General features: G+C 72.8%; 86 protein-coding genes and 1 pseudogene. 50 read left to right on the forward strand and 37 right to left on the reverse strand.

The features are described 5' to 3' along the window. Positions 1-327 precede the first annotated feature (327 nt). On the forward strand, positions 328-3,450 hold the full coding sequence (locus tag QC283_RS33180; protein ID WP_279565459.1) for a sacsin N-terminal ATP-binding-like domain-containing protein: 3,123 nt from the start codon (positions 328-330) through the stop codon (positions 3,448-3,450). Positions 3,451-3,592: 142 nt separating this feature from the next. Here QC283_RS33180 and QC283_RS33185 read toward each other — a convergent pair whose 3' ends face one another. From QC283_RS33185 to QC283_RS33195, 3 genes are all read right to left on the reverse strand, one after another. Continuing rightward, complete coding sequence (locus tag QC283_RS33185) at positions 3,593-5,995, reverse strand: HAD-IC family P-type ATPase (RefSeq protein WP_279565460.1); 2,403 nt, start codon at positions 5,993-5,995, stop codon at positions 3,593-3,595. A gap of 99 nt (positions 5,996-6,094) precedes the next feature. Then, positions 6,095-6,580 carry a GNAT family N-acetyltransferase gene (locus QC283_RS33190; RefSeq protein ID WP_279565461.1) on the reverse strand — a complete coding sequence of 162 codons (486 nt, stop codon included), beginning with the start codon at positions 6,578-6,580 and terminating at the stop codon, positions 6,095-6,097. A gap of 50 nt (positions 6,581-6,630) precedes the next feature. Continuing rightward, entirely contained in the window at positions 6,631-6,885 is a 255-nt protein-coding gene (locus QC283_RS33195) for a DUF2530 domain-containing protein (RefSeq protein WP_279565462.1), read from the reverse strand. A 183-nt stretch (positions 6,886-7,068) separates the two neighbouring features. Here QC283_RS33195 and QC283_RS33200 point away from each other — a divergent pair, with 183 nt between their 5' ends. Continuing rightward, positions 7,069-8,526, forward strand: a complete 1,458-nt coding sequence (locus tag QC283_RS33200; protein WP_279565463.1) for an NCS2 family permease — start codon at positions 7,069-7,071, stop codon at positions 8,524-8,526. 10 nt (positions 8,527-8,536) lie between these two features. On the opposite strand, the gene QC283_RS33205 is transcribed toward QC283_RS33200, so the two are convergent. Then, a complete protein-coding gene (locus QC283_RS33205) occupies positions 8,537-8,719 on the reverse strand; it encodes a hypothetical protein (RefSeq protein ID WP_055417808.1) in 183 nt (60 codons plus the stop codon). Positions 8,720-8,875: 156 nt separating this feature from the next. Here QC283_RS33205 and QC283_RS33210 point away from each other — a divergent pair, with 156 nt between their 5' ends. Continuing rightward, positions 8,876-9,313, forward strand: coding sequence for a MarR family winged helix-turn-helix transcriptional regulator (locus QC283_RS33210; protein ID WP_279565464.1), 438 nt, complete (start codon positions 8,876-8,878; stop codon positions 9,311-9,313). Positions 9,314-9,337: 24 nt separating this feature from the next. Beyond that, positions 9,338-10,699 carry an MFS transporter gene (locus QC283_RS33215; protein WP_279565465.1) on the forward strand — a complete coding sequence of 454 codons (1,362 nt, stop codon included), beginning with the start codon at positions 9,338-9,340 and terminating at the stop codon, positions 10,697-10,699. Between the two features lie 46 nt (positions 10,700-10,745). Here QC283_RS33215 and QC283_RS33220 read toward each other — a convergent pair whose 3' ends face one another. Beyond that, the gene (locus tag QC283_RS33220) at positions 10,746-11,333 is read right to left on the reverse strand and encodes a Uma2 family endonuclease (protein ID WP_279565466.1); all 588 of its coding nucleotides are present in this window, start codon (positions 11,331-11,333) and stop codon (positions 10,746-10,748) included. A 117-nt stretch (positions 11,334-11,450) separates the two neighbouring features. Here QC283_RS33220 and thpR point away from each other — a divergent pair, with 117 nt between their 5' ends. Beyond that, a complete protein-coding gene (gene thpR / locus QC283_RS33225) occupies positions 11,451-12,023 on the forward strand; it encodes an RNA 2',3'-cyclic phosphodiesterase (RefSeq protein ID WP_279565467.1) in 573 nt (190 codons plus the stop codon). 132 nt (positions 12,024-12,155) lie between these two features. Here the strand turns inward: thpR and QC283_RS33230 are convergent, their stop codons facing one another. Both QC283_RS33230 and QC283_RS33240 read right to left on the reverse strand, forming a co-directional pair. Continuing rightward, on the reverse strand, positions 12,156-13,148 hold the full coding sequence (locus QC283_RS33230) for an aldo/keto reductase (protein WP_279565468.1): 993 nt from the start codon (positions 13,146-13,148) through the stop codon (positions 12,156-12,158). A 418-nt stretch (positions 13,149-13,566) separates the two neighbouring features. Continuing rightward, on the reverse strand, positions 13,567-14,247 hold the full coding sequence (locus QC283_RS33240) for an SGNH/GDSL hydrolase family protein (RefSeq protein WP_279565469.1): 681 nt from the start codon (positions 14,245-14,247) through the stop codon (positions 13,567-13,569). Between the two features lie 100 nt (positions 14,248-14,347). On the opposite strand from QC283_RS33240, the gene QC283_RS33245 reads away from it, so the two are divergent. Continuing rightward, entirely contained in the window at positions 14,348-15,331 is a 984-nt protein-coding gene (locus QC283_RS33245) for a WD40 repeat domain-containing protein (protein ID WP_279565470.1), read from the forward strand. On the opposite strand, the gene QC283_RS33250 is transcribed toward QC283_RS33245, so the two are convergent. Beyond that, positions 15,305-16,102 carry a TetR/AcrR family transcriptional regulator gene (locus QC283_RS33250; protein ID WP_279565471.1) on the reverse strand — a complete coding sequence of 266 codons (798 nt, stop codon included), beginning with the start codon at positions 16,100-16,102 and terminating at the stop codon, positions 15,305-15,307. The genes QC283_RS33245 and QC283_RS33250 overlap by 27 nt on opposite strands. Positions 16,103-16,191: 89 nt before the next feature. Here QC283_RS33250 and QC283_RS33255 point away from each other — a divergent pair, with 89 nt between their 5' ends. Further along, positions 16,192-17,163 (forward strand): ATP-binding cassette domain-containing protein, encoded by a 972-nt coding sequence (locus QC283_RS33255; RefSeq protein WP_279565472.1) that lies wholly within the window; start codon positions 16,192-16,194, stop codon positions 17,161-17,163. After that, entirely contained in the window at positions 17,160-17,987 is an 828-nt protein-coding gene (locus tag QC283_RS33260; protein WP_279565473.1) for an ABC transporter permease, read from the forward strand. The genes QC283_RS33255 and QC283_RS33260 overlap by 4 nt, the downstream gene beginning before the upstream one ends. Positions 17,988-18,053: 66 nt before the next feature. Here QC283_RS33260 and serC read toward each other — a convergent pair whose 3' ends face one another. Beyond that, positions 18,054-19,172, reverse strand: a complete 1,119-nt coding sequence (gene serC / locus QC283_RS33265; protein WP_279565474.1) for a phosphoserine transaminase — start codon at positions 19,170-19,172, stop codon at positions 18,054-18,056. 111 nt (positions 19,173-19,283) lie between these two features. On the opposite strand from serC, the gene QC283_RS33270 reads away from it, so the two are divergent. Continuing rightward, positions 19,284-22,145 carry an FAD-binding and (Fe-S)-binding domain-containing protein gene (locus tag QC283_RS33270; RefSeq protein ID WP_279565475.1) on the forward strand — a complete coding sequence of 954 codons (2,862 nt, stop codon included), beginning with the start codon at positions 19,284-19,286 and terminating at the stop codon, positions 22,143-22,145. A gap of 154 nt (positions 22,146-22,299) precedes the next feature. Here QC283_RS33270 and QC283_RS33275 read toward each other — a convergent pair whose 3' ends face one another. The 3 genes from QC283_RS33275 to QC283_RS33285 all read right to left on the reverse strand — a co-directional run bounded on the left by QC283_RS33275 (position 22,300) and on the right by QC283_RS33285 (position 23,342). Next, entirely contained in the window at positions 22,300-22,671 is a 372-nt protein-coding gene (locus QC283_RS33275; RefSeq protein ID WP_279565476.1) for a VOC family protein, read from the reverse strand. Between the two features lie 129 nt (positions 22,672-22,800). Beyond that, positions 22,801-23,094, reverse strand: coding sequence for a hypothetical protein (locus tag QC283_RS33280; RefSeq protein ID WP_279565477.1), 294 nt, complete (start codon positions 23,092-23,094; stop codon positions 22,801-22,803). After that, complete coding sequence (locus QC283_RS33285; RefSeq protein ID WP_279565478.1) at positions 23,091-23,342, reverse strand: hypothetical protein; 252 nt, start codon at positions 23,340-23,342, stop codon at positions 23,091-23,093. The genes QC283_RS33280 and QC283_RS33285 overlap by 4 nt, the downstream gene beginning before the upstream one ends. 154 nt (positions 23,343-23,496) lie before the next feature. On the opposite strand from QC283_RS33285, the gene QC283_RS33290 reads away from it, so the two are divergent. From QC283_RS33290 to QC283_RS33300, 3 genes are all read left to right on the forward strand, one after another. Next, on the forward strand, positions 23,497-23,751 hold the full coding sequence (locus QC283_RS33290; RefSeq protein ID WP_279565479.1) for a GntR family transcriptional regulator: 255 nt from the start codon (positions 23,497-23,499) through the stop codon (positions 23,749-23,751). 272 nt (positions 23,752-24,023) lie between these two features. Continuing rightward, positions 24,024-24,692, forward strand: a complete 669-nt coding sequence (locus QC283_RS33295) for a hypothetical protein (RefSeq protein WP_279565480.1) — start codon at positions 24,024-24,026, stop codon at positions 24,690-24,692. Between the two features lie 134 nt (positions 24,693-24,826). Next, positions 24,827-26,401, forward strand: coding sequence for an FG-GAP-like repeat-containing protein (locus tag QC283_RS33300; protein WP_279565481.1), 1,575 nt, complete (start codon positions 24,827-24,829; stop codon positions 26,399-26,401). A 54-nt stretch (positions 26,402-26,455) separates the two neighbouring features. Here QC283_RS33300 and QC283_RS33305 read toward each other — a convergent pair whose 3' ends face one another. From QC283_RS33305 to QC283_RS33315, 3 genes are all read right to left on the reverse strand, one after another. Next, positions 26,456-27,031, reverse strand: a complete 576-nt coding sequence (locus QC283_RS33305) for a dihydrofolate reductase family protein (RefSeq protein ID WP_279565482.1) — start codon at positions 27,029-27,031, stop codon at positions 26,456-26,458. A 134-nt stretch (positions 27,032-27,165) separates the two neighbouring features. Beyond that, a complete protein-coding gene (locus QC283_RS33310) occupies positions 27,166-27,618 on the reverse strand; it encodes an NUDIX hydrolase (protein ID WP_279565483.1) in 453 nt (150 codons plus the stop codon). A gap of 100 nt (positions 27,619-27,718) precedes the next feature. Next, complete coding sequence (locus QC283_RS33315) at positions 27,719-28,354, reverse strand: TetR/AcrR family transcriptional regulator (RefSeq protein ID WP_279565484.1); 636 nt, start codon at positions 28,352-28,354, stop codon at positions 27,719-27,721. 91 nt (positions 28,355-28,445) lie between these two features. Here QC283_RS33315 and QC283_RS33320 point away from each other — a divergent pair, with 91 nt between their 5' ends. The 9 genes from QC283_RS33320 to QC283_RS33360 all read left to right on the forward strand — a co-directional run bounded on the left by QC283_RS33320 (position 28,446) and on the right by QC283_RS33360 (position 39,831). After that, positions 28,446-29,402 carry an NAD(P)-dependent alcohol dehydrogenase gene (locus QC283_RS33320; protein WP_279565485.1) on the forward strand — a complete coding sequence of 319 codons (957 nt, stop codon included), beginning with the start codon at positions 28,446-28,448 and terminating at the stop codon, positions 29,400-29,402. Between the two features lie 392 nt (positions 29,403-29,794). Continuing rightward, a complete protein-coding gene (locus QC283_RS33325; protein WP_279565486.1) occupies positions 29,795-30,778 on the forward strand; it encodes an EamA family transporter in 984 nt (327 codons plus the stop codon). A 210-nt stretch (positions 30,779-30,988) separates the two neighbouring features. Continuing rightward, positions 30,989-31,783: a TIGR03084 family metal-binding protein gene (locus QC283_RS33330; protein WP_279565487.1), complete on the forward strand. Its 795-nt coding sequence runs from the start codon at positions 30,989-30,991 to the stop codon at positions 31,781-31,783. Beyond that, positions 31,780-33,462 (forward strand): acyclic terpene utilization AtuA family protein, encoded by a 1,683-nt coding sequence (locus tag QC283_RS33335; protein ID WP_279565488.1) that lies wholly within the window; start codon positions 31,780-31,782, stop codon positions 33,460-33,462. The genes QC283_RS33330 and QC283_RS33335 overlap by 4 nt, the downstream gene beginning before the upstream one ends. Further along, a complete protein-coding gene (locus tag QC283_RS33340) occupies positions 33,459-35,057 on the forward strand; it encodes an acyl-CoA carboxylase subunit beta (RefSeq protein ID WP_279565489.1) in 1,599 nt (532 codons plus the stop codon). The genes QC283_RS33335 and QC283_RS33340 overlap by 4 nt, the downstream gene beginning before the upstream one ends. 14 nt (positions 35,058-35,071) lie before the next feature. Continuing rightward, a complete protein-coding gene (locus tag QC283_RS33345; RefSeq protein WP_279565490.1) occupies positions 35,072-36,922 on the forward strand; it encodes an acetyl/propionyl/methylcrotonyl-CoA carboxylase subunit alpha in 1,851 nt (616 codons plus the stop codon). Positions 36,923-37,004: 82 nt separating this feature from the next. After that, positions 37,005-38,159, forward strand: coding sequence for an acyl-CoA dehydrogenase family protein (locus QC283_RS33350; RefSeq protein WP_279565491.1), 1,155 nt, complete (start codon positions 37,005-37,007; stop codon positions 38,157-38,159). A gap of 251 nt (positions 38,160-38,410) precedes the next feature. Then, positions 38,411-39,157 (forward strand): enoyl-CoA hydratase family protein, encoded by a 747-nt coding sequence (locus QC283_RS33355; RefSeq protein WP_279565492.1) that lies wholly within the window; start codon positions 38,411-38,413, stop codon positions 39,155-39,157. Further along, a complete protein-coding gene (locus tag QC283_RS33360) occupies positions 39,145-39,831 on the forward strand; it encodes a TetR/AcrR family transcriptional regulator (protein ID WP_279565493.1) in 687 nt (228 codons plus the stop codon). The genes QC283_RS33355 and QC283_RS33360 overlap by 13 nt, the downstream gene beginning before the upstream one ends. Here QC283_RS33360 and pdxH read toward each other — a convergent pair. Further along, complete coding sequence (gene pdxH, locus QC283_RS33365) at positions 39,821-40,507, reverse strand: pyridoxamine 5'-phosphate oxidase (RefSeq protein WP_279565494.1); 687 nt, start codon at positions 40,505-40,507, stop codon at positions 39,821-39,823. The genes QC283_RS33360 and pdxH overlap by 11 nt on opposite strands. Positions 40,508-40,783: 276 nt before the next feature. Here pdxH and QC283_RS33370 point away from each other — a divergent pair, with 276 nt between their 5' ends. Further along, complete coding sequence (locus QC283_RS33370) at positions 40,784-41,884, forward strand: citrate synthase 2 (RefSeq protein ID WP_279565495.1); 1,101 nt, start codon at positions 40,784-40,786, stop codon at positions 41,882-41,884. 486 nt (positions 41,885-42,370) lie between these two features. Beyond that, entirely contained in the window at positions 42,371-43,774 is a 1,404-nt protein-coding gene (locus QC283_RS33375) for a PAS domain-containing protein (protein WP_279565496.1), read from the forward strand. A 17-nt stretch (positions 43,775-43,791) separates the two neighbouring features. Here QC283_RS33375 and QC283_RS33380 read toward each other — a convergent pair whose 3' ends face one another. Further along, positions 43,792-44,547: an SIS domain-containing protein gene (locus QC283_RS33380; protein ID WP_279565497.1), complete on the reverse strand. Its 756-nt coding sequence runs from the start codon at positions 44,545-44,547 to the stop codon at positions 43,792-43,794. Positions 44,548-44,758: 211 nt separating this feature from the next. On the opposite strand from QC283_RS33380, the gene QC283_RS33385 reads away from it, so the two are divergent. Both QC283_RS33385 and QC283_RS33390 read left to right on the forward strand, forming a co-directional pair. After that, a complete protein-coding gene (locus tag QC283_RS33385) occupies positions 44,759-45,451 on the forward strand; it encodes a metal-dependent transcriptional regulator (protein ID WP_279565498.1) in 693 nt (230 codons plus the stop codon). Between the two features lie 584 nt (positions 45,452-46,035). Then, positions 46,036-46,998 (forward strand): alpha/beta fold hydrolase, encoded by a 963-nt coding sequence (locus QC283_RS33390; RefSeq protein ID WP_279565499.1) that lies wholly within the window; start codon positions 46,036-46,038, stop codon positions 46,996-46,998. Positions 46,999-47,055: 57 nt separating this feature from the next. Here QC283_RS33390 and QC283_RS33395 read toward each other — a convergent pair whose 3' ends face one another. After that, positions 47,056-47,709, reverse strand: coding sequence for a bifunctional DNA primase/polymerase (locus QC283_RS33395; RefSeq protein WP_279565500.1), 654 nt, complete (start codon positions 47,707-47,709; stop codon positions 47,056-47,058). Between the two features lie 311 nt (positions 47,710-48,020). On the opposite strand from QC283_RS33395, the gene QC283_RS33400 reads away from it, so the two are divergent. Both QC283_RS33400 and QC283_RS33405 read left to right on the forward strand, forming a co-directional pair. Then, positions 48,021-49,406 (forward strand): transcriptional regulator, encoded by a 1,386-nt coding sequence (locus QC283_RS33400; protein WP_279565501.1) that lies wholly within the window; start codon positions 48,021-48,023, stop codon positions 49,404-49,406. Between the two features lie 201 nt (positions 49,407-49,607). Beyond that, positions 49,608-51,440 carry a hypothetical protein gene (locus QC283_RS33405; protein ID WP_279565502.1) on the forward strand — a complete coding sequence of 611 codons (1,833 nt, stop codon included), beginning with the start codon at positions 49,608-49,610 and terminating at the stop codon, positions 51,438-51,440. Between the two features lie 67 nt (positions 51,441-51,507). On the opposite strand, the gene QC283_RS33410 is transcribed toward QC283_RS33405, so the two are convergent. Then, positions 51,508-52,830, reverse strand: coding sequence for an ABC transporter substrate-binding protein (locus tag QC283_RS33410; RefSeq protein ID WP_279565503.1), 1,323 nt, complete (start codon positions 52,828-52,830; stop codon positions 51,508-51,510). A 117-nt stretch (positions 52,831-52,947) separates the two neighbouring features. Here QC283_RS33410 and QC283_RS33415 point away from each other — a divergent pair, with 117 nt between their 5' ends. Together QC283_RS33415 and purU are read left to right on the forward strand one after the other, a co-directional pair. Next, entirely contained in the window at positions 52,948-53,448 is a 501-nt protein-coding gene (locus QC283_RS33415) for an SCO4402 family protein (RefSeq protein WP_279565504.1), read from the forward strand. A 46-nt stretch (positions 53,449-53,494) separates the two neighbouring features. After that, complete coding sequence (purU, locus tag QC283_RS33420; protein WP_279565505.1) at positions 53,495-54,388, forward strand: formyltetrahydrofolate deformylase; 894 nt, start codon at positions 53,495-53,497, stop codon at positions 54,386-54,388. 48 nt (positions 54,389-54,436) lie between these two features. On the opposite strand, the gene QC283_RS33425 is transcribed toward purU, so the two are convergent. Beyond that, complete coding sequence (locus QC283_RS33425; protein WP_279565506.1) at positions 54,437-55,663, reverse strand: zf-HC2 domain-containing protein; 1,227 nt, start codon at positions 55,661-55,663, stop codon at positions 54,437-54,439. Next, positions 55,660-56,250: a sigma-70 family RNA polymerase sigma factor gene (locus QC283_RS33430; protein ID WP_279565507.1), complete on the reverse strand. Its 591-nt coding sequence runs from the start codon at positions 56,248-56,250 to the stop codon at positions 55,660-55,662. Before QC283_RS33430 ends, QC283_RS33425 begins: the two co-directional genes overlap by 4 nt. Before the next feature lie 389 nt (positions 56,251-56,639). Here QC283_RS33430 and QC283_RS33435 point away from each other — a divergent pair, with 389 nt between their 5' ends. From QC283_RS33435 to QC283_RS33445, 3 genes are all read left to right on the forward strand, one after another. Beyond that, on the forward strand, positions 56,640-57,020 hold the full coding sequence (locus QC283_RS33435) for an STAS domain-containing protein (protein WP_279565541.1): 381 nt from the start codon (positions 56,640-56,642) through the stop codon (positions 57,018-57,020). Between the two features lie 164 nt (positions 57,021-57,184). Continuing rightward, on the forward strand, positions 57,185-57,697 hold the full coding sequence (locus tag QC283_RS33440; protein ID WP_279565508.1) for an EF-hand domain-containing protein: 513 nt from the start codon (positions 57,185-57,187) through the stop codon (positions 57,695-57,697). Between the two features lie 563 nt (positions 57,698-58,260). Next, on the forward strand, positions 58,261-58,737 hold the full coding sequence (locus tag QC283_RS33445) for an ATP-binding protein (protein WP_279565509.1): 477 nt from the start codon (positions 58,261-58,263) through the stop codon (positions 58,735-58,737). 382 nt (positions 58,738-59,119) lie between these two features. On the opposite strand, the gene QC283_RS33450 is transcribed toward QC283_RS33445, so the two are convergent. Beyond that, on the reverse strand, positions 59,120-60,202 hold the full coding sequence (locus QC283_RS33450) for a GlxA family transcriptional regulator (RefSeq protein ID WP_279565510.1): 1,083 nt from the start codon (positions 60,200-60,202) through the stop codon (positions 59,120-59,122). A gap of 71 nt (positions 60,203-60,273) precedes the next feature. Between QC283_RS33450 and QC283_RS33455 the strand changes: the two genes are divergently transcribed. Further along, positions 60,274-61,611: an MFS transporter gene (locus QC283_RS33455; RefSeq protein WP_279565511.1), complete on the forward strand. Its 1,338-nt coding sequence runs from the start codon at positions 60,274-60,276 to the stop codon at positions 61,609-61,611. Between the two features lie 49 nt (positions 61,612-61,660). Here QC283_RS33455 and QC283_RS33460 read toward each other — a convergent pair whose 3' ends face one another. Then, positions 61,661-62,863 (reverse strand): flavin-containing monooxygenase, encoded by a 1,203-nt coding sequence (locus QC283_RS33460; protein WP_279565512.1) that lies wholly within the window; start codon positions 62,861-62,863, stop codon positions 61,661-61,663. 153 nt (positions 62,864-63,016) lie between these two features. On the opposite strand from QC283_RS33460, the gene QC283_RS33465 reads away from it, so the two are divergent. Continuing rightward, positions 63,017-63,628: a GNAT family N-acetyltransferase gene (locus QC283_RS33465; RefSeq protein WP_279565513.1), complete on the forward strand. Its 612-nt coding sequence runs from the start codon at positions 63,017-63,019 to the stop codon at positions 63,626-63,628. A 114-nt stretch (positions 63,629-63,742) separates the two neighbouring features. Here the strand turns inward: QC283_RS33465 and QC283_RS33470 are convergent, their stop codons facing one another. Together QC283_RS33470 and QC283_RS33475 are read right to left on the reverse strand one after the other, a co-directional pair. Then, the gene (locus QC283_RS33470) at positions 63,743-64,411 is read right to left on the reverse strand and encodes a pyridoxine/pyridoxamine 5'-phosphate oxidase (RefSeq protein WP_279565514.1); all 669 of its coding nucleotides are present in this window, start codon (positions 64,409-64,411) and stop codon (positions 63,743-63,745) included. 27 nt (positions 64,412-64,438) lie between these two features. Beyond that, entirely contained in the window at positions 64,439-64,864 is a 426-nt protein-coding gene (locus QC283_RS33475; RefSeq protein WP_279565515.1) for a pyridoxamine 5'-phosphate oxidase family protein, read from the reverse strand. 160 nt (positions 64,865-65,024) lie between these two features. Here QC283_RS33475 and QC283_RS33480 point away from each other — a divergent pair, with 160 nt between their 5' ends. After that, positions 65,025-65,186 carry a hypothetical protein gene (locus tag QC283_RS33480; protein WP_279565516.1) on the forward strand — a complete coding sequence of 54 codons (162 nt, stop codon included), beginning with the start codon at positions 65,025-65,027 and terminating at the stop codon, positions 65,184-65,186. Positions 65,187-65,202: 16 nt separating this feature from the next. Here the strand turns inward: QC283_RS33480 and QC283_RS33485 are convergent, their stop codons facing one another. Then, positions 65,203-65,838 (reverse strand): TetR family transcriptional regulator, encoded by a 636-nt coding sequence (locus QC283_RS33485; protein ID WP_279565542.1) that lies wholly within the window; start codon positions 65,836-65,838, stop codon positions 65,203-65,205. Positions 65,839-65,972: 134 nt separating this feature from the next. Here QC283_RS33485 and QC283_RS33490 point away from each other — a divergent pair, with 134 nt between their 5' ends. Next, a complete protein-coding gene (locus QC283_RS33490; protein WP_279565517.1) occupies positions 65,973-66,767 on the forward strand; it encodes a VOC family protein in 795 nt (264 codons plus the stop codon). A 191-nt stretch (positions 66,768-66,958) separates the two neighbouring features. Next, positions 66,959-69,400, forward strand: a complete 2,442-nt coding sequence (locus tag QC283_RS33495; protein WP_279565518.1) for a serine/threonine-protein kinase — start codon at positions 66,959-66,961, stop codon at positions 69,398-69,400. 76 nt (positions 69,401-69,476) lie between these two features. Here QC283_RS33495 and QC283_RS33500 read toward each other — a convergent pair whose 3' ends face one another. From QC283_RS33500 to QC283_RS33510, 3 genes are all read right to left on the reverse strand, one after another. Next, complete coding sequence (locus QC283_RS33500) at positions 69,477-69,662, reverse strand: hypothetical protein (protein WP_279565519.1); 186 nt, start codon at positions 69,660-69,662, stop codon at positions 69,477-69,479. A gap of 261 nt (positions 69,663-69,923) precedes the next feature. After that, positions 69,924-72,917, reverse strand: coding sequence for an AfsR/SARP family transcriptional regulator (locus QC283_RS33505; protein ID WP_279565520.1), 2,994 nt, complete (start codon positions 72,915-72,917; stop codon positions 69,924-69,926). Positions 72,918-73,019: 102 nt separating this feature from the next. Next, positions 73,020-73,433, reverse strand: a complete 414-nt coding sequence (locus tag QC283_RS33510; protein WP_383523303.1) for a nitroreductase/quinone reductase family protein — start codon at positions 73,431-73,433, stop codon at positions 73,020-73,022. A 94-nt stretch (positions 73,434-73,527) separates the two neighbouring features. Between QC283_RS33510 and QC283_RS33515 the strand changes: the two genes are divergently transcribed. Next, a complete protein-coding gene (locus QC283_RS33515; protein WP_279565521.1) occupies positions 73,528-74,361 on the forward strand; it encodes an endonuclease/exonuclease/phosphatase family protein in 834 nt (277 codons plus the stop codon). Here QC283_RS33515 and QC283_RS33520 read toward each other — a convergent pair. Next, on the reverse strand, positions 74,333-75,865 hold the full coding sequence (locus tag QC283_RS33520; protein ID WP_279565522.1) for a CehA/McbA family metallohydrolase: 1,533 nt from the start codon (positions 75,863-75,865) through the stop codon (positions 74,333-74,335). The two genes, QC283_RS33515 and QC283_RS33520, sit on opposite strands and share 29 nt — an antisense overlap. Before the next feature lie 242 nt (positions 75,866-76,107). Here QC283_RS33520 and QC283_RS33525 point away from each other — a divergent pair, with 242 nt between their 5' ends. Together QC283_RS33525 and QC283_RS33530 are read left to right on the forward strand one after the other, a co-directional pair. Further along, on the forward strand, positions 76,108-78,711 hold the full coding sequence (locus QC283_RS33525) for a bifunctional FO biosynthesis protein CofGH (protein ID WP_279565523.1): 2,604 nt from the start codon (positions 76,108-76,110) through the stop codon (positions 78,709-78,711). A 93-nt stretch (positions 78,712-78,804) separates the two neighbouring features. Then, a complete protein-coding gene (locus QC283_RS33530) occupies positions 78,805-79,368 on the forward strand; it encodes a hypothetical protein (RefSeq protein WP_279565524.1) in 564 nt (187 codons plus the stop codon). Here the strand turns inward: QC283_RS33530 and QC283_RS33535 are convergent. Beyond that, positions 79,352-79,858 carry a DUF2165 domain-containing protein gene (locus tag QC283_RS33535; protein ID WP_279565525.1) on the reverse strand — a complete coding sequence of 169 codons (507 nt, stop codon included), beginning with the start codon at positions 79,856-79,858 and terminating at the stop codon, positions 79,352-79,354. The genes QC283_RS33530 and QC283_RS33535 overlap by 17 nt on opposite strands. A gap of 52 nt (positions 79,859-79,910) precedes the next feature. Between QC283_RS33535 and QC283_RS33540 the strand changes: the two genes are divergently transcribed. Further along, positions 79,911-80,264 (forward strand): hypothetical protein, encoded by a 354-nt coding sequence (locus QC283_RS33540; protein ID WP_279565526.1) that lies wholly within the window; start codon positions 79,911-79,913, stop codon positions 80,262-80,264. Next, complete coding sequence (locus QC283_RS33545; RefSeq protein ID WP_279565527.1) at positions 80,261-80,404, forward strand: hypothetical protein; 144 nt, start codon at positions 80,261-80,263, stop codon at positions 80,402-80,404. The genes QC283_RS33540 and QC283_RS33545 overlap by 4 nt, the downstream gene beginning before the upstream one ends. Positions 80,405-80,675: 271 nt before the next feature. On the opposite strand, the gene QC283_RS33550 is transcribed toward QC283_RS33545, so the two are convergent. Then, complete coding sequence (locus tag QC283_RS33550) at positions 80,676-81,032, reverse strand: DoxX family protein (RefSeq protein WP_279565528.1); 357 nt, start codon at positions 81,030-81,032, stop codon at positions 80,676-80,678. Positions 81,033-81,149: 117 nt separating this feature from the next. Between QC283_RS33550 and QC283_RS33555 the strand changes: the two genes are divergently transcribed. The 5 genes and pseudogenes from QC283_RS33555 to QC283_RS39690 all read left to right on the forward strand — a co-directional run bounded on the left by QC283_RS33555 (position 81,150) and on the right by QC283_RS39690 (position 87,816). After that, positions 81,150-82,046, forward strand: a complete 897-nt coding sequence (locus tag QC283_RS33555) for a LysR family transcriptional regulator (RefSeq protein WP_279565529.1) — start codon at positions 81,150-81,152, stop codon at positions 82,044-82,046. Positions 82,047-82,150: 104 nt separating this feature from the next. Further along, the gene (locus QC283_RS33560) at positions 82,151-83,266 is read left to right on the forward strand and encodes an ADP-ribosylglycohydrolase family protein (protein ID WP_279565530.1); all 1,116 of its coding nucleotides are present in this window, start codon (positions 82,151-82,153) and stop codon (positions 83,264-83,266) included. Between the two features lie 233 nt (positions 83,267-83,499). Next, positions 83,500-85,935: a protein kinase domain-containing protein gene (locus QC283_RS33565; RefSeq protein WP_279565531.1), complete on the forward strand. Its 2,436-nt coding sequence runs from the start codon at positions 83,500-83,502 to the stop codon at positions 85,933-85,935. Positions 85,936-85,969: 34 nt separating this feature from the next. Beyond that, positions 85,970-86,761, forward strand: a pseudogene (locus QC283_RS39685) (serine/threonine-protein kinase); the annotation flags it as partial. Between the two features lie 74 nt (positions 86,762-86,835). Further along, positions 86,836-87,816: a pentapeptide repeat-containing protein gene (locus QC283_RS39690; protein WP_443032727.1), complete on the forward strand. Its 981-nt coding sequence runs from the start codon at positions 86,836-86,838 to the stop codon at positions 87,814-87,816. Positions 87,817-88,505: 689 nt separating this feature from the next. Here QC283_RS39690 and QC283_RS33575 read toward each other — a convergent pair. The 3 genes from QC283_RS33575 to QC283_RS33585 all read right to left on the reverse strand — a co-directional run bounded on the left by QC283_RS33575 (position 88,506) and on the right by QC283_RS33585 (position 94,986). Next, the gene (locus QC283_RS33575) at positions 88,506-90,089 is read right to left on the reverse strand and encodes a sodium:solute symporter family protein (protein ID WP_279565533.1); all 1,584 of its coding nucleotides are present in this window, start codon (positions 90,087-90,089) and stop codon (positions 88,506-88,508) included. Between the two features lie 258 nt (positions 90,090-90,347). After that, entirely contained in the window at positions 90,348-92,300 is a 1,953-nt protein-coding gene (locus QC283_RS33580; protein ID WP_279565534.1) for an MFS transporter, read from the reverse strand. Positions 92,301-92,511: 211 nt separating this feature from the next. Then, on the reverse strand, positions 92,512-94,986 hold the full coding sequence (locus QC283_RS33585) for a D-alanyl-D-alanine carboxypeptidase (RefSeq protein WP_443032726.1): 2,475 nt from the start codon (positions 94,984-94,986) through the stop codon (positions 92,512-92,514). A 179-nt stretch (positions 94,987-95,165) separates the two neighbouring features. On the opposite strand from QC283_RS33585, the gene QC283_RS33590 reads away from it, so the two are divergent. The 3 genes from QC283_RS33590 (at position 95,166) to QC283_RS33600 (ending at position 97,540) form a co-directional block, all read left to right on the forward strand. Beyond that, positions 95,166-95,924: a GOLPH3/VPS74 family protein gene (locus QC283_RS33590; protein ID WP_279565536.1), complete on the forward strand. Its 759-nt coding sequence runs from the start codon at positions 95,166-95,168 to the stop codon at positions 95,922-95,924. Positions 95,925-96,281: 357 nt separating this feature from the next. After that, positions 96,282-97,139: a helix-turn-helix domain-containing protein gene (locus QC283_RS33595; protein ID WP_279565537.1), complete on the forward strand. Its 858-nt coding sequence runs from the start codon at positions 96,282-96,284 to the stop codon at positions 97,137-97,139. A gap of 209 nt (positions 97,140-97,348) precedes the next feature. Further along, entirely contained in the window at positions 97,349-97,540 is a 192-nt protein-coding gene (locus QC283_RS33600; RefSeq protein WP_279565538.1) for a DUF397 domain-containing protein, read from the forward strand. A 104-nt stretch (positions 97,541-97,644) separates the two neighbouring features. Here the strand turns inward: QC283_RS33600 and QC283_RS33605 are convergent, their stop codons facing one another. Both QC283_RS33605 and QC283_RS33610 read right to left on the reverse strand, forming a co-directional pair. Beyond that, complete coding sequence (locus QC283_RS33605; protein WP_279565539.1) at positions 97,645-98,505, reverse strand: MerR family transcriptional regulator; 861 nt, start codon at positions 98,503-98,505, stop codon at positions 97,645-97,647. 101 nt (positions 98,506-98,606) lie between these two features. Further along, entirely contained in the window at positions 98,607-99,128 is a 522-nt protein-coding gene (locus tag QC283_RS33610) for a glutathione peroxidase (protein ID WP_279565540.1), read from the reverse strand. Positions 99,129-99,210: the final 82 nt, after the last annotated feature.

The raw sequence follows: 99,210 nt of genomic DNA on the forward strand, positions 1-99,210 counted from the left end.
CTGGGACGGGTCCTGCGTGCCGGAACGGGGGACGCGGGCCGGGGCGGGGGTGTTGTCGAGCCGGGTCACGCACGCCGAGGTGGGGATGTCGTCGGGGCGGGGATTGCCGAGTGGGGTCCTGCACGCCCAGGCGGGAGGGCGCCGGGGTGGGGTGTGTGCGCCGGGGTGGGGTGTTCCCGGGTGGGGTGTGCCGGTTCGGGGTCGGGTGACTGAGGGCGCTGGGGCGGGTCGTGCGTGCCGGGGTGGGGATGTCGTCGCGGTGGGCGGTGTTCCGTGGGGTGGGTACCGGGGCGGTACCTTCGTGGTCCGTCGATGAGGAGAGTCACCGTGAGCATGTACGTGCGGCCTGCCGCCGAGGGCGCCGATCCGTTCGGTACGGCACGTCTGCGGCGCGGGGTGCTGGACGCCTGGGCGACGAGCCCGGCCCGGTTCCGTGAGGACGCCAACGCCGAGGAGGACCTCGTCCTCGGCGGCTACCGGGACCGGCTGGTCGTCGAGCTCGCCCAGAACGCCGCCGACGCCGCGGCCCGGGCCGGCGTGCCCGGCCGGCTCCGGCTGACCCTGCGCGACGGGGTCCTCGTCGCCGCCAACACCGGTGCCCCGCTGGACGCGGCCGGCGTCGAGTCGCTGTCCACCCTGCGCGCCTCCGCGAAGCGGGACGCCACGGACAGCGCGGTCGGCCGGTTCGGGGTCGGTTTCGCCGCCGTCCTGGCCGTCACCGACGAGCCCGCCGTCGTCGGCCGGCACGGCGGGGTGCGCTGGTCCCTGGCCGAGGCACGGGGCCTGGCCGCCGACACCGCGCTGCACAGCCCCGGTCTGGGGGACGAGATCCGGCGCCGCGACGGGCACGTCCCGCTGCTGCGGCTGCCGTTCCCCGCCGAGGGCACCGCCCCCGCCCCGTACGACACGGCCGTCATCCTCCCGCTGCGGGACCCGGCCGCCGCCGACCTCGCCGAACGGCTCCTGCACGCCGTGGACGACGCCCTGCTCCTCGCCCTGCCCGGCCTGGAGGAGGTCGTGGTCGAGGTCGCGGACGACACGCGCACGCTGTCCCGCCGCGCCGAGGGCCCGCTGACCGTGGTGGAGGACTCCCGCGAGGGCGTCACCCGCTGGCGCACCGCCGCCGCGCACGGGCCGCTCACCCCCGACCTCCTCGCCGACCGGCCGGTGGAGGAACGGCTGCGCCCCCACTGGTCCGTGACGTGGGCGGTGCCCGTGGACGCCGAAGGCGGCCCCGCGCGGCCCCGCACCAGTCCCGTCGTCCACGCCCCCACGCCCAGTGACGAGCCCCTCGGCGTTCCCGCGCTGCTCATCGCGTCCTTCCCGCTGGACTCCACCCGCCGGCACGCCGCGCGCGGCCCGCTGACCGACTTCCTGACGGAGCGGGCGGCGGACGCCTACGCCGGGCTGCTCGCCGACTGGCGGCCGGTCACCGCCGGCCTCATCGACCTGGTGCCCGGCCCGCTGGGCAAGGGCGAGCTGGACGGCGTACTGCGGCAGGCGATCCTCGAACGGCTGCCGCGCACCTCCTTCCTGCCGCCCGCCGCCGAACCGCGCGAGGACGACCCCGACCTGCCCGAGTCCCTGCGGCCCCGCGACGCCGAGGTGGTCGAGGGCGCGGGCGCCGACACGGTGCGGGTCCTCGCCGAGGTGCTGCCGACCCTGCTGCCCGCCGGACTCGAGCGCCGTGCCGAGCTGCGCACCCTGGGCGTGGCCCGGCTGCCGCTGACCGACGCGATCGACCGGCTGGCCGGGCTGGAGAAGGCCCCCGGCTGGTGGCGGCGGCTGTACGACAGCCTCGCCGGAGTCGACCCCGAGCGGCTGTCCGGGCTGCCCGTGCCCCTGGCGGACGGCCGCACCACCATCGGGCCCCGGCAGGTGCTCCTGCCCTCCCCGGCCGCCGCCTCCCTCGACCCCGAGGTCCTCACCCGCCTCGGCCTGAAGGTCGCCCACCCGGACGCCGCCCACGGGCTCCTGGAGAAGCTCGGCGCGCTGCCCGCCACCCCGCGCGCGGTCCTCACCACTCCGCAGGTCCGCGCCGCCGTCGCCGCCTCCCTGGAGGACGACGGCGGCACGAACTGGGAGGAGGACGCCCTCGACGCCGACGAACTGGCCGACACCGTCCTCGGCCTGGTCCGCGACGCCGGACTCGACGCCGGGGACGAGCCCTGGCTCGGCGCGCTCGCCCTGCCCGACGAGGACGGCGAACTCTCCCCGGCGGGCGAACTCGTCTTCCCCGGCGGCCCTTTCGCCCAGGTCATGCGCGAGGACGAACTCGCCTCCGTGGACGCGGACCTGGCCCGCAAGTGGGGGCCGGAGCCCCTGGCCGCCTGCGGTGTGCTCGTCACCTTCGCCCTGGTCCGGGCCACCGACGTCGTACTCGACCCGGACGAACTGGAGCCCCGCGAGGGCGACTTCGCCGAGCCGGACGACGCGGGCCTGCTGGACGCCGTGGACGTGTGGAGCGAGGACGTCCTCGACCGCTTCCCGGACAGTCCCGTACCGCCGGTCGCCACCGAGATCGTCGCCGTGCGCGACCTGGACCTGGTGGACGACGACCGGTGGCCCGAGGCCCTCGCCCTGCTGTCGCGGCCGCCGCTGCGCGACGCGCTCGTCCAGTCCGTGCGCGTCCTCCTGCACGACGGCACCCACGAGGTCGTACGGCCGTACACCGCGTGGTGGCTGCGCGGGCACCCGGTGCTCGGCGGGCGCCGCCCGGCGGGTCTGCGCGCGGCGGGCGGCGACCCGCTGCTGCGGGGCCTGTACGACGAGGCCGACGCGGCCGGGTTCGACGACGAGCAGGTGTTGCGGGCGCTGGGCGTACGGACGTCCGTCGCGGCCCTCCTCGAGGAGCCCGGAGGCGCGGCCGAGCTGCTGGACCGCCTCGCCGACCCCGACCGCCCGGTCACGGCCGCCCAACTGCACGCCCTGTACAGCGCGCTGGCCGAGCTGGACCCCGAGCAGGTCACCCTGCCGGACGAGGTGCGGGCCGTGGTCGACGGCCGGGTGGAGGTGGTGGACGCCGCCGACGCCGTGGTGGTCGACTCACCCGACCTGCTGCCCTTCACGTCGGGCGTACCGCTGCTGCCCGTACGGCCGGCCCGGGCCGCCGAGCTGGCGGAGCTGTTCCAGGTGCGGCGGCTGAGCGAGTCCGTCACCGGCGAGGTGGACTCCGAGGGCGCCGAGCACGACGTACCGGAGCCGGTGCGGGTGCTGCTCGGGGCGCGAACCCCGGCGTCGTACGTGGAACACGAGGAGCTGGTCGTCGGCGGTATGGAGATCGACTGGCGGCTGACGGACGACGGCGCGCTGCACGCCGCGACGCTGGAGGGCGTCGCCGCCGGGCTCGCCTGGGCGGCCGGCCAGTGGCCGCGGCGCTTCGAGGTCGCCGCCCTGCTGGAGGACGAGTCCCGCACGGAGGAGCTGGCGCGGGACCGCTGGTTCGACTAGTACCTTCTCGCAGACGTGAACGATGTGCGTCGAGTGTCCTCGGAGCGCTCGGATGAGCGCTACGAGGACACTCGGGCCGGAAAGTTCACGGTTTCGGGCAGGGTGGCCCTCCCCCGCGCCCGGAACCGCCCGGCAAAAAGGGCTAGGCCGGCACGCGCCGGTCCACCCACCTCCACAGCAGCTCCAGCACACCCGCCGCCGCCACCGCGATGCCGACGGCGGTCCACGGCATCGTCACGCCCACCAGCTTCAGAGCGAAGAAGTCCTGGAGCCACGGCACCACCAGCACCACCAGGAAGCCCGCGCCCATCGTCGCCACCAGCGCCACGCGCCACCAGGTGTAGGGCCGGGCGATGATCGCCAGCACCCACAGGGAGATCAGGAACAGCGTCAGCGTCGCCGCGCTCGTCTCGGCGTCCAGCGCCCCCGGACCGGAGTAGTGCTGCCGGGCGACCAGGTACGTGGTGAAGGTCGCCGCCCCGGTCAGCACGCCGCCCGGGATCGCGTACCGCATGACGCGCCGTACGAAGTGGGGCTGGGCCCGTTCCTTGTTCGGGGCGAGGGCCAGGAAGAAGGCGGGGACGCCGATGGTGAGCGTGGAGATCAGGGTGAGGTGGCGGGGCAGGAAGGGGTACTCGACCTGCGAGCAGACCACCAGGATCGCCAGCAGCACCGAGTACACGGTCTTCACCAGGAAGAGCGTCGCGACCCGGGTGATGTTGCCGATGACCCGGCGGCCCTCGGCCACCACCGACGGCAGCGTGGCGAAACTGTTGTTGAGCAGCACGATCTGCGCGACCGCCCGGGTGGCCTCCGAGCCCGAGCCCATCGCCACGCCGATGTCGGCGTCCTTGAGCGCCAGGACGTCGTTCACGCCGTCGCCGGTCATCGCGACCGTGTGGCCGCGCGACTGGAGCGCGCCCACCATGTCCCGCTTCTGCTGCGGGGTGACCCGGCCGAAGACCGTGCCGTCGTCGAGCGCCCCGGCCATCTCCTCCCGGCCGGCGGGCAGCCGGCGCGCGTCGACGACGGCGCCGGACAGTCCGAGCCCCGCCGCGACCGCGCCGACCGACACCGCGTTGTCGCCGGAGATGACCTTGGCGCGGACGTCCTGGTCGGCGAAGTAGCGCAGGGTGTCGGCGGCGTCCGGGCGCAGCCGCTGCTCCAGGACGACCAGGGCGGTGGGCGTGACGCCCTCGGCCACGCCGGGGTCGTCCAGGTCGCGGTCGGCGCGGGCGAGCAGCAGTACGCGCAGTCCCCGCTCATTGAGCCGCGTGGTCTCGGCGAGGGCGGGGTCGTCCTCGGCCAGCAGCACGTCCGGTGCGCCCAGCAGCCACGTACCGGAGGCGCCGTCACCCCCGTCGAAGGTGGCTCCGCTGTACTTGCGGGCGGACGAGAAGGGCAGGGATGCGGTGCGGCGCCGGTCCCCGGCGGTTTCGGCGACCGGGTAGGCGTCGATGATCGCCTGCAGGGAGGCGTTCGGACGCGGGTCGGATTCGCCGAGAGCGCCGAGGACCGTGCGGACGTGGCTCTCGTCGGCGCCGCCGAGCGGGCGCAGCTCGGTGACGTCCATGCCGCCCTCGGTGAGGGTGCCGGTCTTGTCCAGGCAGACGGTGTCGACGCGGGCCAGGCCCTCGATCGCGGGCAGTTCCTGGACGAGGCACTGCTTGCGGCCGAGCCGGATGACGCCGATCGCGAAGGCCACGGAGGTGAGCAGGACCAAGCCCTCCGGGACCATGGGCACGATGCCGCCGACCGTCCGCGCGATCGAGTCGTCCAGCTCGTTGTCCTCGGCGACCAGCTGGCTGAGGATCAGGCCGATCGCGGTCGGGACCATCATCCAGGTGACGTACTTCAGGATCGTGGAGATGCCGGAGCGCAGCTCGGACTGGACCAGCGTGAAGCGGGAGGCCTCCTCGGCGAGCTGGGCGGCGTACGCCTCGCGTCCCACCTTGGTCGCCCGGAACGCGCCGCCGCCCGCGACCACGAAGCTGCCGGACATGACCTGGTCCCCCGGCTGCTTGACGACCGGGTCGGCCTCGCCGGTCAGCAGGGACTCGTCGATCTCCAGCCCGTCCGCCTCGACGCACACCCCGTCGACGACGACCTTGTCCCCGGGGCCGATCTCGATGACGTCGTCCAGCACGATCTCCGAGGTGCTGACCTCGGCGGCTCTCCCGTCCCGCCGCACGGTCGGGCGGACCTCGCCGATCAGTGCCAGGGAGTCGAGGGTCTTCTTCGCCCGCCACTCCTGGACGATGCCGATGCCGGTGTTGGCGAGGATCACGAATCCGAACAGGCTGTCCTGGATCGGCGCGACGAACAGCATGATCACCCAGAGCACGCCGATGATCGCGTTGAACCGGGTGAAGACGTTGGCGCGGACGATGTCGGCCATGGAGCGGCTGCTGCGTACCGGCACGTCGTTGACCTGGCCGCGCGCGACCCGCTCGGCGACCCCGGCCGCGGTCAGGCCGGTCGCCGGGGAGGCCGGGTGGAAGGGATCCGCGGGATCGAGTCGGTCGTCCGCGTCGAGATGCGTCATGCGTTCGACGGTAAGGGCGGATTTACGGCTTCACTCGCCGAATGCGGGGAAGATCCGACCCGGGTAGGAGGGACCGGCCCGGCCTCTGGCGCCGTGGTACTACAGGGCGCGCAGGTATGTCAGACCAGGGCACCCGTCGAGCCGCGTCTCACCGGTGCGGACGAACCCGGTGCGGACGAACCCGGTGCGGGTCAGGACGGCCCGCGAGGACACGTTGTCGAGGGTGGCCGCGGCCCGCAGCGCGGTCAGCCCGCACGTGCGGGCGGCGAGACCGCAGAGCTCCCGCACGGCCCGGGTGGCCAGGCTCCGCCCGGCGGCCCGCTCGGCGCTCCGGTACCCGAGATCGGCGACGCCCGCCCCCACGTCGACCAGGTTGGCCCGCCCGAGTACCTCGCCCCCGCGAGCGGTCAGCACGTGGAAGTAGCTGAGACCGGCCTCCTGCTCGGCCGGCCGCGCGCGGAGCATCTCGTCGAACCGGGCGAAGAAGTCGTCGCCCCGGTCGGGCACGGAGGCGGCGAACCAGGCCCGGTTCTCCCGCTCGAAGGCGAGGAGCGCGGGCGCGTGATCCGGCCGGAGCAGGTGCAACCGGGGTGGCTCGGCGGGCTCGGGTGGCTCGCCCGACCCGGGCACGGGCGTCAGGCCGCGTCCCGCGCCATCCGCTTGAGCGCGGCGTCGCGCTTGCGGACGTACCAGATGCCGATCAGCCCGAGCCCGGCGCCGGCCAGGCAGGTCCACACCCACCAGGTCTGCCCGCGGTCGTCGAACCAGCCGTAGAAGGGCAGCTGGACGAGGAAGAGGACGAACCAGAGGACGGTGCCGCCGATGATGGTGGGCACCACGGGGCCCTCCAGGGGCTCCGGCGCCTCGTGCGTGGGTGTCCACTTCGTCATGCGTACAGCTTACGAGCAGGGCGCCGGTGCGCCGACAGCGCGCGGCGCCGCCCCGAATCTACGCGCGGAGATAGCGATCACTGGCTCATACGTTCATACTGAATCCGTTTGTCTCTGACCACTTTCATTCGTAGGAAGCACCAACAAGGCCGTGGGGGAACCTGTTGGTGATGAGGTCCTCGCATGCCCACCTCGGCCTCCGCCAAGGTCCCCCCGTCCCCCGAGTCGCCGGAAGACCGGCGGCCCCCGCAGAACGGACTCGACCGCTACTTCAAGATCTCCGAGCGCGGCAGCACGCTGTCCCGCGAGATCCGCGGCGGTCTGGCCACCTTCTTCGCGATGGCCTACATCATCGTGCTGAACCCGATCATCCTGGGCAGCGCGAAGGACATGTACGGCAACCAGCTCGACAACGGTCAGCTGGTCACCGCGACCGCCCTGACAGCGGCGTTCACCACGCTCCTGATGGGCGTCATCGGCAACGTCCCGATCGCGCTGGCCGCCGGCCTCGGTGTGAACTCCGTCGTCGCCCTCCAACTCGCCCCGCGGATGTCCTGGCCGGACGCCATGGGCATGGTGGTGCTGGCAGGCTTCGTCGTCATGCTGCTGGTCGCCACCGGCCTGCGTGAGCGCGTGATGAACGCCGTGCCCTACGGCCTGCGCAAGGCCATCGCCATCGGTATCGGCCTGTTCATCATGCTGATCGGCCTCGTCGACTCCGGTTTCATCACCCGGATGCCGGACGCCGCCCAGACCACCGTCCCGCTCCAGCTGGGCACCGGCGGCCATCTGATCGGCTGGCCGGTACTGGTCTTCGCCCTCGGCGTGCTGCTCACCCTGGCGCTGATCGTCCGCAAGACCCCCGGCGCGATCCTGATCTCCATCGTGGTGATGACCGTCGTCGCGATGGTCATCAACGCCGTCGCCGACATCCCCTCCTGGGGCCTGACCACCCCGGAGTGGCCCGGCAACCCCGTCGCCACCCCCGACTTCGGCCTGGTCGGCGAGGTCAGCCTGTTCGGCGGGTTCGAGAAGGTCGGCGTCCTGACCGGCGTGCTCTTCGTCTTCACCGTCCTGCTGTCGTGCTTCTTCGACGCGATGGGCACGATCATGGCGGTCGGCGACGAGGCGAAGCTGACCGACGGCGAGGGACAGATGCCGGGCATCAACAAGGTCCTGTTCGTCGACGGCATCGCGGTCGCCGCGGGCGGCGCCAGCTCCGCGTCGGCGACGACCTGCTTCGTGGAGTCCACGGCCGGCGTCGGCGAGGGCGCGCGCACCGGCTTCGCGAACATCGTCAGCGGTGCGCTGTTCGCCGTGGCGCTGTTCCTGACGCCGGTCGCCACGATGGTGCCGTCCCAGGCGGCCACTCCGGCGCTGGTCGCGGTCGGCTTCCTGATCCTGGCCGGCTCCATCAGGGAGATCGACTGGTCCGACTTCACGATCGCCATCCCGGCCTTCGTGACGATGCTGATGATGCCGTTCAGCTACTCGATCACCAACGGCATCGGCATGGGCTTCATCACCTTCTCGGTGCTGCGCCTGGCCGCCGGGCGGGGCCGGGAGGTCCCGGTCACCATGTACGCGGTGTCCGCGGTCTTCGCCTTCTACTACCTGATGCCGGCGCTGGGTCTCACCTGACCGGCAGGGCTCACGTGACCCCGTAGAACCGCTCCGTCTCCTCCACGGCGGACTGGAACCGCTCGTCGAAGTCATCCCGAATGAGCGTCCGGACGACATAGTCCTGGACGCTCATTCCCCTTTTCGCCGCATGGTGCCGGAGCCGGTCGAGCAGCTCCCCGTCCATCCGCAGGCTGAGCACACTGGTCCCCATGCGCACGAGGGTCGCCCCCGCCGACCGGGTGATGCTCCGGTTTCCGGAAACAGCTCACTCGTACGGGTGAACTATGAGTTTCAGTGGCGGGCGTCACGGGCACGCGGGCGGATGGCCGGTGGTATTTCGCGAGACTAATGAGTTACGCTAAGGAACATGCCGGACCTCAAGCATGGCGACGACGCCGCCGCCGTGAACTCCCTGCGCTCCGCCGTGATGCGGCTGTCCCGTCGGCTCAAGCACCAGCGCGTCGACGAGTCGCTCAGTCCGACCGAGATGTCGGTGCTGGGCACCCTGTCCAACTGCGGCAGCGCGACCCCGGGCGAGCTCGCCCGCAAGGAACACGTCCAGCCGCCCTCGATGACCCGCATCGTGGCGCTCCTGGAGGCCAAGGGACTGGTCCGACTGGAGCCGCACCCCGAGGACCGGCGCCAGAAGGTCGTGACGCAGACCGAGCAGGCGGTGGTCATGCTCGAGGAGAGCCGCCGCAAGCGGAACGCGTTCCTGGCCACGCTGGTCGAGGGACTCGACGAGGACGAGTGGGCGAAACTGCGCGCCGCCGCCCCGGTGCTCGAGAAGCTGGCGCACGTGTAAGCATTCGCGAGGAGGCGAACCCTTTTGAGTACGGGATCCGGAGCAGCTTCCGCCCCCGCACCCGACGGCCACGACGACCCGACCACCCCCGACGCCCCGCGTCGGACGTCGATGTTCGCCTCCCTGAAGGTCAGGAACTACCGCCTGTTCTTCCTGGGCCAGGTCGTCTCCAACGTCGGCACCTGGATGCAGCGCATCGCCCAGGACTGGCTGGTGCTCAGCCTCACCGGCTCCTCGGCCGCCGTCGGTATCACCACGGCCCTGCAGTTCCTGCCGATGCTGCTCTTCGGCCTCTACGGCGGTGTCCTCGTCGACCGCCTGCGCAAGCGGCCCACGCTGCTGGTCACCCAGTCCGCGATGGCCCTGACCGCGCTCTTCCTCGCCGTCCTCACCCTGACCGGCCACGTCGACGTCTGGCACGTCTACGTCGCCGCCTTCGCGATGGGCCTGGCCACCGTCGTCGACAACCCGGCCCGCCAGTCCTTCGTCGCCGAGCTCGTCGGCCGCGACCAGCTGCAGAACGCCGTCAGCCTCAATTCGGCCAACTTCCAGTCCGCCCGGCTGGTCGGCCCCGCCGTCGCCGGCCTGATGATCACCGGTGTGGGCACCGGCTGGGCGTTCCTCGCCAACGGCCTGTCCTTCGTCGCACCGCTGACCTGCCTGCTGCTGATGCGCGCCCGCGAACTGCACGCCGTCGAGCGCGCCCCGCGCGGCAAGGGACAGCTGCGCGAGGGCCTGCACTACGTCGCCGGCCGCCCCGAGCTGATCTGGACCATCACCCTGGTCGGATTCATCGGCACCTTCGGCTTCAACTTCCCGGTCTTCCTGTCCGCCTTCGCCGACGACGTCTTCGACGCGGGGGCCGGTGCCTACAGCCTCTTCAACACCCTCATGGCGGTCGGCTCGCTGGCCGGTGCCCTGCTCGCCGCCCGGCGCGGCACCGCGCGGCTGCGCGTCCTGATCGCGGCGGCGCTCGCCTTCGGCACCCTGGAGATCGTGGCGGCGACGGCACCCGAGCTGTGGCTGTTCGCGCTGCTGATGGTCCCGATAGGCGTCTTCAGCATGACGGTGAACGTCACCGCCAACACCAGCATCCAGATGTCCACCGATCCGGCCATGCGGGGCCGTGTGATGGCCCTGTACATGATGGTCTTCCTCGGCGGCTCACCGGTCGGCGCCCCGATCGTCGGCTGGGTCACGGACACCTACGGCGCCCGGGCCGGCCTCGCCGCGGGGGGCGCGGTGGCGGCGACCGCCGCGCTCGTCATCGGCCTGGTCCTGGCCCGCGTCGGCAACCTGCGCCTGTCGGTGGGCTGGCACCGGGGGCACCCGCAGGTGCGGTTCGTGCCACGCGAGCGGCGCGAGGAGCTGGCGCCGGCGGCGTAGCCGGTCCGGGCCCGGGTGCGCGCGGCCCGCAGGACCGGTCCCCGGGTCAGTCGCGGGGGAAGTCGTCGGTCCTGAGCGCGAGGCCGACGACGGTGCCGGTCAGGTCGACGTCCTCGCCGAAACCGAAGCTGACGGAGCCGTGGTACTTGCCGTCCTGCGGCAGGGTGTGCAGGTGCCACTCGCCGGCGTACGGGTCCACGATCAGGTACACCGGCACTCCGGCGGCCGCGTAGGTGTCCTTCTTGGGGCCGTAGTCGTTGCCCGCGGTGCTCCTGGAGATGACCTCGGCGACGAACTCCACGTCGGCGGGGAGCCAGTGCCCCTTGTCGTCCCGCTCGGCGCCCTCGGCCAGGGCGACGACGTCGGAGGCGAAGCCGTTGAGATGCCCGGGGTAGTCCATGCGGACGTCGGACTTGACGCGCTTGCGCGGGTACCTGGTGCGCAGTTGGTCATAGATGTCCGCGATGATGTCCCAGTGGGTGTCCCGCTGCGGCGTCATGAAGATGTGACCCCCGACGATCTCGGTCTTGTATCCCTCGGGGACGGGCATCTTCTCGAGCCACTCGAACATGACGTCCAGAGTCAGCTCGGCGCTCTCCTCGGCCATCTCGATCCTGTCGTCAAGGACGGTCATCGTGGCGCTCCTCCCCGGCCGACGCTCGACGTGAGCCCAGCCGCGCGGTACAACGATACGCACGGTGACCAGGACACGCGCGGACGTACGCGTGTTCCCCAAGGGAGACTGGCCGGCATGAGACTGTTCGCCGCCGTACTGCCCCCGGACGACGTCACCGCCGCCCTCGCCACCGAGGTGGCCGCGCTGCGCAGGCTGCCCGGCGCGGACGGGCTGCGCTGGACCGGTCGCCCGGGGTGGCACTTCACGCTGGCCTTCTACGGAGAGGTCGAGGACGACCTCGTACCGGACCTGTCGGCCCGCCTGGAGCGGGCCGCCCACCGCACGGCGCCCTTCGGGCTGGCGCTGCGCGGGGGCGGTCAGTTCGGGCACGGGCGGGCTCTGTGGGCGGGTGCGGAGGGCGATCTCGCCACCCTGCGGCTGCTGGCCGACCGCGCGGAGTCGGCGGCGCGCAAGGCGGGCGTCCCGATGGGGGAGCACCGCCGCTACACACCCCACCTGACGGTGGCCCGCAGCCGGGAGGCGTTCGACGTACGCCCCTACGTCGAGGCCCTGGACGGCTTCACCGGCCCCTCCTGGACCGTGACCGGCCTGGCGCTGGTGCGCAGCAGCCTGCCGACGTCCGGGGTGCCGGGCGAACAGCCCCGTTACGAGACGGTCGCCCGCATCCCGCTCGGCGCGTCCGGTTAGGCTCGGGGGCGTGGACCCGAAGACCCGTAACCGGATCATGGCCGGTGTGCTCGTAGTGATGATGCTCGTGGTGGCGGTGGCGGCGGCGCTCGGCTGAGCAGCCGTGAGGCGGCCGCCGCCACGGTCATGCCGTTACCAGGCGAACGCCTCCGGTGAAGGGCCCGGCCCCGGGAAGATCTCGTCCAGCCCGGTCAGCAGCTCGTCCGACAGCTCCAGCTCCACGGCCCGCAGCGCCGACGCGAGCTGCTCCGAGGTGCGCGGACCGACGATCGGGCCGGTCACGCCGGGCCGCGTCAGCAGCCAGGCCAGAGCGGCCTCGCCGGGCTCGACTCCGTGCTTGTCGAGCAGGTCCTCGTAGGCCTGGACCTGTGCGCGGCCGGCGGGGTCGGCGAGGGTGTCGGCCGCCCGTCCGGAGGCGCGGCGTCCGCCCTGCACCTCCTTCTTCAGGACCCCGCCGAGCAGCCCGCCGTGCAGCGGCGACCAGGGGATGACTCCGAGGCCGTAGTCCTGAGCGGCCGGGATGACCTCCATCTCGGCGCGGCGCTCGGCCAGGTTGTACAGGCACTGCTCGCTGACCAGCCCGATGGTGCCGCCGCGCCGGGCGGCGGTCTCGTTGGCCTGGGCGATCTTGTAGCCGGGGAAGTTCGAGGACCCGGCGTAGAGGATCTTGCCCTGCTGGACCAGTACGTCGATGGCCTGCCAGATCTCGTCGAATCCGGTGGCGCGGTCGATGTGGTGGAACTGGTACAGGTCGATGTGGTCCGTCCGGAGCCGCTTCAGGCTGGCGTCGACCGCCCGCCGGATGTTCACGGCGGAGAGCTTGTCGTGGTTGGGCCACGCCTCGCCGTCGGCGCCCATGTTGCCGTAGACCTTGGTGGCCAGGACGGTCCTGTCCCGCCGGTCGCCGCCCTTGGCGAACCAGTTGCCGATGATCTCCTCGGTACGGCCCTTGTTCTCGCCCCAGCCGTACACGTTGGCGGTGTCGAAGAAGTTGATGCCGGCGTCCAGCGCCGCGTCCATGATCGCGTGGCTGTCGGCCTCGTCGGTCTGCGGGCCGAAGTTCATGGTCCCGAGGACGAGTCGGCTGACCTTGAGTCCTGTGCGTCCGAGCTGCGTGTACTTCATGGTCCCCAAGCCAACGACTTGGAGTGCACTCCAGGCAAGCGGTCCGTGCGGTCAGTCGCGGGGGAAGGTGTCCGTCCTGAGGGTGAGGCCGAGGACGGTGCCGGTGAGGTCCAGCTCCTGCCCGGAACGGTTCGCTGCGGTGTCATGTGGACGTTGCCGCCGACGACTTCGACCCTGAATCTCTCGGCGAGCGGCACCCGCTCCAGCTGCTCGGACCACGCGCCCAACCGCCGGGTGTTGGTGTCGAGCATCTCGTTCCTTCCGGCTGCCCTCGTGGACGAGTACAGCCGCGCGGTACAACGATACGCACGGCACCCAGGGCACGGGAGGACGCGCATATGCCAGAGCGGGACAGTACCGACCACCTGGCCCGGGCGGTCCGGGCGATCCGGTCGGCCCACGGGGCGGGGGAGGCGGCCTACGGGGTGGGGGAGTAGGGCCCGCCCAGCCCCCACGCCTCGTCCATCGCCTCCGCGAAGGCCTCCGCGATCTTGTGCTCGCCGCTCTCGTTGGGATGCGTGCCGTCGTACGTGTCCGTGTGGAAGTCGTACGACACCGGCGGCGGGACCAGGAGCAGCGAGGAGCCGGGTTCGTCGAGGTCGGCGGTGGTCTTTGCGAGGAGTTCGTTGAAGCGGGTGACCTGCTCGGCGAAGGACGCGTCGGTCTCCACCCGGATGTTCGGGATCACCGGCATCACGGCCATGCGTACGCGCGGGTTGGCCGAGCGCGCCTCGGCGACGAAGGCCCGGACGTTGTCGGCCGTCTGCTCCGCGTTCGTGTAGAAGCCGAGGTCGATCAGGCCCAGGGAGACCAGGAGGACGTCCGCGCGGCAGGTCCGTACCGTCTCGCCGATCAGCGGGGCCATGTGGTGCCAGCCCTCGCCCCAGCCGGCCAGGTGGGCGCGGGGGAAGTCGGGGTCGGCGTAGGCGTACGAGGTGGGGGCGTCCGTCGACCGGTCGTGCAGCGTCTCGCGGGGGCCGACGAACGCGAAGGGGCGGCCGTGGGAGTCGCGCAGGTGTCGCCACATCCGGTAGCGCCACGTGTGTTCGCCCGCGCTCCCGATCGTCATGGAGTCACCGACAAACATGAACCTGAGCATCCGCTCATCATGGATGATCGGCCTGGCCGGCGCGATGTGAGCCCGGCCACCTGGGGAGGCCCGCGCCGTGAACGCCCGCTCGGGATGGCAGTCTTGGCGCATGCGCCGATCTTTCGCCCTCCTCGCCTCGGCCCTTCTCGTGGGCGCGTTCGCCGCGCCCGCCTCCGCCGCCGACGGGGTCGCCGGGAGCGACGGCTTCACGATCAAGGACCCGCGCATCACCGAGTCCAGCGGGCTCGCCGCCTCGCGTCTGCACCCCGGCGTCTACTGGACCCACAACGACCAGGACAACGGGCCGTACCTCTACGCCGTGGACGGCTCCACCGGCGAGACCGTCGCCCGCGTCGCGCTCACCGGCGTCGGCTCGCCCCGGGACGTCGAGGCGATCTCCGTCGGGCCGGGCAACCGGATCTTCGTCGGCGACATCGGCGACAACCTCGGCGGCACCTGGCCGCACGTGTGGATCTACGAGCTGCCCGAGCCGAAGGAGCTCAAGGACCAGACGGTCGAGGCGACGCAGTACGTCGTGAAGTACGCGGACGGCGCCCGCGACGCGGAGTCGATGGTCGTCCACCCGAAGACCGGGCGGGTCTACATCATCGACAAGAAGGAGGACGGCGGGCACCTGTACGAGGGCCCGGAGAAGCTGTCCGCCTCCGGTACCAACGTCTTCCGGCGCGCCGCCCCCGTCGAGCTCTGGGCCACCGACGCCGCCTTCTCCCCGGACGGCGAGCGGCTCGGCGTGCGCGGCTATCTCGGCGGCATCTGGTACGACTGGAACGGCGGGAAGATCCAGCGCAAGGGGCGGATCAGCGTGCCGCTCGGGCAGGGCGAGTCCGTCACCTACACCACCGACGGCGAGAAGCTGCTGCTCGGCATGGAAGGTGAGAGCAGCCCCGTGAAGGCCGAGGACGCGCCCGGGAGCGGCGGCGAGTCGGGAGGCGGCGGCTCCGGAGCCTTGGGTGAGGACTCCGCGGGGTCCGACGGGTCGGGCGGGGACACTCTCAAGGTCGGGGCGGTCGGCCTGGTCGTCGCGTGCGCCGCCGTGTTCTTCGGGCTACGACGGCTCTTCCGGCGTAGCTGAGCCGGCGGAACCGTCCGCCGCGCGCCGCGCGGCCACCAGGACCTCCAGCCCGTCCAGGATGCGCTGCAGCCCGAACTCGAAGTGGTCGAAGCCCGTGCCGAAGGCGTCCTCGGTGAGGGAGGCCAGGACGGGGTAGCGCCCGCTGGTCATGGCTTTCACCAGCACCGGCTCCTGGGCCTGCCAGAACTGCGCGTCCGTCAGCCCGGAACTGCGCTCGGCCTCCTCCCCGTGCACCTGCGTGCGGGCGGCGCCGACGACATACCCGTCGATCATGATGATCGCCGACACCAGCTCGGGGTCGGTGAGGCCCATCGGCTTGATCCGGGTGAGCACCTTCTCCATGCCGTCCAGGGTGCTCGGGCCGAGGACCGGGCGGGACTGGTTGACCTCCAGCAGCCAGGTGTGGCGGCGGTAGAGGGCGAGGGTGGCGCGGCCGAGCGCCTCCAGCGCCGAGCGCCAGTCGCCGTCGCCGAGGTCGCCGGGCTCCTGTGACGTGCGCTGCACACGGTCCAGCATCAGGTCGATCAGCTCGCCCTTGCCGGGGACGTAGCGGTACAGGGACATGGTCCCGGTGCCCAGTTCGGTGGCGATCCGGCGCATCGAGACCGCGCCGAGCCCGTCGCGGTCCGCGACCTCGACGGCGACCTCCACGATCCGCTCCAGCGTCAGGCCGGGTCTGGGCCCCCGGCTGGGCCGCCTGCCGGTGTCCCACAACAGATCGAGGGTGCGGCCGATGTCACCGCTGCCGCTGCTCTCCGTACCGCTTGCCATGGGGTCAGTTTAAATCCGCGAAAATAAACTGGGTACGGTGTACGCGCAATCGGGTACGGTGTACTCAGTTAAGGAGTGAAGGGGGACCCATGAGCGACGCACACGCGGTACGGGCCGAGGGACTGGAGAAGCGGTACGGCGACAAACGCGCCCTCGACGGCTTCGACCTGACCGTCCGCGAGGGCACCGTGCACGGCCTGCTCGGGCCGAACGGCGCCGGCAAGACCACCGCCGTGCGCATCCTGTCCACGCTGCTGAGGCTGGACGGGGGACGGGCCGAGGTGGCCGGCCTCGACGTCGCCCGGCAGGCGCGCGAGGTACGGGCGCGGATCGGCCTCACCGGCCAGTACGCGGCCGTGGACGAGGTGCTCACCGGCCGGCAGAACCTGGAGATGTTCGGGCGCCTGTTCCACCTGGGCGGCGGGCGGGCCCGTGCCCGGGCCGTCGAGCTGCTGGAGCAGTTCGACCTGACCGGCGCCGCCGACCTGGGCGTCGGCAAGTACAGCGGCGGCATGCGGCGCCGCCTCGACCTCGCCGCGTCGATGATCCTCGCGCCGTCCGTGCTGTTCCTGGACGAGCCGACGACGGGCCTCGACCCCCGCAGCCGCGGCGAGGTCTGGGACTCCGTCCGCGCGCTGGTGGCGAGCGGCACGACCGTGCTGCTGACCACGCAGTACCTGGAGGAGGCCGACAAGCTCGCCTCCCGCATCACCGTCATCGACCAGGGCCGGGCCATCGCCGACGACACCCCGGACGGGCTGAAGAACCTGGTCGGCGGCGACCGCGTCGAGGTCGTGGTCGCCGAGCGGGCCGAGATACCGAGGGTGGTGAAGGTGGTCGCCCGCGTCTGCGACGGTGAGCCCGAGACCGACGAGGTGGCGCTGCGGGTGCACGCTCCGGTCACCGACCGGGTGTCCGCGCTGACCGAGGTGGCGCGCACCCTTCAGGACGAGGGGGTCCGGGTGGAGGACATCGGGCTGCGCAGGCCGAGCCTCGACGACGTGTTCCTGCGCCTGACCGGACACCGTACGAGTGCTGAGAAGCAGGAGGTGGCGGCGTGAGCGCCCTCGACCTGACCACGGGAGGCCCTCGTGACCGCGGGCGGCTGTACTGGGCGATCGCCGACTGCGGCAACATCGTCCGCCGCGGCCTGACCCACTACAAGCGTCAGCCCGTCAACATCGCCTGGCAGCTCGGCTTCCCGATCCTGTCCGTCCTCCTCTACGGCTATGTCTTCGGCAGTGCGATGACCGTGCCGGGCGGCGGGGACTACAAGGACTTCCTGATGCCGGGCATGTTCGTGATGACCATGGCGTTCGGCTTCATCAACACGGCGACCGTCGTCGTGTACGACTCCACCAAGGGCGTCATCGACCGGTTCCGCTCCATGCCGATGGCGTCGTCCGCGGTGGTGGCCGGACGCGGGGTGACCGATCTGGTCGTCGCCTGCGCCGAGTTGACGATCCTGGTGCTGACGGCGCTGGCCATGGGCTGGCGTCCGGACGGCGGCTGGGGCTTCCTGGCCGCGTTCGGGCTGCTGCTGTGGCTGCGGTTCGCGCTGATCTGGCTCGGGGTGTGGCTCGGCCTGCTGGTCCCCAACCCGGAGGCGGCGGGCGGCCTGTTCGCGGTCGCCTTCCCGCTGACGATGATCTCCAGCATCTTCGTCGCCCCGCAGCTCATGCCCGACTGGCTGGGCTGGGTGGCCGCCTGGAACCCCATCTCGTCCACGGCGGCGGCCGCCCGCGAGCTGTTCGGCACGCCGGTCGGCGGCGGCGACTCGTGGGTGGAACAGCACTCGCTGCTGATGGCGGGCGTGTGGCCGGTGGTGCTGACGGCGATCTTCCTGCCGCTGGCGGTGCGACGCTTCCAGCGGCTCAGCCGGTAGGGGCGGGGAAGCGACGAGGGGCGCCCGGCGATTCGCCGGGCGCCCCTCGTCGTACGACCGCTGTCGCTACAGCTTCTCGATCACGTAGTCGACGCACTTGGTCAGCGCCTCGACGTCCGCCGGGTCGATCGCCGGGAACATCGCGACGCGCAGCTGGTTGCGGCCCAGCTTGCGGTACGGCTCGGTGTCGACGACGCCGTTGGCGCGCAGCACCTTGGCGACGGCGGCGGCGTCGATGTCCTCGGAGAAGTCGATCGTGCCGATGACCTGCGAGCGCTTGGCCGGGTCCGAGACGAACGGGGTGGCGTACTTGGACTCTTCCGCCCAGGCGTACAGGCGGGACGAGGAGTCCTTGGTGCGGCCGGTGGTGAAGTCCAGGCCGCCCTGGCCGTTCATCCAGTCCAGCTGCTCGCCCAGGAGGAACAGGGTGGCCAGCGCCGGGGTGTTGTACGTCTGGTTCTTGCGGGAGTTGTCGATCGCGGTCGGCAGCGAGAAGAACTCCGGGACGTGCCGGCCGCTCGCGTGGATCCGCTCGGCGCGCTCGATCGCGGCCGGGGAGAAGACGCCGATCCACAGGCCGCCGTCGGAGGCGAAGGACTTCTGCGGGGCGAAGTAGTAGACGTCGGTCTCGGCGATGTCCACGGGCAGGCCACCGGCCCCGGAGGTCGCGTCGACCAGCACGAGGGAGCCCTCGTCGGCGCCGGCGACCCGCTTGATGGGCATGGCGACGCCGGTCGAGGTCTCGTTGTGGGTGAACGCGTACACGTCCGCGCCGGCCTCGGCCCGCGCCTCGGGGTGCGTGCCCGGGTCACAGGAGACGACGGTCGGCTCGGCCAGCCAGGGGGCGAGCTTCGCGGCCTTGGCGAACTTGGAGGAGAACTCGCCGAAGCTCAGGTGCTGCGACCTGTTCTCGATCAGGCCGTGGGTCGCGACGTCCCAGAACGCGGTGGAGCCGCCGTTGCCGAGGATCACCTCGTAACCGTCGGGGAGCCGGAACAGCTCGCGGATGCCCTCACGGACCTTGCCGACCAGGTTCTTGACCGGGGCCTGGCGGTGGGAGGTGCCGAGCAGGGACGTACCGGTGGCGGCCAGGGCGTCCAGCGCCTGAACCCGCACCTTGGAGGGACCCGCGCCGAATCGACCGTCCGCGGGCTTGATGTCAGCAGGAATCTGGATCTCAGCCACGAGCGGGAGCGTAGCCCCTGGGCGAAACCGAACGGGGAGATGTCCGTCCGATGAGACGAGATTCTCCGTCTCGCGGACCTGTGCCGAGCTACAAGACCCCATCCTGGACGCATGACCGATCTGGAGGCAGCACTGCGCAAGGCCGTCCGGGGCGAGGTCGGATTCGACGTCACCTCCCGGGCCCTGACGACCATGGACGCGTCCAACTACCGGCGGGTCCCGCTCGGCGTGGTGGCGCCGAGGGACGCCGACGACGTGGCCGCCGTACTGGAGGTGTGCCGGACGCACGCGGTGCCGGTCGTGGCGCGGGGCGGGGGTACGTCGATCGCGGGGCAGGCGACCGGCACGGGTGTCGTCCTGGACTTCACCCGGCACATGAACCGGCTGGTCTCCCTCGACCCCGATGCCCGCACGGCGGTCGTCCAGCCCGGCCTGGTCCTCGACCGCCTCCAGGACGCCGCCGCCCCGCACGGCCTGCGCTTCGGCCCCGACCCCTCCACCCACAGCCGGTGCACGCTCGGCGGGATGATCGGCAACAACTCGTGCGGCTCCCACTCGGTGGCGTGGGGCACGACGGCGGACAGCGTGCGCGAGCTGACGGTGCTCACCGCGCGGGGGAAGCGGCTGCGGCTCGGGCGGGAGTGGGCAGGCGCGCCGGAGGGCCTGCGCGAGCTGGTCGACGGCGACCTGGCGCGCCTGCGCACCGGCTTCCCCGACCTGCCCCGACGCATCTCCGGCTACGCGCTGGACGCGCTGCTGCCGGAGCGGGGCGCGGACGTCGCCCGCTCCTTCTGCGGTTCGGAGGGCACGCTGGGCGTGCTGACCGAGGCGGAGGTCCGGCTGGTCGAGGCACCGCGCGCGCGTGCGCTGGCGGTGCTCGGCTACGCCGACGAGGCCGGAGCGGCCGAGGCGGCGGCCGGACTGCTGCCGCTGGGCCCGCTGACGGTGGAGGGCATGGCGGCGGACCTGGTGCCGGATTCGGCCGCGGCCCTGCTCCCCCGGGGCGGGGCGTGGCTGTTCGTGGAGACGGGCGGCGAGTCGGCGGCACAGGCACGCGCGCGTGCGGAGGCGGTCGTGCGTGCGGCCGATGTCGTGGACGCGCTGGTGGTGACCGACCCGGCCGGACAGCGGACGCTGTGGCGGATCCGGGAGGACGCGAGCGGTACGGCGACGCGGATGCCGGACGGCTCGGAGGCGTGGCCCGGCTGGGAGGACTGCGCGGTGCCGCCGGAGCGGCTGGGCGCCTACCTGCGTGACTTCCGGGGCCTGCTGTCCGCCCACGACCTGCGCGGCACGCCGTACGGGCACTTCGGCGACGGCTGCATCCACGTACGCGTCGACTTCGACCTGCTGACGGACGCCGGCATCGCCCGCTTCCGCCGCTTCTCGGAGGAACTGGCCGACCTGGTCGTGGCGCACGGCGGCTCCCTCTCCGGGGAGCACGGGGACGGCCAGGCGCGGGCGGAGTTGCTGCCGAGGATGTACGGGCAGGAGACCGTCGCCCTCTTCGAGCGCGCGAAGGCCGTCTGGGACCCGGACGACCTCCTCAACCCGGGCATGCTGGTCCGCCCGGCCCCGCTCGACGCGAACCTCCGCTTCTCCGTCCTGCCGCGCGAGCCGGTGGACGTCGCCTTCGGCTACCCGTCCGACGGCGGCGACTTCTCGGCGGCGGTACGCCGCTGCGTCGGCGTCGCCAAGTGCCGTACGACGTCGGTGTCCGGCTCCGGGGTGATGTGCCCGTCGTTCCGGGCGACGGGAGACGAGGAGCACTCCACGCGCGGACGTGCCCGGCTGCTGCACGAGATGCTCGCCGGCGAGCTGGTGACCGACGGCTGGCGCTCCACGGAGGTCCGTGACGCCCTCGACCTGTGCCTGTCCTGCAAGGGCTGCCGCTCCGACTGCCCGGTCGAGGTCGACATGGCCACGTACAAGGCGGAGTTCCTGCACCACCACTACGCGGGCCGCCGCCGTCCCGCCGCCCACTACGCGATGGGGTGGCTGCCGGTGTGGCTGCGGTGGGCGGCGCGGGCGCGGGTGGCGCCGGTCGTCAACGCGCTTGCCTCCGTACGGCCGTTGGCGGCGGTGGCGAAACGGCTGGGCGGCATCGCGGGGGAGCGGGAGGTGCCGCGGCTGGCGGGGGAGACGTTCAGCCGGTGGTGGCGTAGGCGTGAGGCTTCGGCTGGTGGGGGCGGCCTGGTCGTCCTGTGGCCCGACACCTTCACCGAGCACCTCTCCCCCTCCGTGGGCCGGGCGGCCGTACGGGTGCTGGAGGCGGCGGGGCTGCGGGTGGTGCTGCCGCCGACGCTGCGGGGACGCGCCGTGATCGGCGACGGTACGTCGAAGTCGGCGGCCTCGCTGCTGACCGCCCGCCGGGGCCGGGTCTGCTGCGGCCTGACGTACGTCTCCACGGGCCAACTGGACCGCGCCCGAGCGGTGATGCGCCGCACCCTGGACCTGATGGCCCCGGTGCTGGAGACGTCCGCGCCGGTCGTCGTCCTGGAACCGAGCTGCGCCGCCGCCCTGCGCACCGACCTGCCCGAGCTGCTGCACGACGATCCGCGAGCGGCTCGGCTGGCGGCCCGCGTGCTGACCTTCGCGGAGGCCCTGGAGCGCCACGCCCCCGACTGGACACCGCCCGCCGTGGACCGCCCGGCCACCGGCCAGACCCACTGCCACCAGCACGCGGTCCTGGGCGACGCGGCCGACCGCCGCCTGCGCGAGGCGGCTGGCCTGACCGGCGAGCTGAGCGGCGGCTGCTGCGGCCTCGCGGGCAACTTCGGCTTCGAGAAGGGCCACTACGAGGTGTCGGCCGCCTGCGCGGAGGACCAGCTGCTCCCGGCGGTGCGCGAGGCACCGGACGGGGCGGTGGTCCTGGCGGACGGCTTCTCGTGCCGGACGCAGCTGGAGCAGCTGGGCGGGGTGCGGGGACGGCATCTGGCGGAGGTACTGGCGGAGGCGTTGGAGGGGAAGTAACGGGCGGGCGGCGGCGGTCCCTCCGCCGGGGGAGGTCGAAGAAAGCGTGAACAAAGTCGGGTCGATGTACTTAACGCGCTCATCTGAGAGCGGATCGACGGCCCGGCGGGCCCGAGAGCCCCAGCCGGCTCTGCCGGCCACGGGAGGACGCTGATCAGCCCCGGCAGATGCAGAAGGGATGACCGGCCGGGTCGGTGAGTACACGCGCCCTGGCAGCCTCATGAGGCTGGTGATCCGGCTTCCCCGCACCCAGCTCCAGCAGCCGGGCCTCCGCCTCGTCCAGGTCCGCGACGTCGAAGCAGAGGTGCAGCTGCTGGGGAACGCTCTGGCCGGGCCAGACCGGCGCCCGGTAGTCGTCGACCCGCTGGAATCCGATGAAGAGGCCGTCCTCACGGTTGAGACCCGCGAAGTCGGCATCCGTATCCGGGTGGACCTCAAGACCGGTGGCCTGCTGATAGAACGCCGCCAGAGCCAGCGGGTCAGGGCAGTCGAGGGTGATCGCGGCCAACTTCATCTGCGGCGCCATGGCATCTCCGAGCCGATCGGTGAACCTTCCCGCGGACACCGTAGAGGCAGCGGCTCACCCTCGCTCAACATGTGGCCGAGCCGGGGCGGCCCCGGGGAGGAGCCGGGGCCGCCACCCCTCGTCGGCTTCTCAGCTCGCCGAGTCGAAGGCTTCCAGCCGCCGGCCGCGACTCTCGGCCACCCGAAGGACGTCGGCGAGGCACTCCGCCAGTCGCTCGGCGAGGTAGCGGAGCTCGCCGTGCGGGGTGTCCGGGAGGAGACAGCGGGCGTGGGCCAGGAGTTCGAGGCCCATCCCGAGCTGGGTGGACTCCGTGGTGTCGGCCAGCCGCGAGACGGGGCCGCCGTCGTCGTCGGTGATCAGGTAACAGGGCTTGCCCTCGGGGCCGGACCAGGGGAGCAGGCGGGGTTCGCGTGGTTGCGTCATGCCGCCACCTCCAGCTCGTACGGCGCGTCTACGAGGACGTACGGGCGTACGGCCACTGTCTCGGCTCCGTCGAGGATGGAGGGGAGACCGTAGGGGCTGCGGTGGAGGGGAAGGGGCACCATGCCGACGGTGGCCGGGTGGTGCGGTGCGGTGCGGGTCGTCGGTCGCAGGCTGGTGCGGCGGTGAGTGCCTCGGGGTTTGAGCAGCAGGCTCAACCACGTGACGAGGCGGCCGATAGGCTCGGTCATGTCATCAGCTCCTTCTGGTTCGGCTGGTGGCCACGCCCCCGGACGGCTCCACCCGTCGCGGGGGTCTTCAGTTGGGCCGTCAACTCGGTCTACCGCAGTCTACCGCAGTCTACCGCGGTCGCGCGGTCTACCGCAGAGTTCTAGCGTCCACTGCATGACTCCCGAGCTTGACCGCACCCGGCCCGTCTGGCGGCAGGTCGCCGCTGCCATCGAGGCGCGTATCGCGGACGGCACCTATCCCGTGGGCGCTCGGGTTCCGTCGGTGGTCGAGTTGTCGGCCGAGTTCGGTATCGCCGCGTCGACTGCTCAGAAGGCGCTGGCCCATCTCAAAGTGGAAGGGCTGATCCGCGCCGAGGTCGGCCTCGGTTCCTTCGTGGCCCATCGGCCTGGCGGCAGCGGCGAGGCGTAGCAACAGGTCCGCGCCGTATGGACCGCTTCGCCGGGCGGCCACCAGAATGCGCGGATGACAAGCCTTGAGGTAACCCCGGAGATCGTGAGGTTCTACAGCGAGGCCGTCGACGAGGCGGACCGGCTGAGCACCCTACCCGGAGTTGCCGGCGGCGAGTTCGCACCTGCTGGCCGTGGGGCGGCGGCAGGAGTGAGGGAGGCCGGTCGCTCGGTAGGGTGCCGACCGTGCCGGGAGGGAACGGGCCGGCTCACCACGGCGGGTGAAGGAGCGGGATGTCGACAGGTACGGACTTCGGCGCGACCGCATCGGCGGGAGCCGCGCGCGCAGGAGGCGTCACCCCGTGGACGTCGGTCCGGCGCACGGTCGGGCTGGTCCTCTTCGGCTGGGCGGCCGCCGCGGTCACCGCGGCGGCCGGGTACCTGTACCCGGACCTGATAGCCGTCCCCATCTCGGTGGGGGTGGTGCTGTGCCTCGCGTTCCTGGTCCTGCTGAGCGTGCTGCACCGTGCCGTCTGGCTGTCCCTGCTGACCCCGGTCCCCGCGCTGTTCGTCCTCGTCGGCGCCGTCCAGTACGCGCCGGAGGCGGTGCTCGAAGCGCGGGGAGAGCGAGTGAACGTCGTGATCGTGGCGGACAGCGCGGCCGGTACGTCCGGTGACAACCACCGCTACACCGTTCGCGGAACCGACGGCACGGAGCTGAAGGAGAAGCTGGCGTACAACGGCGACGCCGGGGCCCCCAAGGTGGGGGACCGCCTCGCCGTGATCCGTGATCCCGACGGTGAGGTGCCGATGGAGCAGGCGGACGAGGTGGATGCCGCGGGCCGTCTGAACGGGCTGATCGCCGGCACGGTCGTGTGGACGCTGATGGCGGCACTGGCGGGGCGACGCGGCCATGTACGTCGTCGCCGGGGCCTGGAGTCCTCGCTGGACCAGCTCGTGTGACGGGGCCCGGCGGCGTGTACCGCACCCGGCCCGTCTGACGGCGGGTCGCCGCCGCGGCCGGTGGTGGAAGCCGAGGGCCCTGGTCGGGGTGCGGGACCGGAACCGTGGGACGCCACCGGAGCGTGATCGTCCGTATGAGCGGTTCGGGTGACCAGGCGGAAAGGCCGCGGCGACGCGGCGGCAAGCGGTCGTGGGTGATCGGGGGCGGTGCGGCGGCCGTCGTCGCGTTGGCGGTCGTCGCGGGGCTCGTGGTCGCCGACGACGGGCCGCAGGACATCGCCGCGCCGCACGGCTGCCGCACCAGCACCCACGGTGCCGCGCCCGCGGCGGGGCCCGCGTCGGACCGGCCCGCGCCGACCGGCGCCGTACCCGCCGCCGACTTCGACGGGGACGGGCACCCCGACCTGGCCTTCGGTGCGGGGGGATCCGTGGAGGGCGGGGCCGGAGGGGGAAGTATCGAGGTCGCGTACGGGGTGGGGAACGGGACGGGGCTCGGCCGCTGTCAGTACCTGACGCAGGACGACCCCGCGATACCGGGGAACAACCGCGACGAGGCCTTCTTCGGGACCGACGTGGTGGCCCGCGACTTCGACGAGGACGGGTACACGGATCTCGCCGCCGCCGTCTTCGACTGGGAGCCGAGCGTGGTCATCATGTGGGGTTCCGAGGAGGGGCTGTCGCGGGCGGCCCGGGTGCCGGGGACGGGGCGCAGTGACGTCGCCTGGGACAACGACCCGATCCTGGACGAGCAGCTCGCCGCCGGTGACTTCGACGGTGACGGGCACGCCGACCTGGTCTTCGGGCTCGGCTCCGACAAGGGGCTGCTCAAAGGGCCCTTCGGGCGCGACGGCACCCCGGCCGGGACGGCCCGCGTCCCCGCACCCCGCCGTCCCGCGCCGGACGTGGCCGACGCGAACTACGGCGACCTCCTCGCCGGTGACCTCGACGGCGACGGCATCGACGACCTGGTGAGCTTTCACGACGCCGACACGGGACCGGAGGTTCCCTGGTCCGAAAGGAACCAGCCGGTGAGCTACCTGCGCGGCGGCCGGGACGGCTTTACACAGTTCGAGGGCACGCGCCTGCCCGACGCGGGGAGGGGGTCGGTCGGCGACGTGGACGGCGATGGCTACGGCGACCTGGTCCTGAGCCCCCGGGGCGGCGACGCGAGTCGCAGCTCGGTGACGGTGGTGTACGGGTCCGAGGCCGGTCCCGGGAAGCGGACGACGACCGTCGACCGGGACACTCCGGGCGTGCCGGGCGAGGAACCTCAGGACGAGGACGCCCGCTTCTACGCCCTGGACACCGGGGATGTCAACGGTGACGGGTACGCGGACGTCGTGGCCGGGGCGCCCCGGTGGGACATCTACGGGGAGCCGGGTCCGGAGCAGGTGCTGTTCCTGCCGGGCGGGCCGGACGGCCTCACCGGAGCGGGCGCCCGGCTGTTCGACGGGGGCGACCTCGGCGCCGCCCCGGGCGGGGACGCCGACTTCGGCGCTTCGGTCGGCCTCACCGACCTGGACGGCGACGGCCGTGCCGACCTCGTGGTGGCCGCGCCGGGCAGCGACACGGTCGACGGCGTCGCATGGCTGCTGCCCGGTACGGCGGAGGGACCCGGCACCGAGGGCGTCACCCGGCTGTACGCGGACACGTTCGACGACACCGAGGGGCTGGGTCTGTCGATGGGCGGCGCGGGGATCGCTCATTAGGCCCCCCCGGGGTCAGGGGCGCTCCGGCGGGTCCCGCCCCGCCAGGCCGCGTGGTCAGGGCACCGCCCGGCCTGCCACGCGGTAGCGCAGGTGGACGACGCGTGAGTTGAAGGTGCGGGTCTCGACGAGTTCGAGGTCCACCCGGCGCTCGTCCCTCGGGAAGAACGGGATGCCACCGCCGACCAGCACCGGGTAGACCATGACCCGGTACTCGTCGATCAGGCCCGACGCGGCCGCCTCGGCGGCGAGTGTCGCGCCGCCGATCGCGATCTCGCCCTGACCGGGATCGGCCCGCAGCCGCTCGATCTCCTCCGCCAGGCTCCCGGAGGCCAACCGGGCATGGCCCCGCACCTCCGACAGCGTGGTGGAGAACACCACCTTGGGGAGCGGATTCCAGAGCGAGATCCATTCGCGGGTGGAGTCGTCGAGCGACGGGTCCTGGCCGGCGGTCTCCCAGTACAGCATCGTCTCGTACAGCCGTCGTCCCATCAGGTGGACGTCGACCTGCCGGATCTCGTCGATCCAGTGGCCAAAGACGTCGTCGCCGGGCGCCGTCCAGTCGAAGTCGCCGTCCGGCCCGACGATGTAGCCGTCGAGCGAGACGCTCATCGAACAGGTCACGCTGCGCATCGGAAGACCTCCTCGGTACGGCTTCGACCGTACGCCCGTCGTGCCGGGGGCACTTCTCGAAGTGGTACTTCAGGTGCGTGGGCGTGTGGGCGACCCGGCTGGATCCAGTCGGAGATCGGCACGGCGAAGGGGGTTCAGAGTGCCGTCTCGCCCCGTACCAGCGGACCGCACACCGGCTGCGCGCCCTCGGGGAGGTCGTCCGGGCGGCACCAGCGGGCCTCCAGGATCTCGAAGGGGTCGACGCGCAGCTCACCGCCGAGCAGGCGGGCCTCGTAGGCCACTTCGAGGCGGGTACGGAAGCCGCTGTTCATCATCACCAGGCGGCCCACCTCCACGTCGAGGCCGGTCTCCTCCCTGACCTCGCGGACCACGGTCTCCCGGAAGTCCTCGCCCTTGTGCGCGAAGCCGCTCGGCAGACCCCACTGGCGGCCCGGCGGCCACATCCGGTGCCTCAGCATCAGGACCCGCCCCTCGCCGTCGCGCACGACGCCGGTCACGCCGACGACGAACTTGGCGTTGAGGAACCACATGAGGCGGCTCTGGAAGGGACGCAGGAGCCGCCAGAGACGGGCAAGGAGTCGTCGCACGGGACCTCGGGAGTGTGGTGGGGGCGGCGGGCATCGGCATTCGCCAGGGGGACGGTACCCGTCGCGGTGTCCGGCCGACCGGCCGTCCCCTCGGCTGCGGTCAGGAACCTTCGGGGAGTGCGGTCCCGCCTTCGCAGGGGTGGGAGCGCACACCCGCGATCGCGATGTCCAGCAGCCGGCCCGCCCGCGTTCCGTCGTCGTCCTCCTCCGTGACGAGGGAGACGGCGCCGACGAGCGCGAGCAGGTCCTCGGCGCGGACACCGGCGCGCACCGTGCCTGCCCGCCGGGCCCGCTGGAGCAGTTCGTCCGCCGCGGCGGTGATCATCGCCGCGCAGCCGTCGTCCTCCTCCAGCAGGTCGGCGTCCCGGCCGTCGCGCAGCAGCGACCCGACCAGACCGCGGCTGGTGGCCGCGTACGCGTTGAAATCCCGCAGCCAGGAGAAGAGCGCGGTGCCCGGATCGCTGCCCCGGGCGTGCTCCCGGGCCCGCGAGCACAGCGCTTCGGCGCGGTCGCGGAAGACGACTTCCAGCAGCGAGCGCCGGGAGGGGAAGTGCCGGTGCAGGGTCGCCGAGCCCACCCCCGCCCGGCGGGCGATCTCTTCGAGGGAGGCGTCGGTGCCCTGGGCCGTGAACGTCTCCTCGGCGGCGACGACGATGCGTTCGTAGTTGCGCCGGGCGTCCGCGCGCAAGGGGCGCCGGGTCGTACTGCCGACCACCATGACCTCCAGGATTGCCAATCGGGGTGCCTCTCCGGTTATGGTAGCGACCATAAGTGGGGGGCCACCCCGTTTAGGTGGGGTGGAGAGTGCTGAGAGTCAGGAGAACCGCATGCGTGCCGTCCAGTACGACCGTTTCGGCCCGCCCGAGGTGCTGCGCGTCGCCGAGGTGGCCGAGCCGCGTCCGGGGCCGGGAGAGGTGCTGGTCGAGGTGCACGCGGCCAGCGTGGACGCGGGGGAGACCGCCTTCCGCGCGGGCCGGATGCGCGGACTCAGCCGCGCCGCGTTCCCCCGCGGCGTGGGCGGCGACTTCGCCGGCCGCGTCGCGGAGGTGGGTCCCGGGGTGCGCGGCCGGCAGGTGGGAGAGGGGGTGTGGGGAGTCATGCCGCACTTCACCTTCGGCGCCATCGCCGACTACGTCGCCGTCCCCGAGGAGCGGCTCGCCGCGGCGCCCGGGAACCTGAGCCTGCTGGAGGCCGCCGCCCTTCCGGTTTCGGGCACCACCGCGCTGACCGCGCTGACGGACAAGGCGCGCCTCGCCCCCGGGGAGCGGCTCCTGGTCCGCGGCGCCACCGGGGGCGTCGGCAGTGTCGCCGTGCAGTTCGGCAAGGCGCTCGGCGCCCACGTCACCGCCCTCGCCGGCGCCCGGAACCTCGACTGGATCAGGGAACTGGGCGCCGACACGGCCCTGGACTACCGCACGACCCGGCCACAGGACCTCGGCCGCTTCGACGTCGTCGTCGACGTGGTGGGCACCGATCTCGGCGCCTACCAGGCCCGGCTCGACCGGCGGGGACGCATGGTCGCTCTCGCCTTCGACCCGGACCGCATGGTCCTGTCCATGCTCGGTACGGGGTTGCGGGCCGCCCTCCGGCCCCGGCGGATCAAGCTCTTCAGCAACAACCCCTCCGCGGAGCGCATGGCCGAACTCACCCGCTCCGCGGAGAAGGGAGACGTCCGCCCCGTCATCCACGCCGTCCTGCCGATGGACGGCATCGCCGAGGCGCACCGCGGGCTGGAAGCGGGAGGCGTGCGCGGGAAGTACGTCGTGGACATGGGGCGGGCGTAGCGGTCCTCGCACCTCTCCCGCCCCCCTCGCCTCCCACCCTGCCGCGATCACCTTCGCAAGGCCCCTGGGGCCCGGTCCGTATGACGGACGGAACGGCGGGTGATGGCGGACGGAACGGCGGGCGATGGCGGGCGGAACGGCGGACGGAGTTGACCCGGGCGGGGTGAGGGACCCATCGTCAGGTGCGTAAACATTGCACGGTCCTGTCCGGAGGTCATTACCCTGGACCGGTCGGCGCAGCGCGACGCGCGATCCGCGACGCGACGCGCGATCCGCGACGCGACGCGCGACCCGCGACGCGACGCGCGACCCGCGACGCGACGCGCGATGGGCGCCGCTACGCGATGCCCGGCACAGGTTTCGTTCTCCGCACCGAGTCCCAGGAAGGCCCCGTGACCACCCCCAGCGCCGCCACCCCGTCCACCCCGGCCGCCGCCGCACCCGCGGGCGGCCCGGGGCCCACGCCCGCCCCGACCGGCACCCCGAGCGGCCGGGGCTCCCTGGGGCCGGTCGGGCTGGTCCTCGCCGGTGGCCTCTCCGTGCAGTTCGGCGCCGCGCTGGCCGTGAGCCTCATGCCCCGGGCCGGCGCGCTCGGCGTCGTGACACTGCGGCTGGCCGTGGCCGCCGTCGTCATGCTCCTGGTCTGCCGCCCCCGGCTGCGCGGGTACTCCCGGGCCGACTGGAGCACGGTCGTCGTCTTCGGCATCGCCATGGCCGGCATGAACGGCCTCTTCTACCAGGCCGTCGACCGCATCCCCCTCGGCCCCGCCGTCACCCTGGAGGTGCTCGGCCCGCTCGCCCTGTCCGTCTTCGCCTCCCGCCGCGCGGTCAACCTGGTCTGGGCCGCGCTCGCCCTGGCCGGCGTCTTCCTCCTCGGGGGCGGCGGCTTCGAGAGCCTCGACCCGGTGGGTGCCGCCTTCGCACTGGCGGCGGGCGTGATGTGGGCGGCGTACATCGTCTTCAGCGCGCGCACGGGCCGCCGCTTCCCGCAGGCCGACGGGCTGGCCCTGGCGATGGCGGTCGGCGCGGTGCTGTTCCTGCCGCTGGGCATCGCAGAGTCGGGCGGCAAGCTCATCGAACCGACCACGCTCGCGCTGGGTGCCGGGGTCGCCCTGCTCTCCTCGGTCCTGCCCTACACCCTCGAACTCCTCGCCCTGCGCCGCTTGCCCGCGCCCACCTTCGCCATCCTCATGAGCCTGGAACCCGCCATCGCCGCCGCGGCCGGTTTCCTCATCCTGGACCAGGCCCTGTCCGCCACCCAGTCCGCCGCCATCGCCCTGGTCATCGCGGCCAGCATGGGCGCGGTGCGGACCCAGGTGGGGCGGGGAGGGCGGGCGAAGCGTCGGCTGTCGGAGCCGGAGGCCGACGTACGGTGACCCGCCAACTGCTCAACTGAGCGGAGCGTGAACATTTCCCGCGAAATGTTCACGCTTTTCCATGAGATGCCCAAGGCCCCCGAGGAACCCGAGCCACCCACCGCATCACCCGGGCCTCAAATCATGCAAGCGTGCTTGATTGTTTACAGGGCCGCTGCCATGCTCCTCCCCACACCGCGCCGTACGCCGCCGTGCCCGAGGGGAGCGCCCGTGTCCGACCCGACGCCCGTGATCGACGACCTGCGCGAGGAGAGCGAGGAACTCGACGCGCTGGTCGCCCGGCTGAGCCCCGAGGAGTGGCGCCTCGCCACCCCGGCGCCCCGCTGGACGGTCGCCCACCAGATCGCGCACCTGGCCTGGACCGACCGGGCCGCCCTGCTGGCCGTCACCGACGAGGACGGCTTCGGCGTCCTGGTGGAGCGGGCCCTCGCCGCACCCGACCGGTACGTCGACGACGGCGCCGACGAAGGCGCCCGGCGAGCCCCCGCCGAGCTGCTGGCCGCCTGGCGGGAAGGCCGCGCCGACCTGGACAAGGCGCTGCGCGAGGCGGCCCCCGGCGCCCGCTTCCCCTGGTACGGCCCGCCCATGGCCGTCGCCTCCATGGCCACCGCCCGCCTGATGGAGACCTGGGCCCACGGCCTCGACATCGCCGACACCCTCGGTGTGACGCGCCCGCCCACCGACCGCCTCAGGCACGTCGCCCGCATCGGCGTCCGCGCCCGGGACTTCGCCCACGCCACCCACGGGCTCACCCCGCCCGCCGAGCCGTTCCGCGTCGAACTCACCGCACCCGGCGGCGACGTGTGGACCTACGGCCCCGAGGACGCGGCGCAACGCGTCACCGGCCCCGCCCTCGACTTCTGCCTCCTCGTCACCCAGCGCGCCCACCGCGCCGACATCGCCCTCACCGCCGAAGGCCCGGACGCCCACCGGTGGCTGGACATCGCCCAGGCCTTCGCCGGGCCGCCGGGAACCGGACGCCCGCCGAAGGGAACCGTTCGGTGAGCGTGCTCCGCGTCGGCAACGCCTCCGGCTTCTACGGCGACCGCTTCGACGCCATGCGCGAGATGCTCACCGGCGGCCCGCTGGACGTCCTCACCGGCGACTACCTCGCCGAGCTGACCATGCTCATCCTGGGCCGCGACCGGCTGAAGGACCCCGGCGCCGGGTACGCCCGCACCTTCCTGCGGCAACTGGAGGAGTGCCTCGGCCTCGCCCACGAGCGGGGCGTCAGGATCGTCACCAACGCCGGCGGGCTCAACCCCGCCGGACTCGCCGACGCCGTACGCGCCCTCGCCGACCGGCTCGGCATCCCCGTACAGGTCGCGCACGTCGAGGGCGACGACCTCACCGCCGCCCACCCGGGAGCGCTGGCCGCGCACGCCTACCTCGGCGGGTTCGGCATCGCCGAGTGCCTGCGCGCGGGCGCCGACGTGGTGGTCACCGGGCGGGTCACCGACGCGGCCCTGGTCACGGGGCCCGCCGCCGCGCACTTCGGCTGGGCGCCGACGGAGTACGACCGGCTGGCGGGCGCGGTCGTCGCCGGACACGTGCTGGAGTGCGGGGCGCAGGCGACCGGCGGGAACTACGCGTTCTTCGGCGAGGGCGGCGCCCCGCGGCCCGGTTTCCCCCTCGCCGAACTCCACGAGGACGGCAGCTGCGTCGTCACCAAGCACCCCGGCACCGGCGGTCTCGTCGACGTCGGCACCGTGACCGCCCAGCTCCTGTACGAGACGGCCGGGGCGCGGTACGCGGGACCGGACACCACGGCCCGCCTGGACACCGTACGGCTCACGCGGGACGGCCCCGACCGGGTACGGATCGACGGCGTCCGGGGCGAGGCCCCGCCCCCGGAGCTCAAGGTCGGGGTCAACCGCCTCGGCGGCTTCCGCAACGAGGTCGTCTTCGTCCTCACCGGCCTGGAGATCCCGGCCAAGGCGGCGCTGGTACGACAGCAGATGAGCGACTTCTTCGCCGCGTCCGGGTCACGTCCGGCCGAGGTGAGCTGGCACCTGGCCCGGACCGACCGGCCCGACGCCGCCACCGAGGAGACGGCGAGCGCCCTGCTGCGGCTCGTCGTGCGCGACCCCGAGCAGGAGAAGGTCGGCCGGGTACTGAGCGCGGCCGCCGTCGAACTGGCGCTGTCCAGCTACCCCGGCTTCCACGTGCCGGCCCCACCGGGCAAGGGCGCCCCGTACGGCGTGTTCGAGGCCGCCCGTGTTCCGCGGGAGGCCGTGGACCACGTGGCCGTCCTCCACGACGGGCGCCGGGTGCCCGTGGCGCCGGCCCAGGACACCGCCGTACTGACGGAAGTACCAGAACCGCCCCTGCCAGAACCCCTCCCGCCCGGCCCCGTCCGCCGCGCGCCCCTCGGCCTCGTCGCCGGCGCCCGCAGCGGCGACAAGGGCGGTGACGCCAACGTCGGCGTCTGGGTCCGGACCGACGACGCCTGGCGCTGGCTCGCCCACGAACTGACCACCGACCGCTTCCGGGAACTGATCCCCGAGGCCCGCGACCTGCCCGTCACCCGGCACCCGCTCCCCGGGCTGCGCGCCGTCAACTTCGTCGTCGAGGGCATCCTCGGCGAGGGCGTCGCCGCCCAGCACCGCTTCGACCCGCAGGCCAAGGCGCTCGGCGAATGGCTGCGCGCCCGGCACATGGACATCCCGGAGGCCCTCCTGTGACCGTCCTCGCCTCCACCCTCGACCCCACCGCCCCCGACCACCGGGCAAGCCGCGAGACCATGCTCGCCAGACTCGCCGACCTCGACACCGAACACGCCAAGGCGCTGGCGGGCGGCGGAGACAAGTACGTCGCCCGGCACCGGGAGCGCGGCAAACTGCTCGCCCGCGAGCGCGTCGAACTGCTCCTCGACCCCGACACGCCCTTCCTGGAACTGTCACCGCTGGCCGCCTGGGGCAGCGAACACGCGGTCGGCGGCTCCCTCGTCACCGGCATCGGCGTCGTCGAGGGCGTCGAGTGCCTGATCACCGCCAACGACCCGACCGTGCGCGGCGGCGCCAGCAACCCCTGGTCGCTGAAGAAGGCCCTGCGCGCCAACGACATCGCCCTCGCCAACCGGCTGCCCTGCGTCAGCCTCGTCGAGTCCGGCGGCGCCGACCTGCCCTCCCAGAAGGAGATCTTCATCCCCGGCGGCGCGATCTTCCGGGACCTCACCCGGCTGTCCGCCGCCGGCATCCCCACCGTCGCCGTCGTCTTCGGCAACTCGACCGCCGGGGGCGCGTACGTCCCCGGCATGTCCGACCACGTGATCATGGTCAAGGAGCGTGCCAAGGTGTTCCTCGGCGGGCCGCCGCTGGTGAGGATGGCCACCGGCGAGGAGAGCGACGACGAGTCGCTGGGCGGCGCCGAGATGCACGCGCGCACCTCCGGCCTCGCCGACCACTTCGCCGTGGACGAGCCGGACGCGCTCCGCCAGGCCCGCCGCGTCGTCGCCCGCCTGGGCCACCGCAAGGCGTACCCCGATCCGGGCCCGGCCGAGCCGCCGACGTACGACCCGGAGGAACTCCTCGGCATCGTCCCCGCAGACCTCAAGGCCCCCTTCGACCCGCGCGAGGTGATCGCCCGGATCGTCGACGCCTCCGACTTCGACGAGTTCAAGCCGTTGTACGGGACGAGCCTGACGACCGGCTGGGCGGCCCTGCACGGCTACCCGGTGGGCATCCTGGCCAACGCCCGAGGGGTGCTGTTCAGCGAGGAGTCGCAGAAGGCGGCCCAGTTCATCCAGCTCGCCAACCAGCGCGACATCCCGCTCCTCTTCCTGCACAACACCACCGGCTACATGGTCGGCAAGGAGTACGAGCAGGGCGGCATCATCAAACACGGCGCGATGATGATCAACGCGGTCAGCAACAGCCGCGTGCCCCACCTGTCCGTCCTCCTCGGCGCCTCCTACGGCGCCGGCCACTACGGCATGTGCGGCAGGGCCTACGACCCCCGATTCCTCTTCGCCTGGCCCAGCGCCAAGTCCGCCGTCATGGGCCCGCAGCAGCTCGCCGGCGTGCTCTCCATCGTCGCCCGCCAGTCCGCCGCCGCGAAGGGACAGCCGTACGACGACGAGGGCGACGCGGCGCTGCGCGCCATGGTGGAGCGGCAGATCGAGTCCGAGTCGCTGCCCATGTTCCTGTCCGGGCGCCTCTACGACGACGGTGTCATCGACCCGCGCGACACCCGCACCGTGCTCGGCCTGTGCCTGTCCGCCATCCACACCGCGCCCTACCAGGGCGTGCGCGGTGGCTTCGGCGTCTTCCGCATGTGAGGGGTGAGGGACCAGTGATCACATCCGTACTCGTCGCCAACCGGGGCGAGATCGCCTGCCGGATCTTCCGCACCTGCCGTGAGTCGGGAATCCGGACCGTCGCCGTGCACTCGGACGCCGACGAGAACGCCCTCCACACGCGCGTGGCCGACGCGGCCGTACGACTGCCGGGCACCGCCTCCGCCGACACCTACCTGCGCGGCGACCTGATCGTGAAGGCCGCTGTCGCCGCCGGCGCCGACGCCGTCCACCCCGGCTACGGATTCCTCTCCGAGAACGCCGGCTTCGCCCGCGCCGTCACCGACGCGGGCCTGACCTGGATCGGACCGCCCCCCGAGGCCATCGAGGCGATGGCGTCCAAGACGCGCGCCAAGGAACTGATGGGCGTCGCGCCCCTCGGCCGGGTCACCGAGGCGGACCTGCCGGTGCTGGTGAAGGCGGCGGCGGGCGGCGGCGGACGCGGCATGCGCGTCGTACGGCGCCTCGCCGACCTCGACGCCGAACTGGCCGCCGCCCGCGCGGAGGCGGCGAGCGCCTTCGGCGACGGCGAGGTGTTCGTGGAGCCCTACGTCGAGAACGGCCGGCACGTCGAGGTGCAGATCCTCGCCGACACCCACGGCACGGTATGGGCGCTCGGCACCCGCGACTGCTCCCTCCAGCGCCGCCACCAGAAGGTGATCGAGGAGGCCCCCGCACCGGGCCTGAGCGCATCACTCACACAGGACCTGTACGAGCGGGCGGTCCGCGCCGCCCGCGCCGTCGACTACGCCGGCGCCGGGACCGTCGAGTTCCTCGTCGCGGACGGCAAGGCGCACTTCCTGGAGATGAACACCCGCCTCCAGGTCGAACACCCCGTCACGGAGGCGGTCTTCGGCGTCGACCTCGTCGCCCTCCAGCTCCGTATCGCCGAAGGCCACGCCCTGGAAACCGACCCACCGCCCGCGCGTGGCCACGCCGTCGAGGCCCGCCTGTACGCCGAGGACCCCGCGAACGGCTGGGCCCCGCAGACCGGCCGCCTGCACCGCCTCACCGTCCCCGACGGCATCCGCCTCGACACCGGCTGCACCGACGGCGACGACATCGGCGTCCACTACGACCCGATGCTCGCCAAGGCCGTCGCCCACGCACCCACCCGCGCCGAGGCCGTCCGCCGCCTCGCCGGCGCCCTGGAACGGGCCGCGATCCACGGCCCGGTCACCAACCGGGACCTCCTCGTGCGCTCCCTGCGGCACGAGGAGTTCACGTCCGCCCGCATGGACACCGGCTTCTACGACCGCCACCTGGCCGGCCTGACGTCACCGGCCCCGGACCCCCTCGCGCCCCTGGCCGCCGCCCTCGCCGACGCCCACGGCCGCTCCCGGTTCGGCGGCGGCTGGCGGAACGTCCCGTCACAGCCCCAGCTCAAGCGGTACGCCGTGGCGGGCGAGGAGCACGAGGTCCGCTACCACCACACCCGTACCGGCCCCGCCGCCGACGGCGTACGCGTCGTCCACGCCGACGCCCGCCTCGTCGTCCTCGAATCCGACGGCGTACAGCGCCGCTACGAGGTCGCCCGCTACGGCGACCAGGTCCACGTGGGCAGCACCCGCCTCACCGCCCTGCCCCGCTTCCCCGACCCCGCCACCCAGCACGCCCCCGGCTCCCTCCTCGCCCCCATGCCCGGCACGGTCGTCCGCGTCGCGGAGGGCCTGACGGAGGGGGTGACCGTCCAGGCCGGCCAGCCCCTCCTGTGGCTGGAGGCGATGAAGATGGAACACCGGATCACCGCCCCGGTCACCGGCACGCTGGCCTCCCTCAACGCCGAACCGGGCAGGCAAGTGGAGGTCGGCGCCCTCTTGGCCGTAGTGGAGGGAGACGCCGAGTAGGGGCGCGGGGCCGCATCGAACATGCGGCTTGGCCGCGTGGGCGCGACCAGTCACGACGAAACCCGCAGCCCGAAGGAGCACAGTGACCACCCTCATCGAATCCGACGAGCACAAGTCCCTCCGCGAAGCGGTATCCACCTTCGCCAGGAACCACCCCCGCACCCTCGGCGCCGACAACGAACACTTCTGGCGGGAAGCCGCCAAGCTCGGCTACATCGGCGTCAACCTGCCGGAGGAATACGGCGGTGGCGGCGGCGGAATCACCGAACTCTCCCTCGTCCTCGAAGAGATGGGCGCCGCCGGCAACCCCCTGCTGATGATGATCGTCTCCCCGGCGATCTGCGGCACCGTCCTCGCCCGCTTCGGCACCGAGGCCCAGAAACAGGACTGGCTCCCCACCCTCGCCGACGGCACCCGCATGATGTCCTTCGGCATCACCGAACCCGACGCCGGTTCCAACAGCCACCGCATCACCACGACCGCCCGCCGCGACGGCGGCGACTGGATCCTCACCGGCCGCAAGGTCTTCATCAGCGGCGTCGACATCTCCGACGCCACCCTCGTCGTCGGCCGCATGGAGACCGTGCCCACCAAAGAGGGTCGCCCCGGCAAGCTCAAGCCCTGCCTGTTCATCGTCCCCCGCGACACCCCCGGCTTCGAGCGCCGTCGGATCGACATGGAACTGAACGCCGCCGAGAAGCAGTTCGAGCTGACCCTCGACGACGTACGGCTGCCCGCCGACGCCCTGGTGGGCGACGAGGACGCGGGTCTCCTCCAGCTCTTCGCCGGCCTCAACCCCGAGCGGATCATGACGGCGGCCTTCGGTATCGGCATGGGCCGCTACGCGCTCACCCGCGCCCTCGACTACGCCCGCGAGCGCACCGTCTGGAAGACCCCCATCGGCGCCCACCAGGCCATCGCCCACCCCCTCGCCCAGGCCCACATCGACCTCGAACTGGCCCGCCTGATGACGCAGAAGGCGGCGCATCTGTACGACGCCGGGGACGACATGGGCGCCGGTGAGGCCGCCAACATGGCCAAGTACGCGGCGGGGGAGGCCTGCGTGAAGGCCGTCGACCAGGCCGTGCACACCCTCGGCGGCAACGGACTCACCCGTGAGTTCGGACTGGCCTCGCTGATCACGGCGTCGCGCGTGGCCCGTATCGCCCCGGTGAGCCGGGAGATGATCCTCAACTACGTCTCCCACCAGACCCTGGGCCTGCCCAAGTCGTACTAGCCCTTCCCGGCCGTCCCGGAGGAACCGTGTTCCGCAGCGAGTACCCAGACGTTCCGCCCGCCGACCTGCCCCTCCACGACCGTCCGCCGGGTCACCCCCCGTCGACGGTGTGCCCGGGGAAGCGCCTGCGACCGGGGAAGCACTCGTGACCGGGGAAGCATCCGTGACCGGGGAGCGCCCGTGACCGGGGAAGCATCCGTGACCGGGGAGCGCCCGTGACCGGGGAAGCATCCGCGACCGGGGGAGCGCCCGTGACCGGGGAAGCGCCCTTGATCGGCCGCACGCGTGCGCGGGGCGTCGAGACCCTCACCCTCGACTCCCCGCACAACCGCAACGCCCTCTCGGCCGCCCTCGTCGGCGACCTGGCCACCGCCCTCGCCGACGCCGGTCGCGACACCGGCGTCCGCGCGGTCCTCCTCACCCACACCGGCAACACCTTCAGCGCCGGCGCCGACCTGCGCGACCCGCCCGGCCCGGACGCCCTCGTCGGCCTGCTCCGGCAGATCGCCGAGCTGCCGAAACCGGTCGTCGCCCGCGTCGCCGGGCACGTCCGCGCGGGCGGCCTCGGCCTGCTCGCCGCCTGCGACATCGCGGGCGCGTCCACCGCGTCGACGTTCGCCTTCACCGAGGTCCGCATCGGCGTGGCCCCCGCCGTCATCGCCCTGCCCCTCCTGCCCCGCACCGACCCCCGTGCCCTCGCCCGCTACTACCTCACCGGCGAGCGCTTCGACGCCGCCGAGGCCGCCCGGATCGGCCTGGTCACGGCGGCGGGCGACGACGTGGACGCCGTACTCGAACCCGTACTGGACGGTGTGCGGCGCGCCTCACCACAGGCTCTGGCCGAGACGAAACGGCTGCTCACGGCTAGGGTGCTGGAGGCCTTCGACCGGGACGCGGCCGACCTGACGGCGCTCTCGGCCCGGCTGTTCGCCTCCCCGCAGGCCCGCGAGGGGATGACGGCCTTCCTCGAACGACGGGATCCTCCATGGGTGGTGTGAGCGGCGCCGTGAACACGGCCGACCGCGCGGAGCGCGTTCCCAAGCAGGACCGCAGCCGGGCCACCCGGCGACGGCTCCTCGAAGCCGCCGTGTCCTGCCTCGCCGAACGCGGCTGGGCGGGCTCCACGGTCTCCGTCGTCGCCGAACACGCCGGAGTCTCCCGCGGCGCCGCCCAGCACCACTTCCCGACCCGCGAGGACCTCTTCACGGCGGCCGTGGAGTACGTGGCGGAGGAACGATCCGGCGCGCTGCGCGCCCTGTTCCCCGAGGGCGCGGCGGCCGGCGACCGCCGGGCCGTGGTGTCCGCCCTGGTCGACCTCTACACCGGCCCGCTGTTCCGCGCCGCCCTCCACCTGTGGGTGGCGGCGTCCGACGAGGAGCAGCTGCGCGGCCGGGTCACCGAGCTGGAGGCCCGCGTCGGCCGCGAGACGCACCGCATCGCCGTCGACCTCCTCGGCGCCGACGAGAGTCGCCCCGGCGCCCGCGAAACCGTCCAGGGCTTCCTGGACATGGCCCGCGGCCTGGGCCTCGCCAACCTCCTCACGGACGACGGGGACCGCCGCGAACGGGTGGTCGAGCAGTGGGCACGGCTGCTGGACGGAGCGCTGGACCGAGGCCTGGGCTCCGGCGAACCGGCGTCCGCGGTGACGCCGTCGACGGAGTTCACGGACTGAGCCGCTCCACCCGCCAGCCCCCGTCCGCGTCCGCCACGTACCGCAGCCGGTCGTGCAGCCGGTTCTCCCGGCCCTGCCAGAACTCCACCTCCCGCGGCACCACCCGGAAGCCGCCCCAGTGCGGCGGCGCCGGCACCTGCTCGCCCTCCGGATAGCGCGCCGCCAGCTCGGCGTACGCGGCGTCCAGGGCGCTCCGGCCGGCCACCACCGAGGACTGGGCGCTGGCCCAGGCACCCAGCTGGGAGCCGTGCGGCCGGGTCCGGAAGTACGCGGCGGTCTCGTCCCGCCCGGTACGCCGCGCGACGCCCGTCACGATCACCTGCCGGGCCATCGGATGCCAGGGGAACAGCAGCGAGACGTGCGGGTTCTCGCCCAGCTCGCGCGCCTTGCGGGAGTCGTAGTTGGTGTAGAAGACGAACCCCCGCTCGTCGAAGTGCTTCAGCAGCACCGTGCGGGAGCTGGGCCGGCCCCGCGCGTCCGCCGTGGAGACGACCACGGCGTTCGGCTCGAACAGCCCGCCCTCCGTCGCGGCCTGTTTGAACCAGCGGGCGAACTGCTCGACCGGAGTGGCGGGGAGCTCGGCCTCCGAGAGCCCCTCGGCCCGGTACTGCTTGCGCATCGAGGCGAGATCGAAGGGGACGGCGGGCCCGGACGGAACGGCATCACGGTCGGTCACGCGGCCATCCTGCCGTATCCGCGCCGATCCCTCCGTGTCCTTCGTCACGCAGTGGCACTGAGTGCCGCGACCACTCCCCAAACGTGGCACTCAGGGATATCGTGCTTGCTGCCGGTCCGGTTGGATGACCGTCGGCCGAACGGGGCATCACAGGGGTGACCGCCAGGACCGCGAGTCGACGACACGACCGTGGATCCAAGGGACTCGAAGGGTCCCGGGGGCGCCGCACCGCCTTCGCACAGGTCGCCACACATCACGATCACGAGGAGCCGCCTGATGTCCGACTTCGTACCCGGGCTCGAGGGAGTCATCGCGTTCGAAACGGAGATCGCCGAACCCGACAAGGAGGGCGGCGCCCTCCGCTACCGAGGCGTGGACATCGAGGACCTCGTCGGGCACGTGTCCTTCGGCAATGTCTGGGGCCTGCTCGTCGACGGCGCCTTCAACCCCGGCCTGCCGCCCGCGGAGCCCTTCCCCATCCCCGTCCACTCCGGCGACATCCGCGTCGACGTGCAGTCGGCGCTCGCCATGCTCGCACCGGTCTGGGGTCTCGAACCGCTCCTGGACATCGACGCCGAGCAGGCCCGCGCCGACCTCGCCCGCGCCGCCGTCATGGCCCTGTCCTACGTCGCCCAGTCGGCCCGCGGCCAGGGCCGGCCCATGGTCCCGCAGCGCGAGATCGACAAGGCGAACTCGATCACCGAACGCTTCATGATCCGCTGGCGCGGCGAGCCCGACCCCAAGCACGTCGCCGCGGTCGACGCCTACTGGACCTCGGCCGCCGAACACGGCATGAACGCGTCCACCTTCACCGCCCGCGTCATCGCCTCCACCGGCGCCGACGTGGCCGCGGCCCTCTCCGGCGCCGTCGGCGCCATGTCCGGCCCGCTGCACGGCGGCGCCCCCTCCCGCGTCCTGCACATGATCGAGGAGATCGAGCGCACCGGCGACGCCGAGGCCTACGTCAGGAAGACCCTAGACGCGGGTGAACGCCTCATGGGCTTCGGCCACCGCGTCTACCGCGCGGAGGACCCCCGCGCCCGCGTCCTGCGCCGCACCGCCCGCGAACTGGGCGCACCCCGCTACGAGGTCGCCGAAGCCCTGGAGAAGGCCGCCCTGGCGGAACTCCACGCCCGCCGCCCCGACCGCGTCCTGGCCACCAACGTCGAGTTCTGGGCCGCCATCATGCTGGACTTCGCCGAGGTCCCGGCCCACATGTTCACCTCGATGTTCACCTGCGCCCGCACGGCCGGCTGGTCGGCCCACATCCTCGAACAGAAGCGCACCGGCCGCCTGGTCCGCCCCTCCGCCCGCTACGTGGGCCCCGGCTCCCGCGACCCGCGCGAGATCGAGGGCTACGCCGACATCGCGAACTGACCGTCACGCACGGTCGCGGAACGCAGACGACCCGCGAGTCGGGTTCCTCCAGTGGAGGAGCCGGCCGGACGTACCGGCGACTCGCGGGTCGGGTGACTGCCTGGGATTGGGCCGGCTGCACGCGTCTCACACGCACTGGTCCGGCACCGCACAGGATGTGGTGACGGGCCGCTAGCCCGCAGCCACCTCTTCCGTCCGGTATGCATACATCTGCCGAACCACCTCCCTTCTGAAGTGAGAACCACACTAGGAAGCCGCCCGGCATCGTTCAACCCCTTTTTTTCCGGGGTCGGCCTCCGACCGCGTGGAACCATGAGGGGGAGCGGCGGCACCCCTCATGACGGGGGCGTATGCCGAGTTTCCGCGGTACAACGATTTCCGCAATCTTGTGGGAACTCGGTGTGTGCTGCATCACGTTCGAGTTGAATGAAGGCCAGTGAGCGAACCGGCGTACCGTACGGCGGACGCAGCCTGCAGGGGGTCCAGGTGAGTGCTTCCCGGCGTAGTGGGACCACCGACGAGCTGGGGCCGGACGAGCCGGAACAGCCCGAGCGGGACGGCGCGGACCTGTTGGCCGCGCTCCTCGACGGTATGGACGCCGCCCTGTGCGCGTTCGACGGGGACGGTGTCGTCACGCACTGGAACCGTGAGGCGGAGCGCGTCCTGGGCTGGAGCGCGGCCGAGGCCGTGGGGCGGCAGGGCTTCGCCGGGTGGGCCGTGCGCCGGGCGGACGCCGGGGAGGTCGAGGAGCGGCTGCTGTCCGCGATGCGGGCCCCGGGGCGTCAGGTGCACGAGTTCGCGCTGCTGACCAAGGACGGCGGACGGGTGCTGGTGCGCACCCAGTCCGCGGCCGTGCGCGGTCCCGACGGCAGACCCGCGGGCGTGTACTGCGCGTTCAGCGAGGTGCACGCGCAGATCGACCTGGAGCGGTCCATCGCGCTGAGCGAGGCGCTGCTGGAGGACGCGAGCTGGGGCGTCGTGCTGGTGGACGCGGATCTGCGGCCCGCCGTGGTGAACGCCCACGCGGCGCGAGCGCTGGGCGCCGGGCGTACGGCCGTACTGGGCCGGCCGCTCGGTGATCTGCTCGCCCAGGGCGTCGAGGAACTGGAGAACGCGCTGACGCACGTCCTGGCGGAGGGAACGCCGCCCGCGCCCGCCGAGGTGTGGGTGAGTGTGCGGACCCCGGAGGGCGAGCGGCGCCGGTGCTGGCGCAGCGGGTTCGTGCGGCTGGCGTCGCCGCTCGCGGAGGAGCCGGTGCCGTTGGGCGTCGGCTGGCTCTTCCAGGACATCACGGAGTCGAAGCAGGGCGAGCAGGAGGCGGCGCTGCTGCGGTTCCGGGCCAACCAGCTGCACCGGGCGGCGCGTGCGGCGGCCGAGTGCGAGGACCCGGCGGAGGCGGCCGTCGTCCACCTGGACTTCGCGCTCGCCGGGTTCGCCGACCACGCCCTGATCGACCGGGTCGTGGGCGGGGCGGCGGCGGACACCGACGCGGCGGAGCCGGTCCGGCTGTTCCGGGTCGCGGCCACGCCGTCCGGCGCGCCGGGGCCGAGCCTGCCGGCCGGGACGGCCGGGATGCCGGTGCGCTACGGCGAGGGGCATCCGGCGGTGCAGTGCGTGGAACGGGTGGGCTCGGTGCGGGCCAGCGCCGGTGTCCGGGCGGTGTCGGCCGAGCAGGTGCGTGACTGGGCCGAGGCCCGGCAGTGGCCGGCGGACACGGTGCACGGCCTGTGCGCGGTGCTGCGCGGCCGGGGCCGGACGCTGGGCGTCGTGACGTTCCTGCGGGGCTCGGGGCGCAGCGCGTTCGAGCGGTCCGACGCGATGTACGCGCAGGACGTTGCGGCCCACATCGCGGCGGCGCTGGATCTGGCCGCCGCGGTGGGGAAGCGGTAGTGCGGCCCCGGGTCCGCTCAGCGCCGGTAGAAGATCCGGTCCCCGTACTGCTCCATCACGCGCCCGTTCCAGTCGTGGCCGCCGTCCACGTTGCCCGAGCGCAGCAGCGGCGGTTCGATGCCGCGTTCGGCGAGGGCGGCGGCCGCGGTGGCCATCACGGCCTGGAGGAGGGCGCTGGTGACGACCGTGGAGGCGGGCGCGAAGGGCGCCGGGACGGTGTCGAGCGTGAGCTCCGCGTCCCCGACGGCGATCTTGGAGTCCAGCACGATGTCGCAGTGGTCCTTGAGGAAGGTGCCGGAGGTGTGCCGCGACTTGGTCTCGGAGGCGTACGCCACGGAGGTCACGCCGATGACCCGCACCCCGAGGGCGCGCGCGTTCAGGGCCATCTCCACGGGCAGGGCGTTGCGCCCGGAGAGGGAAATGATCACCAGGGTGTCGCCCTCGCGGAGCGGCGAGGAGTCCAGCACGGCGCTCGCGAGGCCGTCGACGCGCTCCAGGGCGGAGCCGAGCGTGGCCGGCATCACGTCGACGCCGACGACGCCGGGCACGGCGAGCAGGTTCATCAGGGCGAGTCCGCCGGCGCGGTAGACGACGTCCTGGGCGGCGAGGGAGGAGTGCCCGGCGCCGAAGGCGAACAGCCGGCCGCCGTCCCGTACCGTGTCGGCGATCAGCGTGCCGGCCGCCTCGACGGTGTGGGCCTCCTCGTCGCGGACGCGTCGCAGGAGGTCGATCGCCGCGTCGATGAACTGGCCGGCCGGCTTGCGGTCGCTCATGCGGGACCCCTTCGGTGTGGCGGCTGTGGCTGCGTCGCGGATCACCGTGCGGTCTGGACCAGTGCGGTGTCAATACGGCCTCGCGGGCCGCGCGGGCCCGGGTCCGGGCGGCGAGGCACGGTTGTCGGTGGTATGCGTCAGAATTGAATGCAGGGCCAGCGCACGCGCCGGTGGGCCGTCGGCCTCCCGGCAATCTCATCAAGGGGCACGTATGTCCGGACTGATCGACACCACGGAGATGTATCTCCGCACCATCCTCGAGCTGGAGGAGGAAGGTGTGGTCCCGATGCGCGCCCGGATCGCCGAGCGGCTCGACCAGAGCGGCCCGACGGTCAGCCAGACGGTGGCGCGGATGGAGCGCGACGGTCTGGTGTCCGTGGCGGCCGACCGGCATCTGGAGCTGACCGAGGAGGGCCGTCGGCTGGCCACCCGAGTGATGCGCAAGCACCGGCTCGCGGAGTGCCTGCTCGTCGACGTGATCGGGCTGGAGTGGGAGCAGGTGCACGCCGAGGCGTGCCGCTGGGAGCACGTGATGAGCGAGGCCGTCGAGCGTCGCGTGCTGGAGCTGCTGCGGCACCCGACCGAGTCGCCGTACGGCAACCCGATCCCGGGCCTGGAGGAGCTGGGCGAGACGGACGGCGCCGACCCGTTCCTGGACGAGGGCATGGTGTCGCTCGCCGACCTGGACCCGGGCCTGGAGGGCAAGACGGTCGTCGTACGCCGTATCGGCGAGCCGATCCAGACGGACGCGCAGCTGATGTACACGCTGCGCCGGGCGGGTGTGCAGCCCGGCTCGGTGGTGAGCGTGACGGAGTCGGCGGGCGGCGTGCTGGTGGGCAGCGGCGGCGAGGCGGCCGAGCTGGAGTCGGACGTCGCCTCCCATGTGTTCGTCGCCAAGCGCTGAGCGGGCGTCCGGAGGTCTTCACCCGCCGTCTCTCCGAAGGGTTTTCGCGCCACCGCGCCGATCCCGTCGTTTCCGGGATTCAGTGAGCCGAACAGCAGCGCCCGGACGCTTCGCGTGCAAGGCTGTGCCGTGAGGCATATGACGTAAGGGGCTCTTGGCCGTGGCCTGACAGCGATGTCGCCCGGTCGGAGAGGGGGAGGGACGTGCCGGAGAGATCGAGAGGGCCCCGGCGCCGTGTGGCGCCGGGGCCTGTCCTCCCCTGTACTGACCCGGAGCCCCGAGCTCCCAGGGTCAATCCCCTCGGACCGTTTTCCCCGAGCGGTCCGCCTCCCGATGAAGATCTCCCCTCGCCGGAGGCGATCAATCCCGCAGGGGTGTCACTCGATTGAGGGGTGTTGCTCACCGGGACGGCTTTTTCGAATAAGCATTCGATACTCTGCGGACGTCGACCGCCCGTGAGCACGTGAGCACGGTGGCTGGACGCGGACGCGACGGCAAGGCACGGCAGGCAGGACACGGTTCACAGGACCGGCCGGCCCGCGAGGGACGGACGGTCCGAGCGAAGCTTGGGGGTGCCAGGACCTATGGCGCGGCGTATCGACGTGACCGGCGCGGGCGGCGTACGCCTCGCCGCCTGGGAGTTCGGCGACCCTCCCAAGAGCAGCCGGACGCACGAGACGACCCCGGACGCCACGGCTCCGGGCGACACGGCTCCGGGCGACACGGCTGCGGACGGTACGGGTCCGGGGGGTGCGGCCCCCTCGTACGGGGCCGGTGGCCTGCCGGGCGTGCTGTTACTGCACGGTCTGATGGGCCGCGCCTCGCACTGGGCCCCCACCGCCCGCTGGCTCTCGGCCCGGCACCGGGCCGTCGCCCTCGACCAGCGTGGCCACGGCCGCAGCGACAAGCCCCCGCGGGCGGCCTATACCCGGGAGGCCTACGTGGAGGACGTCGAGTCCGCCCTGGAGCAGCTCGGGCTCGGCCCGGCCGTCCTGATCGGCCACGCCATGGGCGCGCTGACCGCCTGGCAGCTCGCCGCCAAACGCCCCGACCTGGTCCGCGGGCTGATCATCTGCGACATGCGGGCCTCCGCGCTCGGCGGAGCCTCGCAGCACACCTGGACCGAGTGGTTCCGTGCCTGGCCGGTCCCCTTCGCCACACTCGCCGACGTACGCAAGTGGTTCGGCGAGGACGATCCGTGGGTGGAGCGCCCGAACCCGGCCCGGGGAGAGTTCTACGCCGAGGTGATGGCCGAGTCCCCGGACGGCTGGCGGCCGGTCTTCGAGCCGGCGCAGATGCTCAGGTCCCGCGAGACCTGGGTCCACGACGCCCACTGGGAGGAGCTGGCCCAGGTGCGCTGCCCGACCCTGGTCGTCCGCGGCCTCGACGGCGAGCTGGGCCGCGCCGAGGCGCAGGAGATGGTCCGCGTACTGCCGCGCGGCCAGTACGCGGAGGTCGCCGACGCCGGCCACCTCGTCCACTACGACCAGCCGGAAGCCTGGCGGGCGGCCATCGAGCCCTTCCTGGACAGCCTCCGGGAAGGCTGACCCCGGCGGACGTCCCCACCGTCCCCGCAGCCCCCGCTCCCTTCCCCGCCCGCCGCTCTAACGATCCCGACCGCAGGCATAGGCCAACGCCGAGATCAACTCCTCCACGTCCGGCAACCACCGATTCGCCGCCGTGGGCCGGCACACCCACTGCACCGCCCCCCGCGTCCCGTACCGCGTGGGAGGCGCGGCCACGTACGTGCCCTCCCCGAGCGCGGCCAGGTCGAGGGACAACGGCGACCATCCCAGCCGCCGCACGAGATCCGGCATCTTCACCGCGGCCCCCGGCAGCACGAAGAACCGCATCCGCCGGTCCGGCGTCAGTGTCACCGGCCCGAGCGTCAGCTCCATCCGCTCCATCCGGGCCAGCGCCAGGAACCCCGCGGTCTCGGGCACGTCGATCGCGTCGAACGTCCGCCCCGTGGGCAGCAGGATCGACGCCGACGGCTGCTTCTGCCACATCCGGCGGGCGACGGTCGCGCTGCCCGTCGCCTGCGTCGCCCAGTCGTCGCGCGCCGGGTGCGCGCCCGGGGCGGCGCACACCGGGTCAGCGCAGGAGCAGTGCTGCACCCCGTCGGCGGCTTCCAGCCAGGTGCCGGGAAACACGTCCCAGTGGCGCTCCTCGGCGTAGCGTACGGCGGTCTCCAGCAGCGATGTGCCGCGTTGCTGGGGGATCTGTGCGGCTTCGGTGCCGGGGATGGTCTCTTCCACGTGGATCTCAACTCCCGTGGTCACCGGGGGTTACGGGGGGTTGCGCGCGCGGGGAGGAGCATCGATTCCCCACTCGGGGCGCATGGGTGCATGGGTGGGGGCGCGCAGGGGGATTCGCGGCGGGAGCTGGGTAGCCACGTCTGGGGCCGACGCCGGCCGCCATCTCGGCAATCCTCGCAAGCTTCGTATGTCTCGCAAGTCTCGTAAGTCTCGCATTGTCGGCACATCGACGGGGCATTGATCTTCACGGCCGGACCTTCTCGTCCGCCGGGACCGCATCGAACCGCATGAGACCGCATGGGGGTTACGCCATGGCCGCAAGGCCTCTCGTCGCGCGGCAGCCGAACGAACGACTGCAGGCGCTCATTCAGGAAGCGGGCTGCTCGAACGCGGGCCTCGCCCGCCGGGTCAACATGTGCGGGGTCGAGCACGGTCTCGACCTTCGGTACGACAAGACGTCCGTGGCCCGCTGGCTGCGCGGACAGCAACCCCGCGGCCGGGCACCGGCGATCATCGCCGAGGCGCTCGGACGCAAGCTCGGCCGCACGGTCACGATCGACGAGATCGGCATGTCCAACGGCAAGAACCTCGCGTCGGGCGTCGGCCTCCAGTTCTCGCCGACGGTACTGGGAGCCATCGAGCAGGTCTGCGAGCTGTGGCGCAGCGACGTGGGGCGCCGGGACTTCCTGTCCGGCTCCTCCGTCGCCGCGTCCGCGCTCGTCGAACCGAGCCGAGACTGGCTGATTTCCGCCCCCGACTCGCAGGTGTCACGCTCGGCCGGGCCGCGGGTGGGCCGGTCCGACGTGGCGGCGGTGCGGGCGATGACGCAGGCGCTGGTCGACCTCGACCACCAGTACGGCAGCGGGCATGTGCGCCCGGTGGTCGTGCACTACCTGAACAGCGTCGTGTCCGGACTGCTAGCGGGCTCCTACCGGGAGGCCGTCGGACGGGAGTTGTTCGCCACGGTCGCCCGACTGACGGAACTGGCCGGATACATGGCCGTCGACACCGGACAACCGGGCCTGGCCCAGCGGTACTACATCCAGTCGCTCCGGCTCGCGCAGGCGGCCGGTGACCGAGGCTACGGCGGCTACGTCCTCGCCGCGTCCATGAGCCATCTGGCCGCGCAGCTCGGAAACCCGCGGGAGATTGCGCAGTTGGCGCGCGCGGCGCAGGAGGGCGCGCGCGGACGGGTGACACCGCGCGCGGAGGCGATGTTCCACGCGGCCGAGGCCCGCGGCCACGCGCTGCTCGGGGACGTACGGGCGGCCCATACGGCGGCCGGGCGGGCGGTCGGCGCGATGGAGACGGCCGATCCGGCCTCCGGGGACGACCCGGTGTGGATCGCGCACTTCGACGAGGCCTACCTCGCGGACGAGTTGGCGCACTGCCACCGGGACCTCGGGCAGGCCGACGCGGCGGCGCGGTACGCGCGGCAGTCCCTGGACGGGCATCCGGAGTCGCGGGCGCGCAGGCGGGCCATCGGCCATGTACTGCTGGCCACCGCGCAGGTGCAGCAGCGCGAGGTCGAACAGGCCTGCAACACCGCGACGAAGGCCGTGGAACTCCTCGAGACGCTCCGCTCGAACCGGGGCGCCGAGTACCTGGAGGACTTCCAGGCGAGGCTGGAACCGTACGGGCAGGAGGCGGTGGTGAGGGAGTTCGGGGCACGGCTCGACCTGCAGGCCGCCGCGTGAACGAACGGGCCGTGAATGCTCGAACGCGCGGGGAACTGTGGCGTGGTGAGCGGAAAGGGACATGAACAGCGTGCCGCGGCCCGGTTTTGTTACTGCGGTCACAGGGAAGGAGTTGACGTCCGGTGCTGCGTGGCAGTGGGCTCCGGGGACCCGGTAGCGTGAGCCGACGATTCCGAAGGTCCCCCATTCGTAGGAGTCCCGGTGACGCAGAGTGGACAGGGCGAGGAGCCCTCGGCGCGGCAAGCGCACGAAGGCATCGTGCTGCCCTCGGACGGTGGCGAGCCCTTGCTGCCGGGTCCGCCAGGCGGACCCGTCGGCCCGCGGTCGAGCCGCCCCGTGCCCGCCTCGGCGCCGCCCGGCGGCCAGGCCTGGGACCAGCCGTGGGGCCCCGGACAGCCGCAGGGCCCGTCCCCGGACCAGGAGTGGAACACGCCGCCCGGCGCCCAGCCCTGGGGCTCCCCGGAGACCGCCCAGCCGCCCGCCGCGCCCGCTCAGCAGGCCTGGCCCGCGCAGAGCGGCCCGGACCGGACGTCCGGCGCCCTGCCGCCGCAGGCCGGCCCTGGCCCCTTGCCGCCGGAGGGCGCGCAGGCCCCGGCGTACGGCGCACCCGCGGGCGGCCAGACGTACGGTGCGCCGGCCGGCGGCCAGACGTACGGGTCGCAGCCGTCGTACGGGCAGCAGCAGGGAGAGCACGCGCAACGGGGCGGGTACGAGCAGCAGGGCGGATACGGGCAGCAGGGCGGATACGGCCAGCAGGGCGGGCACGGCCAGTACGGGCGCCACGGTCAGGCGTCCGAGCCCCAGCCGCCCGCGCACCAGTCGCCCGCGCCTCAGCCGGCCGGGCCTCAGCCGTCCGCGGCTCTGCCGCCCGTCGGTGAGGGCGCCACCCAGTACCTGCCCCCGGTCGGGATATCCGCGGACGAGGGCGTGACGCAGTACATACCTCCCGTGAGTCCGGGCGCGCTGCCTCCGGAGAGACCCGCCCAGACGCACGCCGAGTCGACGCAGTTCCTCGGCCGGGCCCCGCAGTACCCCGCCCAGCCCGCGGCCGGTCACCAGCCCGCCCCCGCCGCTCCCGCCGCGCCCCATCCCGACGCCGAGGCCACGCAGTTCATCGCGCCCGTGCCCGGCGGCCCCGCCCCGGTCCCGTACGGGGCCGCGCCCGGCGGTGAGGAGGGGCGGCAGCCGCCCGCCGAGTTCGACAACCTCTTCCGCGGCGCGCCGGGCACGGACGGCCCGGCCTCGTCCACCCAGCAGATGCCCCGCTTCGACGAGCCGCAGCCCCCGCACCCCGGCGAGCCGTCCCTGTACACCCCGCAGGGCCCCGGCGGTGGCGGTGGCCGACGGCGGGGGCACGACAGTGGCGGCGGCCGGGGTGGCCGAGGCAGTGGTCGGACGGGTTCGCGTCTGCCGCTCCTCGCGGCCGTGGGCGTCGGCATCGCCGTCGTCGGTGTCGGCGCGGGCGCGATGATGGCCGGGGGTGGCGAGGAGGACAAGGGCGGCAACCAGACCGTGTCCGCCACGACTCAGGCCTCCGAGTCCGCGTCGGCCTCGCCCTCGCCCTCGCCGTCCGTCGACCCGGCCCGGCAGCAGGCCGTGGAGCTGGACAAGCTGCTGGCCCACAGCGGCACCGGCCGGACCACGGTGATCAACGCCGTGGCCGACGTGAAGGCCTGCAAGGAGCTGCCGCAGGCGGCCAAGGACCTGCGCGAGGCCGCCAAGCAGCGCACCGGGCTGGTCACCAGCCTCTCCCAGCTGTCCGTGGACAAGCTGCCCCAGCACACCGAGCTGACCGCCGCCCTCACCAAGGCGTGGCAGGCCTCGGCGTCGGCCGACAACCACTACGCGGCCTGGGCCGACCAGACGGCCGGCAAGAAGGGCTGCAAGAAGGGCAAGGCCCGCGGCACCAGTGAGACCCAGGCCGGCAACAAGGCGAGCGGCACGGCGAGCAAGGAGAAGGCCGTGGCCGCGGGGCTCTGGAACGCCATCGCCAAGCAGTACGGCCTGACGGAACGCCAGCCGACCCAGCTGTGATCCGGCGATGATCCGGCCGGGCGGGCAGCCCCCGGGCGGGCAGCCCCGGGCCGGACCGGGGGGTCGCTCAGGTCACCTCGGTGTTCCGCAGGACGCGCGTGGTGTCCAGGGCGGCGGCGCCCTCGCGGGCCGAGACCAGGCGGCCCTGTCGTACGACCTGCAGGGTGACCTCGGTGTTGACCAGGCGCGGGAAGCCGACCGAGGCCAGCTTGCCCTGGAACTTCCACTGGAGCGGCGGCGTGAGCCCGCCCGTGCCGACCGTCAGCCCGTCGTCGAGGGCGCGGGTGACGGTGTGGGCGCTGACCTCGCCGTCGCCGAGCGTCTCGACGACCTCCTTGAGGACGGTGTAGGCGATCCAGGTGGTCTGCACCCCGGCGTCCGCCGCGTCGACGCTGTTGTCGCCGAACGCCTCCTCCTCGATCACCTTCTTCATCCCGTTCCAGGCCGGGTCGCTCGCCGCCGGGTACCAGCCGGTGACGTACGCCCCCTCGTAGGGCCCGGACGCACCGCCGGTCGCGTTGATCGTGGTCTGGTCGACGCTGCCGAGGACCGTCGCGGTCCGCACGTCGGGATAGTCCTCGCGGGCACGCCGGAAGGAGTCCATGAAGGTGCCGGTGCGGTCCCCGAGGACGGGCACCACGCACCCCGGCTCCGCCGGGTCGGTGGTCGTCCGCTCCAGCGCCCGCCCGGACTGGCCGTCGTACTCGGTGGCGTCCTCCGCCGCGCGCTGGTCGTGCGCCCGCTCGTGACCGCCCGAGGTCAGTCCCGAGTCGAGCAGCACGGCCAACTGGTCACCCGCGATGGTGTCGGGGCGGATCAGTGTGACGGGCCCGCAGGAGTCGGCGAGGGTGCTGCCGAGGCCGGCCAGCAGCGCGGGCTGACCGCCGTTCACCGGGTAGGACAACGGGCTGGTGAACTCCGTGTTGGTGATGCCGTAGCCGCCGATGTACGGAATGCCGGCGCCCTCCAGCACGGGGAGGAAGGAGTCGGCGTGCTGGCTGTAGGAGCCGACGACGGCGACCACGTCCTCCTTGACGGCGCGGCGGGCGCACTTCGCGGCGGCCACGCTGTCGTTGTGGTCGTTGCACGTCAGGACGTTGAGTTCGCGGCCGCCGAGGCCGCCCTGGGCGTTGATCCAGCGGGCGTAGGCCTGCGCGAAGGCGGGCATGCCGGGTTTGTTGGTGGCGCCCGTGTCCTGCGGCGCCCAGGTCATGACGGTGATCGAGTCGTCCCCGGAGCCCCCCGTGGTCCCGGGGACGACCCCGCAGCCGGCGGCGAGCGACGCACACGCCACCAGTGCGCCCGCCGACAGTGCGCCGGTGCGGGTGGCCCGGGAGCGGCCGCGGAGGCCGCGGAGGAAGCTGCTGCGGGTGGGTCGCCTGCCGGTCATGTACCCGCACGATTCCGTCACACGGCTAACCTGGAAGTGACCTGCGGTCAACGTGTGGTGACACGGAGGTGAATTGCGGGGGCCGATGAGACGCGGGTTGAGGGGAACGTACGATCGATGACCGTGCAGGATTCGGAGAACTCTTCTCGTCGCGGCCGTCGCTCCTCCACCATGGGCGGTATGCCACTCAACGACATGCCGTGGTGGCGCTGGCGCAGTCAGGTGCGCTCCGCGCTGCACATGCTCTCCGCTCCCGCCTTCCAGCGGGACGTCTGGCTGGCCGGCGTGGACGGCTACGGCGACGTGACCGACGCGGTCTACCGGCTGGTGGAGGACACCTGGCTGGACCACTGGTCCGCCGAGAAGTACGTGGGCACGGTCTTCCGCGACGCGCAGGAGGCGGCGCTCGTCGACAGCGCCGTGCTGCGCGTACTGCGGATCATGCACCAGGTGGGGCCGGACGCGCCGGTGCACGCGTACCTGAACCACCCGGACTGGCCGGAGGCGGTTCAGGCGGCGCGGGAGGCACACGTGCGGCTGGCCACCGGTGACGGCGACGACCCGGAGGCGGAACCGCGCACGCTCGAGGTGCTGCGGCTCCTGACCCGGTCCGCCTGACGGGACGCCCGCCGGGAGCGAGTCCGGATATGGGACCCTGTCCTGCATGAACGAGCAGTCCTCCGCGGCCGTCCCCCGGGCCGCCGCCCCGGCCGACCAGTACGTCCTCACCCTGTCCTGCCCCGACAAGCAGGGCATCGTGCACGCCGTGTCGAGCTACCTGTTCATGACCGGCTGCAACATCGAGGACAGCCAGCAGTTCGGCGACCACGACACGGGACTGTTCTTCATGCGCGTCCACTTCTCGGGCGACGCTCCGGTGACGGTGGACAAGCTGCGGGCCAGTTTCGCCGCGATCGGTGACGCCTTCCACATGGACTGGCAGATCCACCGGGCCGACGAGAAGATGCGCATCGTGCTCATGGTGAGCAGGTTCGGGCACTGCCTGAACGACCTGCTCTTCCGGGCCCGGATCGGCGCGCTGCCGGTGGAGATCGCGGCCGTGGTGTCCAACCACACGGATTTCGCCGAGCTGGTGGGGTCGTACGACATCCCCTTCCACCACATCCCGGTGACGAGGGACACCAAGGCCCAGGCCGAGGCGCGTGTCCTGGAGATCGTGCGCGAGGAGGACGTCGAACTCGTCGTGCTGGCCCGCTACATGCAGGTCCTCTCGGACGACCTGTGCAAGCGGCTCAGCGGCCGGATCATCAACATCCACCACTCCTTCCTGCCGAGCTTCAAGGGCGCGAAGCCGTACCACCAGGCGCACGCCCGGGGCGTGAAGCTGATCGGCGCGACCGCCCACTACGTGACGGCCGACCTCGACGAGGGGCCGATCATCGAGCAGGAGGTCGAGCGGGTCGGCCACGACGTCACCCCGGACCAGCTGGTCGCCGTGGGGCGGGACGTGGAGTGCCAGGCGCTGGCGCGGGCCGTGAAGTGGCACGCCGAGCGCCGGATCCTGCTGAACGGGCGGCGGACGGTCGTGTTCGCCTAGTGGCTCGGGGGTCTGTCTCGCGGGCGGCCGCGAGACGGTCACCGCCCCCTACATCCGGCTCAGGCTGGCCGCGGCGAACAGCACGTCGCTGATCGCCTCCCGGTCGCCCACCTGACCCGCCGCCGCCTCCGCCGGAGGCACATGGCCCGCGGCCAGCCGGCAGAACTCCACGCCGTCCAGGGCGACATGGGCCACCTCGTGCTCGGCGGAGCCCACCGCGCCCGGGGAGTCGAGCGGGATGAGCCACTCGCCGCCGCCCGAACCCTCGATCTCCAGCCGCAGGCTGCGCCCCGGCTCGCCCGCCGTGACCAGGTGCGGACGGGTGCCGCGCGCCGCCAGCCCGGCCCGGCGGCGCGCCGCCAGGACGCCCGGCAGCATCCGGGCGGCGAGGTCGATCATGCTGTTCAGGTGGCGCGCGGAGGGCGGCTGGTACGGGTAGTCCACCGCGTCGGCGATGTCCTCCGCGTGCACCCAGCACTCGAACGCCCGGTCCAGCATCGCGTCGTGCAGCGGCAGCTCGAAGTCGCCGTACGAGACCGGCATCCGGCCCGCGTCGCCGGTGAACGACACCGTCCGGACGATGCCGTGGGTCTGCTCGCGCCAGGGTGCCCGTACCGCGCGGGTGGGCGGGTAGTGCGAGGCCCGCCAGTACGCCTCGGTACGGCTGGCGGGCGCCGGGGCGGGGGCGGTGATGTCACCCAGCGGGTCGGCGAGGCCCAGGCTGACCGCGACGAGCCCGTCGACCGTCAGCAGGTGCGCGATGACCCCGGCGACGGTCGTACGGCGGCTGGCGGCGTCGTCGGCCTCGAACCAGCGCAGCCGGACCGGCGCGTGCCACTCGGCGTCGCCGATGTCCTGCAGCAGCGCGTCCAGCCGCGCGGCCTCGGCGTCGTACGGCCTGGCCCACTCGGGTACCGGGATGCGCGGCGGGCGCCGCTCCAGGCAACCGTCCAGGACGCGGGTGCGCAGGGCGGGGTCCAGGTCGAGGCTCTCGGGCCGCTGGAGCAGCCCGACGGCCTCGCGCAGCCGCAGCGCCTCGTCGGCGCAGGCGTCGCACTCGCCGAGGTGCTCCTCGACGGCCGCGGCCTCCTGGGCCGAGCAGGCGGCCAGCGCCCAGGCCCCGAGCAGCGACGTCAGCACCTGGTGCTCCCACCCGACCGGCCCGCCCGGCACCACGTCGGGCAGAGCCCGCCCACCGTCCTCGACGGACGCGCGGGGGCCGGCGGGATCCCCGGGGCCCCGGGGGACCTCGTCCTCCTCGTGCGCCTCCTTCATGCCGCACCCCCGTACCCCGACGGCGCCCCGGGCGTGTCCGGGGAGGTGGCCTGGCGGGCGGTGGACAGGAGCTGGAGGCCCAGGCGGAGGCGGCGGCGGGCCTCGTCCTCCGTGACGCCGAGGTCGGCGGCGGTCTGGCGGTAGTCGCGGCGCTGGAAGTAGGCCAGCTCCAGGGCGGCGCGCAGCGGGGCCGGCATGGACTGGACGATGTAGTCGGCGCGGGCGGCGACCGAGGCGTGGCGCACCTTGCTCTCCAGCTCCTCGGTGGTGCCCGGACCGCCGCGGGCGAGGGCGGCCGTCTCGGTGGCGCGCAGCCGCTGCACGGCCAGGCGGTGGGTCAGCGTGGCCACCCACGTACGCAGCGGGCCCTGCCGGGGATCGTAGGCGTCCGGATGCTCCCAGACGTGCGCGAAGACGTCGCGAGTGATGTGGTCGGCGGCCCGCTCGTCATCGAGCACGCGGTGCGCGAGGCCGTGCACGAGCGAGGCGAACCGGTCGTAGAGCTCCCCCAGGGCGGCGGCCTCGCCCCGCGCGAGCCGCTGCTGCATCTTGCGGTCCCAGCGCAGTGGTACTTCTCTCTTCGCCATGCGGCCCTTCACCCCCTGTCCGGTGCTCTGATCGTTTCCTGATCATTCCGTGGTCGTGCCGCGTCCGAGCCGGTCTCCAGCGTGCGGCCACCGTGTCCCTGAATGTAGTCGGCACGTCCGACACCGCACGCCCCTTTGTGCCAATGCGCGCCCCTGACGGCCCGCAGGTGGTACACGCCCCGATGCGCCTCCCCTACCCTCTACGGTGTGACCGGATTCGATAGTTTTTGATCGAACAGGATCGAAACCGTCTGAAACAAGCCTCTTCTGACCGAACCCCGTTTCCGGCCGGGCGTTTGCGGGAACGGCCGGTGGGCAGGCGCGCGCCCAAGAAGCGTAAGCATGGCTTCCGTTTCGGGTGATTCCGGACGTACCGACGAATGAAAGGCGTGGTGGTGGCGTTCAACGTGACCGGCGGCGAGCAGGGCCGGTGGGCCGTGCTCCAGGTGTCGGGCGAACTGGACCTGGTGACGTCACCGGTGCTGCGGCAGCGCGTGCACGACGAGGTGGCCGAGGGGCGGCACAGTCTTGTCCTGGATCTCTCCGAGGTCCTCTTCTGCGACTCCAGCGGGGTCGGCGTACTCATCGCCTCCCGGCGGCTCATCCGCTCCTGCCAGGGCCGGCTGCGGCTGATACTGCCGGCCCAGGGCGCCGTCGACGGCTCCCACGTCAACCGCGTCCTCGGCGCGCTCGGCGTGCGCCGGCTCTTCGACGTCCACCCCGATCTGGCCTCGGCGACCGGCGACGAGCCGCGGCCCCTCTCCGCGTAGGCCCCTCTCCGCATAGGCCCCACTCCGCGCAGGCCTGTCTCCGAGAGGGCCCCTCTCCGAGCGGGCCCTCTCCGCGTGGATCCCGCCCGGGGCCGCGTCCCACGTCGTACGCTCCGAGCGAGACGAAGACCACCGACACCGACGTGAGGCGGCCGGAGAAAACAATGGTCAACAGCGAGTACGAGCGCAGGATCGCCGCGCGGTTCGCCACCTTCGACCAGGACGGCAACGGCTACATCGACCGCGCGGACTTCAGCGGAGCGGCCAAGGCGCTGCTCGCCGAGTTCGGCACCACCGCCCGCTCCGAGAAGGGGCAGGCCCTGTACGGCGGCGCGGAGGCGCTCTGGCAGGGCATGGCGGGCATCGCCGACCGGGACGGCGACCAGCGCATCACCCGTGAGGAGTTCGTCACCGCGGCGGTCAAGCGGCTGCGCGACAATCCGGACCGGTTCGCCGAGATCGCCCGGCCCTTCCTGCACGCGGCCCTGGACGTCGCCGACACCGACGGCGACGGCGCCGCCACCGTCGAGGACGCCGCGCGCGTGCTCACCGCGCTCGGCGTGCCCGGTGACACCGCCCGGTCGGTCGCCGCCGCGCTCGACGCGGACGGCGACGGCAAGGTCGGGGAGGCGGAGATCGTCCCCGCCTTCGCCCGCTACTTCACCGTGCCCGAGTAGCGGGCCCCGGACGCGCGGGGGCCGGACGCGCGGGGGCCGGACGGCCACCACCGGCCTCCCGTACGGATACGACGGCCACCGGCCTCCCCGAACGGATGTCGCGGATCGTGGCAGGGCGACGTGACGGAGCGTTGATACCGGGTTGTGTCCGCCGCGTGACTCGTCACGGCCCGGAGTCGGTGCCACACTCCGGTACCTTGTGTGGGATGCGAGTGGTCCTGAGCGCCGGCCGGGCCGGAGTTGCCCCTGGGGCGGTTCCGGAACCGGCGATGTGCCCCTTGCCCCGCAGGGCGGAACGGCCGTCGGCCACCGCCTGTTCGACGGCCCGGAACGGGCGTCGCACAGTATGCCGCACAGGTACTCCTTCGCGCTGGAATATGCCCGAAGCGCTTGTTGGCGTGACTGTACGTCAACCATGCTGTGCCACGAGGGATTCACGTTCCGTGATCCCTGACCCGGCCGTTGTTCTGGCCATGCAGAGAATGGCTACGATCGTGGCCCTCATGAGGCGCGAGCCTTTGTGTCCGCCGGTTCGGATGGTGTGAGCGGTGCAGGTGCTTCAAGTGCAACTGGAGGTCCGGCCCGACCCCTCGGAAGTGGGGCGTGCGAGGCGGTGGGCGCGCTCACGGCTCGCCGGGGCGGGGATACGGGCCGACGAACCACTCGCCGAGACGCTGGTCCTGCTCGTCTCGGAACTCGTCACCAACGCCGTGGTGCACACCGGTCGTTCGGCCGTCCTGCGGCTGGTGCTGCCGGGAACGGTGGCCGAGGAGAGCGAGGAGGCCACCGTCCGCCTCGAGGTGGACGACGCCAGCGACCGGGCCCCGGTGCCCCGCTGCGTGAACGGCGAGGCCACGGGCGGCCGGGGCCTCGCCCTCGTCGACGGCCTCGCCGACCGCTGGGGCTGGAGCCGGGAAGGTACCGGCAAACGCATCTGGTGCGAACTGGACCGCTGCGGCGGGCGTGAGGACACCGCGCCGGCCTGCGGGAGCGGCGGTGGCACGGTGGCGTACGAGGGGTTCGCGTACGAAGTGGTGTAGCGGCCGGCGCGGGACGCGCCGGGTGCGTGAGGCCCCGCTGTTTCCAGGTGCGATGCGGCAGTGCGATGCGGCAGTGCGCCGGGGTGTGCTTCCGTGCGCTTCCCGCGCAAATGGGATGTACGGGATGAACTTCCCTTGTCCGGTTGACGGATCGTGACCCTTTCCTCACGCTTGTAGCCAACGATTCGCCGCGAGGGGACGACGAGGGTTCGGTGACGGGGCCTCGGCGAGTGTGGGTCGTGATTCGGCGGCGGTTCCCTCGGGGGCGACGGGAGCCGGGCGGGAGCGCCGGAGTCGGGCGGCGGCGTGCGGTGCCATGCTCGGGGCGGACAGCGCCGCGCCGCCGTTCCGACGGATCCGGGAAGCGTGCCGAGGCCTCCGCTCACTGTCCACAGGCTGTGGACAACTCCGTCCGGAAGGTCCGCCGGTACGCGGTCGGGGTGACCCCGAGCGTCGCCATCAGGTGCTGCCGCATCGACTGGGCCGTGCCGAAGCCGGCGTCGCGTGCCACCTGGTCGACGGACAGGCCGGTGGACTCCAGCAGATGCCGGGCCCGTTCGACGCGCTGCCCGGTGAGCCACTGGCCCGGACTGACGCCGGCCTCCTCGCGGAAGCGGCGGGTGAAGGTGCGTACGGACATCGACTCCTGGGCGGCCATGTCCCGCAGCTGGATCGGCTCCTGGAGGCGGCCGAGCGCCCAGGCGCGGGCGTTGGTCGTGGACGACTGCTGCGGATCGGGCACCGGCCGTTCGATGTACTGCGCCTGACCGCCGTCGCGGTGCGGCGGCACGACGGTGCGGCGGGCCACGTCGTTGGCGACGGCGGTGCCGTGGTCCCGGCGCACGATGTGCACGCACAGGTCGATCCCGGCCGCCACCCCGGCCGAGGTGAGCACGTCACCGTCGTCGACGAACAGCACGTCCGGGTCCACCCGCACCTTCGGGAACAGCCGCTGGAAGTGCTCGGCGGAGGCCCAGTGCGTGGTCGCCGGCCGGCCGTCGAGACACCCGGCGGCGGCCAGGACGTATCCGCCGGTGCAGATCGCGACGAGCCGGGTGCCGGGCCGGACGAGCGCGAGCGCGGCGGCCAGCTCCTCGGTCAGTACGCCCTCCTCGTACACCGGCCCCAGCTCGTAGGAGCTCGGTACGACGACCGTGTCGGCGGTGGCCAGTGCCTCGGGGCCGTTCTCGACCAGGATCGCGAAGTCCGCGTCGGTGCCGACCGGGCCGGGCGGGCGGACCGAGCAGGTGACGACCTCGTACAGCGGGCGCGTGTGCTCGCCCCGGGCGCGTCCGAAGATCCGCTGGGGGATGCCCAGTTCGAAGGGGAGCAGGCCGTCGAGGGCGAGGACGACGACACGGTGCGGCCGTCGCGGTCGTCGCGACGGGATCGGCGGGTGCGGAGCCGGTTGCGCCGGGTGTGCGGGGTGCGACCGGGGTACGGGGTGCGGGCGGTCGGACGTCATGGCCCGATCCTAGCGAACCGTGTCTTTCGGGCCACTCGATCGGACGGCCCCCGCATCGGAAGCTCAATGACATGACCCAGCCCACCGGCGCCGCCGACGCCGACGCAGCAGAACCAGCAGCCGCCGCGCTCCGGCCGGAGCCCGTCCGCCCGCGCCGCCGCACCCGGGTGCACCGCGCCTGGTGGGTCGCCGCCGTCACCTTCGTGACGATCATCGGCGCCGCCGCCTTCCGCTCCCTGCCCGGCATCCTCGTCGACCCGCTCCACGATGACTTCGGCTGGTCGCGCGGCACGATCGGCGCCGCCGTCTCCGTCAACCTCGCGCTCTACGGACTGACCGCCCCCTTCGCGGCGGCGCTGATGGACCGCTTCGGCATCCGGCGTGTGGTGGCCACGGCCCTGGTCGTGATCGCGCTCGGCTCGGGCCTGACGGTGTGGATGGAGTCCGCCTGGCAACTGATCCTCTGCTGGGGCCTGTTGGTCGGCCTCGGCTCCGGCTCGATGGCGCTGGCCTTCGCCGCCACCGTCACCAACCGCTGGTTCACCGAGCGGCGCGGCCTGGTCACCGGCGTCCTCACCGCCGCAGCGGCCTCCGGACAGCTGATCTTCCTGCCGCTGCTGTCCTGGATCGTGGAGACGTACGACTGGCGCCCCGCGGCCGTCACCGTCGCCCTGGCCGCCCTCGCCGTCGTCCCCTTCGTCTGGCTCCTCCTGCACGACCACCCGGCCGACGTGGGCCAGAAGCCTTACGGCGCCCAGGAGTTCGTGCCCAAGCCGGCTCCGGTGCCCGGTGCCGCCCGCCGCGCGCTCGCGGTGCTCCGCTCCGCCGTCCGCAGCGGCCCGTTCTGGCTGCTGGCAGGCACCTTCGCGATCTGCGGCGCCTCGACCAACGGCCTGATCCAGACCCACTTCGTGCCCGCCGCCCACGACCACGGCATGCCGCTGACCGCAGCCGCCTCGTTGCTCGCCGTCATCGGTGTGTTCGACGTGGTCGGCACGATCGCCTCCGGCTGGTTCACCGACCGCTTCGAACCGCGCCGTCTGCTCGCCGTCTACTACGCCCTGCGCGGCGTCTCCCTCCTCTTCCTCCCCATGCTGCTCGCGCCCAGCGTCCACCCGCCGATGATCTTCTTCATCGTCTTCTACGGCCTCGACTGGGTCGCCACCGTCCCGCCCACCCTCGCCCTGTGCCGCGAGCACTACGGCGACGACAGCGCGATCGTCTTCGGCTGGGTCCTCGCCTCCCACCAGGTGGGCGCCGCCCTCGTCGCCTTCCTCGGAGGCGCCGCCCGCGACACCTTCGGCTCCTACGACGTGGTCTGGTACGCCTCCGGCGCACTGTGCGCGGCAGCGGCCCTGATGGCCCTGGTGATCCGCCGCCGCCCGGCTCCGACGCCCGGGCTGTCCTGAGCCCCGCCCCCGACCGCTACCGAGCCCACCCGCCCATGGGACCCGCCCCTCACCTCCACAGCCGCGAGGCCCGGCCCCCGTCGCTCTTCTTCACGGCCTCGGCTATCCGCACCGCGTCCCGTGCCAGTTCGCGGAGCATGCCGCTGACGGGGTTGGTGAAGCCGGTGAAGTACAGGCCGGGGGCGTTCTTCGGGGTGCGGGCGCCCCGTACGGCCGGTCTGCCGTGGGCGTCGAGCACGCCGAGGTGGCCGACCAGCCCCTCCAGACCGCGGAGATAGCCGGTGGCGGCGAGCACCGTGTCCGGTGCGACGCGGGTGCCGTCGGCGAGGCGCACCTCGCCGTCCTCGAAGCCGTCCACGGCGGCCACGACCTCCACCCGGCCGTCGCGCACCGCGTCGGTCAGACCGACGTCCTGCACCGGGATGGCGCCCTCGGCGACCCGGGTGAGGAGCCCGGTGTCCGGGCGGGGCAGCCCGTGCGCCGACAGGTCGGGCGTGCTGATCCTGGCCAGCGGCCGGGCGAGCCGGTCGACGAGGCCGGCCGGCAGCCGCCGTACGAGGACGCCGTTGTACTGGGCGGGCCAGCCGGCCGTCGAGCGGCGCACGATGTGCGGCGCGGTGCGCACGGACAGCCGCACCCTCGCGGCCCCGCCCTCCACCAGGTCCACGGCGATCTCGGCGCCGGTGTTGCCGACGCCGACGACCAGGACGTCCCGGCCGGCGTACGGGGCCGCGTTCCGGTACTCGGCGGCGTGCCGGAACTCGCCGGTGTACGTGTCCCGGCCGGGCCAGTCCGGCAGGCGCGGGGTGTGGTTGTGGCCGGTGGCGACCACGACCGCGGCGCCGGTCAGCTCACGGCCCCCGGAGGCGTGCAGCAGCCAGCCGTCCCCGGCGGGGGCACGTTCGACGCGGAAGACCTCGACGCCGGTGACGATCTCCAGCTCGTGGTGCTCGGCGTACTTCTCCAGGTACCGCACCACGTCGTCCCTGGCCACCCACCGCCCGAAGCGGCGCGGCATCGGCAGGCCGGGCAGGGACGACAGACGGCGGGTGGTGTGCAGGCGCAGCCGGTCGTAGTGGCGCCGCCAGGAGGAGCCGACGTGGTCGGCCCGCTCCAGCACGACGGCGCGTATGCCGCGTTTCCTCAGCGCGTGGGCGGCGGCGAGGCCGCCGGGACCGGCGCCGATGACGTACACGGGGCGGTCCGCGGGGTGGGCGGGCTGCGGTTCAGCGGACGCTGTGGAGTCGGCCATGCCGCGAGCGTAATCACGCCCTCGCTTGATGGGTCTCGGTCAAGACCGGAATGGGTTGCGGATCGGTCACGACCGCGGCCGGCGGACGCGCGGCGACCAGGCGGTGGTTCCGGTCCCCGGCGGGAACCGCCCCCGGTCGGATTGAATGGCTCGATGGTCGACTCACGCATGCACACCCTCGCCCCCTCCCTCACCGAACCGCAGGGACACGGTCTGCGTCTGCGGCCCTGGGACGCCGGTTCCGACGCCGACGCGCAGACATGGCTGCGCGGCCACCTCGACCCCGAGTTCCAGCGCTGGAACACACCGCTGAAGCTGTGGACGGACCTCGGCGGCGCCCGGAAGTCGCTGCGCGCGCGGGCCCTGGAGGCCGCGGAGGGCAGGGCCGCGTCGTTCCGGATCACGGACGCGGAGAGCGGTACGGCGCTGGGTCACATCGGCGTCAACGAGATCAACCGGCCGCTGAGGCTGGCACGGGTCGGCTACTGGGTGCTCCCCGAGGCCCGCGGCCGGGGCGTCGCCACCCACGCGCTGCTGCTCGCGTCGCGCTGGGCCTTCGCGGAACTCGGCCTGTACCGCCTGGAACTGGGCCACGCGGTGGGTCACGAGGCCTCCTGCCGGATCGCCGAACGCTGCGGCTACGCCCACGAGGGCACACTGCGCGGGGCGTTGTGGGAGGCCGGCCGGCACGACGCGTTCCGGGACGCGCACCTGCACGCGCGGCTGGCGACGGACGAGGAGCCGGCGGAGCCCGGCCGACGGTGACCGCCGCCTCACGGCCGCTGCGCACGGCCGCTGCTCACGGCCCCTGCGCACGGCCGCCGCCTCATGGCCACCGCCTCATGGCCACCGCTCATGGCCACCGCTCACGGCCACCGCTCACGGCCACAGCGACCGCGTGTCCCAGCCGCCGTCCTCCGCCCGCCGGTAGGCCAGTCGTACGTGGCGGCGGCGGGCGTCCCCCTGGAAGAACTCCACCTCGTCGGGGACCAGCCGGTACAGAGTCCATGACGGGACGGGAGTCTCCGGCTCCCGTCCGGCCCGCTCCCAGGCCTCCTCCGACGCGCGGGCCAGCTCGTCCGGCGAGCTCAGGTCCGCGCTCTGCCGGCCGGTGAGGGCGGCGGCCAGGGCGCCGGTCGACCGTGCGTGCAGGTCGGACTGCGCCTGATCGGCCGGGGCGACGGTGACCGGGCCGCGCAGGCGCACCTGGCGGCCCAGCGCCGGCCAGTAGAAGGCGAGCGCGGCGTACGGGCGGGCGGCGAGGTGGCGGCCCTTGCGGCTGTCGGCGTGCGTCGCGAAGGACCAGCCGTCGGCGTCCGCACCGTGCAGCATCACGATGCGGACGTCCGGCAGGCCCTGGGCGTCCGACGTCGCCAGTGACACCGTGTGCGGCTCGTTCTGGCCGGCCGCCACCGCGTCGGCGAACCATCGCGTGAACAGGGCCAGTGGATCGCCGGGCGCGGTGGCCGGGTCGAAGGGCGGCAGTTCGGTGACCGCGGGGTCCCACACCCGCAGTGACCTCAGCAGTTCGTGGAGATCGGTTCCCATGCCCCGATTGTCACGCGCCCCGGGGGGTCACACCGTGCCGAGGTCCGAGGAGACCCAGCGTTCGGGACGCATACGGACGACGACCTGATCCCCGTGGTCCGCGGAGGCGAAGGCGACATAGCCCTCGACCTTCTCGGCCGGCAGGTAGCGGGCGGCCATCTCCCGCAGCTGCTCCTCGGTGGCGGTGGCCGTCTCGACGACCGGACCCTCCACCGACACGTACCGGATGGTGGGCTCCAGCCGGTCGACCATCAGGGAGAACCGGCCCGCGGCCTTGATCAGTTCGTTCTTGCGGCTGTCGAGCCCGGTCATGATCCAGGCGTCGCCGCCGGGCTCGTACTGGTACCAGATCGGCACGGTCAGCGGGGCTCGGCCCGCTCCCGCGTCGACCGCGAGCGCGGCGATGTGGGGCTCGGCCAGGAACTTCTCACGCTCTTCGCGGGTCAGGGCCATTCCGGTCTCCTCCAGCGGGTACGGGCGTCGGTGCTGAGCACAACACCGGCCGGGCGGGCGGCTGTTCCCCGTTCGGGAGATATCCGTCGAGACGTCGGCACATCCGTCGGGGAGATGGTGGGCCCGGACTTCGAGGCGTTGGCCTTCGAGGCGCTGTTTCGTGTCGATGCGGCGGGAGGACCGGGACACGGTCGCCGAGTTCGAGCGGACGGCCGGCGAGGTGGCGGAGGCGGTGGAGGCGCAGCGGCTGGCCTCGACGCCGGTGATGAAGCAGGCGGTACGGGACGGGCCGCCACCGGCGTGGCGCGCGCGGCGGAGATGACAGGCTGCCGAGCGTGTTACTTGGAGGGCTTCTTGCCGGTGACGCCCAGATGCATCAACAAGGCCAGGTTCGGCTTGAGTTCGGACTGCTTGACGCCCCAGGAGGAGAAGCCCTTCTGGTGCGAGGCCGCGCCGGCGAGCATCACGACCAGTGAACCGGCGATCGCCGCGGGGTTCACGTCCTTGTCGACCTTGCCCTTGGCCTGCAGTTCGGCGACCGAGTCCGCGAGGGAGGAATTCACCGAGTTCAGGATCTTCATACGGATCTTGGCGAACCGTTTGTCGCCCTCCGCCGCGCCCAGATCGATGACCCGGAGAATCGCGTCGTTCTTCCGCCAGAACTCCATGAATCCGTCGACGAGTTCCTGTGCCGTCTGCCAGCCGGCCTTGCCCACCCACGAGCGGCCCGTCGTCAGCTCGGCCAGTGAGGAGCTCTCGGCGGCCATGTGCTCGGCGATCTCCAGGACGGCGCCCTCGACGTCCGGGAAGTACTGGTAGAAGGTCGCGGGCGAGGTGCCGGCCTTGCGGGCGACATCGATGACTTTGACATCGCGATAGGGGGAGGAGCTGAGCATGTCGCTGAGGCAGTCGAGCAGTTTCTGCCGGGTCGCCTGCCCACGTCGACCGGCCACGCGGCCGTCGACGGTACGCACTTGTCCTGTCATGACGTCAGCTTACCGACGGGTGATCCGAGCGCGATTCGGCCGACTGCAAATGGGGTGCGAGGGCGGAGAGAGGCTGGTGTGCCTGGTCTGCGCGGTGCGGGCGACGCGGCTACTTTGACGGCATGGCCGAAAACGGAGCATCCGCGAAGCGGACATCCAGCGACCCGGGCGACGTGTCCGCGCCCCCGGAAGGCGTCCCCTGCTGGGTGGACGCGCAGCTCTCCGACGTGGAGGCGGGAAAGCGCTTCTACGGCGGGCTCTTCGGCTGGACCTTCCGGGAGTTCGACGAGGACACGGCCGAGGACACGGCCGAGGGGGCGGAAGGAGGGACCGTGTGGGCGTGGCTGGACGGCGCTCCCGTCGCCGCGCTGGCCCGCAAGACGGACGGCCGGATGCCCACCGTGTGGTCCGTGTACTTCCACACCCCCGACGCCGCGGCACTGGCCGAGCGGATCCGGGCCGCCGGCGGTCAGGTCGTCACCCCGCCCCACCCGGTCGGCGGCCTCGGCACCACCGCGCTCGCCGCCGATCCCGAGGGTGCCGTCTTCGCGCTCTGGCAGCCGGCCCGCCACCCGGGCTTCGGGCGCCGGCACGAGCCGGGCACCTTCGCCTGGGTCGAGCTGTACACCCGGGACACCGAGGCGGCCAACGCCTTCTACGGCGACCTCTTCCGCGACGCCCTCTTCGGTCCGGACGCCGCGCCCGACTTCGGCCGCGCCCCGGTCCTTGACGTCTTCCCCGCCGAGATGCCGCCGCACTTCCTCGTCCACTTCCGGGTCGAGGACTGCGAGGCCGCGCTCGGTACGGTGGCCCGGCTCGGCGGCCGGGTGCGGGTGCCGCCGTTCGAGACGTCGTACGGGCGGGTGGCCGTGGTCTCGGACGGCCAGGGAGCGTCGTTCGCGCTGCTGCAACGCTGAACGGGGCCCGGCGAGCGCGGCCCCGTGCCCGGGATGAGGTGAGACACCCTGATTGTCCTCAGGTTCGCCACCAGCGCCTCGGGCAGGAAGAATCGGGGTGCGTGGCGCCACGGAGGTGCGGTGGTGAGACGCTGCACTTCGGTCGCGTACATATGTGGGTGGCGCGGCTCGTACGGGGAGGTGGCAGGCAAGTGGTGGATCAGCTGACGCAGCACGATCCGCGGCGGATCGGGCCGTTCGAGGTGCTGGGGCGGCTCGGCGCCGGCGGCATGGGGCTGGTCTATCTCGCGCGCTCGGCGTCCGGCCGGCGGGTGGCGATCAAGACGGTCCGCACGGAGCTGGCCGAGGACCAGCTGTTCCGCGTCCGTTTCACCCGCGAGGTGGAGGCGGCCCGCGCGGTCTCCGGCTTCTACACGGCGGCGGTGGTCGACGCCGACCCGCGCGCGGCGGTCCCGTGGCTGGCCACGGCCTACGTCCCCGCGCCCTCCCTCGAGGAGATAGTGAACGAGTGCGGGCCGCTCCCGGCCCAGGCGGTGCGCTGGCTGGCGGCGGGCGTCGCGGAGGCGCTCCAGTCGATCCACGGCGCCGGACTCGTCCACCGCGACCTCAAGCCGTCCAACGTCCTCGTCGTCGAGGACGGCCCCCGGGTGATCGACTTCGGCATCGCGTCCGGTGTCTCGAACACCCGTCTGACGATGACGAACGTCGCCGTCGGCACCCCCGCCTACATGTCCCCGGAGCAGGCGAAGGACTCCCGCAGCGTCACCGGCGCCAGCGACGTGTTCTCGCTCGGCTCCATGCTGGTCTTCGCCGCCACCGGACACCCGCCCTTCCACGGCGCCAACCCGGTCGAGACGGTCTTCATGCTGCTGCGCGAGGGCCCCGACCTCGAAGGCCTCCCGGACGAGCTGCGTCCGCTCATCGAGTCCTGCATGCAGATGGAGGCGACCGGCCGACCCAACCCCGCCGACCTCCAGTCCCAGCTCGCCCCGCACCTGTTCGGCTCCGGCTCCGACGACAGCGGTACGGCGTCGGCGTGGCTGCCCGAGCGGGCGGTGAGCCTGATCGAGGGCCGCCGGGGCGGCCGCCCCGCGGTCAAGCTCGCCACGACGGCCGGCGGCCGGGGCGGCGCGGGTGCCGGAGGCGCGGGTGGTGCGGGCGCCGGTGGCCCGGTCGGTGCCCGGCCCGTGGTCCCCGCGCCCCCACTCCCGCCCCCGCCCTCGCACGACCCCGTCGTACCGGCGCCGCCCGTGCACGCACCGCCGGTGCCCGCGCCCGTCGGCGCACCCGACGCCGGGCCGGTGCGGCTGGCCGGCGTCTCCGTGCCCATCGGCCCCGGCCCGCGCGTCGCCGACATGCGCTCCTCGGCCGTCGCGGCACCCCCGCCGGAGTCCGCCCTGGCCGCGTCCTGGTCCCGCCCCCGCCCCGGTGCCAACGGCGCCGACCCCGCCGTACCGGCGGCGGCTCCGGCCGCCCCCACCGCGGCCCCCGAGGCGTCACCGGCCGGCTGGCGCCCCTGGCGCTTCCGCATGTCCAACGACGTCTGGGGCACGCCGTCCGTCGCCGGGGACCTCGTCTACGTCACCTCCTTCGAGGTGCACGCCCTGGACGTGGCCACCGGGCGCCGCCGCTTCAAGACCCGGGACGTCGCCTGGTCGATGGCGGTCGCGGACGGCCGTATCCACGCCTCCGACGGCCCGACCCTCTACGCCCTGGACGCCCGCGAGGGCGCCGACCTGTGGCGCGTGCAGACCGACGCCTGGGTGTACTCCCTCCAGGCCGACCGGGGCACGGTCGTCACCGCCACCCGGGGCGGCGGCGTCCAGGCCTACGAGTCCTCGGGCGGCCAGAAGCTGTGGGAGATCACCGGGGCCCAGACCGACTTCGAGTCCCCGGAGGCGGGCGCCGCGCTCCACGACGGCACGGTGTACGTCTGGCAGGACGCCCGGCTGCGCGCCCTGGACGCCCGTACCGGCGACGAGCGCTGGTCGTACCCGATCGGCGACGCCGCCTCCTGCGGCGGGGTCCCGGTCCGTGTCGCCCACGCCCCCGACGGCTACGTCTACGTCTGTGCCGGCACCCGGGTCCTCGCCCTGGAAGTCACCTCCGGCCACGTCCGCTGGCACTTCGAGGCCCCGGCGGTCTTCCTGGCCCCGCCCACCTTCGTGCCCGGCCCCGCGGTGACCGGCGGCGGCGTCTACCTCGCCGACTACCTCGGCACGGTCTACGCCCTCGACGCCACCGACGGCCGCGACCGCTGGCGCATCGCGACCGAGTCCCGTTCCTCCACCGACCCGGTCCTGGTGGCCGCCGGCCACGTCCACGTGGGCAGCGGCAAGGGCCTCTACACGCTCGACGCGGTCACCGGCACGCCCAAGTGGCGCTTTCAGGCGGGCGGCGACATCGTGGGCGCTCCCGCGGTGGCCGAGGGCCGTATCCACTTCGGCTCCACGGACCATCTCCTCTACACCCTCAAGGCCGACGACGGCCGCCTCCGCTGGAAGCTGGCCACCGGCGGCGAGATCACCGGCTCCCCCGTCGTCCGTGACGGAATCGTGTACGCGTGCAGCAAGGACCGCTGTGTGTACGCGCTCGACGCGGAGAAGGGCACGGGAACGGCCCGTACGACCTGATCGGCGTCCGGACGCACGTCGGCCGCGGCGGCTCCCCTCCGCGCCGCCGCGGCCGATCCCCGTGCGGGAAAAGGGTCTACTTGCCGTCGCCGTCCAGGGCGGGCGGCGTGGGCATCTGGTTGTCCATCGTGACGATGGGCTCGTCCTTCGCCGGCGGCGTGGGCATCTGGTTGTCCAGCGCGACGACGGGTTCGCCGTTCGCCGGCGGCGTGGGCATCTGGTTGTCCAGCGGCTTGGCGGGCGTGGCCTTCTGCTCGCTCATCGATTCGTGCTCCTCTGCAACGACGAGGTCGGGTGCGCAACGCCCGCCCAGTAGCTCCCCCGAGGGCCGCTGGGCGGGCGTTCGGAGCCGAACAGTAACCCGGTCGGCTCCCCTGTGACCGTCTGCCCCCCGACGCGACGGTCTGGCGTTCGGAAGCATGCTGGAGGGAGATAAACGAACGCTGAACGCCGCCGTTTCGCCCTCCCGACGCCGCGTCGCCCAGGCCGCGTCGCCCAGGCCGTGTCGCTCAGGCCGCGTCGCTCAGGCCGCGTCGGCGGGCGCCAGCAGGGTGCGCACCTCGTCGGCCTCCGAGGCGCTGTTCTCCTCGTAGAGCTTGAGCGCCTCGCGCCAGCATGCTCGGGCCCGGTCGGCCTGCCCCAGTGCGGAGAGCGACCGGCCGAGGAGCGTCAGGACGTTGCCGCGCATCCGGTCGCCTCCGATGCACCCGATGGCGAGGGCCTGTTCGGCGTGCTGAGCCGCCTGGGCGGGGCGGCGCGCGGCGATGTGCGCCTCGGCGACCCTGAAGTGCGTGGTCCCTTCCCACAGACGCTGACGGTGGTCCACGAAGATGGTCAGCGCCTCGTTGAACTGGTTCAGGGCCTCTGTGAGCCGCCCGGCCTGGGTGAGGGCCATACCGAGGGCGTAGTGGCCGTTGGCCAGGCGCATCGTCCTGCCCAGCTCCGCGAGCAGGGTGAGCCCGTCCCTGGCGATACCGACCGCCTTGCCGACGTTGCCCATGGCCAGGTGGGCGCGCGACAGGTTGAACGACGTCGTCGCCTCGCCCGCCCGGTTGCCCGCCTGGCTGAAGCCCCGGATGGCCTGGTCGAAGAAGGTCTTGCCGTCGGAGTAGCGGTGTTGGTGCAGCGAGATGAGGCCCCGGTCGTTGGCGGCCCAGCTGCCCGCCGCGACGTCCCGCGCGGAGGCCGCCCGTTCCATGGCCAGACGCGCCTCGTCCGCCGCCTGGTGGATGCGGCCGGACACGAGCAGCACGTTGGTGAGGGTCGTCCGCGCCCGTCCTTCCGTACGGAGGTCTCCGGCGGCCCGGGCGGCTTCGGACACGGCGATGGCCGTGGCCTCGTACTGACGGGAGTTGGCGCCGGACTCGGCCAGGTCCTTGGCGGCCCACAGGAGGTCCACCGCGCGCCGCAGCCGGTCCGTGTCCACGGACTGCCGTACGCAGGCCAGCAGGGACTCCCCTTCGGTGTAGAGCCAGTCCAGGGCCGCCGTCCCCTCGGCGAAGCGCAGTCCTTCGTGCCGCGTCGGTTCCAGGTGGTCCACCAGGCGGTCCCCCGGACGTTCCATCGCGTAGATGCCCGCCGCCGTGGCCAGGTAGAAGTCCAGCAGCCGCGACAGCGCCGCCCCCCGCTCGCTCGGCGGGTGCTCGTCCCGTTCCGCGCACGCACGCGCGTAGAGACGTACGAGGTCGTGCAGGCGGTAGCGGCCCGGCGCCGCCGATTCGAGCAGGGACGTGTCCACCAGGGACTCCAGCAGGTCCTCGGTGTCCTGTGCCGGGAGGTCGAGTACCGCCGCCGCGGCCGCGAGGGAGATGTCCGGGCCGTCGGCCAGCCCGAGCAGCCTGAACGCCCGCGCCTGGGCCGGCTCCAGCTGGCCGTAGCCCAGCTCGAAGGTGGCCTTGACGGCCAGGTCACCGGCCTGGAGTTCGTCCAGGCGGCGGCGTTCGTCCGCCAGTTTCGCGGCGAGGACCGAGACCGTCCACGTGCGGCGGGCCGCCAGCCGGGACGCCGCGATGCGGATCGCCAGGGGCAGGAAGCCGCAGGCCCCGACCACGTCCAGCGCCGCCTGCCGTTCCGAGGCCACCCGCTCCTCGCCCACGATCCTCGTGAAGAGCGTCAGCGCCTCGTCGGGTGACATCACGTCCAGGTCGACCAGGTGAGCGCCGGCGAGGTCCACCATCCGCACCCGCGCCGTCACCAGCGCCGCGGAGCCCTCCGTGCCGGGCAGCAGCGGGCGTACCTGGGCGGCGTCCCGGGCGTTGTCGAGCAGGACGAGGACACGGCGGCCGTCCAGGAGGGAGCGGTAGAGCGCCGCGCGTTCCTCCAGGGAGTCCGGGACGGCCGAGTCGGGCGTGCCCAGGGCGCGCAGGAAGGAGCCCAGTACCGTCTCCGGTTCCGCCGCCCGCGCGCCCGCGCCCTGGAGGTCGACGTACAGCTGCCCGTCCGGGAAGGCGGCCCGCGCCCGGTGGGCGACGTGCACCGCGAGGGTCGTCTTGCCGACGCCGCCTATGCCGGCCAGCGCCGAGACCGCCATCACGCGGCCGTTGCCGTCGCCGTCCCCGGAGGCCGACGACAGTACGTCGCTCAGCTCGCGGACGAAGGACGCGCGTCCCGTGAAGTCCGGGACGGTGGCGGGAAGCTGGGCCGGCCGGACCGGGGCCACCGCCGTCTGCGCGGCCGGGGCCGGCGGTTCGGCGAGGTCCGGGTCGGCCTGGAGGATGCGCTGCTGGAGTTCCTGGAGGCCGGGGCGCGGGTCGACGCCGAGTTCGTCGGCGAGCAGGCGTCGCGTGTCCGCGTAGACGGCGAGGGCCTCCGCCTGGCGTCCGCTGCGGTACAGGGCCAGCATCAGCAGCTCGCGCAGGCGTTCCCGCAGCGGGTGCGCCGCCGTGAGCGCCGTCAGCTCCGAGACGGCCTCCGCGTGGCAGCCCTGTTCCAGGTCCATGTCGAGGCAGGTCTCGAGGAGTTGGAGCCGCCACTCCTCCAGGCGGACGCGCTGAGCCTCGGCGTACGGGCCCGGGACGCCGGCCAGTACCTCGCCGTCCCACAGCGCCAGCGCGCGGCGCAGTACGTCACGCGCGTGGCACAGGTCCCCGGCGCCGCGCGCCTTCTCGGCCTCGGCCGACAGGTCCTGGGCGGCGGTCAGGTCCAACGCCCTCTCGTCCAGGCCCCGTACGGCGTACCCGCCCGATTCGCTCACCAGGACACCGGGGTCCAGGACCTTCCGCAGCCGCGACGCGTACGTCCGTACCGCCGCCAGCGCCTGCGACGGCGGTTCCTCGCCCCACAGGGCGTCGATCAGTTCGGACGCCGTCGCCGTACGGCCCTCGCGGAGCAGCAGGGCGGCCAGCAGGGCGCGCTGCTGGGGGGAGCCGGTGGCCAGCGCTTCGCCGCCGCGCCAGGCGCGTACCGGTCCGAGCACGCCGAAGCGCAGCGCCGCCGGCTTCTCCCGTTCCGCCGGCTTCTCCGGTTCCGCCGGGGATCCGGGACGCCGCTGCTCCGGTACGCGCGGTACACCGTCCATGCAGTCCCCCTAGACATCCTGAGCAACTACGCCAGTTTGCCTTGTTCATGCCGACCCCGTCAGCCGTGGGAGACGCCGATCACAGGTCCCTCACGCGGCTCCTCATCTCTCCAGGTCCACCCGCACCGTCAGCAGCCCCGTGCCGACCCCCATGGCCCGCACCGCCAGGCTGTTGAGCCGGGGGAGGCGTCGCAGCCGCGCGACCGGGTCGTCGTCGGACAGGGGGTGGGCCGTTCCCGTGTACCAGCGGCCGCGGACCCGCACCCGTACCCGCGGATCGGCCCGGATGTTGCGGACGTACTGGGAGCGCTCACCGAACTCCGACACCAGCCAGAAGGAGTCCCCGACCCGCCGCCCGCCCACCGGCGTGCGGCGGGGCAGGCCGGAGACGCGGCCGGTGGTCTCCAGCAGGGTCTGGCCCGGCAGGCGGCGTACGACGGAGTTGAGGCGGCGCTGGAGGGCCGTGACGGCCCGGTACTTCTTCTCGGCGTTCTCGGCGGAGGACGACATCGACATCGTTCGTTCACCCTTCCGTCTCGTGTGCCTCCATGTTCCCTGGAGAACCTCCGGGGAAGGGAGAGGGCAGGGCCGAGAGACGGGTGGTGCCGGTGTGCGGGTCGTGACCTGGAATCTGTGGTGGCGGTTCGGGCCGTGGGCCGACCGGCAGAAGGCGGTCCTCGCCGTGCTGCGGGAGCTGCGGCCCGACGTCGTCGGTCTCCAGGAGGTCTGGGCCGCCGCCGACGGCGCGAACCTCGCCGAGTGGCTGGCCGGCGAACTCGGCCTGCACTGCGTCTGGGCCGCCTGCGAGGCCCCCGAGCGGTGGCAGCGGCGGATCGGGGACGACACGGTCGGCATCGGCGCCGCGGTGCTCAGCCGCTGGCCGGCCATGGAGCGGGCGGCGCTGCGGCTGCCCGTCCCCGAGGAACTGGACGACGGCCGCCTGGCGCTCTACGCCCGTCTGGACGCGCCCGGCCACCCGGTCCCCTTCTTCACCGCCCACCTGACCTCGGGTGGCCACGCCTCCACCGTGCGCCGCGAACAGGTCGCCGCGCTCTCGGACTTCGTCGCCGTTCACCGCCGCGGCACCGGCTTCCCGCCCGTCGTCACCGGCGACCTCAACGCCCGCCCCGAGTCGCCGGAGGTCCGCCTCCTGCGTGCGGGCCGGCTCCAGGACGCCTGGGAGCACGCCGACCCGTCGGCCCCGTCCGCCACCTGGGACGGGGCCAACCCGTACATCCCCGACGGGCCGGTGCCGGGCGCGCGGATCGACTACGTCCACGTGGGGCCGCCCGGCCCGGACGGACTCGGCCGCGTACGTGCCGTGCGACGGGCGGGCGACGGCCCCGTGGGCGGCGTATGGCCCTCCGACCACGCGGCGGTCGTCGCGGACCTGGCGGGGCCCGGCGGCCTGGAGGCTACCGACGCAGGAAGACCGGGTTCGTGAACGCCGCCAGCGCCCCCGGCAGGGGCCCCGCCGCCGCCTCGTGGCGCAGTTCCGCCCGTACGTACGCCGCGTAGGACGCGGTCGTGCGCCACTCGACGACGCCCGAGCCGGACACCGGCAGCGGCGCACTGGTGAACAGCACGCCCTGATCCGTGACGAAGCGCACCGCGCAGCGCGGGGCGCCCGTCACCTCCAGGCGGACGGTGACCGGGGTGTCGTCGTCCACGCGCAGCCGTTCGCCGATCCCGGCGTGCTCGCCCCGGCCGCCGGACGCGGTGAAGGCCAGCGACACCTTCGCCGACTCGGCGACGTACGACCGTCCGGCCCGGATGCCCTCCTGGATCGCCTCCCGGGTCAGGTCGTCGGCGAGGACGACGGTCTGCGGGCGGCCGATCACGTCCGGGGCGCGGTGCGAGTCGCTGCTGCCCATCGCCGGGAGCCAGCCCCGCCCGTCCCGCCCGCCGCGCCCGTCACGTCCGTCGCGCACGGCGGCGACCAGCATGCCGTCCCAGTCGGCCAGCGCCACCTCGTCGTCGGGCGTGTAGGCCCCGTTCCACACCTCGACCGCGTCCGCCTCCCCGAACCCGAACTTCCAGTTGCAGCCGATGCAGGTGGCGTGCGGGTGGGCCGGGACGACCAGCCCGCCGGCGCGGCGGATCTGGCGGGCGAAACGGCCGAAGCGGTTGTCACGGGCCCGGTAGCGCCAGTCGACGAAGGTGCCGGGATCGGTGCCGAGGGCGACGACGTGCCCGTTGCGGGTCGTCACCTCCTCGCCGAGCATGATCAGCAGGTCGTCCCCGGCCACCTTCGCCCAGTGCGCGTGCGCCGAGTGCGTGTTGTGCTCGGAGGAGTTGATGAAGTCCAGTCCGGCCTCGCGCGCGAGCGACGCGATCTCGGCGAGGGTGTAGCGGCCGTCGGAGTACACGGAGTGCAGATGGCAGTCGCCCCGGTACCAGGCGCGCCCCCGGCCCTTGGCACGCTCGGGCGGATACACCGGCCGCACGGTCGCGCTCTCCTCCCCGTACGTCAGCGTGATCGTGATCTCGTACGACAGCCCCCGCGGAGCCACCGTGTACGGGCCGAGCGCGATGTGCCACACACCCGCTCGCACGGGCCCGGGGAGGTACCCCGGTGTCGCCTCGTCGGCCCGGACGAAGAACTCCGTGCGCGCCCCGCCCGACCAGCCCCGGAAACCCCGGCCGCCGAGGCCGGTGCCGCGCTCGTCGAACAGGCCGATGTCGAGGGCGTTGCCCTGGGTGCCGGCCGGGACGGCGGGGCGGTCGTAGGTGTAGGCGACGTGGATCTCCCGGACGCCGTCCGGGACTTCGACGGGTACGTACACGAAGTCGGGCGATCCGGCGGGCAGGGTGCCGCGCACCGTTCTCTTCCGCCGCTCCCGCGGTGCCGCCGAGGCGAAGCTCACGCTTGTCAACGTAAGCGCCGCGGCGGCTCCCGTCACGAACACCGCGCGTCTGCCGATTCCGGCGTGGTCGTCCTCGCACATGCTGCTGCTCCCAGGTGTCGTCAGTGACATGACATCGGTGGTGCGGGGGTGGTGCGGGGGATGGTGCGTGCAACCCTCGTATTGAGCCGTGAACTCCCGTGCAAGGAAAGGGGTTCGGCGGATTGAGAGCGGAAGACCGCCCGGTGGGGGAGTGGGGCGCCGGGCGGGAGGAAGCGCGACCGCCGGGGCGGGCCGGTGGGACGGGCCCCGCGTCCTGATCACGCCGCTCGTATGCTCGAAGGATGACGACTTCCGCGACCCCCGGAACCGGTCCCGCCGACCCCACGGGCCCCACCGAGAACTCCCTGCGCCGCGCCCTCAAACGCGCGCGGGACGGCGTCGCCCTCGACGTGTCCGAGGCCGCGGTGCTGCTCCAGGCACGCGGCGAGCACCTTGACGCCCTCACCGCGTCCGCCGCCCGGGTCCGGGACGCGGGCCTGGAGGCCGCCGGGCGCCCCGGCGTCATCACCTACTCGAAGAGCGTCTTCATCCCGCTGACCCGGCTGTGCCGGGACAAGTGCCACTACTGCACCTTCGTCACCGTCCCCGGCAAGCTGCGCCGCGAGGGACACGGGATGTTCATGTCCCCCGACGAGGTCCTCGACATCGCCCGGCGCGGTGCCGCCCTCGGCTGCAAGGAAGCGCTGATCACCCTCGGCGACAAGCCCGAGGACCGCTGGCCGGAGGCGCGCGAGTGGCTCGACGCGCACGGCTACGACGACACGATCGCCTATGTCCGCGCCATCTCGATCCGCGTCCTGGAGGAGACGGGCCTCCTCCCGCACCTCAACCCCGGCGTCATGACCTGGACGGACTTCCAGCGCCTCAAGCCGGTCGCCCCCTCCATGGGCATGATGCTGGAGACCACCGCGACCCGCCTGTGGTCCGAGCCCGGCGGCCCCCACCACGGCTCCCCGGACAAGGAACCGGCCGTACGCCTGCGCGTCCTGGAGGACGCCGGACGCTCCTCGGTCCCCTTCACCTCCGGGATCCTCATCGGTATCGGCGAGACCTACGAGGAGCGCGCCGAGTCGCTGTTCGCCCTCCGCAAGGTCTCCCGCGCCTACCACGGCATCCAGGAACTGATCATCCAGAACTTCCGCGCCAAGCCGGACACGGCGATGCGCGGCATGCCCGACGCGGAACTGGACGAACTGGTCGCCACGGTGGCCGTCGCCCGCCACATCATGGGCCCGTCCGCCTGCCTCCAGGCCCCGCCCAACCTGGTGGACTCGGAGTACGAGCGCCTGATCGGCGCCGGTATCGACGACTGGGGCGGGGTCTCCCCGCTCACCATCGACCACGTCAACCCCGAGCGCCCCTGGCCGCAGATCGACGAACTCGCCGACAAGTCCCGCACGGCCGGCTTCGAGCTCCGCGAACGCCTCTGCGTGTACCCGGAGTTCGTCCAGCGCGGCGAACCCTGGCTGGACCCGCGCCTGCGCCCGCACGTGGCGGCCCTCGCCGACCCGGCCACCGGCCTGGCCCGAGCGGACGCGACGGTCGAGGGCCACCCGTGGCAGGAGCCGGACGAGGCGTTCACCGCGACCGGCCGCACCGACCTGCACACGACCATCGACACCGAAGGCCGTACGTCGGACCGCCGCGACGACTTCGACGAGGTGTACGGCGACTGGGGCGCCCTGCGCGAGGCCGCCGCCCCCGGCATGGCACCGGAGCGCATCGACACCGACGTACGCCAGGCCCTGGCGACGGCGGCCGACGACCCGACGAGGCTCACGGACGACGAGGCCCTCGCCCTGCTGCACGCCGACGGCCCGGCGCTGGACGCGCTGTGCGAGGTGGCCGACGACGTGCGGAAGTCCGTCTCGGGCGACGACGTCACGTACATCGTCACCCGGAACATCAACTTCACCAACGTCTGCTACACCGGCTGCCGCTTCTGCGCCTTCGCCCAGCGCCGCACGGACGCCGACGCGTACACGCTCTCCCTGGAGCAGGTCGCCGACCGCGCGCAGCAGGCCTGGGAGGTGGGCGCGGTCGAGGTCTGCATGCAGGGCGGCATCCACCCGGACCTGCCCGGCACGGCCTACTTCGACATCGCGAAGGCCGTCAAGGAGCGCGTCCCCGGCATGCACGTGCACGCCTTCTCCCCGATGGAGGTCGTCAACGGCGCGACCCGCACCGGCATGTCCATCCGCGAGTGGCTGAGCGCGGCGAGGGAAGCGGGCCTGGACTCGATCCCGGGCACGGCGGCGGAGATCCTCGACGACGAGGTCCGCTGGATCCTGACCAAGGGCAAGCTGCCCGCGGCGACATGGATCGAGGTCGTCGAGACCGCCCACGAACTCGGCATCCGGTCCTCGTCCACGATGATGTACGGCCACGTCGACCAGCCCCGCCACTGGCTGGGCCACCTGCGCACCCTCGCCGGCATCCAGCAGCGCACGGGCGGCTTCACGGAGTTCGTGACGCTCCCCTTCATCCACACCAACGCGCCGGTGTACCTGGCCGGCATCGCGAGGCCGGGTCCCTCCATGCGCGACAACCGCGCGGTCACGGCGATGGCCCGCCTCCTCCTGCACCCGCACATCCCCAACATCCAGACAAGCTGGGTGAAACTGGGCACCGAGGGTGCGGCGGAGATGCTCCGCTCCGGCGCGAACGACCTGGGCGGCACCTTGATGGAGGAGACGATCTCCCGCATGGCCGGCTCGTCGTACGGCTCGTACAAGTCGGTCAAGGACCTGATCGCGGTCGCCGACGCGGCCGGCCGCCCGGCGAAGCCCCGGACGACGCTGTACGGCCCGGTGACCGAGGAGCGGCAGCGGGCGGCGACGGCGTCGGACGGTCACCTGCCGGAGCTGCTGCCGGTACTGGACTGACTCCCGGGGAGGCGTAGGGGCACGGGCCGCCCGCAGTACGATGATCGGGCCCCCGGTGTGTCGGGGTTCTCGTAGCTGAGGAGATGCGTGCCCGTGCCAGCCCGACTTCCCTCATGGGCCTGGGTCTCCGGTCTGACCGTGGGGGCGATCGCGGCGGTGACCGTCCTGGCCGCACAGGCGGACCAGGGCCCCCACCCCACCGCCACGGTCGCCAAGCCGAGCCCTTCGGTGTCGGCGGACGCGCAGCCGACCCCGAAGGAGACCGCGCCGGCCCCGGTACCGGACGGCTCCGGCACCGGGCGGCGCATCGTCTACTCGCTCGACCAGAAGCGTGTCTGGCTGGTCGACGCGAGCGACGCCGCCCGGCGGACGTTCACGGTGTGGCCGGGCACGGTCAGCCCCGACCCGGGCACCTACACGGTCGGCACCCGCGCCGAGGGGGCCACGACCGGATCCGACGGCGTGCGGATCGAGCAGATCGTCTACTTCGCCCAGGAGGACGGCGTCTCGGTCGCCTTCTCCAACGCCGTCGACGGCTCCTCGCCCCCTCCGCCCGCCTCCGGTGCGAAGACGGGCGGCATACGGCTGCACAAGGCCGACGGCACGGCGGTCTGGGCGTTCGCGACGAGTGGCACGAAGGTCACGGTCGTCGGCTAGCGTCCACCTCTCCGGACGGCAGGTGCGCGACGATCAGCACGACGCCACTCAGCAGGAACACCCGCGTCGCCGCTTCCAGGCCGTTCCAGTCCGCCGACTGCCACATCGCGAACCACTCCCCGCCGATCCCGATGAACCCGGCCCCGAAGAGCAGCATCAGCATGAGCGTGCCGTACGTGGTCATGCGCCGTGCGGGGGCGTGGTCACGGCGTATCCACAGCCAGGTCGCGTAGATCAGCACCAGCGCGGCCGCCGTCTCCCACACGATGATCGCGACGTAGGCGGCGTCCTGGAGGCCCTTGCTGGTGATCGCCCGCCACATCAGGTCGTCGTCCTTGAACGTCGTGTCCATCGCGAGGACATGACGTACGAAGTCCTGATTGGTGCCGAAGTCGGTGATGTTCCCGAAGGCGACCAGGGCGATGTAGAGGGCGAGGATCGCGGTCAGGACGGTGGCCGCGAGAGAGAGCGCGCGAGGGGATGTGGTCATGGCAGCACTATCCCGAAGCCCGGAACATTCTGAGTAGGTAGGGTCCGGGAACGTGATCTCTTTGAGGCGTTCCGTCGACGATCTGCCGGGCGATCCACGCCGGTTGAACCTGGAGTACCGCTCCTGGCACTTCGTCGGCTCGGAGCGGGACGAGAACGGCTTCGACGAGTGGGACGTGTCCATCCGGGCGAACCGTTTTCTGGACCGGGCGACGTGGTCGGCGGCGAAGACCGCGCAGGACGAAATCGGTTCGATGAGGCTCTTCCGCATGCGGATGGACGACAGGTTCAGCCCCTTCCCGTTCTCCGACGCGCAGAGCTACGACATGGGCCTCTCCAACCTGGTCCTCGGCGTCTACGACCTGGGCGGGGGGGCGGCTACCGTCAGGAGTTCCGGGACGCCATGACGTCCTCCGACGGCGACCTGCTCATCCTCTTCGACATACGGCTGGGCAAGGCCTGGAGGGGCTTCGGCCTGGGGCCGGTCCTCGCATCCGAGGCCATCTGGGCCCTGGCCGACGCCTGGCGTGAGTCCCTTCGTCGCTGAACGGCTACGCCGGCCTGCCGGTGAACGCCACGGACTCCGCCCACGAGTCGGCTTCTCACTCAACGGGATGTTCGCCGCCTCGTGGCCGGCTCACTGCCGATCTTCCTCCGGCCCTGCCGTGACCGCCGCGAGGCCGGGTGGTGGAGAGGGCAGATGCGGGGGACGACCACCCTTCTCGTTTGCGTGAACTCCCAGCGCGAAACGTCCTTCAGCCGCTCAAATGAGCGGCCTGTGGGCGATGGGATCAAATCGTTCACGCTTTTCTGGCACCTCACACTGCCCCCGCGGTGGCCAGGAAGAGCGCGGCCGCGTTCAGGGCCAGGTAGCCGACGGGGAACGCGATGTTGTGGAGGACCCGCGCGCGGACGTGCGCGGCGACGGCGCCGACGTAGAAGAGGACGAGACCGACCGTGGCGGCGATGCCGAGTGGCCGGACGCCCAGGAGGCCGATGAGGAGCCCGGCGGCTCCGGTGGCCTTGAGCGCGGCGAGCCGGGGGAGCCACGACACGGGGACTCCCACTTCGGCCGAGTTGGCGAGGACGAACCGAGCTCGCATCAGGTCCGCGACAGCGATCCCGGCGTTCGCCACGATCGCGGCGACGGTGACGATCACATAGGCCGTGAACACGCGCCTCTCCTTCCGGTCGGTTCCCTCGCGAGCCCGGTCGTCGCGGCCCGCTTCCCTCCACCAACCCTCGCCGTGGCGCGCCGTCGCGTCCAATACCTGTGTCTATAACCTGACGGCATGGATGTCGACACGCGGTTGCTGCGGTACTTCGCCGCTGTGGCGGAGGAGGGAAGCCTGACCCGGGCCGCCGAGCGGCTGTTCGTCTCCCAGCCGGCGCTGACCAAGCAGATCCGGCAGTTGGAGGCCGCCCTCGGAGTGGAGCTGTTCACACGGTCGAGGACCGGCATGGCCCTCACCGAACCGGGGCGGGTGCTGGCGGAACGGGTCCCCGCCCTGCTGGCCGGGTGGGAGGCGGCGCGACGGGAGACGAGATCCACGGCGAGCCGGGCGGCCCGCGTCCTGCGGGTCGGGTTCATCGCCAGTGCCGCCAACGAGGCGACACAGCCGATCGTCGCGGAGTTCGCCCGGCGCCGTCCGGGCTGGAGGGCCGAGATGCGGCAGGCCGCCTGGTCGGACCCCTCCGCCGGACTCGTGGAGTCGGACGTCGATGTCGCCCTGGTACGGCTGCCGTTCCCCGGCCAGGACGCGCTGCGGGTGACGGTCCTGTTCACCGAACCCCGCTGGGTCGCGCTGCCCGCCGCGCATGCCATGGCCGCTCGCGAGGTGATCCCCTTCCGAGAGCTGTGGGACGAGCCCTTCGTCGCCGCCCCGGCCGAAACGGGCCCATGGCGGGAGTACTGGCTGGCCACCGACGAGCGCGACGACCGCCCGGTACGCGTCGGCGCCGTCACCGAGCAGCCGGACGACTGGCTCAGCGCGATCGCCAACGGATACGGCATCGCCCTCGCCCCCGCGTCAGCGGCCCGCTTCTACACCCGCCCCGGCGTCGTCTACCGCCCCGTCACCGGGGTGAGCCCCAGCAGGGTCGCGGTCGCCTGGGCACCCGCCGACGACACCAACCCCGTCGTCCAGGACTTCGTCCGCTGCTGCCGCGAGACACACATCGCCACGTGAACGTATCCACACCGTTCCGGCCCGTTCCAGCCCTGAACCGGCCACCCCCGTTCGATTACAGTGCTGGGCGTCGTACGTACGCGCGGTGCCGAGGGGAGGTCCAGGTGGGCGCGACAGCCGGTGCCGTCTGGGGGCGTGCCGAGCAGCAGGACTTCCGCAGCCGGGTACGCGGGACGCTGCTCGGGGTGGCCGTCGGGGACGCCCTCGGCACGCCCGTCGAAGGGCTGGACGCCGACGGCGTCCGCGAGGCGCACGGCGCGGAAGGGCTCACCGACCTGGCCCCCGCCTACGGCCGGCGCGGTGCCGTCACCCACCTCACACAGCTCACCCTGTTCTCCGTGGACGGACTGATCCGCGCGCAGGTACGGCGGGACACCGGCGCCTGGCACCCGCCGACCGACCTGCACCGGGCGTACCGGCGCTGGGCCGCCACCCAGCGCGACTGGGGGCCCGACCTGCGGCGCAAGGACGACGGCTGGCTGGCCCGGGAAGAGTGGCTGTACGCCCGCCGGGACGCCACGCGCGCGCTGCTGCTCGGGCTGGGTGACGCGACGATGGGCACGCCGGAGGCGCCGAAGAATCCCGGTGAGCGCGGGCCCGAGGCCGCCGCCCGGTCGGCGCCGTTCGGGCTCCTGGTCGGCTGGGAGCCGCAACTGGTCGCCCAGCTCGCCGTGGAGTGCGCGGCGCAGACCCACGGCCACCCCACCGGCTACCTGTCGGCGGGCGCGTACGCCGTGATCGTGCACGGGCTGGCGCGGGGAGAGAGCCTGGACGGTGCCGTGCAGCACGCACTCGCCCTGCTCGCCGCCCGGCCAGGGCACGAGCCTGTGGCGGACGCCCTGCAGCACGCGCTGGGCGCGGTACGGCAGGGGCTGCCGGGCCCGGCACGGGTGACCGAGCTGATCGGCGCCGGAGCGGCGGACGGACTCGTCGCCGCCGCCGTGTACTGCGCCCTCGTCGCCGAGGACGTACGGCACGGGCTGCGGCTCGCCGTCAACCACGGCGGTCCCTCCGCCGCGACCGGGGCGCTGACCGGCGGCCTGCTCGGCGCCCTGCACGGCGAGACCGCCCTCCCCCCGGCCTGGCTGGCCGAGCTGGAGGGCCGCCCGACGCTCCTGGAACTGGCCGACGACTTCGCCATGGAGATGACCCAGGGCCCCGCACTGCACGGCCCGGCGGGATCGTCCCCGGGGTGGCTGGCGCGATACCCGCGGGGTTAGCCGGCCGGGTCGGTCTCGCTGAGGTGACCCGGACACCGGCACCCCGCGAGCGCACGTCACACGGCCGTCGTGAGGCCGTCCCGATTGTGTGGGGGACTGTGGACGGGCCGTACGCGCGGATGTAAAGGTGAGGCGCCGGACCAAGGTCAACACGAGGACTGCAGGGGGCCGTTCGCCCTGGACGCACGCTGCGGCGCCGTGCGTTCCGCAGGACGAGAGGGGGCGCGACCGCCATGCTGGGTGGACTGGGCGAGGGAGACCCGAGACAGGTGGGGCCGTACCGGATCCTCGCCCGGCTCGGTGCCGGCGGCATGGGCGAGGTGTACCTGGGGGCGGACGTACGGCCCGGCCCGGCCGGTGCCCGGCCCGAGCTCGCGGCCGTCAAGACCATCCGCGCCGACCTGAGCGGCGATCCGGCCTTCCGCGACCGCTTCCGCCAGGAGATCGCGACGGCACAGACGGTCCAGGGGCGCTTCACCGCCCGGTTGCTGTCCGGTGACGCGGAGGCGGCCGGACCCTGGATGGCCACCGAGTACGTGGCGGGCCCGACCCTGGACCGTGCGGTGCGGGAGACCGGCCCGCTTCCCGCAGAGACGGTGCTCCACCTGGGCCTGGGCCTGGCACGTGCGCTGCGCGGCATCCACCACGCCCGCGTCCGGCACCGCGACCTGAAGCCGGCGAACGTGCTGCTCGGCGCGGACGGACCCCGGGTCATCGACTTCGGCATCGCCCGTGACTTCGGCGCGAGCACGATGACCGCCACGGGCGCGATGGTCGGCTCGCCCGGCTACATGTCGCCCGAGCACGTACTGGGCGGTCGCCACATCGTGGCCGCCTCGGACGTCTTCTGCCTCGCCGCCGTGCTGTGTTACGCGGCGACGGGTGCGACGCCCTTCGGGGACGGCCCGGTGGCCGCCGTGCTCTACCGGATCTCGCAGGCCGACGCGGACCTCGGCGCGGTGCCGGAGCCGGTGCGCGAGCTGATCGCGGACTGCCTGAGCCTCGACCCGGCCGCGCGGCCCGACGCCGTCGAGCTGGAGAGACGTTTCAAGGCGGCGGCGGGGGCTTCGGGGGCGGCGGAGAACGGCGCGACCGCCTGGCCCGCCGCGGTGCGGGTCCTGGTGGACCGGTACGAGGACGAGCTCGCACGCGTCGTGGCACAGGCCGAACCGGTGCCCGGTCGGGCCCCCACGATGCCGGGCGCCTCACCCGTCCACAGCGCGGAGACCGTCACCGGCCCACCCCCGGCTCCGGGGTCCGCTCCACCGCCGTCGCGCCCGACGGGCCCGTCCCGCCGCAGGATCGTGGCGGTGATCGCCGCGGCCGCGGCGGTGGGGGTGCTCGGGGCGTTCGGGCTGCGCGCGATGCAGGACTCCGGGAAGCCGGGCGGGGCGGAGGCCGGGGGCGGCAGCGCCTCGCCCACCGCCTCGGCGACGGCCGAAGCGGTGGCGGACAAGCCGTCCGGCCTCTACGAGGACGGAGTCGACGGCACCCGGCACTTCCCGGCCGACCCGTCCGCCCGCCCCGACGGGTGGCAGCCGTGGACCACGCAGCTGCCCGGCCGTCCCAGACACTGTGCGCTGAACCCCGAGATCCTGGTCTGCCGCACGGTGGACGGCGGCATGGTCGCGGTGGGCGCGGCCGACGGCAGGCAGCGCTGGGCGGTGCCGTCCACCGCCCCGGGGCAGAAGGCGGCCGAGACCCCGATGAACGGCACCTGGCTCCCCGGCGGCGCCAAGCCGCCACTGATCCACGGTGACCTGGTGATCTCCTACGCGAGCGGCAAGGTGCGCGGGAGGTCCGTCTCCGACGGCGAGGTGCGGTGGGAGCGGGGCCTGCCGGTGGGTGAACTCGCCAACAAGGCACCCCTGCTGACGGGCGGGGGCGCCGTGTTCCTCACCGCGCACGACAAGGACGGGGTCGTCGTGCACGCCCTCGACGCCGAGACCGGTGAACCGCTGTGGCACAAGACCCTGTCCACTCGCACGGGGACCGGATCGGCCGGCTCCCCCTACATGGCACTCGACTTCGCGCAAGGAAGGGTCCTCGCCACCACCGACAGCGGACTGACGGGCTTCGACGCCCGGACCGGCGCGGCCACCCACGCCGCTGTCGAAGAAGGCGGTGAGTGCGAGAACATCCGGGTGGTCGCGGACCAGGTGCTCTGCGGTTCTGGCCCCAGGACCGTGGTGCTGGACACGGAGAACTACGCACCCGTGGGCGACCCCACCCCCGCCCCCTTCGGCGACTGGCCGGGCGCCGAGTACAGCGGCGCCTCCTCCCTGGCCTTCCTGGACGGCACCGCCTACCGGCTCGAACCGGCCGACGACCCGAACCGCGTCGTCCTCCAGAAGGAGGGAGAGGCCCTCGTCCGCACGGTGGGCGGCGCACCCCAGCCGGCCGAAGCGCTCACCTCGTCCTCCGTGATCGTCGGCAGGACGGCGGTGGTCGCGGACAACGAGTACCTCTACACCCTGCCGGTGGACGGCGGCGACGGCGAGGACGGCGGGCGGTACTGGGTCGAGGACTCCCCCGGAAACGACGCCCGGTTCCAGGACTCGGAAATCGGCATGGAAGCGTGGGGGCCGCGCCTGATCTCACTCGGCGGGGTGCTGTACCTCGCCTACCACGACGGCACCGTACGCTCCCTCGCGCTTCCGCCGGCCTGACCCACCGCATCCGCCCGAACTGGAGTGCCCCGACGTGCTGCGCCCGCTCGACGCCCACGCCCCGTACGGCATCGGTTCCTACCGTCTGCTCGGCACGCTGGGCTCCGGCGGGATGGGCACGGTCCACCTCGCGCTCCCGCCGGACGGCGGCCCCGACGACCTCGTCGCCCTGAAGACGGTCCGCCGGGACCTGGAGCTCCAGCCCGACTTCAGGCTGCGGTTCCGCCGGGAGGCGCAGGCCGCGGGGGCCGTACGCAGCCCGTACGTCTCCGCCCTCGTCGCCGCCGACCCGGACGCCGAACGGCCGTGGCTCGCCACCGAGTACGTCGTCGGACCCCCGCTCGACGAGGCGGTGTCCCACGCGGGCGCCCTGCCCGTGCCCGTGGTCCGGGAACTGGGCGCCGACCTGGCCCGCGGACTGGCCGCCGTGCACGGTGCGCGGCTCGTCCATCGCGACCTGAAACCGGCGAACGTCGTCCTGGGCGCCGGCGGGCCCCGGCTCATCGACTTCGGCATCGCGCAGGCCTACGACGCGACGGCGCTCACCGCGACGGGCATCATGGTCGGCTCTCCCGGCTTCATGTCGCCCGAACACGTCGCGGGCGACCGGTCGGTCACCGCCGCGTCGGACGTGTTCTGCCTCGGCGCGGTCCTGTGCTTCGCCGCGACCGGCCAGGGCCCCTTCCACGACGACGAACTGGCCGCGATCGTCCACCGCATCGCGCAGGGCCGCCCCGACCTGTCGCGGGTACCCGGTGAACTGCGCGAGCTGATCACCGCGTGCCTCGACCCGGACCCGGCCCAGCGGCCGACGACCACCCGACTCGTCCGCGACCTGGACCCGGCCGCCGCGAACGCCCGGCCGGGCGTCGCCCCCGAACCACGGACCGGCGCCTTCCCGTGGCCGGCCGGGATCGCCCGGGTGATCGGCGAGTACGAGACCACGGTGGGCAGGGCTCTGCTGGCGCCACCCGCGCCCCGGCACGCGCCCGGCCCGGCCGCTGCCCCGCAGCCCCACCCGCCCGCCTCCGCTCCGCCCGCCTCCGCTCCGCCCGCCTCCGCTCCGCCCGCCTCCGCTCCGCCTGCCTCCGCTCCGCCTGCCTCCGCTCCGCCTGCCTCCGCTCCGCCTGCCTCCGCTCCGCCTGCCTCCGCTCCGCCCGCCTCCGCTCCGCCTGCCTCCGCTCCGCCTGCCTCCGCTCCGCCCGCCTCTGCCGTCTCTTCGCCGCCCGCGCCGGTGCGGAACACCCCCTCCGCCGCGCCGTCCCGCTCGCGCCGCGGCACCCGTCTGCGCTGGGCGGCGGGGGTCACCTCGGGCATCGCGGTCGGCGTGGTCACGGCCGTTCTGACGGCCACGCTCGGCGACAACGACACAGGCTCCGGCGACGGTGGCGAAGCGGCGGGGCCGGGCACCGCGTCCACCGCGCCGCCGTCGGTCTTCGTCAGCAGCGACATGAGCGACTTCGGGCCCGACGCGATGGACCGGAGCAGGCTGCCGGCCGACTGGTCCCCCTGGAGCACCTCGTTCGAGGGCGAGGGCGAGCCGCGCGGCTGTGTGCTCGGCGGCACCACCCTGGTGTGCAGGCTGCACCAGGACTCGGGCCGGATCTCGCTGGAGGCGCGGAACGCGCGCGACGGCGGCCTGCTGTGGCGCTACCCGTCCGGGGACGACCGGGCGACGGCCGGTACGGGCACGGCCGGTACAGGCATGGGCGAACCCGGCCTGGACGGTACGTCCGCCTACGTGCCGTCGGCGGACGACGACGGCATCACCGTACTGCGCCTGCGGGACGGCGAGCCCGTGGCCACCGTGGGCGCCAAGAAGGGGTACGCGCCCGTCAAGGCCCGCGCCCATGGGGGCCGGCTGTTCGTCGCCTACCGTGAGGGCGGTGGCAAGGGCGGCGCGCTGGTCCGGGCCTTCTCGGCCACGGGGGAGGGGAAGCAACAGTGGGAGCGGAGGCTCGACTCGGCCGAACCCGGCTCCCTGGAGGTCATGGGCGACTCCCTTCACCTGCACGGCCGCGCCGAAACCCTCGCTCTCGACAGCGAGGGAGGCAGGACGCTCGCCGAAGCGGCCGAGCGCTGCGAGCCGGTGGCGCGCGGCGCCGCCCACCTGTCCTGCCCGTCCGGAGTCCGCGACGGCACAACGCTGGAGAAGGCGGAGGGCGACTACCGGGGCGAGCGGCTCCTGGCGTTGAGCCGCACCGGCGTACTCCTGTCCAGCAGGGAGGGCGCCTCGGACGCCGAGCAGGCGGAACTCGTCGCCCGCGACGTCACCACGGGCCGGGTGCGGTGGACGGAGCCCTGGTCGGGGAGGGGAACCCTGCGGATCGCCGGGGACCGGCTGGTCGTGGCCGACCAAGAGGGCGTCGGCACGTCGGTCCTCGCCGACGGGCAGGGCGTCGGCACGTACCGCCACACCTTCGGTGGCTGGTCCTCGGCCGGTGAGGGTCCGACCAGCACGCTGATCCACGGCGGTGCCGTCTTCGTCACCTTCGAGGACGGCACCGTACTCTCCGCGTTCGCCCCCTAGGGCACCGGGGGAGCGGGGCAGCGTGCTGGTCGTGGGTGGTTCAGTCCTTCGTCCGCGCCGTTCCCAGCGCGCCCTCCACACCGCCCGCCGGGGCCGGGACCGCGGCCGCCGCGCCGGAGGCGTCGTCGTCATCGTCGGTGTTGAGCCGCTCGATGATCGCGAGCCGTTCCGGGGTGTCCTCCGGCTTCAGGAAGCCGATCACGACGTACAGGACCAGCGACACGGCCAGCGGGATCGACACCTGGTACTCCAGCGGCACCCCGCCCTCCACGCTCCAGTTGATCGGGTAGTTGACCAGCCAGAAGGCGAGCAGGCCCAGCGCCCAGCTGGTGAGCGCCGCCGTCGGGCCCGAGCGGCGGAAGGGCCGGAGCAGACCGAGCATCATCGGGATCGCGATCGGACCCATCAGGCCGGCGACCCACTTGATGACGACGGTGATGATGTCCTTGAACGTCGGCGAGTCGACCTGCGTCGCCACCGCCATCGACAGGGCGAGGAAGATCACCGTCGTCAGTCGCGCCGCCAGCAGCCCGGACCGCCGGCCCCAGGAGCGTGCCCGCACCGAGAGCACCGGCGCCACGTCACGGGTGAACACGGCCGCGATCGCGTTGGCGTCCGAGGAGCACATGGCCATGGTGTGCGAGAAGAAACCGACGATGACGAGACCCAGCAGGCCGTGCGGCAGCAGCTGCTCGGTCATCAGGGCGTAGGAGTCGGAACCGTCCGGCTTTTGCGACTCGACCAGCAGCGGCGACATCCACATCGGGAAGAACAGCACCAGCGGCCAGACCAGCCACAGCACCGCCGACAGCCGCGCCGAGCGTTCGGCCTCGCGGGCGTTGGGCGTGGCCATGTAGCGCTGGGCCTGGTTGAGCATGCCGCCGTTGTACTCGAAGAGCTTGATGAAGAGGTAGGCGAGCAGGAACACCGTGCCGTACGGGCCGACCAGGGGATCGCCGTGGCCCTGCAGCTCGGGCTCGTCCCAGACGCCGAAGAACCCGCCGTGGTCGCCGAGCTTGACGACCACGGCGACGAACATGGCGATACCGGCCAGCAGCTGGATGATGAACTGCCCCAGCTCGGTCAGCGCGTCCGCCCACAGGCCGCCGATCGTGCAGTAGATGCCCGTGACGACGCCGGTGATCAGGATGCCCTCGTTGATCGAGATGCCGGTGAAGACCGACAGGAGCGTGGCGATGGCCGCCCACTTCGCGGCCACGTCCACGATCTTCAGCAGCATGCCGGACCAGGCCAGGGCCTGCTGCGTGGGCAGGTTGTACCGGTTCTTCAGGTACTCCAGCGGCGAGGCCACGTGCAGCCGTGAGCGCAGCCGGTTGATACGCGGCGCGAACAGCTTGGAGCCGATGCCGATGCCGAGCGCGATGGGGAACGACCAGGTCACGAAGGACGTGACGCCGTAGGTGTAGGCGATGCCCGCGTACCCGGTGAACATCACCGCGCTGTAGCCCGACATGTGGTGCGAGATGCCGGACAGCCACCAGGGCATCTTGCCGCCGGCCGTGAAGAAGTCGCTGACGTCGTCGATGCGTTTGTGCGACCAGACACCGATCGCCACCATGACGGCGAAGTAGCCGATGAGCACGGACCAGTCGAGACCGTTCATGTGCCCCCTTCCGGGGTCCGCCTTGTGAACTCCGCTCAGCTGGTTGGCACTTCGCACGAGCGGGGTCGGGGCGAGGCAGGCCGCGAAGTGCCCGCTCATCGTGGTTGCGCCGACGCGGGCACGACAAGGAAGAGGAAGGTAAAGGGCCAGTAAAATTGTTCGACTAACTGACCTCGGTTCACCTACATGAACGCTCACAAGGTGTTTCGAGTCGGGTCCGGACCTGAACCCGGACCCGGACCCGGACGGACCCGGGGTCTACTTCAGCTCGTCCGGGCACTGCGTGCCCCGCGGCAGCCCGTACGGCGACGCCAGCCGGTACGTGCCCGCCTCGGGCGCGATCAGCACCGTCCACTTGTCGCCCTCGGCGGTCTCCTCCGTCTCCATCAGGCAGCCGTTGACGTTGTCGTACGTCTTCGGCGTGTCCTCCGGACCGTTCTTGGAGGCCTCGGTCTCCTGGGGAGCCTGGAGCTTGTTGCCCTCGGCGTCGACGATGCTCAGCCACGGCGAGTACGGCATCCGTACCAGGACGCGGCCGGGGCGCTGGACGTCGATGATCCACTCACCCTGATCGGCCCGCTGGACGACCGCGTCGGGCTCCGCCAGCGGCGTCGGGTTGGTCACCTCGAACAGCTGCCAGTTGGCGTCCCCCCAGACCTGCTTCAGATACGGAAGACCCCGCTGCACCAGTTCCCGCTCGCGTTTGCCGCCGTCACCGTCCGGCTCGCCCTTGGGCAGCACCACGTAGTGCACGGCCCAGCGCTTCAGCCACTCGTGGTAGTTCGCCGAGTTGAGCGTGTCGTCGTAGAAGAGCGGGTTGCGCTCCATGTCGGCCTGGCGGAGCCAGCCCCGGGCCAGGTTCACGTACGGCGCGAGCGCCGAGGCCTCCCGGTGTGAACGGGCGGGCACGACCTCCACCCGGCCCTTCTCCGCGTCGACCTCCTGCAACTCGTTGAGGAGCGGTGCCAGCTCGCGCGTCCATGAGGCGGTCGGCTGGGTGTGGATGACGTCGTCGGCCGACTTGAAGCCGATCCAGCCGACGAAGCCGACGATCGAGAAGACGAGCGCGTACCACTTGCGCGTCCGCTCCACCGTGAACGGCAGCGCGGCCACCAGGGCGACCCCGGCGAAGAGCATCGCGAGGCGGGTGATGTTGGAGCCGATCTGCGAGCTGATCAGCCAGACCAGCAGCACGGACAGGCCGTAGACCGCCGACGTGATCCGTACGGTCGTCCAGGTACGCGGCACGAAGTAGTACACCAGGCCCGCGTACAGCATCGGCAGGACCGCCGAGCCGAAGGCCATCGGCTGGGTGCCGGAGAAGGGGAACAGCCAGGTCGACAACGCGACGACGGCGCTCGGGGCCAGGCCCAGCGACCAGGCGCCCGGGCGGCGTTTCTGCAGGAACAGGGCCGCCGCCACCAGGCCCACGAACAGGCCCGCGACCGGCGAGGACATGGTGGCCAGCGCGGCCAGCGGCGCCGCGCACAGCCCCTTGGCCCAGCGTTCGTAGCGCCAGCGGTACGGCCAGCAGAACACCGCGGCGACCGCGCCCAGACCGAACATCATGCCCAGCCCGAACGTCACCCGTCCCGACGCCGCGTTGGCCAGCAGCCCGAACAGGCCCGCCAGCGACGCCCACAGCGGGTTGCGGACCACCCGGCTGCGGATCAGGATCATCGTCAGCAGCCCGGCCGACAGCGTCCCCGCGATCATCATCGTCGTGCGCACGCCGAGCACCGACATCAGATACGGCGAGACCACGCTGTACGACACCGGGTGCGTGCCGCCGTACCAGGCGAGGTTGTACGCCGAGTCAGGGTGCCGGCCGACGAACTCCGCCCACGCGTCCTGCGCCGCGAGGTCGCCGCCACTGTTCGCGAACGTGAAGAACCAGACGATGTGGAGGACCCCGGCCAGAGCGGTCACGGACAGCACGGGGTGGCGCAGCATGCGCTCGCGCAGGGCCAGGAAGGCGGCCTTCATCGCGGACGGCGCTTCTGGCTCGGCGGGTGCGGTGCGGCCGGGTGCGGTGCGGTCGGGCTCACGGTCGTCGTCCGCCGGGCCATGACCGGGCCTGCCGCTCTCGCCGGTCTCGCCGTTCTTCCCGCTTGCCCCGCCGTCCTTGCGGGGCGCGGGTACGTGTGGTCGCGGGCCGGCTCCCCGGCCCGGATCGGCGTCGTCGGCGCGTGTCGGCTCCGCAGTGGCCACCTGAAGGCACTCCCCGTGTCCCGTCTTCTGCTTACGACCGTGTCCCGTTCCCGCGACCGGCGACCTGCCCCGTTTCGTGACGCTAGCACGCACCCCCGCACCGTGGCTTCCTCCCCTCCGGGCCCCGCACGGCCCTTCAGGGCCTTCCACGGCCTTTCGGGACGCGAACGCCCCCGCGACCGGACGGCCGCGGGGGCGTTCGCACCGGATGTCAGCCCAGGCGGGTCAGCTTGTCCGTGAAGGCGGGCTCCACGAGCTCCTCCTGGAGGGCGACCGGCACCTGCACCGCGCCGGCGGCACCGCCGTCGCCCACCGTGAGCGTGCCGACCTTCGTACCGGCCGCGGCCGTGTGCGGCACCTCGTCCGCCTTGAACGTCAGCTTCACGGTCAGGCCGGGCCAGCCGACGGCCTTGACGTCCTGCGTGGCGACGACCGGAGTCCGGCCGCCGAGGCCGTCGTCGACGTACCCGACGACGCTCCCCTTCTTCAGGATCGTCCGCGACTCCAGCGTGTCCTGCGCGGCCCGGATCAGCTTGTCGCCGGAGGTCAGCGCGGCGCTGAGGATGGTGTTGTCCTTGCCGCCCGCCGGCTGGCGCACCACGGCGCCGACGATGGTCCGGGTCTCGCCGCCGATCTCCTTCTTCGCCGCGAAGACGAGATTGCCGAGTGCGGAGGTGGTGGTGCCGGTCTTGATACCGACGACGTTGTTGGAGCCCACCAGCTGGTTCCAGTTGGGGTGATTGACGCCCTTGTAGTCGTCGTACGACATCTTCGCGGCGACCTCGCGGAACGCGGGCGACTTCATCGCCTCCTTGGCCAGCTTCACCTGGTCCACGGCCGTGCTCACCGTCGTGTCGTCCAGGCCCGACGGGTCGGTGTACGTCGTGTTCGTCATGCCGAGGTCCTTCGCGGCGTCGTTCATCTTCTCCACGAACGCCTTCTCCGACCCCGCGTCCCAGCGGGCGAGCAGCCGCGCCACGTTGTTCGCGGACGCGATCAGGACGGCCTCCAAGGCCTCGCGCTGGGAGATCGAGTCACCCGCGTAGACGTGCGCGGTCGACTCCTGGCCCGCCTCCGACTGGTCCTCGGCGGCCTGGTCGATCGGGATCTTCGGCCCCTCGGCGCCGCTCTCGAGCGGGTGGTCGCGCAGGACGACGTACGCCGTCATGACCTTGGCGACACTCGCGATCGGCACGGGCTTCTGGTCGCCGGACGAGCCGAACGTGCCGATGCCCTGCACGTCGAGCGCGGCCTGCCCGCTGGACGGCCACGGGATCTCGGGCTTGCCGCCCTCGAAGGCGAAGCTGTCCTGCGCCGTGAGGTCGAGGGTCGGTGTCGGCAGCGAGCGCATGGACTGCACGACACCGAAGGCGATCACCAGCAGGATGACCAGCGGGGTCCAGATCTTGACCCGGCGCACCGTCGTCCGTAGCGGGGTCTCCGGGGGCGGAGGGGTGTTCGTCAGTTCCGCCAGCAGGTCCAGCGGCGGCTTCGGCGGCAGCGGCTGCTGCCGGGTCCGCTCGGGCCCGACCTGCGGTACGGCGGCGGTGGCCCCGGTCGGGAGTGCCTGCGGCGCCCCGGAGGCCTTGGACGGGGGCTGTGAGGACTGCGGGGGCTTGCGCGTCGCCGGGTCGTCCGGTTGCCGGAGCGCGACGAACTTGCTGGTCCGCTCGGCATCGGTCTCGGAGCCCTCGCCGGCCTTCTTGGAGGCGTTCGCGGCGTCGCCCAGCTTCAGCATGGTCGTCGGCTGGTCGACGCCGGGCGCGGAGAGCCGCGGGGCCTTGAAGACGGCGGTGGGCTGATCGACGGGACGTTCTCCGGCGTCGGCGTCGGCGTCGGTGGCGGTGGCGGTGCCGTCCGTGTCGGCGCCTGAGTCCGTGTCCGTGTCCACGTCGGGGTCGGGGTCGGAGTCGCCGTTGGCATCACCGTCGGCAGCCACGGCGACGCGGTCGTCCTCGCGCTTCTCGGCGTCCTCGGGCGCGTCGGAGCGGCCGGTGGACTCGTCGTCCACCGGCTCGGCGGCCTCCGCGGCCGGTGTGTCCTCGGCGCTCTCCTCCGCGTCTCCCGAATCTTCCGCGTCCTCGAGCCGCGAGTTCGCGGCGGCCCGCTCGTCCGCGGTCGCCACCCAGGCCGCGACGGCGTTCCGCAGCCGGCCGTCGCTCGGGGCGTCGGCCTCTGCGCGATCGTCGTCGGAGGCGTCGGAGGCGTCGGAGGCGTCGGAGGCGTCGGACGAACCGGGCCCCTCGGCCGTGTCGGACGAACCGGATTCCCCGGCCGCGTCGGACGAACCGGACTCCTCTGCCATGTCCGACGCACCGGAGGCCTCGGGCTCCTCGGCCGGGTCGTCCTCGGCGGAGTTCTCCGGACCGGTGTCCTCGGACGCGCCCTCGGCATCGCCTCCGGACGTGTCCTCGGCCTCCGTCCGGGGGACCGAGAGCACCCGGGTCGCCGTATCGACGCCCCCACGGGAACCGGCGGACGCCCCGGACGCCGCGGACTCCGAGGACCCGGCGGACGCCGCGGGCTTCGCGTCCTCCCGTGCCACCGCCAGCCGCGGATCAGGCGTCTCGCTCGCCTCGGTCCTGGCTTCGGGAACCGGACCCGCGCTCCCCGACGTCGGTTCTTCCGACGACTCGCGCTGCTTCGACCTGTCGGGGGACTCGCCCGCCACCGATGCCTCCTCCATGCGCCGCGCACGTCGTATGTGCGCTACCGAACCATGTACCAGTGTCCTGTGTACGGGTAGAACCCATGCGGTAGACGAGAACGACATACCTACTGGTTCCACTACGAACCGGTCACGCACCCTCGACAGACCAATGTGAGAGGGGTCACCCTGTCTGTCATCCACGCGGGGAGGCATGGATGGGCAGGAGCCGCAGAACACTTCCGGAGGAGCTTCTGCTGCTGGCGTTGGACCCGACCACGGGTACCACCGCACAGCCGCAGTCGCTCGACCTCGGTCTGGCCGGAGCACAGCTGGTGGAGCTGGCGCTGGCCGGACGGATAGCCCCAGACGGGGATCGTATCGCCGTGGTGGCACCACGGCCGACAGGAGATCCAACACTGGACTGCGCGTTGGAGTTGCTGCGAAGGCGTGGCGCTCCCGTACGGGCGGTCAACTGGATTGGCGGGCCCCGCCTGGGGCTGCGCCAGACCTACCTCTCGCATCTGGAGCGATGCGGCATGGTGCATGCCGTGGAGGGCCAGATGTGCGGGGTGCTGCCGACGACTCGCTATCAGGCGACGGACACGGCGATCAGCAGGGAGATCAAGGCCCGGCTGGACTCGGCGATCCGCACCGGCGTACCGCCGGACCCGCGGACCGCGGCGCTCGCCGCACTGGCCCACGCGGTCGGTCTCGGCAAGCACCTCTACCCGGGCAACGAAGGACGCTCGTCACGGTCCCGTCTGCGGGACCTCATCAGGCACGACCCCATGGGCGGACTGGTGGCGCACGCGGTGATGGACGTCCAGAACGGCGCGGCGGCCCAGCCACGCCGTGCCCCGGCCCCGGCCGGCCGCCAGGCCGCGGGACCGGGAGCCAGGCCCGCCCCGGAACCCGCCCGCGGTGTTCCGGCGCAACCGCGCCACGGATCCATGGCGCGTGCGGTGGCCCATTGAGCCGCATCCCACCGCAGTAGCGCACCGCGACACCGCACCGAATACCGCACCGAAGCATCGAAGCACCGCTCGGCAGTACCGCACCGCCGCACCGCCGCACCACCAGTCCCCGAGACCCGGTTACGGGAGCCGCGGGTTCGCGCGGGGCGGCGGGACCGCCCGTACGTCCGGCACGCCCGGACGACGGCACGGCCCGCCGCCCCGCGCGGCCATGTGTACGGGTGGCACTCCGAACTGGCGTGTACGCGGCGCATATAGACCGTTTCCCAGCGGTAGAAAGCACCTTGGTGGCAGTCTGCTCAGCAGCAGATACGCAAAGTGGCAAGCATGAGTCACGCAGCCGGAGGTGCACGTCCCGTGGCGTCCAATGTCAATCCCACCGTCAGGCGGCGCCGGCTGGGCCAGGAGCTGCGCCGGCTCCGTGAGCTCAAAGGCATGACGGCCGAGGAGGTGGCGGAGCGGCTGCTGGTCTCGCAGTCGAAGATCAGCCGCCTGGAGAACGGCCGGCGCAGTATCAGTCAGCGTGACGTCCGCGATCTGTGCGGGGTGTACGAGGTCGAGGACCAGCGGATCGTCGACTCCCTCATGCAGATGGCGAAGGACTCACGCCAGCAGGGCTGGTGGCACGCGTTCGGGGACATCCCGTACAGCGTCTACATCGGTCTGGAGACCGACGCGGAGTCGCTGCGGACGTACGAACCCCAGATCATCACCGGCCTGTTGCAGACCCGGCCGTACGCGGAGGCGCTCATCCAGGGCGCCCTGCCCGAGACGTCGGTCGCCGACATCGAGAAGCGGGTCCAGGTCCGCATACGCCGTCAGGAGCGCATCTCCGCCGACACCAACCCGCTGCGGCTGTGGGTGGTCCTCGACGAGGCCTGCCTGCGCCGGACGGTGGGCAACAAGCAGGTGATGCGCGAGCAGTTGGAGCACGTCGCCGGGATGTCGCAGCTGCCGCACATCACCGTGCAGGTGCTGCCGTTCGACGTCGGGGCGCACCCCGGCATCAACGGTCAGTACTCGATCCTGGAGTTCGCCGACGCGTCCGACTCCAGCGTCGTGTACATCGAGGGCGTGACCAGCGACCTGTACCTGGAGAAGGCGCAGGACGTGCAGAAGTACACGGTGATGTACGAGCACCTGCGGGCCCAGGCACTGAACGTGGAGCAGTCCCGGCAGCGCATCGAGGACGTCGCGAAGGAGTACGCGCGCTGACGGCGGCGGGATCTTACACTCCTGACGGGTGGACTGGAAGAGCCATCTGGAATATGCCACCTGGTCGGGTGAACGGCCGCTCCGATCGGTGAGGCCAGCGAGTAGCGTCGATCACGCCAACGATCACACGACATTGGCGTAAACCGTGCCGCGGCCCAGTGGGCCCGCGGCACGGCGTCAGTACTCAGCAACTCGCCATCGGAGCAGACATGGCAATTCTTCAGGGCGCCCAGGCATCGTGGACCAAGTCCTCCTACTCCGGAGGAAACGGTGCGTGCGTCGAGGTCAAGTCACCGGTCGTGGCGGCACTCGCCGTCCGCGACTCCAAGGTCACCGAGGGCCCGGTCCTGGCGTTCCCCGCCGACGCGTGGAACGCCTTCGTGACCTCGGTCAAGGAGTAACGGCTCCACGCGGCGTCGACCCGGCACCGCCGACGGAGCCCTCTCGACCAGCTCGCCGACCTTGCCGAGAGGGCTCTGTTCAGTTCCGGTTCCTCGTCCCCGTCTCAGCTCACGGGGAACGCGATGTCGCACACCGGGTCCTCGGGGCCCGACGCCTCCCAGTCGGCGAAGTACACCTCACGGCACGGCCCCGCCATCGTCAGACCCTGAGCGGCGACCCACTCCTCCACCGCCTCGAAGGCGGCCAGGATCTGCGGATGGGCCACCTGCGCCTTGGTGATCCGGGTACGGGCCAGCCGCCGGGCCGGCTCCACCCGCACCCGCGACTGCCAGGCCCGCCCCCGCTCCTCGCTCCACGCCCGGGCCGCCGCCTCGTCGGCGACCGGCACACACGACTCCGCCGGGCCGTCACTCTCCATCGACACCTCGGCGTGGTACACGACGAACGGCGCCGCCGTCACACCCCCGCACTCCCGGGCCGCCTCCTCCAACCGCCCCAGCGAGGCACCGATCCACGCCGGCAGCTCCCCCGCCAGCGTGTGCCGGGTCTCGCTGATCACCACCTGCGCGGGCACGTCCACCGTCCGGACCACGAACTTCCCGTTCACCTCGGAGCTCCTCCCCGAAAGACGTCCACGGAGGTAGTCGGCGAGCGTCCGCTGCCCGGCCACCCGGGCCTCCACTCCCGCCCAGTAGGCGTCGAGCAGACCGGCGGCCCCGGGCCCGTCCGCGTGGACGACCTCCGCGACCTTCGCGAGCGGCATGTCCAGCTGGCGCAGCAGGGCCACGAGCCGGGCGCGTTCAATCTGGCCGGTGCGGTAGTAGCGGTAGCCGGTGACCTCGTCCACATGGTCGGGCACCAGCAGGCCCATACGGTCGTACAGCCTGAGGGCCTTGGCCGACAGCCGGGCCCGCGCCGCGAACGCACCGATGGTCAGCAACTCGTCGTCGCGGGCATCGTCCACGTCGTCATCCTCCGTCACCGGGCGGCCTGTTCCGCCCGGCGACGACGACGCTCGGGCCTGCCCCAGGGGCAAGGTCAACCAAGCGGGCCGGAGCGGCGCGATCAACCCGCCAGGCGCTCCTCCACGGCCGCCACGACCTCGGCCGACTCCGGCTCGGTCTGCGGCGAGAACCGGGCGGCGACCTTGCCGTCCCGCCCGATCAGGAACTTCTCGAAGTTCCACCGGATGTCACCGCTGTGCCCCTCGGCGTCGGCGAAGCCGGTCAGCCGGTCGTACAGCGGATGCCGGCCCTCCCCGTTGACCTCCGCCTTCTCGGTCATCGGGAAGGTGACGCCGTACGTCGCCGAACAGAACTCGGCGATCTCGTCGGCGTTGCCCGGCTCCTGGCCCATGAACTGGTTGCAGGGCACGCCGAGCACGGTGAAGCCCTGCTCCGCGTACCGCTCGTGCAGCCGCTCCAGACCCGCGTACTGCGGGGTGAGCCCGCACTTGGAGGCCACGTTGACCACCAGTACGACCCGGCCCGCGTACTGGGCCAGGTCGGCGGTCCCGCCCTGGAGGGCGCCGATCTCGACGTCGAGGGGGAGGCTGTTGTCGCGCTGCGCGTTCTCTGAGGTCGTCATGCCCGGATGCTAGCCCCGCGCCCTGCCCCGCCCCCTTGTCCGACGTCGACCTCGGCACCGTCCTCTCCAAGACGGACGCCGA

Source organism: Streptomyces sp. DH41 (assembly GCF_029813785.1).
GTDB lineage: Bacteria > Actinomycetota > Actinomycetes > Streptomycetales > Streptomycetaceae > Streptomyces.

Coding starts and splice junctions, on each gene's coding strand:
- QC283_RS33185 (WP_279565460.1), bottom strand. CDS start 5,995: ATGACGCATCTCGACGCGGACGACCGACTCGATCCCGCGGATCCCTTC.
- QC283_RS33195 (WP_279565462.1), bottom strand. CDS start 6,885: ATGACGAAGTGGACACCCACGCACGAGGCGCCGGAGCCCCTGGAGGGC.
- QC283_RS33200 (WP_279565463.1), top strand. CDS start 7,069: ATGCCCACCTCGGCCTCCGCCAAGGTCCCCCCGTCCCCCGAGTCGCCG.
- QC283_RS33205 (WP_055417808.1), bottom strand. CDS start 8,719: ATGGGGACCAGTGTGCTCAGCCTGCGGATGGACGGGGAGCTGCTCGAC.
- QC283_RS33210 (WP_279565464.1), top strand. CDS start 8,876: ATGCCGGACCTCAAGCATGGCGACGACGCCGCCGCCGTGAACTCCCTG.
- QC283_RS33220 (WP_279565466.1), bottom strand. CDS start 11,333: ATGACCGTCCTTGACGACAGGATCGAGATGGCCGAGGAGAGCGCCGAG.
- thpR (WP_279565467.1), top strand. CDS start 11,451: ATGAGACTGTTCGCCGCCGTACTGCCCCCGGACGACGTCACCGCCGCC.
- QC283_RS33230 (WP_279565468.1), bottom strand. CDS start 13,148: ATGAAGTACACGCAGCTCGGACGCACAGGACTCAAGGTCAGCCGACTC.
- QC283_RS33240 (WP_279565469.1), bottom strand. CDS start 14,247: ATGCTCAGGTTCATGTTTGTCGGTGACTCCATGACGATCGGGAGCGCG.
- QC283_RS33245 (WP_279565470.1), top strand. CDS start 14,348: ATGCGCCGATCTTTCGCCCTCCTCGCCTCGGCCCTTCTCGTGGGCGCG.
- QC283_RS33250 (WP_279565471.1), bottom strand. CDS start 16,102: ATGGCAAGCGGTACGGAGAGCAGCGGCAGCGGTGACATCGGCCGCACC.
- QC283_RS33255 (WP_279565472.1), top strand. CDS start 16,192: ATGAGCGACGCACACGCGGTACGGGCCGAGGGACTGGAGAAGCGGTAC.
- QC283_RS33270 (WP_279565475.1), top strand. CDS start 19,284: ATGACCGATCTGGAGGCAGCACTGCGCAAGGCCGTCCGGGGCGAGGTC.
- QC283_RS33275 (WP_279565476.1), bottom strand. CDS start 22,671: ATGGCGCCGCAGATGAAGTTGGCCGCGATCACCCTCGACTGCCCTGAC.
- QC283_RS33280 (WP_279565477.1), bottom strand. CDS start 23,094: ATGACGCAACCACGCGAACCCCGCCTGCTCCCCTGGTCCGGCCCCGAG.
- QC283_RS33285 (WP_279565478.1), bottom strand. CDS start 23,342: ATGACCGAGCCTATCGGCCGCCTCGTCACGTGGTTGAGCCTGCTGCTC.
- QC283_RS33290 (WP_279565479.1), top strand. CDS start 23,497: ATGACTCCCGAGCTTGACCGCACCCGGCCCGTCTGGCGGCAGGTCGCC.
- QC283_RS33295 (WP_279565480.1), top strand. CDS start 24,024: ATGTCGACAGGTACGGACTTCGGCGCGACCGCATCGGCGGGAGCCGCG.
- QC283_RS33300 (WP_279565481.1), top strand. CDS start 24,827: ATGAGCGGTTCGGGTGACCAGGCGGAAAGGCCGCGGCGACGCGGCGGC.
- QC283_RS33305 (WP_279565482.1), bottom strand. CDS start 27,031: ATGCGCAGCGTGACCTGTTCGATGAGCGTCTCGCTCGACGGCTACATC.
- QC283_RS33320 (WP_279565485.1), top strand. CDS start 28,446: ATGCGTGCCGTCCAGTACGACCGTTTCGGCCCGCCCGAGGTGCTGCGC.
- QC283_RS33360 (WP_279565493.1), top strand. CDS start 39,145: ATGGGTGGTGTGAGCGGCGCCGTGAACACGGCCGACCGCGCGGAGCGC.
- QC283_RS33370 (WP_279565495.1), top strand. CDS start 40,784: ATGTCCGACTTCGTACCCGGGCTCGAGGGAGTCATCGCGTTCGAAACG.
- QC283_RS33380 (WP_279565497.1), bottom strand. CDS start 44,547: ATGAGCGACCGCAAGCCGGCCGGCCAGTTCATCGACGCGGCGATCGAC.
- QC283_RS33385 (WP_279565498.1), top strand. CDS start 44,759: ATGTCCGGACTGATCGACACCACGGAGATGTATCTCCGCACCATCCTC.
- QC283_RS33390 (WP_279565499.1), top strand. CDS start 46,036: ATGGCGCGGCGTATCGACGTGACCGGCGCGGGCGGCGTACGCCTCGCC.
- QC283_RS33400 (WP_279565501.1), top strand. CDS start 48,021: ATGGCCGCAAGGCCTCTCGTCGCGCGGCAGCCGAACGAACGACTGCAG.
- QC283_RS33410 (WP_279565503.1), bottom strand. CDS start 52,830: ATGACCGGCAGGCGACCCACCCGCAGCAGCTTCCTCCGCGGCCTCCGC.
- QC283_RS33415 (WP_279565504.1), top strand. CDS start 52,948: ATGACCGTGCAGGATTCGGAGAACTCTTCTCGTCGCGGCCGTCGCTCC.
- purU (WP_279565505.1), top strand. CDS start 53,495: ATGAACGAGCAGTCCTCCGCGGCCGTCCCCCGGGCCGCCGCCCCGGCC.
- QC283_RS33425 (WP_279565506.1), bottom strand. CDS start 55,663: ATGAAGGAGGCGCACGAGGAGGACGAGGTCCCCCGGGGCCCCGGGGAT.
- QC283_RS33430 (WP_279565507.1), bottom strand. CDS start 56,250: ATGGCGAAGAGAGAAGTACCACTGCGCTGGGACCGCAAGATGCAGCAG.
- QC283_RS33440 (WP_279565508.1), top strand. CDS start 57,185: ATGGTCAACAGCGAGTACGAGCGCAGGATCGCCGCGCGGTTCGCCACC.
- QC283_RS33450 (WP_279565510.1), bottom strand. CDS start 60,202: ATGACGTCCGACCGCCCGCACCCCGTACCCCGGTCGCACCCCGCACAC.
- QC283_RS33455 (WP_279565511.1), top strand. CDS start 60,274: ATGACCCAGCCCACCGGCGCCGCCGACGCCGACGCAGCAGAACCAGCA.
- QC283_RS33460 (WP_279565512.1), bottom strand. CDS start 62,863: ATGGCCGACTCCACAGCGTCCGCTGAACCGCAGCCCGCCCACCCCGCG.
- QC283_RS33465 (WP_279565513.1), top strand. CDS start 63,017: ATGGTCGACTCACGCATGCACACCCTCGCCCCCTCCCTCACCGAACCG.
- QC283_RS33470 (WP_279565514.1), bottom strand. CDS start 64,411: ATGGGAACCGATCTCCACGAACTGCTGAGGTCACTGCGGGTGTGGGAC.
- QC283_RS33475 (WP_279565515.1), bottom strand. CDS start 64,864: ATGGCCCTGACCCGCGAAGAGCGTGAGAAGTTCCTGGCCGAGCCCCAC.
- QC283_RS33490 (WP_279565517.1), top strand. CDS start 65,973: ATGGCCGAAAACGGAGCATCCGCGAAGCGGACATCCAGCGACCCGGGC.
- QC283_RS33500 (WP_279565519.1), bottom strand. CDS start 69,662: ATGAGCGAGCAGAAGGCCACGCCCGCCAAGCCGCTGGACAACCAGATG.
- QC283_RS33505 (WP_279565520.1), bottom strand. CDS start 72,917: ATGGACGGTGTACCGCGCGTACCGGAGCAGCGGCGTCCCGGATCCCCG.
- QC283_RS33510 (WP_383523303.1), bottom strand. CDS start 73,433: ATGTCGATGTCGTCCTCCGCCGAGAACGCCGAGAAGAAGTACCGGGCC.
- QC283_RS33520 (WP_279565522.1), bottom strand. CDS start 75,865: ATGTGCGAGGACGACCACGCCGGAATCGGCAGACGCGCGGTGTTCGTG.
- QC283_RS33525 (WP_279565523.1), top strand. CDS start 76,108: ATGACGACTTCCGCGACCCCCGGAACCGGTCCCGCCGACCCCACGGGC.
- QC283_RS33535 (WP_279565525.1), bottom strand. CDS start 79,858: ATGACCACATCCCCTCGCGCGCTCTCTCTCGCGGCCACCGTCCTGACC.
- QC283_RS33545 (WP_279565527.1), top strand. CDS start 80,261: ATGACGTCCTCCGACGGCGACCTGCTCATCCTCTTCGACATACGGCTG.
- QC283_RS33555 (WP_279565529.1), top strand. CDS start 81,150: ATGGATGTCGACACGCGGTTGCTGCGGTACTTCGCCGCTGTGGCGGAG.
- QC283_RS33565 (WP_279565531.1), top strand. CDS start 83,500: ATGCTGGGTGGACTGGGCGAGGGAGACCCGAGACAGGTGGGGCCGTAC.
- QC283_RS33575 (WP_279565533.1), bottom strand. CDS start 90,089: ATGAACGGTCTCGACTGGTCCGTGCTCATCGGCTACTTCGCCGTCATG.
- QC283_RS33585 (WP_443032726.1), bottom strand. CDS start 94,986: ATGGAGGAGGCATCGGTGGCGGGCGAGTCCCCCGACAGGTCGAAGCAG.
- QC283_RS33590 (WP_279565536.1), top strand. CDS start 95,166: ATGGGCAGGAGCCGCAGAACACTTCCGGAGGAGCTTCTGCTGCTGGCG.
- QC283_RS33600 (WP_279565538.1), top strand. CDS start 97,349: ATGGCAATTCTTCAGGGCGCCCAGGCATCGTGGACCAAGTCCTCCTAC.
- QC283_RS33610 (WP_279565540.1), bottom strand. CDS start 99,128: ATGACGACCTCAGAGAACGCGCAGCGCGACAACAGCCTCCCCCTCGAC.